Origin of the sequence: Aminobacter sp. BA135 (assembly GCF_050859125.1) — a bacterium.
Taxonomy (GTDB): Bacteria; Pseudomonadota; Alphaproteobacteria; order Rhizobiales; family Rhizobiaceae; genus Aminobacter; species Aminobacter ciceronei.
In genome coordinates this window covers 225,102-340,444 of record NZ_CP139574.1, presented here as the reverse complement: position 1 = coordinate 340,444, position 115,343 = coordinate 225,102, and the positions used below count along the sequence as shown (strand labels likewise).

At 60.5% G+C, this 115,343-nt stretch carries 98 protein-coding genes and 9 pseudogenes (2 of these 107 cut by a window edge); 51 read left to right on the top strand and 56 right to left on the bottom strand.

Annotation, left to right across the window (positions count from 1 at the left end; translation table 11 throughout):
• The 5 genes from SLT36_RS32275 to SLT36_RS32255 form a co-directional block, all read left to right on the top strand.
• Positions 1-1,315: the 3' portion of a ParB/RepB/Spo0J family partition protein gene (locus SLT36_RS32275; protein ID WP_432289436.1), read on the top strand. 833 nt of this gene lie to the left of the window's left edge; the window shows 1,315 of its 2,148 coding nt (coding positions 834-2,148); its start codon lies off the left edge, out of view; the stop codon is at positions 1,313-1,315.
• A gap of 372 nt (positions 1,316-1,687) precedes the next feature.
• Positions 1,688-6,037 (top strand): strawberry notch-like NTP hydrolase domain-containing protein, encoded by a 4,350-nt coding sequence (locus SLT36_RS32270; protein WP_432289434.1) that lies wholly within the window; start codon positions 1,688-1,690, stop codon positions 6,035-6,037.
• On the top strand, positions 6,037-7,074 hold the full coding sequence (locus SLT36_RS32265; RefSeq protein WP_432289432.1) for a DUF7146 domain-containing protein: 1,038 nt from the start codon (positions 6,037-6,039) through the stop codon (positions 7,072-7,074). The genes SLT36_RS32270 and SLT36_RS32265 overlap by 1 nt, the downstream gene beginning before the upstream one ends.
• A 309-nt stretch (positions 7,075-7,383) precedes the next feature.
• The gene (locus tag SLT36_RS32260; protein ID WP_432289430.1) at positions 7,384-8,307 is read left to right on the top strand and encodes a DUF2493 domain-containing protein; all 924 of its coding nucleotides are present in this window, start codon (positions 7,384-7,386) and stop codon (positions 8,305-8,307) included.
• Between the two features lie 853 nt (positions 8,308-9,160).
• The gene (locus tag SLT36_RS32255; RefSeq protein WP_067968874.1) at positions 9,161-9,487 is read left to right on the top strand and encodes a DUF736 domain-containing protein; all 327 of its coding nucleotides are present in this window, start codon (positions 9,161-9,163) and stop codon (positions 9,485-9,487) included.
• Positions 9,488-9,587: 100 nt separating this feature from the next.
• Here the strand turns inward: SLT36_RS32255 and SLT36_RS32250 are convergent, their stop codons facing one another.
• The 4 genes and pseudogenes from SLT36_RS32250 to traC all read right to left on the bottom strand — a co-directional run bounded on the left by SLT36_RS32250 (position 9,588) and on the right by traC (position 12,622).
• Positions 9,588-9,809 (bottom strand): WGR domain-containing protein, encoded by a 222-nt coding sequence (locus SLT36_RS32250; RefSeq protein WP_312883710.1) that lies wholly within the window; start codon positions 9,807-9,809, stop codon positions 9,588-9,590.
• 271 nt (positions 9,810-10,080) lie between these two features.
• Positions 10,081-12,005 (bottom strand): annotated as a pseudogene (gene traG / locus SLT36_RS32245) (Ti-type conjugative transfer system protein TraG).
• Complete coding sequence (gene traD, locus SLT36_RS32240; RefSeq protein WP_067968880.1) at positions 11,992-12,207, bottom strand: type IV conjugative transfer system coupling protein TraD; 216 nt, start codon at positions 12,205-12,207, stop codon at positions 11,992-11,994. Before traD ends, traG begins: the two are co-directional and overlap by 14 nt.
• A gap of 4 nt (positions 12,208-12,211) precedes the next feature.
• On the bottom strand, positions 12,212-12,622 hold the full coding sequence (gene traC / locus SLT36_RS32235) for a conjugal transfer protein TraC (protein WP_432289429.1): 411 nt from the start codon (positions 12,620-12,622) through the stop codon (positions 12,212-12,214).
• Between the two features lie 140 nt (positions 12,623-12,762).
• Between traC and traA the strand changes: the two genes are divergently transcribed.
• From traA to SLT36_RS32140, 19 genes are all read left to right on the top strand, one after another.
• Positions 12,763-16,065, top strand: a complete 3,303-nt coding sequence (traA, locus tag SLT36_RS32230) for a Ti-type conjugative transfer relaxase TraA (protein WP_432289427.1) — start codon at positions 12,763-12,765, stop codon at positions 16,063-16,065.
• A complete protein-coding gene (gene traF, locus SLT36_RS32225; protein WP_432289692.1) occupies positions 16,062-16,592 on the top strand; it encodes a conjugative transfer signal peptidase TraF in 531 nt (176 codons plus the stop codon). Before traA ends, traF begins: the two co-directional genes overlap by 4 nt.
• Positions 16,513-17,748, top strand: coding sequence for a conjugal transfer protein TraB (locus SLT36_RS32220; protein ID WP_432289425.1), 1,236 nt, complete (start codon positions 16,513-16,515; stop codon positions 17,746-17,748). The genes traF and SLT36_RS32220 overlap by 80 nt, the downstream gene beginning before the upstream one ends.
• 396 nt (positions 17,749-18,144) lie before the next feature.
• A complete protein-coding gene (gene npdG / locus SLT36_RS32215) occupies positions 18,145-18,810 on the top strand; it encodes an NADPH-dependent F420 reductase (RefSeq protein WP_192568698.1) in 666 nt (221 codons plus the stop codon).
• 6 nt (positions 18,811-18,816) lie between these two features.
• On the top strand, positions 18,817-19,584 hold the full coding sequence (gene cofE / locus SLT36_RS32210; protein WP_432289423.1) for a coenzyme F420-0:L-glutamate ligase: 768 nt from the start codon (positions 18,817-18,819) through the stop codon (positions 19,582-19,584).
• Positions 19,581-20,558, top strand: coding sequence for a 2-phospho-L-lactate transferase (cofD, locus tag SLT36_RS32205; RefSeq protein ID WP_432289421.1), 978 nt, complete (start codon positions 19,581-19,583; stop codon positions 20,556-20,558). Before cofE ends, cofD begins: the two co-directional genes overlap by 4 nt.
• 5 nt (positions 20,559-20,563) lie before the next feature.
• Positions 20,564-21,265, top strand: a complete 702-nt coding sequence (cofC, locus tag SLT36_RS32200) for a 2-phospho-L-lactate guanylyltransferase (RefSeq protein ID WP_432289419.1) — start codon at positions 20,564-20,566, stop codon at positions 21,263-21,265.
• The gene (gene cofH / locus SLT36_RS32195) at positions 21,262-23,685 is read left to right on the top strand and encodes a 5-amino-6-(D-ribitylamino)uracil--L-tyrosine 4-hydroxyphenyl transferase CofH (protein WP_432289418.1); all 2,424 of its coding nucleotides are present in this window, start codon (positions 21,262-21,264) and stop codon (positions 23,683-23,685) included. The genes cofC and cofH overlap by 4 nt, the downstream gene beginning before the upstream one ends.
• A 125-nt stretch (positions 23,686-23,810) precedes the next feature.
• On the top strand, positions 23,811-25,313 hold the full coding sequence (locus SLT36_RS32190) for a pyridoxal-phosphate dependent enzyme (protein ID WP_432289416.1): 1,503 nt from the start codon (positions 23,811-23,813) through the stop codon (positions 25,311-25,313).
• Between the two features lie 39 nt (positions 25,314-25,352).
• The gene (locus SLT36_RS32185) at positions 25,353-26,318 is read left to right on the top strand and encodes a CoA transferase subunit A (protein WP_184770882.1); all 966 of its coding nucleotides are present in this window, start codon (positions 25,353-25,355) and stop codon (positions 26,316-26,318) included.
• A complete protein-coding gene (locus SLT36_RS32180; RefSeq protein WP_432289414.1) occupies positions 26,311-27,081 on the top strand; it encodes a CoA-transferase subunit beta in 771 nt (256 codons plus the stop codon). The genes SLT36_RS32185 and SLT36_RS32180 overlap by 8 nt, the downstream gene beginning before the upstream one ends.
• A gap of 19 nt (positions 27,082-27,100) precedes the next feature.
• Positions 27,101-28,084, top strand: coding sequence for an LLM class flavin-dependent oxidoreductase (locus SLT36_RS32175; RefSeq protein WP_192568693.1), 984 nt, complete (start codon positions 27,101-27,103; stop codon positions 28,082-28,084).
• A gap of 85 nt (positions 28,085-28,169) precedes the next feature.
• Positions 28,170-29,453: an ArgE/DapE family deacylase gene (locus SLT36_RS32170; protein WP_432289412.1), complete on the top strand. Its 1,284-nt coding sequence runs from the start codon at positions 28,170-28,172 to the stop codon at positions 29,451-29,453.
• A gap of 348 nt (positions 29,454-29,801) precedes the next feature.
• Positions 29,802-31,373, top strand: a complete 1,572-nt coding sequence (locus SLT36_RS32165; RefSeq protein ID WP_432289410.1) for a Re/Si-specific NAD(P)(+) transhydrogenase subunit alpha — start codon at positions 29,802-29,804, stop codon at positions 31,371-31,373.
• Positions 31,374-31,386: 13 nt separating this feature from the next.
• Positions 31,387-32,856 (top strand): NAD(P)(+) transhydrogenase (Re/Si-specific) subunit beta, encoded by a 1,470-nt coding sequence (locus SLT36_RS32160; RefSeq protein WP_184770873.1) that lies wholly within the window; start codon positions 31,387-31,389, stop codon positions 32,854-32,856.
• Positions 32,857-33,031: 175 nt separating this feature from the next.
• Complete coding sequence (locus SLT36_RS32155; protein ID WP_432289409.1) at positions 33,032-35,395, top strand: xanthine dehydrogenase family protein molybdopterin-binding subunit; 2,364 nt, start codon at positions 33,032-33,034, stop codon at positions 35,393-35,395.
• Entirely contained in the window at positions 35,392-36,231 is an 840-nt protein-coding gene (locus SLT36_RS32150; RefSeq protein ID WP_432289407.1) for an FAD binding domain-containing protein, read from the top strand. The genes SLT36_RS32155 and SLT36_RS32150 overlap by 4 nt, the downstream gene beginning before the upstream one ends.
• A complete protein-coding gene (locus tag SLT36_RS32145) occupies positions 36,228-37,433 on the top strand; it encodes a xanthine dehydrogenase family Fe-S subunit (RefSeq protein ID WP_432289405.1) in 1,206 nt (401 codons plus the stop codon). The genes SLT36_RS32150 and SLT36_RS32145 overlap by 4 nt, the downstream gene beginning before the upstream one ends.
• A 242-nt stretch (positions 37,434-37,675) precedes the next feature.
• Positions 37,676-38,440 carry a GntR family transcriptional regulator gene (locus SLT36_RS32140; protein ID WP_184770865.1) on the top strand — a complete coding sequence of 255 codons (765 nt, stop codon included), beginning with the start codon at positions 37,676-37,678 and terminating at the stop codon, positions 38,438-38,440.
• A gap of 66 nt (positions 38,441-38,506) precedes the next feature.
• On the opposite strand, the gene SLT36_RS32135 is transcribed toward SLT36_RS32140, so the two are convergent.
• The gene (locus tag SLT36_RS32135) at positions 38,507-39,700 is read right to left on the bottom strand and encodes a diaminopropionate ammonia-lyase (RefSeq protein WP_432289403.1); all 1,194 of its coding nucleotides are present in this window, start codon (positions 39,698-39,700) and stop codon (positions 38,507-38,509) included.
• A 105-nt stretch (positions 39,701-39,805) separates the two neighbouring features.
• Here SLT36_RS32135 and SLT36_RS32130 point away from each other — a divergent pair, with 105 nt between their 5' ends.
• A complete protein-coding gene (locus SLT36_RS32130) occupies positions 39,806-40,291 on the top strand; it encodes an Lrp/AsnC family transcriptional regulator (RefSeq protein WP_432289401.1) in 486 nt (161 codons plus the stop codon).
• A gap of 63 nt (positions 40,292-40,354) precedes the next feature.
• Here SLT36_RS32130 and SLT36_RS32125 read toward each other — a convergent pair whose 3' ends face one another.
• The 7 genes and pseudogenes from SLT36_RS32125 to SLT36_RS32095 form a co-directional block, all read right to left on the bottom strand.
• Positions 40,355-41,473 carry an ABC transporter substrate-binding protein gene (locus SLT36_RS32125; protein WP_432289690.1) on the bottom strand — a complete coding sequence of 373 codons (1,119 nt, stop codon included), beginning with the start codon at positions 41,471-41,473 and terminating at the stop codon, positions 40,355-40,357.
• A 781-nt stretch (positions 41,474-42,254) separates the two neighbouring features.
• Positions 42,255-42,974, bottom strand: a complete 720-nt coding sequence (locus tag SLT36_RS32120) for an ABC transporter ATP-binding protein (RefSeq protein WP_184770857.1) — start codon at positions 42,972-42,974, stop codon at positions 42,255-42,257.
• 4 nt (positions 42,975-42,978) lie between these two features.
• A complete protein-coding gene (locus SLT36_RS32115; RefSeq protein WP_432289400.1) occupies positions 42,979-43,164 on the bottom strand; it encodes a hypothetical protein in 186 nt (61 codons plus the stop codon).
• Positions 43,157-43,896, bottom strand: a pseudogene (locus SLT36_RS32110) (ABC transporter ATP-binding protein). The gene SLT36_RS32115 and the pseudogene SLT36_RS32110 overlap by 8 nt, the downstream one beginning before the upstream one ends.
• A gap of 47 nt (positions 43,897-43,943) precedes the next feature.
• Positions 43,944-44,975 (bottom strand): branched-chain amino acid ABC transporter permease, encoded by a 1,032-nt coding sequence (locus SLT36_RS32105; protein WP_432289398.1) that lies wholly within the window; start codon positions 44,973-44,975, stop codon positions 43,944-43,946.
• Positions 44,972-45,844: a branched-chain amino acid ABC transporter permease gene (locus tag SLT36_RS32100; RefSeq protein WP_184770851.1), complete on the bottom strand. Its 873-nt coding sequence runs from the start codon at positions 45,842-45,844 to the stop codon at positions 44,972-44,974. Before SLT36_RS32100 ends, SLT36_RS32105 begins: the two co-directional genes overlap by 4 nt.
• A gap of 414 nt (positions 45,845-46,258) precedes the next feature.
• Positions 46,259-46,705, bottom strand: a pseudogene (locus SLT36_RS32095) (transposase); the annotation flags it as partial.
• A gap of 329 nt (positions 46,706-47,034) precedes the next feature.
• Here SLT36_RS32095 and SLT36_RS32090 point away from each other — a divergent pair.
• Both SLT36_RS32090 and SLT36_RS32085 read left to right on the top strand, forming a co-directional pair.
• A pseudogene (locus SLT36_RS32090) lies at positions 47,035-47,381 on the top strand (universal stress protein); the annotation flags it as partial.
• Between the two features lie 167 nt (positions 47,382-47,548).
• Positions 47,549-47,776 carry a hypothetical protein gene (locus tag SLT36_RS32085; protein ID WP_432289397.1) on the top strand — a complete coding sequence of 76 codons (228 nt, stop codon included), beginning with the start codon at positions 47,549-47,551 and terminating at the stop codon, positions 47,774-47,776.
• Positions 47,777-48,188: 412 nt separating this feature from the next.
• Here SLT36_RS32085 and SLT36_RS32080 read toward each other — a convergent pair whose 3' ends face one another.
• The 12 genes from SLT36_RS32080 to SLT36_RS32025 form a co-directional block, all read right to left on the bottom strand.
• Positions 48,189-49,136, bottom strand: a complete 948-nt coding sequence (locus tag SLT36_RS32080) for a substrate-binding domain-containing protein (protein ID WP_432289395.1) — start codon at positions 49,134-49,136, stop codon at positions 48,189-48,191.
• A 66-nt stretch (positions 49,137-49,202) separates the two neighbouring features.
• Positions 49,203-50,207, bottom strand: coding sequence for an ABC transporter permease (locus SLT36_RS32075; protein ID WP_432289393.1), 1,005 nt, complete (start codon positions 50,205-50,207; stop codon positions 49,203-49,205).
• A gap of 3 nt (positions 50,208-50,210) precedes the next feature.
• A complete protein-coding gene (locus SLT36_RS32070; protein ID WP_432289392.1) occupies positions 50,211-51,743 on the bottom strand; it encodes a sugar ABC transporter ATP-binding protein in 1,533 nt (510 codons plus the stop codon).
• Positions 51,740-52,915, bottom strand: a complete 1,176-nt coding sequence (locus tag SLT36_RS32065) for a Gfo/Idh/MocA family protein (protein ID WP_432289390.1) — start codon at positions 52,913-52,915, stop codon at positions 51,740-51,742. The genes SLT36_RS32070 and SLT36_RS32065 overlap by 4 nt, the downstream gene beginning before the upstream one ends.
• Before the next feature lie 12 nt (positions 52,916-52,927).
• The gene (locus SLT36_RS32060) at positions 52,928-53,983 is read right to left on the bottom strand and encodes a sugar phosphate isomerase/epimerase family protein (RefSeq protein WP_432289388.1); all 1,056 of its coding nucleotides are present in this window, start codon (positions 53,981-53,983) and stop codon (positions 52,928-52,930) included.
• 163 nt (positions 53,984-54,146) lie between these two features.
• Complete coding sequence (gene xylA / locus SLT36_RS32055; RefSeq protein WP_432289386.1) at positions 54,147-55,457, bottom strand: xylose isomerase; 1,311 nt, start codon at positions 55,455-55,457, stop codon at positions 54,147-54,149.
• An 89-nt stretch (positions 55,458-55,546) separates the two neighbouring features.
• Positions 55,547-56,572: a LacI family DNA-binding transcriptional regulator gene (locus tag SLT36_RS32050; RefSeq protein ID WP_432289384.1), complete on the bottom strand. Its 1,026-nt coding sequence runs from the start codon at positions 56,570-56,572 to the stop codon at positions 55,547-55,549.
• A 521-nt stretch (positions 56,573-57,093) separates the two neighbouring features.
• Positions 57,094-57,330 carry a hypothetical protein gene (locus SLT36_RS32045; protein WP_432289383.1) on the bottom strand — a complete coding sequence of 79 codons (237 nt, stop codon included), beginning with the start codon at positions 57,328-57,330 and terminating at the stop codon, positions 57,094-57,096.
• A gap of 156 nt (positions 57,331-57,486) precedes the next feature.
• The gene (locus tag SLT36_RS32040) at positions 57,487-58,263 is read right to left on the bottom strand and encodes an inositol monophosphatase family protein (RefSeq protein ID WP_432289381.1); all 777 of its coding nucleotides are present in this window, start codon (positions 58,261-58,263) and stop codon (positions 57,487-57,489) included.
• A 53-nt stretch (positions 58,264-58,316) separates the two neighbouring features.
• A complete protein-coding gene (locus tag SLT36_RS32035) occupies positions 58,317-59,384 on the bottom strand; it encodes an ABC transporter ATP-binding protein (RefSeq protein WP_432289380.1) in 1,068 nt (355 codons plus the stop codon).
• Positions 59,371-60,168 (bottom strand): metallophosphoesterase, encoded by a 798-nt coding sequence (locus SLT36_RS32030; protein ID WP_432289378.1) that lies wholly within the window; start codon positions 60,166-60,168, stop codon positions 59,371-59,373. The genes SLT36_RS32035 and SLT36_RS32030 overlap by 14 nt, the downstream gene beginning before the upstream one ends.
• Complete coding sequence (locus SLT36_RS32025; RefSeq protein ID WP_432289377.1) at positions 60,165-61,208, bottom strand: LacI family DNA-binding transcriptional regulator; 1,044 nt, start codon at positions 61,206-61,208, stop codon at positions 60,165-60,167. Before SLT36_RS32025 ends, SLT36_RS32030 begins: the two co-directional genes overlap by 4 nt.
• Positions 61,209-61,355: 147 nt before the next feature.
• On the opposite strand from SLT36_RS32025, the gene SLT36_RS32020 reads away from it, so the two are divergent.
• Genes SLT36_RS32020 through SLT36_RS32010 form a run of 3 tightly spaced genes read left to right on the top strand, consistent with a single transcriptional unit; the run spans position 61,356 to position 64,314 of the window.
• Entirely contained in the window at positions 61,356-62,588 is a 1,233-nt protein-coding gene (locus SLT36_RS32020; protein ID WP_432289375.1) for an ABC transporter substrate-binding protein, read from the top strand.
• 48 nt (positions 62,589-62,636) lie between these two features.
• On the top strand, positions 62,637-63,509 hold the full coding sequence (locus SLT36_RS32015) for a carbohydrate ABC transporter permease (RefSeq protein ID WP_432289373.1): 873 nt from the start codon (positions 62,637-62,639) through the stop codon (positions 63,507-63,509).
• Positions 63,502-64,314, top strand: coding sequence for a carbohydrate ABC transporter permease (locus SLT36_RS32010; protein ID WP_432289371.1), 813 nt, complete (start codon positions 63,502-63,504; stop codon positions 64,312-64,314). The genes SLT36_RS32015 and SLT36_RS32010 overlap by 8 nt, the downstream gene beginning before the upstream one ends.
• A 321-nt stretch (positions 64,315-64,635) precedes the next feature.
• Here the strand turns inward: SLT36_RS32010 and SLT36_RS32005 are convergent.
• Positions 64,636-65,178 (bottom strand): annotated as a pseudogene (locus SLT36_RS32005) (transposase); the annotation flags it as partial.
• Positions 65,179-65,322: 144 nt separating this feature from the next.
• On the opposite strand from SLT36_RS32005, the gene SLT36_RS32000 reads away from it, so the two are divergent.
• Positions 65,323-65,703 carry an ion channel gene (locus SLT36_RS32000; protein WP_432289369.1) on the top strand — a complete coding sequence of 127 codons (381 nt, stop codon included), beginning with the start codon at positions 65,323-65,325 and terminating at the stop codon, positions 65,701-65,703.
• A 196-nt stretch (positions 65,704-65,899) separates the two neighbouring features.
• Here the strand turns inward: SLT36_RS32000 and SLT36_RS31995 are convergent, their stop codons facing one another.
• Entirely contained in the window at positions 65,900-66,301 is a 402-nt protein-coding gene (locus tag SLT36_RS31995; RefSeq protein WP_432289368.1) for a MarR family winged helix-turn-helix transcriptional regulator, read from the bottom strand.
• 396 nt (positions 66,302-66,697) lie between these two features.
• Between SLT36_RS31995 and ectA the strand changes: the two genes are divergently transcribed.
• The 10 genes and pseudogenes from ectA to SLT36_RS31945 all read left to right on the top strand — a co-directional run.
• Entirely contained in the window at positions 66,698-67,267 is a 570-nt protein-coding gene (gene ectA / locus SLT36_RS31990) for a diaminobutyrate acetyltransferase (RefSeq protein ID WP_432289367.1), read from the top strand.
• 50 nt (positions 67,268-67,317) lie between these two features.
• Positions 67,318-68,607 carry a diaminobutyrate--2-oxoglutarate transaminase gene (gene ectB, locus SLT36_RS31985; RefSeq protein ID WP_432289365.1) on the top strand — a complete coding sequence of 430 codons (1,290 nt, stop codon included), beginning with the start codon at positions 67,318-67,320 and terminating at the stop codon, positions 68,605-68,607.
• A gap of 10 nt (positions 68,608-68,617) precedes the next feature.
• Positions 68,618-69,019: an ectoine synthase gene (locus SLT36_RS31980; RefSeq protein WP_432289363.1), complete on the top strand. Its 402-nt coding sequence runs from the start codon at positions 68,618-68,620 to the stop codon at positions 69,017-69,019.
• A 27-nt stretch (positions 69,020-69,046) separates the two neighbouring features.
• The gene (thpD, locus tag SLT36_RS31975; RefSeq protein ID WP_432289361.1) at positions 69,047-69,976 is read left to right on the top strand and encodes an ectoine hydroxylase; all 930 of its coding nucleotides are present in this window, start codon (positions 69,047-69,049) and stop codon (positions 69,974-69,976) included.
• A gap of 60 nt (positions 69,977-70,036) precedes the next feature.
• Positions 70,037-71,500: an aspartate kinase gene (locus SLT36_RS31970; RefSeq protein WP_432289360.1), complete on the top strand. Its 1,464-nt coding sequence runs from the start codon at positions 70,037-70,039 to the stop codon at positions 71,498-71,500.
• 78 nt (positions 71,501-71,578) lie between these two features.
• Complete coding sequence (gene ehuB / locus SLT36_RS31965) at positions 71,579-72,445, top strand: ectoine/hydroxyectoine ABC transporter substrate-binding protein EhuB (protein ID WP_432289359.1); 867 nt, start codon at positions 71,579-71,581, stop codon at positions 72,443-72,445.
• A gap of 82 nt (positions 72,446-72,527) precedes the next feature.
• A complete protein-coding gene (ehuC, locus tag SLT36_RS31960) occupies positions 72,528-73,199 on the top strand; it encodes an ectoine/hydroxyectoine ABC transporter permease subunit EhuC (RefSeq protein ID WP_432289357.1) in 672 nt (223 codons plus the stop codon).
• A gap of 3 nt (positions 73,200-73,202) precedes the next feature.
• Entirely contained in the window at positions 73,203-73,895 is a 693-nt protein-coding gene (gene ehuD / locus SLT36_RS31955; RefSeq protein WP_432289356.1) for an ectoine/hydroxyectoine ABC transporter permease subunit EhuD, read from the top strand.
• Positions 73,892-74,662, top strand: coding sequence for an ectoine/hydroxyectoine ABC transporter ATP-binding protein EhuA (ehuA, locus tag SLT36_RS31950; protein ID WP_432289355.1), 771 nt, complete (start codon positions 73,892-73,894; stop codon positions 74,660-74,662). Before ehuD ends, ehuA begins: the two co-directional genes overlap by 4 nt.
• Before the next feature lie 1,281 nt (positions 74,663-75,943).
• A pseudogene (locus tag SLT36_RS31945) lies at positions 75,944-76,111 on the top strand (DUF982 domain-containing protein); the annotation flags it as partial.
• A 156-nt stretch (positions 76,112-76,267) separates the two neighbouring features.
• Here the strand turns inward: SLT36_RS31945 and SLT36_RS31940 are convergent.
• From SLT36_RS31940 to SLT36_RS31910, 7 genes and pseudogenes are all read right to left on the bottom strand, one after another.
• A pseudogene (locus tag SLT36_RS31940) lies at positions 76,268-76,369 on the bottom strand (IS481 family transposase); the annotation flags it as partial.
• 118 nt (positions 76,370-76,487) lie between these two features.
• Positions 76,488-77,540, bottom strand: a complete 1,053-nt coding sequence (locus SLT36_RS31935) for a C45 family autoproteolytic acyltransferase/hydolase (RefSeq protein WP_432289353.1) — start codon at positions 77,538-77,540, stop codon at positions 76,488-76,490.
• Positions 77,530-78,258 (bottom strand): glutamine ABC transporter ATP-binding protein GlnQ, encoded by a 729-nt coding sequence (glnQ, locus tag SLT36_RS31930; RefSeq protein WP_432289351.1) that lies wholly within the window; start codon positions 78,256-78,258, stop codon positions 77,530-77,532. The genes SLT36_RS31935 and glnQ overlap by 11 nt, the downstream gene beginning before the upstream one ends.
• A complete protein-coding gene (glnP, locus tag SLT36_RS31925) occupies positions 78,255-78,911 on the bottom strand; it encodes a glutamine ABC transporter permease GlnP (protein WP_432289349.1) in 657 nt (218 codons plus the stop codon). The genes glnQ and glnP overlap by 4 nt, the downstream gene beginning before the upstream one ends.
• A 58-nt stretch (positions 78,912-78,969) precedes the next feature.
• Positions 78,970-79,710 (bottom strand): glutamine ABC transporter substrate-binding protein GlnH, encoded by a 741-nt coding sequence (glnH, locus tag SLT36_RS31920; protein ID WP_432289347.1) that lies wholly within the window; start codon positions 79,708-79,710, stop codon positions 78,970-78,972.
• Positions 79,711-79,734: 24 nt separating this feature from the next.
• A pseudogene (locus tag SLT36_RS31915) lies at positions 79,735-81,070 on the bottom strand (aspartate aminotransferase family protein).
• The gene (locus SLT36_RS31910) at positions 81,067-81,951 is read right to left on the bottom strand and encodes a MurR/RpiR family transcriptional regulator (RefSeq protein WP_432289345.1); all 885 of its coding nucleotides are present in this window, start codon (positions 81,949-81,951) and stop codon (positions 81,067-81,069) included. Before SLT36_RS31910 ends, SLT36_RS31915 begins: the two are co-directional and overlap by 4 nt.
• Before the next feature lie 92 nt (positions 81,952-82,043).
• Here SLT36_RS31910 and SLT36_RS31905 point away from each other — a divergent pair, with 92 nt between their 5' ends.
• The gene (locus SLT36_RS31905) at positions 82,044-82,886 is read left to right on the top strand and encodes a 3-keto-5-aminohexanoate cleavage protein (RefSeq protein WP_432289343.1); all 843 of its coding nucleotides are present in this window, start codon (positions 82,044-82,046) and stop codon (positions 82,884-82,886) included.
• 729 nt (positions 82,887-83,615) lie between these two features.
• Here SLT36_RS31905 and SLT36_RS31900 read toward each other — a convergent pair.
• The 5 genes from SLT36_RS31900 to SLT36_RS31880 all read right to left on the bottom strand — a co-directional run bounded on the left by SLT36_RS31900 (position 83,616) and on the right by SLT36_RS31880 (position 88,385).
• The gene (locus tag SLT36_RS31900) at positions 83,616-84,800 is read right to left on the bottom strand and encodes a M20 aminoacylase family protein (RefSeq protein ID WP_432289342.1); all 1,185 of its coding nucleotides are present in this window, start codon (positions 84,798-84,800) and stop codon (positions 83,616-83,618) included.
• A gap of 30 nt (positions 84,801-84,830) precedes the next feature.
• Entirely contained in the window at positions 84,831-85,604 is a 774-nt protein-coding gene (locus SLT36_RS31895) for an amino acid ABC transporter ATP-binding protein (protein WP_432289340.1), read from the bottom strand.
• On the bottom strand, positions 85,591-86,499 hold the full coding sequence (locus SLT36_RS31890) for an amino acid ABC transporter permease (RefSeq protein ID WP_432289339.1): 909 nt from the start codon (positions 86,497-86,499) through the stop codon (positions 85,591-85,593). The genes SLT36_RS31895 and SLT36_RS31890 overlap by 14 nt, the downstream gene beginning before the upstream one ends.
• A gap of 6 nt (positions 86,500-86,505) precedes the next feature.
• A complete protein-coding gene (locus SLT36_RS31885; RefSeq protein ID WP_432289688.1) occupies positions 86,506-87,336 on the bottom strand; it encodes an ABC transporter substrate-binding protein in 831 nt (276 codons plus the stop codon).
• A 74-nt stretch (positions 87,337-87,410) separates the two neighbouring features.
• Positions 87,411-88,385, bottom strand: a complete 975-nt coding sequence (locus tag SLT36_RS31880) for a nitrate ABC transporter substrate-binding protein (protein ID WP_432289337.1) — start codon at positions 88,383-88,385, stop codon at positions 87,411-87,413.
• A 99-nt stretch (positions 88,386-88,484) separates the two neighbouring features.
• Between SLT36_RS31880 and SLT36_RS31875 the strand changes: the two genes are divergently transcribed.
• The 4 genes from SLT36_RS31875 to SLT36_RS31860 all read left to right on the top strand — a co-directional run bounded on the left by SLT36_RS31875 (position 88,485) and on the right by SLT36_RS31860 (position 93,751).
• Positions 88,485-89,819 carry a PLP-dependent aminotransferase family protein gene (locus SLT36_RS31875; protein ID WP_432289336.1) on the top strand — a complete coding sequence of 445 codons (1,335 nt, stop codon included), beginning with the start codon at positions 88,485-88,487 and terminating at the stop codon, positions 89,817-89,819.
• A gap of 753 nt (positions 89,820-90,572) precedes the next feature.
• Positions 90,573-92,111 (top strand): Fic family protein, encoded by a 1,539-nt coding sequence (locus SLT36_RS31870; RefSeq protein WP_432289334.1) that lies wholly within the window; start codon positions 90,573-90,575, stop codon positions 92,109-92,111.
• Positions 92,112-92,271: 160 nt separating this feature from the next.
• Positions 92,272-93,192 carry a hypothetical protein gene (locus tag SLT36_RS31865; RefSeq protein WP_432289332.1) on the top strand — a complete coding sequence of 307 codons (921 nt, stop codon included), beginning with the start codon at positions 92,272-92,274 and terminating at the stop codon, positions 93,190-93,192.
• Positions 93,152-93,751, top strand: coding sequence for a hypothetical protein (locus SLT36_RS31860; protein ID WP_432289331.1), 600 nt, complete (start codon positions 93,152-93,154; stop codon positions 93,749-93,751). The genes SLT36_RS31865 and SLT36_RS31860 overlap by 41 nt, the downstream gene beginning before the upstream one ends.
• Before the next feature lie 111 nt (positions 93,752-93,862).
• Here SLT36_RS31860 and SLT36_RS31855 read toward each other — a convergent pair whose 3' ends face one another.
• From SLT36_RS31855 to SLT36_RS31815, 9 genes are all read right to left on the bottom strand, one after another.
• Positions 93,863-94,939, bottom strand: a complete 1,077-nt coding sequence (locus tag SLT36_RS31855; RefSeq protein ID WP_432289329.1) for a saccharopine dehydrogenase family protein — start codon at positions 94,937-94,939, stop codon at positions 93,863-93,865.
• A gap of 7 nt (positions 94,940-94,946) precedes the next feature.
• Positions 94,947-95,726, bottom strand: a complete 780-nt coding sequence (locus SLT36_RS31850) for an amino acid ABC transporter ATP-binding protein (protein ID WP_432289327.1) — start codon at positions 95,724-95,726, stop codon at positions 94,947-94,949.
• 12 nt (positions 95,727-95,738) lie between these two features.
• Positions 95,739-96,404 (bottom strand): amino acid ABC transporter permease, encoded by a 666-nt coding sequence (locus SLT36_RS31845; protein ID WP_432289325.1) that lies wholly within the window; start codon positions 96,402-96,404, stop codon positions 95,739-95,741.
• A gap of 239 nt (positions 96,405-96,643) precedes the next feature.
• Complete coding sequence (gene dapA / locus SLT36_RS31840) at positions 96,644-97,549, bottom strand: 4-hydroxy-tetrahydrodipicolinate synthase (RefSeq protein WP_432289324.1); 906 nt, start codon at positions 97,547-97,549, stop codon at positions 96,644-96,646.
• A gap of 12 nt (positions 97,550-97,561) precedes the next feature.
• The gene (locus SLT36_RS31835; protein WP_432289323.1) at positions 97,562-98,248 is read right to left on the bottom strand and encodes a 4-hydroxy-tetrahydrodipicolinate reductase; all 687 of its coding nucleotides are present in this window, start codon (positions 98,246-98,248) and stop codon (positions 97,562-97,564) included.
• 71 nt (positions 98,249-98,319) lie between these two features.
• Positions 98,320-99,717: an aldehyde dehydrogenase family protein gene (locus SLT36_RS31830; RefSeq protein WP_432289321.1), complete on the bottom strand. Its 1,398-nt coding sequence runs from the start codon at positions 99,715-99,717 to the stop codon at positions 98,320-98,322.
• Positions 99,714-101,078 (bottom strand): FAD-dependent oxidoreductase, encoded by a 1,365-nt coding sequence (locus SLT36_RS31825; RefSeq protein WP_432289319.1) that lies wholly within the window; start codon positions 101,076-101,078, stop codon positions 99,714-99,716. The genes SLT36_RS31830 and SLT36_RS31825 overlap by 4 nt, the downstream gene beginning before the upstream one ends.
• On the bottom strand, positions 101,071-101,325 hold the full coding sequence (locus SLT36_RS31820) for a 2Fe-2S iron-sulfur cluster-binding protein (RefSeq protein ID WP_432289318.1): 255 nt from the start codon (positions 101,323-101,325) through the stop codon (positions 101,071-101,073). Before SLT36_RS31820 ends, SLT36_RS31825 begins: the two co-directional genes overlap by 8 nt.
• Positions 101,322-102,497, bottom strand: a complete 1,176-nt coding sequence (locus SLT36_RS31815; RefSeq protein ID WP_432289316.1) for an NAD(P)/FAD-dependent oxidoreductase — start codon at positions 102,495-102,497, stop codon at positions 101,322-101,324. The genes SLT36_RS31820 and SLT36_RS31815 overlap by 4 nt, the downstream gene beginning before the upstream one ends.
• Before the next feature lie 146 nt (positions 102,498-102,643).
• Between SLT36_RS31815 and SLT36_RS31810 the strand changes: the two genes are divergently transcribed.
• Both SLT36_RS31810 and SLT36_RS31805 read left to right on the top strand, forming a co-directional pair.
• A complete protein-coding gene (locus SLT36_RS31810; protein ID WP_432289314.1) occupies positions 102,644-103,573 on the top strand; it encodes a LysR family transcriptional regulator in 930 nt (309 codons plus the stop codon).
• 156 nt (positions 103,574-103,729) lie between these two features.
• Positions 103,730-104,554, top strand: a complete 825-nt coding sequence (locus SLT36_RS31805; RefSeq protein ID WP_432289312.1) for a transporter substrate-binding domain-containing protein — start codon at positions 103,730-103,732, stop codon at positions 104,552-104,554.
• A 139-nt stretch (positions 104,555-104,693) separates the two neighbouring features.
• On the opposite strand, the gene SLT36_RS31800 is transcribed toward SLT36_RS31805, so the two are convergent.
• The 4 genes and pseudogenes from SLT36_RS31800 to SLT36_RS31785 all read right to left on the bottom strand — a co-directional run.
• Positions 104,694-104,936 (bottom strand): hypothetical protein, encoded by a 243-nt coding sequence (locus SLT36_RS31800; protein WP_432289310.1) that lies wholly within the window; start codon positions 104,934-104,936, stop codon positions 104,694-104,696.
• Complete coding sequence (locus SLT36_RS31795) at positions 104,927-105,709, bottom strand: hypothetical protein (protein WP_432289308.1); 783 nt, start codon at positions 105,707-105,709, stop codon at positions 104,927-104,929. Before SLT36_RS31795 ends, SLT36_RS31800 begins: the two co-directional genes overlap by 10 nt.
• An 86-nt stretch (positions 105,710-105,795) precedes the next feature.
• The gene (locus SLT36_RS31790; protein ID WP_432289686.1) at positions 105,796-106,215 is read right to left on the bottom strand and encodes a DUF2271 domain-containing protein; all 420 of its coding nucleotides are present in this window, start codon (positions 106,213-106,215) and stop codon (positions 105,796-105,798) included.
• Between the two features lie 18 nt (positions 106,216-106,233).
• A pseudogene (locus tag SLT36_RS31785) lies at positions 106,234-106,665 on the bottom strand (amino acid permease); the annotation flags it as partial.
• A 305-nt stretch (positions 106,666-106,970) separates the two neighbouring features.
• On the opposite strand from SLT36_RS31785, the gene SLT36_RS31780 reads away from it, so the two are divergent.
• The 3 genes from SLT36_RS31780 (at position 106,971) to SLT36_RS31770 (ending at position 110,690) form a co-directional block, all read left to right on the top strand.
• Complete coding sequence (locus SLT36_RS31780; RefSeq protein ID WP_432289306.1) at positions 106,971-107,846, top strand: MBL fold metallo-hydrolase; 876 nt, start codon at positions 106,971-106,973, stop codon at positions 107,844-107,846.
• Between the two features lie 268 nt (positions 107,847-108,114).
• Positions 108,115-108,588: a hypothetical protein gene (locus SLT36_RS31775; protein ID WP_432289304.1), complete on the top strand. Its 474-nt coding sequence runs from the start codon at positions 108,115-108,117 to the stop codon at positions 108,586-108,588.
• Positions 108,589-108,641: 53 nt separating this feature from the next.
• Positions 108,642-110,690: a sigma-54-dependent Fis family transcriptional regulator gene (locus SLT36_RS31770; protein WP_432289302.1), complete on the top strand. Its 2,049-nt coding sequence runs from the start codon at positions 108,642-108,644 to the stop codon at positions 110,688-110,690.
• Between the two features lie 80 nt (positions 110,691-110,770).
• Here SLT36_RS31770 and SLT36_RS31765 read toward each other — a convergent pair whose 3' ends face one another.
• The 5 genes from SLT36_RS31765 to SLT36_RS31745 all read right to left on the bottom strand — a co-directional run.
• The gene (locus SLT36_RS31765) at positions 110,771-111,460 is read right to left on the bottom strand and encodes an aquaporin (protein WP_432289300.1); all 690 of its coding nucleotides are present in this window, start codon (positions 111,458-111,460) and stop codon (positions 110,771-110,773) included.
• A 109-nt stretch (positions 111,461-111,569) separates the two neighbouring features.
• Positions 111,570-113,201 carry a molecular chaperone GroEL gene (locus SLT36_RS31760; RefSeq protein ID WP_432289299.1) on the bottom strand — a complete coding sequence of 544 codons (1,632 nt, stop codon included), beginning with the start codon at positions 113,199-113,201 and terminating at the stop codon, positions 111,570-111,572.
• Positions 113,202-113,266: 65 nt separating this feature from the next.
• On the bottom strand, positions 113,267-114,067 hold the full coding sequence (locus SLT36_RS31755) for an iron-sulfur cluster assembly protein (protein WP_432289297.1): 801 nt from the start codon (positions 114,065-114,067) through the stop codon (positions 113,267-113,269).
• 5 nt (positions 114,068-114,072) lie between these two features.
• Positions 114,073-115,095: an amidohydrolase family protein gene (locus tag SLT36_RS31750; protein WP_432289296.1), complete on the bottom strand. Its 1,023-nt coding sequence runs from the start codon at positions 115,093-115,095 to the stop codon at positions 114,073-114,075.
• Positions 115,096-115,168: 73 nt separating this feature from the next.
• Positions 115,169-115,343, bottom strand: the 3' end of a protein-coding gene (locus SLT36_RS31745) for an MmoB/DmpM family protein (protein WP_055978152.1). The gene runs 194 nt beyond the window's last position; only the last 175 of its 369 coding nucleotides appear in the window; its start codon lies off the right edge, out of view; its stop codon occupies positions 115,169-115,171.

The following is a 115,343-nucleotide window of genomic DNA, read 5'->3' as shown; positions in this document are numbered from 1 at the left end:
CGTGAGCCAGGGCTGGAAATGGGTCGAAGCCGCCGTCAGCATTCCCTACGGCGTCACCCATGGTCTCCGCGAGATCGAAGGCGTTCCGATCGACATCACCGCGGAAGAGCAGGCGACGCGAGACGCGCTGCAGGACGAACTCGACCGCCTGGTGGCCGAGTATGGGGACGCCAATGAGCTTCCGGACGAAGTCGATGCCCGACTTGGTCAAATCGAAGCGGCCATCGAAGCCCTAGACGATCGTCCCGTTCGCTACGACCCGGACGAGGTTGCCATCGCCGGCGTATTCGTCAGCATCGATGCCGACGGTTCGCTTTCCATCGATCGCGGCTACGTCCGCCTCGAAGACGAGCGGCCGGTCGAGACCGTGGATGGCAACACGCAGGACGAAGAGGTCGATCCTGATACCGGCGAAATCCGCACGCCTGCCATCCAGCGCGCGGTCATCACGATCGGCGGCCAGCCCGTCCAGACCGAAGAGGAGGACGAGGATGACAGCATCAAGCCGCTGCCCGAACGCCTCGTCATCGAGCTGACCGCCCATCGCACACTCGCCCTGCGCAATGCCTTGGCGGAAAATCCCCACGTCGCGATGACGATGTTGCTGCACAAGCTGGTCAGCGACACCTTCCGCCACACCGCGCCGACCGGCTGCCTTGAGGCCCATGTCCGCCATATCTTCTTCTCGGCCCAATCCGATGAGTTGAAGGACAGCCCCTCGGCGCAGGCGGTCAACGAACGCCATGAACGCTGGGGGGATCAAGTCCCCGCCGACGATCAAGCGCTGTGGGACTGGCTCATCCACCTGGATGATGGCACGCGCATGGACCTGCTGGCCCTCTGCGTCAGCTATGGCGTGAACGCGCTCTTCGAGCGTCCGAACCCGTATTCCGGCTCGGGCGTCAGCCAGCATGGCCTCGACGTGCGCCTGGCGCAGGCCGATCGGCTCGCACGCGCAACCGGGCTCGACATGGTGGCGACTGGCTGGAAGCCGACGGTCGGCAACTATCTCGGCCGCGTCACCAAGCCCCGCATCCTGGAAGCCGTCGGCCAAGGCGCCGGCGAGCGGGCAGCGCAGCTCATCGACCACCTGAAGAAGGGCGATATGGCCAAGGAAGCCGAACGCCTTCTGGCCGACACCGGCTGGCTGCCGGAGCCGCTGCGGCTCGCGCCGCTCCATGGCGAGCAGCAGGTCGCGCCTGACCAGGGCGATGCGGGCGAAGACGTTGCCTTGCCGGACTTCCTTACTGCGGACGGTGACGGAGACGACGCAGCCCATGCCGAGGATGAGGACGTCCTCGCCGCCGCAGAATGACACGCATGGCGGAGAGCGGTTTCGGCCGCTCTCCGCGCCTTCCTACGGATATCCTCATGCCCATCCATCCTCGCGCCGTCGGTCGGCCCATCGTCTTCCAATTCCTTGTTCCCGTTCACGCCTAGATCGAAGACGATCAGTGACCTGCGTCGCCGTCGCCGTCATCGACCCCGACGCCCGTGCACGATCCGACTCCACGGTGTTGTCGGGAGGCGATCCAGCTATCTGAAGAAAAGCGCCAACCTCGTGGTCGGGCGCTTTTTTCATGTGCGATGCCTGAGAGCGAGAGGGCCGCCGGAATGAGATGAGTCCGGGCGGTTCGAGAGAGAGCGCTGGTTGGGCTTTTCAGTTCCCGCTCTCTTCGAGGTTTCCATGAACATCATCTCTTCCGTGTCTGGTTCGCCGTCCACGCCGCTGCCGCACGCCCCGGTGTCCACCAATCCTGCCGCGGCCATCCTATCGGCCGCCAATCTCCTTCTCCCGCATATCGAGCGTGGCGCCCGGATCGACGCCACGGTTCTGCGCGGCGCCATGGAGAACGCCTTCGGCGCATCCGATGCCTCCGGTCTCTGGAACTGGAAAACCGCCTACGAGGCGTGCGAGGTCGCGACCGCCCTCTTTCTGCGCAAATACGGAAAGGCGCTGTTCCGCAAAGCCGCTTCTCCGGCTGCGCGCCTTTCCGTCCTTACCAGGGTCGTTGAGCTGCTGCCGACGCACACGCGCCGCTCCGAGGAATCGCAGGCCCTCCAGCAATTCTCGATGCCGCTGCCGCTCGGATTGGCCGCGGTGACGGCCGCTGCCATTTCCTCGACCGATCGCGTGCTCGAACCATCGGCCGGCACTGGCCTTCTCGCGATTCTCGCCCAGACAGCAGGCGTTTCGCTTATCCTGAACGAACTCGCGGAGACCCGCGCCGATCTGCTCGCCTCTTCCTTTCCGGGCCTTCCCATCGCCCGCTTCGACGCCGCCCAGATCGATGATCATCTCGATCGCGCCGCGATCCCGTCTGTCGTGCTGATGAACCCGCCATTCTCGGCGTTGGCGCATGTCGCCGGCCGCGTCGCCGACGCCGGGTTTCGCCATATCACGTCGGCGTTGAACCGGCTGGCGCCAGGCGGCCGTATGGTGGCTATCACCGGTGCCAATGTCGGGCCGGACCTGCCTGATTGGCGCGACGCCTTCGTCCGCCTGCAGGAGCGCGGCACGATCGTCTTCTCCGCCGCCATCGCCGGGGCTGTCTATGCCAGGCACGGCACAAGCTTCCCGACGCGGCTCACCGTCATCGACAAGCGGCCCGCCGACGACCCCGCTATGTTCGCGGCTTCACCCGGCATGGCGCCGGACGTCGCCACGCTGCTCGCCTGGATCGAGACCCATGTCCCTCCGCGCCTGCCGGTCGAGTTACCGGCGGCGATCGCCGCTCCGCTCGCCGCCGTGGCACCGACGACGGTGCGCGACTATCGCGCTCGCGCGGCCACCTCGCGCTCCATTGCCGCGGTCGCAGATCCCGAGGGGATCGAGCTTGCCTATGAGACCGCCGACTGGACGCCGCCCTGCGGCACGCGCCTGACTGACGCCATCTATGAGGAATTCGGATTGCAGTCGATCCGCATTCCCGGCGCTCAGGCCCACCCGACCAAGCTGGTGCAGTCCGCCGCCATGGCGAGCGTCGCGCCGCCCAAGCCGAACTATCGCCCGATGCTGCCGGCGAACATCCACGACCTCTTGTCCGACGCCCAGCTCGAAACCGTCATCTATGCTGGTCAAGCCCATGGCGAATATCTCGCCGGATCATGGACGATCGACGAAACCTTCGATCTCGTTCAGGCCGCGCCGGCTGACGCCAAAAACGCCGTCCGCTTCCGCCGCGGCTTCATGCTCGGCGACGGCACCGGCGCCGGCAAAGGCCGCCAGTCGGCCGCGATCATCCTCGACAACTGGCTGCGCGGTCGCCGCAAGGCGGTGTGGATCTCCAAATCCGACAAGCTGATCGAGGACGCGCAGCGCGACTGGTCGGCGCTCGGCATGGAGCGCCTGCTGGTCACGCCGCTGTCGCGCTTCCCGCAGGGCAAGGCCATCACGCTCGCGGAAGGCGTCCTATTTGCAACCTACGCCACGCTGCGCTCCGACCACCGCGGCGAGAAGGTTTCGCGCGTGCGGCAGATCATCGAATGGTTGGGCTCCGACTTCGACGGAGTGATCATTTTCGACGAGAGCCACGCGATGCAGAATGCCGGCGGCGGCAAGGGAGAACGGGGCGATGTCGCTCCATCGCAGCAAGGCCGCGCCGGCCTGCGACTTCAGCACGCCTTGGCGAATGCCCGCGTCGTCTATGTCTCCGCCACCGGTGCCACGACCGTCCACAATCTCGCCTATGCCCAGCGGCTCGGCCTCTGGGGCGGCGAAGATTTTCCCTTCGCCACGCGGGCCGAGTTCGTCGAGGCGATCGAGGATGGCGGTGTCGCCGCGATGGAGGTGCTGGCCCGCGATCTGCGCGCGCTCGGCCTCTACACCGCCCGGTCGCTCTCCTACGACGGTGTCGAATATGAGCTGGTCGAGCACGCGCTGACCGATGAGCAGCGTCGCATCTATGACGCCTATGCCGGCGCGTTCGCCATCATCCACAATCATCTCGACGCAGCGATGGAGGCCGCCAACATCACCGGCTCGACGGGGGCGTTGAATCGGCAGGCGAAGTCGGCTGCCCGCTCGGCCTTCGAATCCGCGAAGCAACGCTTCTTCGGCCATCTGCTGACCTCGATGAAGACGACGACCCTGATCCGCTCGATCGAGCGCGATCTGGAGGCCGGACACGCGGCTGTGGTGCAGATCGTTTCGACCGGTGAGGCTCTCATGGAACGTCGCCTGGCCGAGATCCCGACCGAGGAATGGAACGACGTTCGCGTCGATATCACGCCGCGCGAATATGTGCTCGATTATCTCGCCCATTCCTTTCCGGTGCAGCTCTACGAGCCCTTCACCGACGGCGAGGGCAATCTGTCGTCGCGTCCGGTCTATCGCGATGGCCAGCCCGTCGAGAGCCGCGAAGCCGTCGCGCGCCGCGACGAACTGGTCGAACGCCTCGCATCGATGCCGCCCGTGCCGGGGGCGCTCGACCAGATCGTACAGCGCTTCGGCACAGACATGGTGGCCGAGGTGACGGGCCGCTCGCGGCGCATCGTTCGCAAGTCGGGTGCCGACTCCAAGGGCAGCCGCCTCGCAGTCGAGACCCGCGCGCCTTCGGCGAACCTCGCCGAGGTCGCCGCCTTCATGGACGACCTGAAACGCATCCTCGTCTTCAGCGATGCCGGTGGAACCGGCCGCAGCTATCATGCTGAGCTGTCCGCTAAAAATCAGCGGCTGCGCGTGCACTATCTGCTCGAGCCGGGCTGGAAGGCCGACGCCGCCATCCAGGGCCTCGGCCGCACCAACCGGACCAATCAGGCGCAGCCGCCGCTCTTCCGCCCGATCGCGACCGACGTGAAGGCGGAAAAACGCTTCCTCAGCACGATCGCGCGGCGGCTCGATACGCTCGGCGCCATCACGCGTGGACAGCGCCAGACCGGCGGTCAGGGCCTGTTCCGACCGGAGGACAATCTCGAATCCTGCTACGCCCGCGACGCGCTGCGCCAGCTCTACCTGCTGATCGTGCGCGGTAAGATCGAAGGCTGCTCGCTCGAGCGCTTCGAGTCCGCCACCGGCCTGAAGCTGATGGACGACAATGGCATCAAGGACGAGCTGCCGCCGATCACCACCTTCCTGAACCGGCTGCTCGCGCTCACCATCGAGCTTCAGGGCATTTTGTTCACGGCCTTCGAGCAGCTTCTTGATGCGAAAGTAACCGGCGCCATCGCCAGCGGCGTCTATGACATCGGGCTGGAGACGCTGACGGCGGAAAGCTTCATTGTCACCGACCGGACCTCCATCTACACCCATCCGGCGACCGGCGCGCAAACTCGCCTGCTCACGATCACGGAGCGGCGGCGCACCCGGCCGATGACGCTGGACGATGCGCTTCGCTACGCCGAAAGCGATGGCGGCACGCTGCTCGTCAACGGCAAGTCCGGCCGCGCGGCCGTGCAAGTTTCGGCTCAATCGCTGATGCTGGACGATGGCGAGATCGAACGCCGCGTGCGGCTGATACGCCCCATGGAGCATCATCATGCTTCGCTGAAGATGATGGCCGACAGCCATTGGGAGAACGTTGACCGCGCCACCTTCGTCGCTGCGTGGAATCGCGAGGTCACCGAGGTGCCCACCTACTCGGAAAGCACCATCCACATCGTCGCCGGACTTCTCCTGCCGGTCTGGAAGCGCCTGCCGAACGAGTCGACGCGGGTCTATCGCCTTCAGACCGATGACGGCGAGCGCATCATCGGTCGCGTCGTCTCTCCGGCCTGGGCCGCAAACGCTGCGCCCACGGGTTCAGCTAGCCTTTCGCCCGACGCTGCCTATGCCGCGCTGATTGATGGGCGGACGATCCTCGATCTGGCTGAAGGGCTCCAGCTCCGCCGCGTCCGCGTGATGGGCGCCAACCGCATCGAACTCTCCGGCTTCACCGAGGCCATGCGGGATCGCTTGCGGGCCTTTGGCCTGTTCACGGAAATCATTACCTGGAAGCTGCGATTCTTCGTGCCGATCCATGCCTCCGGACCATCGGTCATCGGCAAATTGTTCGACACCTATCCGGTCGAGCGCATCGGCGAACGGGAGGCGGCATAATGGCTCGCCGCGACGCTTCCGATCTTGCATCCCGTCTCGGCCGGCAGGCCGAGGCGGTGTGTCGGCATTATCTCGGTGCGGGTCGCCGACAGGGCAACTATTGGCAGGTTGGCGATGTCCGCAACACGCCGGGCCGTTCCATGTTCGTGCGCCTCAAGGACACCGTCAAAGGCCCTGCCGGCAAATGGACCGACGCCGCGACGGGCGAGCATGGCGATCTGCTCGATGTGATCCGTGAATCGCTGGGTCTTGTCGATTTCCCCGACGTCGCCGAAGAGGCCCGTCAGTTTCTCAGCCTGCCGCCTGCCGATCCCGAGCCGCAGCCGAAGCAGCACGATCGAACGTGCCCGTCGGGCTCAGCGGAGGCAGCACGCCGGCTGGTCGCCATGTGTCGGCCGATTGGCGGCACGCTCGTAGAAGCGTATTTACGCGGTCGCGGAATTACGGCTTTGCAAGGAACTGGAAACCTGCGTTTCCATGCGCGTTGCTACTATCGACCCGACGAGCACAGTCCGACCGAGACCTGGCCGGCAATGATCGGCATTGTCACCGATCTCTCCGACAGGATCACTGGCGCGCATCGGACCTGGCTCACCCCCGATGGCTCCGGCAAGGCGCCGATCGACATCCAGCGTAAGGCAATGGGCGACCTTCTTGGGCACGCGGTCCGCTTCGGGCTCTCCGGCGAGGTGATGGCGGCAGGCGAAGGCATCGAAAGCGTCCTCTCCGCCCGCCAGGTCATGCCCGGCATGTCAGCCGCCGCCGCCCTTTCCGCAGCACATCTCGCCGCCTTTCAGTTCCACGACACCTTGCGTCGGCTCTATGTCGTCCGCGATAACGATCATGCTGGTGACGGAGCGCGAAACACCCTGATCGAACGGGCGAAGGCGGTCGGGATCGACACAATTGCCCTGTCGCCTATGCTTGAGGATTTCAACGAGGATCTCCGTGCATTCGGCCGGGGGGCATTGATGGCGCACATCCGGGCGCAGCTCGCACCGCAGGACGTCGGGCGCTTCATGCTGCTGGCGGCGTAGACCGGGGGCTTAAGCGGCGGCGCGCCGCTGCCATTATGCTCGCATGGATGCGCAACCCTTTGGAGAGGACCGCGCCTCGGCCTTCGAGAGGGCGATCGGCCCACAGGCGGCCCGGACAGGCAATGCCTGCGGCCGACTATTTTCCGGCGGCCCTGCGGGCCTTTCCATCGCGAGCCAAAATAGCCGGCCTCCGGCATCCTCCGCTGTCGCTCCGTCCCGGCGCTCGGCGCCCGGTGCAAGTCCGCTCCGTCCGTGGGCTCTGTCGCCATGAAGGCCGCGACGGTCGCGGTCCAGCCAAAGGAGCATTCCATGCGCGAACGCGACGACTACGAACCCCATCACGAATCCTCGCCCACCGACCACGTCCTCCATGAATTGCAGCTTAATGGCTACCGCCCCTTCGCCGACGAGCCCGACCAGCGTCTTCTGCCCGACGGCAATCAGGTCGCAGGCGCGATTGCCGACATCTTCGACGCCCTGATCTCCAGCCTGGAGGACACCCGCCTCGAACCCGACCTCGACGATCTCCTCTGGTCTACCGTCAATGTTTTCCACCGCGCCACCGAACGGATCGCCCGCGAACTCGACGACAACGAGCAGGCACAGAAGCGCTCGCAGCGGCAACAGGACGGCAGCGAGGTGAAATCGGTCGAACTCGAGCGCCAGATCGCAGAGGGCAAGACGCTCATCGAACGGCAGAGCGCTTTCGAGCTGATGCGCGACCAGGCAGCCGAACACTATGAACGCCAGATCGGCAAGACTTGGCTCCCTCGAACAGGTTCAAAGGTCAACCATCGCAATCTTACCTCCTCGATGATCGATAGCCGCGACTTCCTCATGGCCAGGCAAAGGGCAGAGCAGGCAATCCTCCTTCCTCCCGGCCCGAAGATCGTCGTGACTGGCGGACTCGAATTCAACGATCATAGGCTGATCTGGGCCAAGCTTGATCAGGTCCACGCAAAGCACCCCGACATGGTGTTGGTTCACGGCAAATCCCCGAAGGGAGTCGAAAAGATTGCCGCGCTCTGGGCCAATAATCGCAATGTGCCCCAGATCGGCTTTGCGCCCGACTGGACGAAGCATGGCCGCGCTGCGCCTTTCAAGCGAAACGACGAGATGTTGGACATCATGCCGAAGGGCGTGATGCACTTCCCCGGCACCGGCATCAACGACAACCTTGCCGACAAGGCGAAGAAGCTCGGTATCCCCGTCTGGAAATTCGGCGGCGCGTAAGCGTCGCTATCTTCTACTCTCACTTAGGCGTAAGGCCGACCGTGTCCTCGACTTGTTCCCAGGTGAATGTAGCCTGTTCTGTAAGTCCGCGGATGGCTTGGCCGCGCTCGGCTGCTGCGTCACCCACTGGCATTGCGAAACACCCTAGTTGCCTCGCGTTCTCGATCAACGGCGTGGTTGCGGTCGCTATTGCTGCTTTCCTGAGGCTCGGTGGAATGGCAGGCGACGACCAATCCGACCGGTGTCTGGGCTTGATGTCGCGGCACGACGCGGCGGACCTTGCATAGCGATTGGACCGTCCTGTCCTGAGAGGCACGGGTGAGGTGCGGCAGGTAGCTTCATCCTTGAATGGACCAGCGACTGCAGCCGCGCGGTGTTCGTAGGCACCGGCACGCCGTCTCAGGCCGCCCGAGCAAAACCGGAGCGGGGCGGCGCTTTCCGTGGGGGCGGCGCAGGTACGTAAGGCAGACGGCAGAGCCAGGAGTAAAGTTGAGATTTGCGGAAAGGTCATTTTCGCTGGTTTCAGGTGTAAATGGTCGCCAGCCTCGGTCATCCGTTCAGCGAGCGCTCCAAACGGCCTCTCCATGGGCTGATCTGGCCGAAGGACGGCTAACGCCTCGACCGCCTATGCCGCAACAGCGCGTCTCGACTTTCTTCCCCTGCCGGCACCCACCCCATGCAGCGAGCTGCATGGGGACCCCGGGATGGCCGTCATTCCTCGCGAAACAAGAAACTCGATCCTGCGCCGTCCTCCGCTTTGCTGCGGTCGCAAGCGATGCGTCGTCAGTCGCCTCCGGCCCATCGATCGCCATCGAGGCCGCATGGTGCGGTCTCGGGAAAACGGAGAAATACCATGGCGACCATTGGCACCTTCAAAAAGACCGGCGACAACGAGCTCACCGGCGAAATCTTCACTCTCAGCCTCCAGGTCAAAGGCGTGCGCATCGTCCCCGATCAGCGCGCCACCGGCGAGAACGCCCCCAGCCACCGCGTTCTGGTCGGTCGCGCCGAGATCGGCGCCGCCTGGTCCAAGACCTCCAATGAGGGCCGCGACTATCTGGGCCTCAAGCTCGACGATCCGAGCTTCAACGCCCCGATCTACGCGAACCTCTTCAACGACGAGGAAGGCGAAGCCTTCTCCCTCATCTGGTCCCGCCCGAACGGCCGGCGGGGCGACTGAGCCCAACCAGGGTCCCGGCCGCGTCGGTCGGGACCTCCCCTCAACTGGCGGCGTCCCGCTAGCCGGCACCGGGCAACGGAATGCGAAGCCGCAGACTGTTTCACCTTGTGCAACTGCTGCTCTTTCTCCCGGCACTTGGATTTCCGTATCCCCGTCGCCTCTTCATGTGCTCCAGACACCTCATGGCTCGATTTGCCTGGTCGGGCTCATCGAAGGTTTCGATCATGGCTTGTCCGTTGGTTCCAATCCGCCCCCAGGTCCGAATGACCGATACGCCGCCAAAAAGATTGGGCTGGAGGGTTAGACTGTAGAACCGGCGCATGTTCAGGGCCGGGTCGATGCGGTGCAGATGAATGTTGTCTGGGGGGGTGCGCATAGCCGAGAGTCTCTGTGTGAACGCGCGGCGTGTCCAACAACATGTTTGAATCGATCCATCTTGATCGATTCATTACGGTGATACGTTTTCAATGCGAAATGCTGGCCACTCTGTTCCCGTGCGCCACCACGACAGCGAGACATGAGGACTGTGTTCTATCCACGAAAGACGCAGCTGAGACGGACGGGTACAGGCAAGTGCCGGTCAGACGGACTGCTCATGCTTCGTCCTCGTTCCAGTGAAATCTGTTTTGGCGGACACAACCTGTCATGTCATCGCGCCGGAACCAGACTGCGCGTCCGCATCGGAGCGGGGGATTGCCGGCGGTAAATACAATCTGCTCATCCGAGCGCATGCGCATGACCTCGTCGGGCAGGATTAGTGGTCGCCGGTATAATTGCTTGGATCGCGACCGCGACGATCCTGACGTCTGGCTGGTGCGGCTGACCTGGTCGACCTCGACAGTGGTGTCGCCGCAGCGCCTTGAGATGTAGTCGGCGGTGTCAGGATCGTTGATCGCCGCGAAGCTTATCCAGGACGCGCTCTCGAACCATTTGCTCGTCGCGTCCCGGCCGCCATAGGCCTCGCGCATCTGTCCGATCGACTGAAAGATCATGATGAGCGTCAGTCCGTATTTGCGCCCCGCATCGCGCGCTGTTTCGAGTATGCTGAGATAACCGAGCCGGGCGACCTCATCGAGCACGAATAGTGTCTTTGCTGCGACAGCACCTTTTCGATTGTAGATTGCGTTCATAAGAGCACCGATGATGACACGGGCAAGGCCGGGATGTGCTCCCAGAACCTTGAGGTCGAGCGCGATGAAAAGGTCGGTGCCACCGTTCGCCAGGTCATCGGTTGTGAATGCCTCGCCCGACACCAGCGCCGCATAATTCGGATAGGAGAGCCAGTGGGTCTCCTTTACGGCGTTAGCGTAGACGCCGGAAAATGTCTCCGGGGTCATGTTCACGAACACCGCGACATTCTCTTTCACAAACGCGGATGCCGACTGCTGATGTATTTGCGTGAGACGTTCTCGCAGTTTCGGCTCGGGCTCGGAAAGGTTTGTGCGCACTTGCCTGAGGGTCTGGTCTTTGGGGCCTGTATGTCCTGACAGACAGACATCGGCGATCAGCGCAGTCAGAAGCTGCAGCGCGGAGGCGCGGAAAAAATCATCTCGCGCGGAGGTTTGTCGTGCGTTGTCGGTCATGACCCAGGTCGCGACCGCGACAATGTCCTCTTCCTTCGTGCTGCCAAAGCGACCGATCCAGTCAAGGGCGTTGAAGCCAATCGTGGCTTCGGCGGGATCGAGAACCACAACATTGCGGCCCGCTCTGCGGCGATGTGCGATCACCATCGGCGCAACCTCCGACGACGGATCAAGCACCACCAGGCTGCCTGCACATTTGAGGGCCGTGGGGATCGTTACCGACGTTGTCTTGAAGCCGCCTGAGCCGGCAAAAACCATGCCATGACACGAACCGAAAGATCCGTCGAAGCAGAGCAGCGGTGAGCGCCCACCTGCGCCCCAGCTCTCCTTGCTGTAGGCGCGAAATGCCATTGCAGAGACGCTGTCGCGATCGACGCGATATCGCTCTCCAACTACGATCCCGCCAGTGTCGGGAAAGAGCCGTTGGGCTTCCTGCATGCTCATCCACTCGGCTTCGCCATGCACCGCTCGCTTGCCGCGAATACGGCGCGGCGCTCCTCTCGCGAATGCTGCATTGCCTATCACTGCGACGCGAAACCCAAAGAGGCCGCTGAAAAGAGCAACAAGCACGCCGAGTATGGAGGCCGGATCGGCATAGAAGAGCGCCGACTGTCCGACCGGCAGGTGACCCGTGAGCATGGAAAGCCTCATCGTTTCACGAACCATTGCGATGAGAATCGCCACAGTGCTTCCCGTCACCACGCCCCAGCCCGCGGCCTTTATGTTTGCTGCACCTGCTGCTGCGAACAGGAAAATGATGCCAACTGTTGCCGACAGAATGCAGGCGAGGCGAGGACGGCATGGCCGAGTATCAGGCGAGCGCCATCGTTCGTTCCGAACGCTGCCAGCCAATCACCAGCGCCCGTTGAGCCGAACAGACTTGCGATCATCAGTGTTGCGGGCGTGACGGCAAGCAAAAGCTTACTGGCCGTCATGACCGAATGCCTCCGCACCAATCTGTGCCAGCCTGGATCGTTCGGTTTCGTCTTCTTGCAGCCGTCGGCGCCCATCTAGCAGCAAGCCAAGCAACAGCGCCCGTTTCTCGTAGCGGAGCCCTGCCTTCACGATCAGGCCACCCAGCTCGATGTTCTCGCGCGTGTCCTTCTTGCGGGCTTCCGATGTGGCAAACCGCGACATGCGTTCAAGCCTCGCCGCCGCCGCCCGCAGCCGGGACAGCCGTGACCTTGGCGGCTGATGGGCGATCTGACCTGCCAGCCCCATCTTCCGGTTTCTTGGACGGCTTTTCGTTGCCGTGGCGAAACCGGCCGGCCAATTCCTCGAACCTCGCAAGCAACTCGCCATCTTCGATGTCGATCTCACCGAGCCCGGCCTTAAGTGCTATCCTCCCGATGCGCTCAGCCTCGCGCGTTTCAGCTTGCCGTAGTTGCTCCTGCAGGCGGGCGATCTCGTCCCTGATCTTCGATGATAGCCTTTTCATTCCGGTAGCCTCTTCCCTTGTCTGGATTGAGCGAAACGCCAGGTCAGGATCAACGGGGAGGATGCGCAGCACATCCCCGTTTATTGCGCAGTCGGCGAAGCCGACGCGATGCAAGATGATCCGGCCGTTCCGAAGGAGCGGTCCAAGGGCGCAATTATACGTCGCTGACGCGACGCCTTGCTCAACGGCCTGCCCAGCAGCCGCTCCTGACGAACGCATGAGTATCCGTTCGCTGTCCAGGAGTAATCTCTGCCGTGGCTGTCCCGCATTTCTCCGTCAGCATTGTCAGCCGCGGTGACGGCCGCAGCGTGGTGCTGTCGGCCGCCTATCGGCATTGCGCCAAGATGGAGTACGAACGCGAAGCGCGCTCGGTGGATTACACACGCAAGCAGGGGCTACTCCATGAGGCGTTTTCGGTGCCAATAGATGCACCGCAATGGCTGCGCAGCCTGATTGCCGACCGCTCGGTGGCAGGTGCTTCGGAAGCCTTCTGGAACAAGGTCGAGGCCTTCGAGAAACGCTCGGATGCCCAGCTTGCCAAAGACATCACAATCGCCTTGCCGCTGGAGTTGTCAGCCGAGCAGAACATCGCGCTCGTCCGTGATTTCGTCGAGCGACACATCCTCGCCAGGGGCATGGTTGCGGACTGGGTCTATCATGATGCGCCTGGCAATCCGCATGTCCATCTGATGATGACCCTGCGGCCGCTGACCGAGGACGGGTTTGGGTCCAAGAAGGTTGCTGTCATTGGTGAGAATGGCGAGGTGCTGCGCACCAAGACCGGCAAGATTGTCTATGAGCTTTGGGCCGGCGGGATCGACGAGTTCACGGCCCTGCGCGATGCCTGGTTCGAGATCCAGAACCAGCATCTGGCACTTGGCGGGATCGATCTCCGTGTCGATGGTCGCTCTTATGCCGAGCGTGGCATCGACCTCGTGCCAACCACCCATATCGGTGTTGGCGCCAAGGCGATCCAGCGAAAGTCAGCGCGTGAAGGCCATGAGATGTCGCTCGAGCGGATCGAGCTGCTCGAGGCGAGGCGCAAGGAGAATGCGAACGGGATCCTGAAGCGGCCCGAGATCGTGCTCGATATCGTCTCTTCGGAGAAAAGCGTCTTCGATGAACGCGACATCGCAAAGATCCTGCATCGTTATGTCGACGATGCCGACACGTTCCAGCAGCTGATGGTACGCATTCTGCAGAGCCCGGAGGCGTTGCGTATCGAGCGCGAAGGCATCGACCTTGCGACGGGAGCGAAGGTCCGTTCCCGCTACACGACGCGTGAGCTGATCCGCGTCGAAGCGAAGATGGCGAAGCAATCGCTGTGGCTGTCACAGCGCACATCACATGGCGTCCGGCAGAAGGTGCTGGACAGTGTCTTGGCGCGTCATTCGCAGCTGTCGCAGGAGCAGCGTGTCGCCATCGAACATGTGGTGGACGAGGCACGCACTGCAGCTGTCGTCGGTCGTGCCGGTGCAGGCAAGACCACGATGATGAAGGCAGCACGCGAGGCCTGGGAACTGGCGGGTTATCGTGTTGTCGGTGCTGCCCTTGCCGGCAAGGCAGCGGAGGGCCTCGAGAAGGAAGCAGGCATCGTCAGCCGCACGCTTTCGTCGTGGGAGCTGCGCTGGAAACAGGGCAGGGACCTGCTCGACAAAAGCACGGTGTTTGTTGTCGACGAGGCGGGCATGGTGGCCTCGAAGCAGATGGCACTTGTCGTCGAAGCAGCAACCCTGGCCGGCGCAAAGCTGGTGCTGGTTGGTGATCCCGAACAGCTCCAGCCGATTGAAGCAGGGGCTGCGTTTCGGGCCATCGTTGACCGCATCGGCTACGCTGAACTCGAGACCATCTACCGCCAGCGTGAAAAATGGATGCGGGCCGCCTCTCTTGATCTGGCGCGTGGCCGCGTCGCACAGGCGCTCGGGGTTTATAGCGAGCATGGCAGAGTGCGCGGATCAGAGCTCAAGGCACAGGCGATCGCCAATCTGATCGCCGACTGGAACAGTGACTACGATCCGACCAAGACTACACTCATCCTGGCCCATCTTCGGCGTGACGTGCGCGAGCTCAACAGCCTGGCGCGTGAGAAGCTCGTCGAGCGCGGGATCGTCGGTGTGGGACATGCCTTCCGCACTGATGACGGTCTTCGCCGGTTCGATGCTGGCGACCAGATCGTCTTCCTCAAAAACGAGACTTCGCTCGGGGTGAAGAACGGCATGATCGGGCGTGTCGTCGAGGCGGCACCAAACCGGATCGTTGCGGCCATCGGTGAGGGTGAGCATCGCCGGCTGGTCACGGTCGAGCAGCGCTTCTACCCCAACATCGATCATGGTTATGCGACCACGATCCACAAGTCTCAGGGCGCGACCGTCGACCGGGTCAAGGTGCTGGCTTCGCTGTCGCTGGATCGGCATCTGACCTATGTCGCAATGACCCGCCACCGGGAGGACATGGCACTCTATTACGGGCGTCGTTCCTTCGCAAAGTCAGGCGGGCTCAAGATGATTCTGTCGCGAACGAACGCCAAGGAAACCACGCTCGATTACGAGCGTGGCACACTCTACCGGCAGTCACTGCGCTTTGCCGCGAACCGTGGGCTGCACATATCGCGTGTTGCCCGTACGCTCGTTCGCGACCGGCTCGACTGGGTGCTGCGCCAGAAGGAGCGGCTTGCCGATCTGGCGCAACGGTTCCGTGTCCACGGCGCGCGCCTTGGCCTGTTGCAAAGCCCGACAATGCAAATCCGCAACAGGGCCGAACCGATGGTCGCCGGTGTTACGCTGTTTGCCAGGTCGCTGGCTGATGTCGTCGAGGAAAGGCTTCTCGCCGATCCGGCCCTTGCCAAGCAGTGGGAGGAGATGTCCACACGCTTCCGCTACGTCTTTGCCGATCCGGAGGCCGCTTTCCGGGCAATGGAATTCAATGCGCTTCTCACCGACCAAAGGGTCGCGCAACACACACTTGCTCAGCTCGTCAGCGAGCCGGCATCGCTCGGAGCATTGAAAGGGCGGACGGGTCTTCTCGCGTCAAAAGCTGACAAGGAGGCGCGCCATGTTGCCGAGGTCAATGTGCCGGCACTGAAGCGCGACATCGAGCGTTATCTCAAGCTGCGCCAGGTTGCTGCCGAGAGGATCGAAAAGGAGGAGCAGGCACATCGTCACCGACTGTCGATCGACATCCCGGCGCTGTCGCCGGCCGCTAGGTCAGTGCTGGAAACGATCCGCGAGGCGATCGACCGCAGCGATCTGCCAGCTGCTCTCGTCCATATCCGCGACAATCGCGAGGTGAGGCTGGAGATCGACGGCTTCAACCGTGCCATTGCTGAACGCTTCGACGAGCGGACGTTGCTTACCCACGCAGCCCGGGAGGCCTCGGGCTCTCTCTTCGACAAGGCCGCCGAGGGTCTTCGACCTCTCGAGCGCGAGAAGCTCCGTCAGGCCTGGCCGGTGATGCGCGCGGCCCAGCAGATCGCTGCCCATGAGCGCACAGTGCTGACATTGAAGGAGACCGAGCAGTTGCGACTGGCACAGCGCGAGGGCTTGGCATGGAAGCTATGAGACACTGGCGCATCGTAGGCGTTCTCGGCATTGCTGCCGCAGGCGCTACAATACTTGCCATGATCGGCTGGATTGGCGGCTACAGGCTCAACCTCACATCGAGCGCGGCAATCGGCCTTTGGCGCATCGAGCCGACGGAACACTCCGTGGCCGTTGGCGATACAGTCTTCATTTGCCCTCCTGCGACCTACATGTTCATGCAGGCGTTCGGTCGGGGCTATCTCCGTAGCGGACTTTGTCCCGGTGGGCTGGCCCCGCTACTCAAGACCATCGTGGCTGTTGCCGGCCAGCGCGTCTGGATCGGCGACGATGTCAGCATCGATGGCAGGCCGCTTGCTGCCTCGCGCATCCATCACAGGGACGGTCAGGGCAGAGTGATTGTCCCCTTTTCCGGAGGCACCGTGCCGCCTGGCTACCTGTTCCTGCACTCATCCTCAGAGAGCTCATATGACTCCCGATATTTCGGGCCGATCCCCGCCACCGGCCTTCTCGGTCGGGCTCGCCCGGTCTTCACCTTTCGTCCCTGATTATGTCCGCGGCATCACGCTGACAGCGACTGCCGCTTTAGTCGGCTGCGTTGCCTGGAGCGGCGATCCGTTGAGCTTGCCGCTTGCTTTCGCCTTTCCAGCTCTATGGACCTGGTCGCCATCCCACCTGATCGCGGCTCTGGTATCGCTAGGATATTTCCTCGCAGCCTCCCGTGGGTTGCCGCAGGGCGTTGCCACCTATTACGCATCCGACCTTTGGCCTGGTCTGTTGCTTTGGATCGTCGCATCGCTCTCTTTCGTCGGCGTGCATACGGCGATGTGGACTGGGCAGCGGGGGAATGCGAGGTCGCTGCGCTATCTGGCGGCGGCGGTGCTTTTGGGACTGCCGCCCTTCGGTATCATTGGCTGGGCACATCCGTTGACCGCGGCGGGCGTTCTGTTTCCGGGGTGGGGATGGTGGGGCCTCACCGGGGCCGCCGCCGGCATGGCGATGATGACATCGCGATTCTGGCCAGCTGCGGCCATCGTCCTGGGGGCATTCTGGTTATCGTCCGCCGCAACATGGACGCCTCCCGCCCCACCGAATGGGTGGAAGGGCGTCGATCTCGAACTGGGACAAAGCTTGGGGCGAGACGGCTCGCTCGACCATCACCGTGACCTGATCGCAATGGTTCGGCAGGAAGCGGGTGAGGCAAATCGTGTCATCGTTCTTCCCGAAAGCGCGCTCGGCTTCTGGACCCCTACCTTGGAGAAGCTTTGGCGCGGGGGGCTGGAAGGAAGCGATGTCTCTGTCATCGCCGGAGCGGCAATTGTCGATGCGCAAGCTTACGACAATGTCATGGTTGCGATTTCGGCCGACGGGGCGCGCGTCCTCTATCGCCAGCGCATGCCTCTTCCGGTCTCCATGTGGCAGCCCTGGCTTGCATGGACCGACCAAGGCGGCGGAGCGCGGGGGAACTTCTTCGCCAATCCTGCGGTCGAGCTGGGCGGTTATCGGATTGCGTCGCTTATCTGCTACGAGCAGCTCATCCTCTGGCCCGTCCTACAGTCCATGATTTATGCGCCCGAGATTGTCGTCGCCACCGGCAATGGCTGGTGGACGGGTGGCACGTCAATCGTCGCCATTCAGAGGGCCAGCGCCGCTTCCTGGGCCCGGCTATTCGACGTTCCCCTTATCACCGCCTTTAATCTTTGATCGCTGCAGCAGCCTTATGCATCTTCCCAAATCTATTCACGGACGTTTCGCTGAATGTATGTTGGCTGAAATACAATAATAAAATCAATATATTATGCCAAAGAAAGAGTAGTCCGTAACTGCGAATTAGGCCAGCGGGGGCCGGGATAAGCGTGCATCGGCGCTTGATGCAGTCGGGCCTCCAGATCTCAGTGTGCAAGAGAGGCGGCAAGGTGTGAATGGCGAGAAGGCTCTTACAATTGGCCAAAATGGCAGGCCGCGTGATGCGTCGGATGAGTGCGCAAATCCAACTTGTATTATCTTACTATTGATAGTATGTTCATCACATTGCCAGCATGCAAATGGCTTGGCCCAACAGAGCGCAATCCTGCTCTCCAACTTCAAATGTGAGGAACGATGTCCGACTCGTCCAAGCCTGTAATCGGAATCATTGGTGGAACTGGAGACCTCGGTTCCGGCTTGGCGAAGGCCTGGGCTGCCGCCGGCTACAAAGTCGTGATCGGTTCGCGTAGCCGTGACAAAGCAGTTGCTCTCGCATCCGAACTTGGCGCAGGCATTGTCGGTGAAGACAACGTTGGCGCCGCCAGGCTGGCTGACGTAGTCGTGCTGGCCGTGCCATTCGCAAGCCATGACGCAACGATCGCCGAAATCAAGGACGTCGTTCAGGGCAAGATCGTCGTTGACGCGGCTGTGCCGCTGGTGCCTCCGAAAGTCTCCACCGTACAGCTTCCCAGCGCTGGTTCCGCGGCCCAGATCGCCCAGGGACTGCTGGGGGAGGGGGTCCGCGTTGTCTCCGCCTTTCACAATGTTGGTGCGGCCAAACTGCACAAGGGCGGACGAGCCGAGTGCGACGTTCTGGTGTTCAGTGACGACAAAGAGGCCCGCAATCAGGTCATTGAACTCGCAGGCGCCGTCGCCAACCGTGGTGTCGGTGGTGGCGTTCTCGCAAACTCGGCCGCGGCCGAAGCGCTCACATCGGTCCTGATCTGGATCAACCGTCAATACAAAGTTCCCGGTGCCGGCATCGCAATCACCGGACTTGAGGACGCAAACGCTGCGTAAACTGCCATGGCATCCGTCTCGCTCTCGCTTCATGCAATACCTGGATTGCCCCTGATCGCTCCCGGGGACGATCTCGCCGGCCTGATCGAAGAGGCCCTGCGCAAGTGTGGGCTAGGTCTGATGGACGATGACATCGTCGTGGTGGCGCAGAAAGTCGTCTCCAAGGCAGACGGTCTCTACGTCGAACTTGATAGCGTCGAGCCGTCGCAACGTGCCCGCGACATCGCCGCACAAGTCGGCAAGGATCCGCGCCACGTCGAAGTGGTGCTGCGCGAGGCCGAGGAGGTCGTCAAGGTCGGGCCGCACGTTATCGTGGTTGCTCATAAGCTTGGCTTCGTCATGGCGAATGCCGGCATCGATGAATCCAACATCGAGCATGCCAATGGCAGCCGCGTCCTGTTGCTCCCGCGCGATCCCGATGGCTCTGCATCTGTCCTCAAAGGTCGGCTTGATCAGATGTTCGGGGTCTCTTGCGGCGTCGTCATCAACGACAGCTTTGGCCGCCCATGGCGCAATGGCGTGGTTGGCGTTGCGATCGGAGCTGCAGGAATGCCGGCGCTGGTTGATCGGGTCGGCGCCGAGGACCTGTTCGGCCGAACACTGAAGGTGACCGAGATCGCTGTCGCAGACGAGATCGCCTCGGCAGCCTCGCTGATGATGGGGCAAGCCAACGAAGGCTTGCCGGTGGTTCTTATTCGCGGATATCGGCCGACCGCGCCCACGCGGCCGGCGGCATCATTGATCCGCTCCCGCGAGAGGGACATGTTCCGATGAGCGCTTCCAAATCAACGGGTCGGGTGGTTGCCCTGTGTGGCGGTGTCGGAGGTGCCAAGCTCGCGTTCGGTCTCGAACGGCTTCTCGGCAACGATCTCACGCTGATCGTCAATACAGGCGATGATTTCGAGCACCTCGGCCTGAAAGTCTCCCCCGACATCGACACCGTTCTCTATACTTTGTCGGGCCTCGCCAATCGCGAACTCGGCTGGGGCCGGCAGGACGAGAGCTGGAATTTCATGAAGGCGCTGTCGACACTCGGCGGCGAGACCTGGTTTCAGCTCGGCGATCGAGATCTTGCCATCCACGTCGAACGAACGCGGCGTTTGAGGACCGGCGAGACGCTTTCCGCCATCACCAGCAGTTTCGCAGCACATTTCGGGATTGCCGCGCAGGTTCTGCCGATGAGTGACGACCGAATCAGCACCGCCGTGGTGACATCGGAGGGAGTGCTGCCGTTCCAACGCTATTTCGTAGAACGGCGTTGCGCCCCGCGCATTGACAGCATTCATTTCGAACGTTCGGTGCGAGCGCGCGCCTCATCTGAGGTTCTGTCCGCTCTGGGCGATCCGCAACTGACGGCGATCATTGTTTGCCCGTCAAATCCTTTTCTCAGCATCGATCCTATCCTGTCGGTGCCGGGCGTCCGCGCGGCCATCAAGAAGTCGAGCGCACCCGTGGTCGTAGTGTCGCCCATCATAGGCGGCAAGGCCGTCAAGGGGCCGACGGACAAGATCATGACCGAGCTTGGCGTGCCCAGGACGTCGAAGGCAATCGCCGAGCACTATCTCGACCTGATCGATGGACTGATCATCGACCACAGCGATGAACAGGAACGCGAAATCGCCGGCTGCGCGGTTCGTACGGCTTCGTCGCTGATGAACACTGATGAAGATCGCGTTCGGCTCGCAGGCGAGGCGCTCGATTTTGCGCGCCACCTCGTGTCGACCCCGCAGCGGCAATTCGGAGGCTGATACTGATGGCGACGATTGCTGCAGCTTCGAAGATATGCGCTCTCGTTCCTGTCAAACGATTGGGCTGGGCAAAATCCCGCCTGGCTCCGCATCTGACGACAGGCGAGCGGAATTGCCTTGCGGAAGCAATGTTGCGCGATGTGCTCGATGTGCTCTCCAAGGTCCCTCAGCTGGGGGGGATTGCGGTCATCACTTCCGACACCGCCGTCGCTTCAATAGCAAACGACTACAACGCCGTAGTCATTGACGACCTCGATGATGCCGGCATCAACAATGCGGTAAGGCGTGGGCAAAGGGCACTCGCAGCCGAGGGCCATGCCGGTGTCTTGGTCATCCCAGGCGACATCCCCTTTCTGAGTGCCCAGGAGATCGAACTGGCCCTGTCGGCGCTCGCCGACTGTAACGTCGTGATCACACCGGCAAACCGTGATGGCGGAACAAACCTGCTCGGGTTCTCTCCGCCCCACGTCATGGACCCCTCCTTCGGGCTGCACAGCTTCAGGCGCCACCTTGCGATAGCCCGGGCGATGGGCCTGGAAGTTGTCGTGCTCCCCCTCGAAGGAGCCGGACACGATATCGATGTGCCCGCCGATCTCTGGTCGGACACGGATGGACCAGCAATTCAGACACGCCGGCTGCTCGCGCGCCTTGGGAAAGATGTTCCCCCTGCTTGCCCCGGCCCTACCCAGGAGCCTCTGTCGCCATGAACCACGCTGCGCTTCTCAACGACTTCGCGCCTGAACGGAGACTAAACCGCGAAGAGGCGCTGAACCTGGTCGAGATCAATGATCTCCAGCCGCTGCTGTCTGCTGCGCGCCATCGTCGAGACTGGGCTCACGGCGATCAGGTCTCGTATTCCCGCAAGGTGTTCATTCCGCTGACCCAACTCTGCCGAGACGTCTGCCACTACTGCACATTCGCGCATCCGCCGCGCAAGGGGCAGCGGGCATTCCTGACCCGCGACGAGGTTTTGGCGATCGCCGAAGCCGGCAAGAAGGCGGGCTGCAAGGAGGCGCTGTTCACGCTCGGCGACAAGCCGGAGCTGCGCTATCGCGTTGCGCGCGAGGAACTGAAGGCACTCGGGCACGAGACGACCATTTCTTATCTTGCCGAAATGGCTTCGGTCGTCCTCAAGGAGACCGGACTTCTTCCGCACATCAATCCAGGTTTGCTGACGAGCGAGGACCTCGCGGCCCTGCGGTCCGTCTCGATCTCGCAAGGAATCATGCTGGAGAGTGTATCGAAACGGCTGTGCGAGAAGGGCGGCGCCCATCACGGCTCCCCCGACAAGGCACCTGCGGCGCGATTGGACACCATCCGCCGTGCCGGCGAAAAGAAGGTTCCGTTCACGACGGGCATTCTGATCGGCATAGGCGAGACGCGGGCCGAGCGCATCGACTCGTTGCTGGCACTGCGAGACCTTAACGATGAGTTCGGCCACATCCAGGAAATCATCATCCAGAATTTCCGCCCCAAGGCTGGAACCAGAATGGCGGACATCGAAGCGCCGGCGCTTGAGGATCATCTTTGGACAATTGCCGTCGCGCGGCTGTTGTTCGAGCCAGCGATGAACATCCAGGCCCCTCCCAATCTTAGCCCAGGCGCGCTGGAGCAGATCGTTCACGCAGGCATCAACGATTGGGGAGGGGTTTCGCCGGTCACGCCGGATCACGTCAATCCTGAAGCACCGTGGCCGCAACTCGTCGAACTCTCTGACGTGACCTCAATGGCAGGCAAGGACCTGGTCGAACGGTTGGCGATCTATCCCTCCTTTGCCAGAAAACCCCTGGAATGGGTCGATGCGGATCTGCGCTTTCCTCTCTACAACCGGATCGACGCCGAGGGCTGGCCACGCAGCGATGACTGGTGCCCAGGCCGCTCCGATCCCATCCCCGCAACCGAAGCGTTTCTGCTCAGCGCAGCTCCGAACAGTGTCGGTGGGAGAGTGCGTGCCGTCCTGGACAAGGCGGCCGAGGGGACGATGCTCACTGAAAACGACATCGTCACTTTGTTCCGGGCACGGGGTGGCGATTTCGCCGCTGTTTGTCGAGCGGCCGACGCTCTGCGCCGGCGGGTCAACGGCGACACCGTCAGCTATGTCGTGTGCCGCAACATCAACTACACCAACATCTGCTACTTCAAATGCCAGTTCTGCGCCTTTTCGAAGGGCAAGCTCAGCGAGAACCTGCGCGGCCGCCCCTACGATCTCGACATGAGTGAGGTCGCAGCGCGTGTGCGCGGTGCCTGGGAGCGCGGCGCGACTGAAGTCTGCATGCAGGGAGGTATCCATCCGTCCTATACGGGCGCGAAATATCTCGAGATCTGCCAGGCGGTGAAAGAGGCGGTTCCGAACATGCACATGCATGCGTTTTCGCCGCTGGAAGTCTGGCAGGGCGCAAAGACACTTGGCATGTCGGTTTCCGATTTTCTCGCGCAGCTGAAGGCGGCCGGTCTGAGCACATTGCCGGGTACGGCAGCCGAAATCCTTGATGACGAGGTGCGGGCGACCTTGTGTGCGGACAAGATCAACACGCAGGAATGGCTCGACGTCATGCGCGCTGCCCACAAACTCGGCTTCCGCACGACGGCAACGATCATGTTCGGCCATATCGAGGGTTACGAACACTGGGCGCGCCATCTCATCAGGGTTCGTGACCTGCAGATGGAAACGGGCGGGTTCACCGAATTCGTGCCGCTGCCATTCGTTCACATGGAGGCGCCGATCTATCTCAAGCGCCGGTCGCGTCCAGGGCCGACCTTCCGCGAAGCCATCCTTATGCACGCCGTAGCGCGTCTGACACTGCATCCGCACATCACCAACATCCAGGCGTCATGGGTGAAGCTTGGGCAGGAGGGCGTGCGGCACTGCCTGAACGCCGGCGTGAACGATCTCGGTGGAACCTTGATGGACGAAAGCATCTCAAGGTCCGCCGGCGCCAGCCATGGCCAGGAGATGACCCCTCAGCACATGGAGGCCATCATCCGCAAAGCGGGCCGCCAGCCGAGGATGCGCAACACTGTTTACGGCGATGCCCCCGCAGTCTCGCGCGAACGGGCCTTTGCCGCTGCCGCTGCGCGAACTGCCTCTGAAAGCACCTCTGCACGCGAACCGGTCTGCGCTGGCTGACAGCCCTATTGCGAGCTGATTTCGCACGTGGAAATCTTTTGCTATAGGCTAGTCATACTAACATTAGGATGATAATACGACTTAATGATTGCGCGACAGCCAGACTCTACAAGGAGATGACGGAAATGCCTGCAGCTGGAGGCGGCCTTCTCGATAAGGTTGAAGTGGTTGATGGCGACATTCGCAGGTCCGCCGTCGAATGCGCGCGCAGCCGTGGCGTTGTATTGCCAACCTTCTCCCAGCTTGCTGGGTCGGCGCCAATTCCGCCATCCATCCTTGACCGCTTGCAGTCGGTTGACCCTGACGCGCCAGATCCTTTGAACCTGTGGCGTGTGAACTGGTTCAATTCGGACGACCGGCGAGGGCAGCAAGCGGTGCCTGCCCATGTCGTATTGCCGCGCAGTCTGACTGGGGTCGAGGCACCGATAGTGGTGTTGCTCGGCGCCCGCTTTCCGATGATCGGTGCACATAAGGTGCTGCCGGCTTACGCCGGGCTGGTGACCTATTTCGTCTCGGGACGTTTTGATCCGCGCCGGCATCGGGCGGTCTGGCCGTCGACGGGCAACTACTGTCGCGGCGGCCTTGCGGTATCACGAATCCTTGGCTGCGATGGTGTCGCTGTCCTGCCCGAAGGCATGAGCCGAGAACGCTTCGAGTGGCTTGAGCGCTGGGCTTCTGATCCGTCTCACATCATTCGCACTGTCGGCACCGAAAGCAACGTCAAGGAAATCTACGACAAATGTCACGAACTGGCGCAAAGCGCTGACAACGTCATTCTGAACCAGTTTTCGGCCTTCCCGAACTATATGGCGCATTTCGCCTGCACGGGTGCTGCCTGCGAGCGGGTCTTCGACGATGTCCGGGACCAGAACGGCCAGGCAAGGCTGGCTGCGTTCGTCTCGGCAACGGGGTCAGCAGGGACGATTGCAGCCGGCGACAAGCTCAAACAGTCTTACGGGACGCGGATCGCCGCCGTCGAAGCTTTGGAATGCCCGACACTGCTCGAAAGCGGATACGGCGAGCACAACATCCAGGGCATCGGCGACAAGCATGTGCCCCTGATTCATAATGTCCTAAATCTGGATTTCGTGGTCGGTGTTTCGGATCGATCGACGGATCGGTTGAACTATCTCTTCAACACCCCCGGAGGCAGGCATCTGCTGGCATATCGCCTTGGCCTGAAAGACGAAGAGCTATCCTTCCTGGACGACATCGGCATCTCGGGCATTGCCAACATCATCGCCTCGATCAAGCTGGCCAAGCATATGAATTTCGGGCCGCACGACGTTGTCATGACGATCGCGACGGACGGCGCCAGCCTCTATTCGAGCGAGATGGAGGCGATTGGGCGCGGTGAATTCAGCGGCGGCGTTTCCGAGGCAGATGTCGAGCATCTGCTGGCTAGCTGCCTGCACGAAGCTGTTGCTGACAGCCTGATCGAAATGACGGCGCGCGAGCGGCGCAGGGTTTTCAATCTCGGCTACTACACCTGGGTTGAACAGCAGGGCGTGACGCTGAGCGATTTCGACGCCCGGCGCGACCAGTCGTTTTGGCGTGCGGCCGCCGACGCCGCATTCGCCTGGGACGAACTCATCACCGAATTCAATGCCGAAGTCGGCCTGAATTAGCTGCGGACGCTGTCCGTGGCGAGCTAAAGGAGAAACGAAGTGCTTGAAGCTCAACTCGAGCCATACTCACGGCTGAGGGAAAACCTCGCAGCACGTGATCGAAGCCTGCGCGAAAAAGTCATGTCGCTAGAGGAAGCGGCAGGGCTCGTCCAGGACGGCATGAAGGTCGGCATTGGCGGCTCGACCATGTCTCGGACACCGATGGCTTTGATCTGGGAGATCATCCGCCAGCGCCGGCAGAACCTTTCCTGTTCGCGCTGCATCGTGTCGACCGACGGTGACCTTCTCTTTGGGTCCGGGGTTTCGGACCACATCATCACCAGTTGGTTCGCCCAGGGCATCCTCTGGGGCCTCTCCAAGGTGATGCGCCATCACGTCGAAACGCAAGGCAGGCGCTACGAAGAGTGGAGCCATATGGGTGTCGGAATGCGGTTCCGCGCCGGCGGCATGGGCGTTCCCTTCCTGCCAATGCGTGCAATGCTCGGCTCGGACGTGATGCGGCAGCGACCAGAGGCAAAGCCCATCGATTGCCCATTCACGGGCGAAAGGCTTCTGCTTGTGCCGGCGCTCAACCCTGATGTTGCGCTCATCCACGTTCAGCGCTGCGACGCCTACGGCAACGCCCAGATCGATGGCCTGCAATTCATGGACATCGACCTCGCGCTTGCAGCCAACAAGGTCATCCTGACCACCGAGCGCATCGTGTCGAATGACCAGATCCGCCGTCACCCCGATCAGACGAAGATCGCCTTCCTCTGTGTGGATGCTGTCGTCGAGGTTCCTTACGGCGCGGCCCCGCATGAATGCTTCGGCATCTATGAACCAATGCTCAAGCATATGGACGCCTACGTGAAGCAGGTCAATGCCGATCCGGTAAAGGGGATGCAGGAGTACCTTGAGAAGTACTTCTACGGGCCGAAAAACTGGAACGAATACCTGGAGTTGATTGGGCTTGAAGAGCTTCTCGAAGCAAGTCAGCGCGGCAGGAGCATCTACAATGACTGAAGCCCGCAACTACACCGCCTCTGAAATTCTCGCGATCCTGGCGTCGCGCCAGCTCAAGGATGGCCAGGTGGTCTTCGCCGGTGTCGGAACACCGTTGCTGGCGGCAACTCTTGCCCAGCAACTGCGCTGCCCAGGCCTGACCATCCTGTTTGAAGGAGGCGTTGTCGGCGCCTTCGTGGAGGCGGGAAAACTGCCACCATCGACCAACGATCAGCGCTGCACCAAGCGCGCCAACATGGTGCTCGGCAGCGCCGACGTTCTGCTGCTTCTGCAGCGCGGTTATGTCGACATCGGTTTCATGGGTGGGGCCCAGATCGACCAGTTCGGCAATCTCAATTCGTCCTTCATCGGCGATCCGGCCGCACCGAAGACGCGCCTGCCTGGCACGGGTGGCGGCAATGACATCTCGAGCCTCACCAACATGATCGTTGCGATGAAGCACGAGAAGCGGCGCTTCGTCGAGAAGGTCGACTTCATCACCAGCCCTGGCTTCATCCGGGGCGGCAACTCCAGACGCGAAAGCGGTCTACCTGCTGGCGGAATGTTCCGCGTGATTACCGAACTCGCGATCTTCGGTTTCGACAAGACCACCCGTCGAATGCGCGTGCTGGCACTTAATCCCGGCGTTTCCCGCGAGGAAGTGCAGGACAACACCGGCTTCGAACTCGAATTCGACGAGAATCTTCACCTCACCGAGCCGCCAACCACCCGTGAACTGCAAATCCTGCGACAGCTCGATCCCGAGCGGCTTTTCACTGCCTGATTTTCCCGGAGGAAGAACCATGACACTGATTACAAAGACTTTCGGCATCGCCGCGCGCAATTTCGTGGCCTATCCGAACATGCCCGACGCCCGCAAGCTCGTGGAATACGGCGTGCGCGTCGAGGAACTCGGTTACGACTCCGTGTGGGTCTGGGACCACATGCTGCTTGGCGTCGACCCCAACTTCCCGATCATCGACTCGCTGACCGCACTCACCGGGATCGCGGCAAGGACGACCAAGATCCGCATGGGTACGGGCATCCTCGTACTGCCACTGCGCAATCCCGTGGCTCTCGCCAAGCAGCTGTCATCCATGGATCAGCTGTCCAACGGACGCATGATCATGGGCATGGCGGCCGGTTGGTACAAACGCGAATTCGATGCGATGAGCCTGCCTTTCTCCAAGCGCGGCAAGATCATGGACCAGAACCTCGAGATCATGCGCCGGCTCTGGACCGAGGACCGCGTGACCGGGAAATACAGCATTGCGGATCCGGAAACCGGCGTCCAGCTCGAGTACAACATGTCGAAAGCCGTGATGTACCCCAAGCCGGCACAGTCGCACCTTCCGATCCTCATCGGCGGCTATGCGGATGCGGCACTCAAGCGCGCAGGAACCACCGGCGACGGCTGGCTCACCTATTTCTACCGTGCCGAGGATTTCAAGAAGTCGTGGGACAAGGTCCTCGGCTTCGCCAAGGAAGCGGGCAAGGACCCGAACTCCGTGATGAGCGCCTCGCAGCTGCCGATCATGGTCGGCGCTTCGAAGGAAGCCGTCCGCGAAGACATGATGGATTGGCTCAACAAGGAATGGGATTTCCCTGAACACAGCGACTGCACCCGCGAGAGCGCGATCATGGGCTCGGTCGACGACTGCGTCGAGCAGCTCAAGGCTCACATCGATGCCGGCGTCCAGAAGATCATCTTCGTTCCCTACAAATACGAGATGAAGCAGATCGAAACCATCGCGCGTGAAATCATCCCCCGCCTGAAGGCTCTTTGACCCCAACTCCGTCCTGTTTGCGCTCACCGCGGGCAGGACGGATCTCTTTTTTGCGAACGACACGCCGCCTTATCGGGAGATTGAAATGACTGACCCAAACCGCAAACGAATATTGGACAAAGTTGACGCCTCAAAAGACGAAGCGGTGCGCTTCCTGCAGAAGATGGTTTCGATCCCCAGCGTCACCGGCGACGAGGCGGCAATCCAGGCGTTTCTTCACGGATACCTGAATACGATCGGCCTCGATGTCGACATCTGGGACACCGACTGGCAAGAGCTCAAGAAGCATCCCGGCTACCGACCCGTCGCGCGCGGCTATGAAGGGCGGCCCAACATCGTTGCGAGCGCGAAGGGTTCTGGCGGCGGGCGCTCGCTGCTGCTCAATGGCCACACCGACGTTATTCCCGTCGGCAACGGCGAGGGGTGGAGCGACAATCCGTGGTCGGCGAAAATCGAGAATGGCCGCATCTACGGCCGCGGATCCTGCGACATGAAGAGCGGTGTCGCCAGCCACATCCTGGCCGTGCAGTATCTCAAGGAGCTCGGCATCGATCTCAAGGGCGATGTGCTGATCAACATCGTGATCGATGAGGAAGTCAGCGGTCATGGGACGCTCGACACTGTCATCCGCGGCTACTCGGCCGACGCTGGCATCTCGGGCGAGACCAGCGACCTGCATGTGCAGCCCGCATGCATCGGGCGCATCTGGTTCGAGATCGAAATTCAGGGCAAACCGGCGGGCATCCAGCAGCGCTATCTCGGCGTCAGCGGCATCACGCTCGGTCAGAAGATCGTCGCTGCGGTGCAGGAGATGGAAGACGAGCGCGTCGCAACGGTCAAACATCCGCTTTATCCGAGTGCAATCGATTCCTTGCCGTGCATCATCGGTTCGTTCCAGGCCGGCAACTATCCGAGCGCCTTCCCGGCGACGGCACTTCTCAAGGGCTCGATCGGCACGGTGCCCGGAGAAGATCACGAAGGGGTCAAGCAAAGCCTGGTGAAGAAGATCGCCGAGGCGGCGGCCAAGGATCCGTGGATGAAGGACCACCCCCCTCAGGTGCGGTTCGTCGGCTACGATGCCGAGGCCTCCGAAATCCCGCGGGACCATGCCATCGTGCAAACCGTTTCCCGCAACTATACGGAAATCACCGGCAAGGAGCCGACCATAAGCGGACGCCAGGGTGCTGCCGATACCCGCTTCCTCAACAGCTATGGTCATACACCCACGGTGATCTTCGGCCCTGGCTCGACCGCCATCATGCACGCCAATGACGAGTATGTGTCGATCGACGACTACATTGCGTCCATCAAAGTCATGGCACTTTCCATTTATGACTGGTGCAACGCGGCGCCCTTGGCGAAGTCCTGAAGCCGTAGGTCGTTACCTATCCACGATTTCCGTCAAAGGGGCCGCAAGGCCCCTTTTTCACAATGCATACCGTCTTTCACATGCATGCCCATCTTTCATAGTGCTCGTCAAAATTCATTCTATCTTACTATAAATAGATTGACTTTGCGAAGAGCCTGACGCACGGTCCTGTCAAGCTCGGCTTGGCCACCAAACTCGAGTGTATGACGACGATGCTCCGCCTGAACTGTTCAGCCAGTTCAAGCTGGCGGCTCAAATCCAGCTTCGCTGTATCGGAGATACACCTATGCGCTTCGCAACAATTGACCAATCACGCGCCGGGAAAGGCGCCGGAGGAGTTATGGCACCATGAAGGTCGGCGCATTAAAAGAGACGTTTGCGGGAGAGACGCGCGTGGCGGTAACGCCGTCGTCGGCGGTGCATCTGGCGAAACTCGGTCATAAGGTCTTCATGGAAGCCGGCGCAGGCAAGGCGTCAGGCTTCAGCGACGCTGATTACATCAAGGCCGGCGTAGCAATCGAGAAGTCGGCAGCCGATCTCGTCAAGGCCGTCGACGTCGTGGTCAAGGTGCGTCAGCCGACCGAGGTGGAACTCAAGCGGCTGAAGATCGGCCAAACGCTGATTTCCTTCTTCTATCCGGGTCAAAACGCGGCACTGCTGAAACTTGCGGAAAAGCAGGCCGTCACGGCGGTCGCCATGGACATGGTTCCACGCATCAGCCGCGCGCAGAAGATGGATGCGCTGTCTTCAATGGCCAACATTGCCGGCTATCGCGCGGTGATCGAAGCGGCCAACAACTTTGGCCGTTTCTTCACCGGTCAGATCACGGCCGCCGGCAAGGTGCCGCCGGCCAAGGTCCTGGTGATTGGTGCCGGCGTGGCGGGGCTTGCGGCAATCGGAGCGGCACGTGGCCTCGGTGCGATCGTGCGGGCTTTCGACGTGCGCCCGGAGGTGGCCGAGCAGATCGAATCGATGGGCGGTGAGTTCCTGTTCCTCGATTTTTCCGACATCCAGGACGGGGCTGCCACGGGCGGTTATGCGGCGCCGTCATCCCCGGAGTTCCGCGCCAAGCAGCTTGAACTGTTTCGTTCTCAAGCTCCGGATGTCGACGTCGTCATCACAACCGCGTTGATCCCCGGCCGCGATGCGCCAAAACTCTGGACCGCCGATATGGTGGCCGCGATGAAGACGGGCTCGGTGATCATCGACCTGGCAGCTGAGCGTGGTGGCAACTGCGATCTGACCGTGCCCAACGAAAAGATCGTCACCGACAACGGCGTCACTGTCGTTGGCTATACCGATTTCCCAAGTCGCATGGGCGCGCAGGCGTCGGAACTCTATGCGAACAACATCCGTCATTTCCTGACCGATCTCACGCCCGGCAAGGACGGCGTCATCAAACACAATATGGAAGATGACGTCATCCGTGGCGCAACCGTCGCGCATGGCGGGTCGATCACCTTCCCGCCGCCACCGCCCAAGATTGCCGCCATTGCGGCGCAGAAACCCAAGGAAAAGACAAAGGAACTCACAGTCGAGGCAAAGCGCGCCAAGGAACTGGCGGATTCCCGGGCGCAGACCCGCTCGCAGTTCGCGCTGCTCGGCATTGGCGCGGTACTGATGCTGATCATCGGCCTGTTCGCGCCGCCAAGTTTCCTCGGCCACTTCATCGTTTTCGTGCTTGCCTGCTTTGTCGGCTTCCAGGTGATCTGGAACGTCAGCCATTCGCTCCACACGCCGCTGATGGCTGTCACCAACGCGATCTCCGGTATCATCATTCTGGGCGCGTTGCTGCAGATCGGACTTGGCTCCCAGTGGGTTGTCGCCCTGTCTGCCGTTTCCGTGCTGATCGCCACGATCAACGTCGTCGGCGGCTTCCTCGTCACCCGGCGAATGCTCGCCATGTTCCAGAAATCGTAAGGGGAAAACCGACATGGAAATCGGACTCACGACCGCAACCTATGTCGTTGCCGCCATCTTGTTCATCCTGTCGCTCGGCGGGTTGTCAGGGCAGGAAAGCGCCAAACGGGCCGTCTGGTACGGCATTGTCGGCATGGCGCTCGCCGTACTTGCCACTCTATTCGCCGCCGGCCCGGTCAACTGGCATATCACCGCGGTTATGATCGCCTTCGGAGCGTTGGCTGGCTGGTATGTGGCCAACCGCGTGCAGATGACGGAAATGCCACAGCTGGTCGCAGCCCTTCACTCCTTTGTCGGCCTTGCCGCAGTGTTCATCGGCATCAATGCCGAGATCACGCTGATGGATGTGTTGGCGGCAAAGGCGTCTGGGGCGACCGAGACTTTCACTGGCTTTGCGGCAGTCCTGGCGCACAAATCACCAGCGGAAATCGCGGTGCTCAAGATCGAAGTATTCCTTGGCATCTTCATCGGGGCGGTCACTTTCACCGGTTCGATTGTCGCGTTCGGGAAGCTCGCCGGGAAGATCGACGGGAAGGCCAAGAAATATCCCGGCGGCCATGCTTTGAACGCCGCTGCGGCTCTTATCTGCCTGGCGTTCGGTGTTGCCTACTGCATGGGTGTCGGCATTCTGGGCGCCGACGGCATTCTGGGATCGAGCTTCGCCCAACTCGTGCTTGTTTCGCTGGTTGCCGGATTTATCGGCTGGCACCTGATCATGGGCATCGGCGGCGCCGACATGCCTGTGGTCGTCTCCATGCTGAACAGCTATTCCGGCTGGGCGGCTGCGGCCATCGGCTTCACCTTGGGCAACGATCTGCTCATCGTGACGGGCGCGTTGGTCGGCTCTTCCGGTGCGATCCTTTCTTACATCATGTGCAAGGCGATGAACCGCAGTTTCATTTCGGTGATCCTTGGCGGCTTCGGTGGGCCGCAGCAGTTGACCATGCAAATCGAGGGTGAACAGCTCGCCATCGACAGCGACGGCGTGGCTGCGGCACTCAACGAAGCCGAAAGCGTGATCATCGTGCCAGGCTACGGCATGGCGGTGAGCCAGGCCCAGCAATCTGTCAGCGAGCTGACCCGCAAGCTGCGCGCTGCCGGCAAAAAGGTGCGCTTTGCCATCCATCCTGTCGCCGGTCGCTTGCCGGGTCACATGAACGTGCTGCTCGCGGAAGCCAAGGTGCCTTACGACATCGTTTTGGAAATGGACGAGATCAACGAGGATTTTCCGAGCACCGACGTCGTTATCGTCATCGGCTCCAACGATATCGTCAATCCGGCCGCACAGGACGATCCAGGCAGCCCCATCGCCGGCATGCCGGTGCTGGAGGTCTGGAAGGCGAAGACCGTCTTCGTTTCCAAGCGCGGCCAGGGGACCGGCTACTCCGGCATCGAGAACCCACTGTTCTTCAAGGAGAACACGCGGATGTTTTATGGCGACGCTAAAAAATCCATCGACCAGCTGCTGCCGATGCTTGGCTGAACCCCATACGGTACAGTCTTGATGACGCAACAACGTGACGGGTCGACACCGTGAGGCCCTGCGTTTAAATTGATACTATCATCTTATTAATAGTATGATACGATCTGGTTTGAATTGGCTGGCGTCTGTCCTATCAGGATAGGCGCCAACCAGACAAAATGGGAGAGACATCAGCATGACCGAACAAGGCGTCGGCGCGTCATTGCTTCGTAAAGAGGACGATCGTTTCTTGCGAGGACGCGGCCAGTATGTCGGAGACATACGGCTTGCCGGCATGAAGGACGTTGCGTTCGTACGGTCTCCTCTGGCGCACGCCAACATTCGCTCGGTCTCAGCCCATGAGGCCATCCGTGGCCAGGTCGTGCTGCCGGCTGACTTGAAAGGGGTGAAACCGATCGTTGCGGTTTCGGGCTTGCAAGGCTTCAAGGCCTCAGAGCAGCCCATTCTGGCGCATGACAAGGTCCGGCAGGTGGGCGAGCTGCTTGCCATGTGTGTAGCCGACACAAGGGCTGCGGCCGAAGACATCGCTGCACAGGTCGATGTCGACCTCGAGGAATTGCCAGCAGTCCACGACATGCTGAAAGCCCGCGAACCCGGCTCGGCCCTGTTGCATGAGCATTGGGGCGACAATGTCTTTCTCGAGACTTTCGTCGACGTAAATTTCGCGGCGGCACTCGACGCTCCCGTCAAGGTGACACGCGAAATTTCGACCGCCAGGCAGAACATGTCGCCGATGGAAGGCCGGGGCACGGTTGCCTATTGGGACAGCCGGATGGAGCATCTCGTGCTCTATACCGGGAGCCAGATGCCGCACATCGTGCGCAACGGCCTTGCCGAATGCCTGGGTCTCGACCAGGTTCAGATCCGCATCATATCGCCGGATGTTGGCGGCGGGTTTGGCTACAAAGGGATCTTGCTGCCCGAGGACATCTGTCTGGGGTGGTATGCGATGCGGTGCGGCCATCCGGTTCGATGGCTGGAGGATCGCCGCGAGAATCTGACTGCCGGCACCAATTGTCGAGAGCACCACTACCGCATCACTGGTTACGCCGATCGCGATGGCAAATTGCGTGGTATCGACTGCGAGGCGACAGTCGACTCTGGCGCTTATTCTTCTTATCCGTTCTCGGCATGCCTGGAAGCTGCCCAGGTTGCCTCGATCCTGCCCGGGCCCTACGATTTTCCATCTTACCGCTGCCATACGTGGTCGATTGCGACCAACAAATGCCCGATCCTGCCTTACCGGGGTGTGGCACGTACCGGCGTCTGCTCGGCAATGGAGTTGATCATCGACGCCATTGCGCGCGAATGCGAGCTCGAACCTCATGAAGTACGCCGGCGCAATCTGGTTCGTCCCGAACAGATGCCTTTCGACAACATCACCAAGAAGCACTTCGACAGCGGCAACTATCCTGAAGCGCTCGACAGGGCCATTGCGGCCATTGATCTGCCATCGATCCGCGTGCGTCAGAAGAAGGGGGAGGCAGACGGCCGGCTGATTGGTGTCGGGCACTCGGTCTATTGCGAGCAGGGAGCCCACGGCACATCCGTCTATGCTGGCTGGGGCATTCCGATGGTGCCGGGCCATGAGCAAGCGACCGCGCGCATGACACCCGATGGCGGACTTGAACTCCGGATCGGGGCGCATTCGCACGGCCAGAGCATGGAAACCACCCTGCCACAGGTCGCGCATGAAATCCTCGGCATCGACACCAGCAAGATCAAATTGGTGCATGGCGACACGGAATACACGCCTTATTCGACCGGCAGCTGGGGCTCTCGCTGTGCTGTGATGTCGGGTGGAGCAGTGGCTACGGCGTCGCGTGAGTTGGCGGGCCTGATCAAAAAGATCGGAGCGCACCTTCTGCAAACAGAAGTTGACTCTTTGGAATTGTCTGGCGGGCAGGTCCATGGCGCCAATGGCAGCGTCACCATCGAGGAGATCGCCCACACCTGGTATCGTCGACCCCAGGACCTGCCGGCCGGCGTCGATCCGCGCGGGTTGGAAGTGACCATCGGCTACAAGCCGCAGCGCGATTCCGGCACCTTTAGTTACGCTGCCCACGCGGTGGTCGTCGCCGTCGATCCTGAAATGGGTGACATCGAGATCCTCGACTATGTCATTGTCGAGGATGGCGGCAAGCTGATCAATCCGATGGTGGTCGATGGCCAGATCTACGGCGGGCTGGCCCAGGGCATCGGCACTGCTCTTTACGAAGAAATGAATTTCGACGCGTCCGGGCAGCCGCTGGCGTCGACTTTTGCGGACTACCTGTTGCCGGGGCCGACCGAGGTGCCTGCTCCGCGACTTGATCACATGGAAACGCTCGCGCCCTATACCGAATTCGGGGTCAAGGGCATCGGGGAAGGCGGAGCTATCGCGCCTCCTGCCGCAATCAGCAATGCTGTCAACGATGCGCTAAGAGGTTATGGCGTTGAGCTACTTCGATCACCCATCACGCCGCGCCGTGTCCTGGAGGCTATCCAGCGATCGCAGCACAACCAGCCAGCCCGGCAACTGCAGGGAGCCGTAGCGTGAAACCGGTCAATTTCGACTACGCTCGTCCCAAGGACGTCGCTGGTGCCATCGCGCTCATCGGCGATGAGAGCCGTACTGTAAAGGTCATGGCCGGCGGGCAATCGCTTGGTCCGATGCTCAATATGCGTCTTGTGCAACCAGACCTGGTCGTCGACATCACTGGCATTGGCGAACTCAAAGCCGTTACCGATCAAGGCGACCGGATTGTCGTCGGCGCCTGCGTGACGCATGCGGATTTCGAGGATCTGCGCGTGCCCGACGTCGCCCACGGTGCGCTGCCGTCTGTCGCCAGCGGCATTGCCTACCGAGCTGTCCGCAACCGCGGCACCATCGGCGGAAGTCTGACACATGCCGACCCGTCTGCCGACTGGATTTCCATCCTGTCCGCCATTGGCGCTTCGGTAACGGTCGCGGGCCCCGCTGGTAGTCGCACAATGTCGGTTGAGGACTATATGCTTGGCGCGCTCGAGGCGGATCTGCGTCCCGGCGAGATCCTGGTTTCGGTCAGTGTCCCCAAGCTCGGAAAGGGCGCCCGCTGGGGCTATTACAAGAGTTGCCGCAAGACGGGCGAATTCGCACACGCGATCGGGGCGTTTCTCCATGATCCGGAGAGGGGTGCAAGCCGGGCCGTTATCGGCGCGACAGAAAGCAAGCCGATCGTTGTGGCTGCTGCTACCGCCTTCATTGGTGATGGACGAGGCGACAAACCTGCAAAAGGCTTTGACGCCAACGCCACGGCAAAACTCCTGGAAGCCTCTGGCATGGTCGATCAGATCGATCGTCAGACCCATGTCGTCGCCTTGCGACGCGCCATCGAGCGAGCATACCCAGCATGACAACAATCAATCTCACCGTTAACGGCAAGCAACTTTCAGCAACGGCAGAACCTCGGACGCATCTCGCCGACTATCTTCGCGACTGCCACAATCTGACCGGAACCCACATTGGCTGCGAGCATGGCGTCTGCGGCGCGTGCACGCTTCTCGTCGATGGCGTGCCGACCCGGTCCTGCATTACATTTGCAGTGACGTGCGAACATGCCCACGTCACGACGATTGAAGGTCTGGACGACGACGAGATCGCTACCGAACTGCGGGCAGCCTTCAAACGGGAACACGCCCTTCAGTGCGGCTATTGCACACCAGGGATGATGGTCTCGGCACGCGACGTCGTGCTGAGGATGGAGAGCCCGAGCGAGCATGACATCCGCGTTGCCATGAGCGGGAACCTTTGCCGCTGCACGGGGTATGTCGGCATCGTTCGAGCCGTTCAAAGCGTCATTGAGGCACGACGCAAACGCGGTGCAGGTGCCATTGCCGACGGCAACCGCAAGGTGCTCGGACCGGCGGGTTCCGGCCATTCCAGCGCCGTTGCCGCCAATGGAGCTGCAAAGCCACGCGAGACCTCGCCGACAAAGGCTGCTGCCTCTGTGGCAGCTGCACCGGCGCGCGCTGATGCGAACTGGACGCCACAGACGACGTTTGTGCAAAGCTTCACGGTCGAGCACCCGGTGGATCAGGTGTGGGAGTTCTTCGGACGCATCGGCGAGGTGGCGACTTGCCTTCCCGGCGCGTCACTCAATGGCGAACCTGTCGATGGACATGCCGAGGGGCGCATCAAGGTCAAGGTTGGCCCCATCAGCGCTGAATTTCAGGGTGTTGCGGACGTCAGTTGTGACGATGCCACACGCACCGGCACCATTAGCGGCACCGGCAAGGACCAGCGCAGCAATTCGGCAACGCGCGGCCTGATCGGCTATGCTGTCAAACAGGGCGATAGACCTGGGCAGACCCGAGTTGACGTGACGGTTGGGTTCACACTGACCGGAATGCTGGCGCAATTCAGCCGATCCGGGCTGGTGCAAGACATTGCCAACCGATTGATCGCTGCCTTTGTTCAGAATCTGGAAGCCAAGCTTGCAGCCGGCGAGGGCGCAGCGCCTGCCGTCGCTGCCGAGTTTGACGCTGGCTCGCTGTTCACATCGGTGATCATCGGCCGGATAAAAGCGCTCTTCGCCAGCGTGTTCCGGCGCCGGTAAGCCGCCAAGCTGTCAGATCGTCGTCGACCGAAATTTAGAGCAATTCCAGGAAAAGTGCGCAGCGGTTTTCAGTCCGGAATTGCGCAAAAACAAGAAGATAGAGAGTTTCCGCGCTTCGAAGAAAAGCGGAAACGCTCTACTGGTGCAGCCGGCCCGGCTTGGTCCATTTCGCGCCCCTTGCACAACCAAGTTTGATCGCACCGGGGCTGGATAAATGGTTCTATTTACCGTATATTAGGCTCATGAACATCACATCCAAAATCTACGATCGCAGCCCTACGCCGCTCTACATTCAGGTCGCCTCGGTCATGCGGCAGCGCATCGACCGCGGCGTCTGGCTGCCTGGCGACAAGATATCCACGCTCGAGGAGTTGGAGGTCGAGTTCTCCGTAGCGCGCGTCACGATCAGGCAAGCCATCGACCTGTTGCGACAGGAGGGTCTGCTGGATGCCCAGCAAGGCCGCGGCACCTTTGTTTCGCTTAAGCTCAAGAAGAACCGTTGGTTGAATCTGGCGACCGATCTTGATGCAATGATCGCCAACCTCAAAGACAATGTGCTCAAGCGTGTTCACATCGAGGAAGGCGCTGCCGCTCCCGAACTGAAGGCCGGAGAAGGAACGCCCGCGGAGGGGTATACCTTCCTCAGAAGCGTGCAGTACAACAACGGCGAACCCTTCTCAGTCGTCAATCTGCATTTGGCGAAGCATATCTTCGACAAGGATCGCAAGCGCTTCACCCACTCTGCGGCATTGCCGCAGATCCTGGAAATGCCCGACGTCACGATTTCTCAGGCGCCCCAGACATTCACGATCGGCGTTGCAGATCCCGAGACAGCGAATTTGCTCGAGATCGGTCTTGGAGAACCCACTGCCGACTCCCGGCTTATCCTGATCGATGACAATGGCGTCGCCATCTACGTGGCAAGCATCCATTATCACAAGGATTGCTTTGCTTTGCGGGTCGAACTGCTGGACCACAGCAAGCGCCGCCAACGGACGGCGAAATGACCATTGTCGATGCCGCTCGCTGATATCCTCAATACAAGCGGCATCGATCGGTTTCGTCACTGCCGCTTAACGCGACCCAAGGACTTCAGCCGGCGAGCGGCCAACGATCGCTTCATATCGCGCCCGGTCGGTCGCCCCTTCGGTGTTGATGACAAATACACGCGAGGAAGCATCAAGCCCGAGTTTCGCCCGGGCCTCGTTGGACGCGAGCGCCTGCAACAAACCAGCCAGTCCAGCGCCACCGCTCTCGCCCGCCACGATTGCGGGATCTCCGCCCTGTGGATTTGCCAGCTGGCGCATAGTGTCGGCGGCATTCTCCTCGCTGACCGTCATGAACGCGTCGGCTTTGCGGCTGAGGATACGCCAAGCCACAAGCGATGGCTCATAACATTCGAGCATGGCCATGATGGTGGGCTCCCCGTGCTCGATCTTGACGGGCCGACCGGCAACCCCGCTCTCGTAGAGACATGCGGCACGGTCCGGCTCGACCACGATGAACGTCGGACGTTTGGCGCCATAAACAATATCAAAGTGGCCGGCAACCGCTGCAGCCAGGCCGCCAACACCTGCTTGCATGAAGACGTGGGTCGGCGCGGCCGGGAGTTCCTGCAAAGCTTCCTGCAGCATGGCCGTGTACCCCTGCATGACCAACCCCGGAATGCGTTCGTAACCCGGCCACGACGTATCGGACACGACGATCCATCCATGCTCTTGGCAGACACGCTCGGCTTCTGCGACGGAGTCATCATAGGTGCCCCTGACGCGGATCATCTCGGCTCCGAATTGTGCGATGGCCGCGACACGCTCGTCCGTCACACCCGAATGAACGAAGATCGCAGCCCTGGCTCCGACCAGCGTAGCTCCCGCAGCGACCGACTTTCCATGGTTGCCGTCAGTCGCGCAGCCGACCGTGATGCGCTCAGCTATCTGCCTGACGGCCGGCGTTTGCAGCTCGCTGACATCGACCTCTCTTCCGAGCTCACGGCTCGCTTGCTCGAGCACGAGCCGGATCACGGCATAAGATCCACCGAGCGCCTTGAAGCTGCCGAGTCCCAAACGCTGCGATTCATCTTTCACATGGATTGCCGCAACCCCGACCTCGCTCGCCATCTGCGTCAGCGCGCGGAGCGGAGTAGGGGTGTGGTTGGGCCGAAAGGTCAGGAACCGTTCCACGGTCCGGGCCGCCTCAATCCCGAGCATTTCGGCATCGGACCGATCGAGCGGCCGGTTGAGGTCGGCATGCGTATTCATCAGCAGCATGGGATTATCCTTTGGCGAATTCACTGAAGAATAGTCCGCGCGGCCCTCAAAATTTGCGCGATTTAGCCACATCGCACGCAACATCTTTGCAAGTTTGGGGGTGATATGCGCGGCATTGATGCTGGAAGCCTCGATAGCTTCGACCTCGCGATACTCGACATCCTCCAGCAGGACAATTCGACATCCCAGCGGATCATCGGGGAGCGGGTCCATCTTTCCGCAGCAGCGGTCAATCGCAGGATCCAGCGCATGCGCGAAGCTGGCGTCATCGTCGGCAATTACTCGACGCTGGATCCCACAAAGATGGGCAGGCCGATTACAGTCATCGTCGAGGTCCGCATCGAAAGTGAACGGCTGGATCTGCTGGATGCCGCCAAGCGGAGTTTTCAGGCAGATCCGGATGTCCAGCAGTGCTATTACGTCACGGGCGACGCGGATTTTGTTCTCATCGTCACGGTGCCGTCGATGCGCGAATACGATGCCCTGACGCGCCGATTGTTCTTCGAGAACCACAACGTCAAGAAGTTCCGCACACTCGTCGTCATGGAGAGGCTGAAGGCAGGTCTCGCCATCCCGCTTCACAATGCATGAAACATGAAAGGCCCGGCGGTTTCCCGCCGGGCCTTGAAACCCAGTTTTCGGTGTCGTCGTTTGTCAGGAAGACGGCAGGACCACCTTGCCGTCCGTGATGGTGATCAGCGTGCCCTTGGCGAGGTACTGTCCGCTTTCCTTGCCCTCTGGTCCGTCCTTGGTGAAGGTGACATTGCCGTTGAGGGTAGGCACATCCACACCCCAAAATGCCTCGCGGATTGCCTCGGGCTCTGCTTTTCCAGCCTTCTCGATTGCGGTCTTGATGACGAAAATCCCATCGTAACCACGATAGCTCTCGGTCATGCCGGCCGCATTATGGCCAGCCTTTGCCCAGGCGTCGATGAAGACCTTCGACTGGTCCGGATGCGGCGTCTTGGCTGCATCCCAAGGCGCAAAGAAGACCATATGCATGGTGTTGTTGGCGGCGGCGCCGGCCTGCTGGATCAGCTGGTCAGGGTTCTGCGACCCGCCGGTGGTGATGATCTTCTTGGTGATGCCGAGGGCTGCAACCTGCTTCAGCACCAGCGTCAGCTGCTCGACGCCCGTCGTGACAATGATCGTGTCGGAGTCGGACGCTTTGATCTTCGACAGCTGGGCACCCATGTCCTCGGCGCCCTGGTCCATGGTTTCAGCAAGGCCGACCTCGACGCCGTTTTCTTTGAACATCCCCGTGAAGTCCGTGATCGTGCCCCGGCCCCAGTCGTTGTTGATGCCAAGGAAGTCGACCTTCTTGATCCCGAGCGAAGGAAGCAGCGGCTGGAAGATCTTCGCCTCCACCCAGGATGGCGGGGAGATGCGGAAGATATAGGGATTGCCCTGTTTGGTGATCTTGCTCGACGACGACGTTTCGACCAGCATCGGCACCTGGTACTGCATGAGCTTGGGCATCACCGCAAGCGTGAGGCTCGAACCCCAGGCACCCATCATGATGGGAACCTTGTCGCTGGTGATCAGCTTTTCCGCGACGGCTGCCGCCTCGGTCGGATTGCTCTTGTTGTCTTCGATGACAAGCTCGATCTGTTTGCCGAGGATACCACCGGAAGCATTGATCTGTTCAGCTGCGAGCTTGGCGCCGTTGACGATGTAGGTGCCGGAGGCGGCAAAGGCGCCGGTCAGCGGTTCGTTGACACCAATTTTGATGGTGTCTTCAGCAGCCGCAGTTCCATACGCCACACCCGCCATTACCAGCGCGACGCTGACTTTACTCACGATGTTAATGAGCCTACTCATGCGAATTCTCCCCTTATTTGACTGCACTTTGCGCGCTCTCACGACAACGCTGCCTCTTTCGTGGCGGCGCATCACTGCAAGGATTGGAAACAGGCAGACGAACTTGCGCTCCTCCCGAGTGCGAGCAAGCAGTGGTACTATCATCCCATTATTAGTAAGATAGCGCAAGCGCTTTTCGCGTTAGTTGACCAGCATCCTGGCGCGGCCTACCGGCGGTCGCCAAAAGCCTCGTGGGCAGGCATTGCCGGTTCAGCCCACATTCACCTGGATATCACGCTCCAACTGGCACGCGTTTTCCGGTGCGGGTGTCATGCAGGTTTCGATCAAGAAGATCCTCGTCGCCAACCGCTCGGAGATCGCGATCCGCGTCTTCCGCGCCGCCGACGATCGAAGACTGTCGCGGTCCGGGCGGAGGAGGACAAACTCCCGGCTGGCTGCGTGGAAACGCGGCGAACGTCCGCTCGACGAACACTGCCAGCGCTGGTGGTCCTTATGGCGAGGTCTTGGCCTTGCCCGGCGACGTGCGCGCCCGTGCTGTTGCCAGCGCAATGGCCGCCCCATGGGTCCGCTCGCAGTTGCTGCGCGCGGGAGCCAGCCGACGGCAACGACGCTTAGGCGAGGGCGAGCAAACTCGCATCCTTGTGTTTATCGGAACAATGCGACCGAGGGGCGCTTTCTATGGCGCCCCTCGATCAACCGTTCATCCGCTACTGCAGCCTTGGGAACGCACAAGCTATGCGTGAGCCAGTCCTGCTCCCAGATATGCCTCGCGGACATGCGGATCATTGATCAGCTTTTCGCCAGGCCCCTCGAGGACCATGGAGCCCGCTTCGAGCAGATAGGCATGGTTACACATATCGAGAGCGGCGAAGGCGTTTTGTTCGACCATCAGAACTGTCGTCCCGGCATCGCGGATCCCTTTGATGATGTCAAAGGTCTGAGAAACGATGTTTGGGGCGAGACCGAGCGAAGGCTCGTCGAACATGATCAATTTGGGCCGCGACATCATCGCACGGCCGATCGCAAGCATCTGTTGTTCGCCGCCCGAGAGGGTTCCAGCGATCTGTTTGCGCCGCTCGGCCAGTCGTGGGAAGAGGCCAAAGATGTGGTCAATGTCCTGCCGGATGAGAGCGGTGTCCTTGCGCAGATAGCACCCGACCTCAAGATTCTCGAGCACGGTCATCTGGCCGAAGACGCGCCGTCCTTCCGGGCAATGGGCAATGCCCAGGGACAGAATACGGCTTGCGGTTCGACCTGTGATCTCCTCGCCGTTGAACAGGATACTGCCGCTGGCGGCCGGCACCAAACCCGAGATTGCTCTCAAGGTGGTGCTCTTGCCGGCACCGTTCGCGCCGACAAGGACCACGAGCGAGTTTGCCGGAACCTTCAGCGAAACGCCTTTCAGCGCAGTTACCTTACCATACCGACATACAAGGTTCTTTATCTCGAGCATGTGTTCACTCCTTGACCGGGGTATGCAACGAGGCCCGGATGCGAATTACTGCTTCCTTGGGTTCAGACCACGACCCGGTCGGATTTGCCCCGATCAGCACCACCATCGCGTTCGCGAAATCCTTGAGGGACGGGTTGCCGAAGGATACGGTTTTCCTAAAGCGGCAGATAAGCTTCTTGATCTCAAGCATGCTTCACCCCTTGACCGAGATATGCCTGGATCACTTCCGGATCATTCTGGATTTCCTTGGGGGTTCCGTTCGCGATGATGCGCCCGTAGTTCAGGACCACGATCCGGTCGGAAATGCGCATCACCATTGGCATGTCGTGCTCCACGAGCAGGATCGTCGTGCCGCGACTGCGGAGCTTGTTGATCAGTTCGATGAAGCGCCCTGTCTCTGTGGCGTTCATGCCCGAAACGGGTTCATCGAGAAGCAGGGCTGAAGGCTGCGCTGCGAGGGCGAGCGCAACGCCGAGCAGTCGCTGATCGCCATACGGCAAACCCGAAGCCTGCTCCTTTGCCTGGTGCTCGATGCCAACGAGGCGCAGGATTTCCCACGCCTGATCACGCAGCTCTGCCTCGGCCTTACGTTCCCGCGGCAGTGACAACAGCGTGCCCAGCAATCGAGCAGACGTCTTCCGGTGCAGACCGATAAGCACATTGTCGAAGACGGAAATCTTGTCGAACAGATTGGTGCGCTGAAAGGTGCGTACCAGCCCAAGTGACGTCACCTGGTGCGGTTTGAGCCCGGCAAGCGACGTGCCTCGAAACGAAACCCGTCCCTTGGTCGGTCTTTGAAACCCGGTGATGATGTTGAATGCAGTGGTTTTGCCGCCCCATTGGGGCCGATGAGGCTGACCAACTCACCCTCATTGACATGGAAATTCATGTCGGAGATCGCGATCAATCCACCGAAATGCATCGCCACGTTTTCGACACTCAAGATGGCCTTGGTATCCTGCGCTGAGGTCACGAACGTGCTCCTTTGCCGGGCTCCATTGCAAGCTTGGCACTTTTAGCGGTTGCTCGGCTGAACCAGCGCTCGATCGCCGGGACAATCCCTTCAGGCAGGACGAAGACGATCAGGATCATCAACGCGCCGTAGAGGATCCATTGAACCTCCGGGCCGACGTAGTTGCGCAAAATGACCGGAGCAATTCCGAAAATAAGGCCCCCGACAACCGGCCCGGCAAGCGTTCCCTTGCCGCCGGTGATGACCATGATCACCATGGTCACAGTGTTGAGGAACATGAAGATCATCGGGTCGATAATCTGGATGTAGTGCGCGTAAAGTGTCCCGGAGACGCCGGCAATCGTGCCGGCAAAGACGGCTGCAAGCACCAGGTAGCGCGTGACGCTTATGCCGACGGAGGTCGCCAGAATCTCGTTCTCGCGCAGTGCGATCATCGCCCTGCCGTAGGGAGAGTCGATCAGCCGCTTGATGATGATGTAAGTGATGACGATAAAGGTCAACACGACGTAGTAGTTCGCCCCCTTGCTCCACAGCGTGGCGTAGCCGATCGGCTCGAAGCCAAGGGTCAGCGGCGGGATGCCGGGCAATGCCAAGGGGCCATTTGTCAGTTCGATCCAATTGAGTGCGATCAGCCGGATGACTTCGGCAAAGCTGACGGTGACGATGACGAAATAGGCGCCGCGCACGCGGAATGCGAGCTTGCCGATCAGATAGCCACAGAGCCCCGCTACCGCGCCGCCCAAGACGACGCCGATGACTGGAGGCCAAGGCTCAAGGGTGATTTGATAGCCGAAGATTGAAACGCTGAAGCCAAGCGACGTCAGCGCGCTGACATAGGCGCCAATTCCGAAAAAAGCGACGTGCCCTAGGCTTAGCTGGCCCGTATAGCCGAGCAGCAGATTGAGACTCATGGCCGCGAGCATGAAGATGCCGCATACGACGAGCGTGTGGAGGTAATATTGGTCGGTCAACCAGAGCGGAACGCTGAGGAAGAACGCCAGCACCAATAGGGTAAAAATACGGCTCATCCGACGCGCTCCGATCTGGCGAACAGGCCCGTGGGCCTAAACAGCAGGACGATGATGATGATGAGGAAGCCCATGGCGTCGCGGTAACCGGACGAGATGTAGCTGGCTCCCATTTCCTCGGCGAACGCCAGAATGAAGCCGCCAAATGCCGCGCCGGTAATGTTTCCCAGGCCGCCAAGAATGACGATGGCGAATGCCTTCAATGAAGCCAGGTCGCCCATCGCCGGCGCAACCACGAAAACAGGGCCGAGGAGCGCCCCGGCGGCCGCGGCGAGAGCCGAGCCTAGCCCGAAGGTGATGGTGTAGATTGCGCTTGTGTTGATGCCCATCAGCGCCGCGGTCGAGCTATCCTGGAATGTTGCTCGCATCGCCTTGCCAAGCTTCGTGCGATTGATCAGCACGTAGGTGGCTGCGATCAAAGCCAGCGCGACGAAGAGAACAAAGACGCGGACGCTGGAAAGCGATACTGGGCCCAGAGTCAGGGGCTCAATCGGGAAAGGCGAGTTGATGGACTTGGCAACGCTGCCCCATATCAGGATTTCGGTGTTCTGAAGCACGATCCAGGCGCCGATCATGATCAGCATGGTGGTGTCGATATCGGCACCGCGCTTGGATCGGAGCAGTAGATATTCGATCGCGGCGCCAAGAACCATGCCGGCGCAGATCGCGAAGGCGATCGCCATGTAGAAGTTTAGCCCCAGCACGACGGCAAAGAAGTACATCATATATGCGCCGAAAGCGTAAAGCTCACCATGTGTGAAATTTACAATACGCATGATGCCGAAGATAAGCGTGAGACCTATCCCAAGCAGTGCGTAGGTCCCGCCCATGATTAGGGCGTTGGCTAAGTGTTGTAAGAACTGATCCAAGACGACTCCTCACCTCTTTTTATGCTGTTGCGATTCTGATCGCCTAGGCAACCACGCCGCATTTCCTTAGGGAGACAGCCAGAGACGACGACGTCACGAGACGCAACCGTCGCCTCGATTGGTTGGCTTCCGCGGACCTTTTATCGGTCGGCGGAGGTCCGGAGTCCCATCAGGCCAGTTCCTCCCTGACAACGGCGCTGCCCGCCCTCAAGGCAGGGCAACCCGGCCAAAGGCAATTCTTACTATCATTAGAATAACCGTATCTTAGAATAACCGCAAGGCCTTTTTGGCTGCTACGCGCCATTGTGTTTGACTGGGCTTTCCAGGCTCGGACGACGCGAAATGGTTCGCTGGCGGGGCGACCCTGTCAACGCTGTCGATCGAATGCGGAACTGGCATTGCCAGTTGACCTGTATAGCGCGGCCGGCGCCTGGCACGCGCTTCCGGCAGGTGGCGCCAGAGCTTCATGTCGCGGCCGTCAATGGAATAGGCAAAGCGGTAGATCGTCTCGTGGCAGACGCGGACGCTGCTGCGCTCGTAAGCCAGCCGGCCGGCTATCTGCTCCGGCGACCAACCATGTTTGATCCGCTCGATGATTGCGGCCTGGAGCTGCGGATGTCGAACAAGCTTGCGATATCGGCTGCGACGTTCCTGGGCCTGGCCATGTGCCGCGACACAGAAGTAGCCGGTCAGATCCGGCATCTCTGCGTCCTCGAATCTGTTGCGGCGCAATTCCCGAAAAATCGTCGAGCGATGGCGACCGAGCTTTTCGGCGATCGCCTCTACGCTGGCGCCGGCTCGACGCCAGCGCTCAATCTTGCGGCGCTCATCCAAATCGATCTGAGAGTAGGTGCGTCTCATCTGCGGTTCCTTGCGTGCGATAACCCATTGGTATCGCTGCAAAGTCGCACTTCAAGGTAGAACCCACCCGTGCTGCAGCAATTGCTGCATAACAGGAATTATGGAACAAACATGCCTTACAGAAGCGCTGATTAGCAGGGTTTCTGTTTTTCCTAGTCGTCTCGGCAAGTTGGCTGACAGATCGGCGTGTCCGCATCCGCCGTCGATTGGCGCGCGTCAGTGGCCGCCTGCTATGTCCATTCAGACGCGTCAAGCAGTTTGCTTATCCCGCTGACGGATAAGGCATTTCGATCGTCATACCGTCATAGGCCGGCTCGACATGCGCCGGCGTGGCAGCCTCCCGCGCGGTTCGTGAGGCAATCCACATGCTGACGGCGGCTGATGATGTGCGCCTGGTTCTTGTCGATCCTGTTGAAGGAGAAAGCCACCAAGGTGCCGAACCCGGCGCCGACGTCGCGACCTACCTCGCTCGTCATGGCGCGAAAGTCATGGTCGAGCGGCTTCAAGTTCGGGCCAGAGCGTTGCTGAGGTGCTGAAGCGACATACCGCGGACTTGTCGGCAGACCTCGTCGTGATGGGTGCCTACGGCCATTCGCGCCTGCGCGAAAAGTTGTTCGGCGGCGTTACCAAGTCGATGCTCAATGACCTGTCGATGCCTGTATTGATGGCACACTGAATGGGCAGCTAGTCCGGACTCGCTCTCAGCTTCCCCAACGTTGACATAGATCAAGGTCATCATCGCAGACACGTGATTTCAAATCGAAGCCAAGTCACGCCCGGGACTCTAGGCCTGTTCTTAAGGTTCATTCTCCGCAGGATAATCGTTGTGTCGCAAGGGGTGGAATGAAGTATCGAGAAGTGCAGGAGTGTCTTCGTGCCGTCAGCGTTGTAATCAGCAAGCGAGGTGGTGTTATCCGCATCAATCATTTCGGAGGATTCGAAAAGAGCGCGATCTATGTGGAAGACCTGCAAGAGGCACCGAACGTCGGCCTCAAGATGGCTCGACCTGAACATTTGCCAAGCGGGTGGCTTGGAGGTGATCCCAGTTTTCCAGACAAGGCATTGCGTTGATGGGCCGATGGAGGCAATCGCTCGGGGCGAGCGGACGCTATTCGTTCATGATCCTAGCCGTTTTTTGATCTGGAGCAAGGTTTCAGACCTTCGTTCCTGTCAATTTGCGGTGCTCTAGCTGTCGAAGCTATGAAGGTTGTTCATTCGAGGGTGGACTGAGAAGCTGGGTTGCGAAGCCAACCAACATTCAGTGGAGCTCCCCGAATGAACAACCTTCATAGCTTCGACACCTAGGAAGCGCATGCGTCGGGCCGCCTTGTTGACAGGTGATCCAGCGGCCGCCACCGCCGCATAACGTCAACATGCATGATGGTTGGGCCTCAACTCCAGACTGCCAGACTAAGTCGTGGGAAAAACCAGACGGGGAGGCTTAGCCTCCCCGTCGCACAGTTTCGTATCCCTAAGCCGTCGATCAGAACGGCGAATCCGGGAAGTGGTAGTTGGCGGCGTTGTCCTTGGTCACCAGGGTGGCGTCGAGGATGTAGGTGCCGTGCACCGGAACCTGATCGAACAGCTGTGCTGCCGTCAATTCCATCGCGGTGCCAACCATTGCCGGCGGATAGAGAACGTCGACCGGGACCATCTTGTCGCCGTCCATGACTTTCTTGATCATGTCCTTCGAGCCGGCGCCGCCGACGACGTACTGGATGTCGGTGCGCTTGGCCTGCTCGATGGCTTCGAGGATGCCGACCACCATGTCGTCATCCTGCGCCCAGACCACGTCGATCTTCGGATATTTGGTCAGATAGTCCTGCATGACCTTGAAGGCGTCGTCGCGGTTCCAGTTGCCGAACTGGCGGTCGAGAACCTTGACGGCCGAGCCGGCGATGCCCTTGTCAAAACCATCCTGGCGCTGCTGGTCGATCGGGATCGGCAAGCCGCGCACAATGACGACCTCCGCGTTGGGCGTGGTGGCGGCAATGTATTTGCCGGCGACTTCGCCCAGCGCCGGATTGTTGCCGGCAACATAGAGGTCGCGGACCGAATCGTCATTGGTAGAGGGCGCACGGTCGACGAGCGCAACGAACTTGCCCTTGGCCTTTACTTCCTTGATAGCGCTGACGAGCGGATCGGGATCGGTCGGCAGGATGACGAGCGCGTCGATGCCCTGCGTTTCGAGGTCTTGCACGGCATTGGCCTGCGACGCCGGGTCGGGCGAAGTCTTCACGACGACGTTCAGGTTCGGATATTCTTCCATCAGCTTCTTAGCGACTCGTTCGGCATGAAAGACCACACCAGCGGTCCAACCATGGTCCGCGGCGGGGATCGAGACGCCGATGGTCTTTTTGTCTTGCGCCAGGGCTGTGCCCATGGTCGCGGCGAGCGCAACGGCCGCCAGTCCCAGTAGAATTTTACGCATTCATCTCTCTCCCAAAAATGCAGGCCTGTCTTGTACCGACCGGGCGACCCGCAGCCCCGATTTACATCACGATTTTCGCGTCAGCGAACGCTGCACCAACATCGCGACAATGACGATTGCTCCCTGGATCGCGCCGAGCAGATACTCGCTGACATATGTCGTCAGCAGCATGATGTTGCCGATGATTTCCAGGATGAAGGCGCCGGCTACGGTTCCCCAGACGCGACCTACGCCTCCACGCAAGGCGGTGCCACCGACCACGACGGCCGTGATCGCGTTCAGTTCCCACATAGTGCCTGTCGTGGCCGTGGTGGAAGAAAGGCGTGGAATATAGATCAGGCAGGCCCCCGCCACGCATAACCCCTGGATCAGGTAGGTCATGGTGCGCACGCGCGCAACCGAGATGCCCGAATAGCGCGCGACGTCCTCATTGGAGCCGACCGCGATCACATGGCGGCCAAACGAGGTGCGGTACAGAATGAATGCCGCAATCGCCGCCGTTGTGAAGATTGCAAGGACGGGGTAGGGAATGCCGAAAAGATTGCCGAAATAAACCGGGCGATAGACCGCCTGCATATCCGGATTGCGCAGCGTGATCGCGCCACCTTGTGAAAGCCAGGTGGTCAGGCCGCGATAAATGCCCATCATGCCAAGCGTAGCGATGAAAGGCTCGATCTTGCCCAAGGTTATGACCAACCCATTGGTCAGCCCACAGGCCATGCCGATTGCCAGCATCAACGCCGCGGCAGCCAGAACCATCGTCAACGGATTGGTGATGCCGTCCGAATTCATGAACATGATAGCGAGCGAGGCGATGAAGGCGGTCATTGCGCCGACGGACAGATCGAGCCCGCCGGCTGTGATGACAAAGGTCGCGCCAATCGCAATGATCGCGACATAGGCCGAGCGCGTCATCACGTTCAGCAGGTTGTTGGCCGTCAGGAAGTTGTCGTGGGCAAACGAGCCCAGCACAAGAAGCAGTGCCAGCGCGATGAAAGGCGCGACGGCGCGCAGGTCCACATCCCGCCAGAGGTTGCGCCTTTGTGGAGTGGTCGTCGTCGTGTCAGTCATGTCTCAAGCCGCCTCAGAAGGTTTTACGCCCGTCGCAAGCACGACGATCTCTCGCTCGTTCATGTGTTTGCCGCTCACCTCATCGGCGATCACGCCCTCGCGCATCACAACGATGCGGTCAGAGACGCCGATCAGTTCTGGCATTTCGGAAGAGACCACGATAACCGACTTGCCCTGCCGGGCGAGGTCGGCGATGAACATGTAGATCTGCTCTTTGGTGCCGATGTCGATACCGCGCGTCGGCTCGTCGATGATGACTATGTTGGGCTTCAGCAGCATCATCTTGGCGATGAGCAGTTTCTGCTGGTTGCCGCCGGAAAGCTGGCCGGCCAGCAGGTCCTTGTTGCGGGTGCGAATGTCGAATTCGGCGATCGCCTGATCGAGTGCGGCACGCTCCGCCTTGCGGTCAAGCATCACCCCGCGCACGAATTTCTTCAGGCCGGCCAGCGTCAGGTTCACGCCGAGGGCCTCTTGCAGCAGCAAGCCCTTGCCCTTGCGATCTTCGGAAAGATAGACGATGCCCGCCTTCATGCTTTGCTTGGCATTGGCGAAGGAAACCGGCCTTCCGTTCAGACGGACCGAACCCTTCGCGGGACGCAGGCCAACGATGCCCTCCATCAATTCGGTACGCCCGGCGCCGACAAGGCCGGCAAAGCCGAGGATCTCACCGCGCCTCAGTTTGAACGAGGCGTTACGGGCATAACCGGGCACATCCATGTTCTCGACTTCAAGGACATAGTCCTCGCCCTCGGGCGCAACGTGATCTGGATAGAGCTTGGACACATCGCGGCCCACCATCAACTGCGCCATGTCGAGCGGTTCGAGGCCGGCTGCCTCACGAGTGGTGACCAATTTGCCGTCGCGCAGCACGGTGACACGGTCGGCTAACGTCTTCACTTCCGGCAGGCGGTGGGAAATGTAGAGGACCGCCGCTCCCGATTGGCGGATATCTGAAATCACCTTGAGCAGCGCATTGGTTTCAATCGGCGTCAGCGACGCGGTCGGCTCATCGAAAATAACCAGACGGTGCGGCACCAAAAGCGCGCGGGCAATCTGCACCAATTGGCGCTGGGCGATCGAAAGGCGGCCGACGACGGTTTTAGGATCGATATTGGCGCCAAGGTTGCGCACGGCCTTTGCCGCACCCGCATTCATGGCCTTGTCATCGACGCTGAAGCCCTTTTTGATCTCACGACCAAGATAAATATTCTGCGCCACCGTCAGGTCCGGCGCGAGCAGGATTTCCTGATGCACCAGCACGATACCACGACGCTCGGCGTCCACCGGTCCGCTGAAGGCGACGGTCTCGCCGTCAATCGTGAGTGATCCGCGCGTCGGCGCCAGATGGCCCGCGAGGATCTTCAGCAGGGTGGATTTGCCTGCGCCGTTCTCGCCGATGATGGCGTGCACTTCACCGGAGCGGATATCCAGTGAGATGTCCTTCAGTACCTCAACACCGCCAAATGTTTTGGCCAGCCCATGTCCAGCCATGAAGCCCTTGTGGTCCTGTGACTGAGGGACGACGGACATGGTCATCCGATCTTTGTCCACACGCTGCCGGCTTTCGATGAGGCGACAGCGGCTTCGATGAACTTCATGCCGTCAATGCCGTCGTCAACGGTCGGGTAAATCACATCGGCGTCGGGCTTATTGCCGTCGCGCGCTGCGCGGATGGCGCGGGCTGCTTCAGCATAGATGGTGGCGAAACCTTCGAGATAGCCTTCGGGGTGGCCGCTCGGAATGCGCGTGACGCGGGTCGCAGCAGGGCCCGCGCCGGATCCGGCACGGGTGAACAACTGCTTCGGCTTGCCGTATGGCGTGAACCAGAGATAGTTCGGGTCGGCCTGCGTCCATTCCAGGCCGCCCTTTGTACCGTAGACTCGCAATTTCAGCCCGTTTTCGTTGCCGACAGCCACCTGGCTTGCCCACAGCATACCGCGCGCGCCTCCATGGTAGCGAAGCAGGATTTGCACATCGTCGTCGAGAGCGCGCCCCTCGACGAAGGAGGTCAGTTGGGCTAGCACCTGTTCGGTCCTCAGCCCGGTGACGAAGGCTGCCAGGTTATAGGCGTGGGTGCCGATATCCCCGATCGCACCACCAGCCCCGGAGCGCGTGGGGTCGGTGCGCCATTCGGCCTGCTTGGAGCCTAAGCGCTCCGCAGGCTCGGTCAACCAGTCCTGCGGGTATTCAGCCTGCACGACGCGGATTTCGCCAAGATCGCCATTGCCGACCATTTCGCGTGCCTGCCGTATCATCGGATAGCCGGTGTAATTGTGTGTCAATACAAACAGCTTGCCCGACTTCTTCACCAGCGCGGCGAGCTCTTCGGCCTCCTTGACCGTGGTGGTTACCGGCTTGTCGCAGATCACGTGGACACCGGCCTCAAGGAAGGCTTTGGCAGCAGGCGCGTGCATGTGGTTCGGCGTCACGATGGATACGGCCTCTATGCCATCAGGGCGGGCAGCCTCCGCTTTGGCCATTTCTTCAAACGAACCGTAGGATCGGTCGGCGGGAAGGCCGAGATCGGCAGCCGAGGCCTTCGCCTTTTCGACGCTGGACGACAGCGCGCCGGCGACCAGTTCATACTGATCATCGAGCCGGGCGGCCATGCGGTGGATAGCGCCGATAAAAGCGCCCTGTCCGCCACCAACCATGCCCAGGCGAACGCGACCGCCGCCAGCTTCGTTCTTGCTTGCTTCAATAGCCATGTCGCGTTCCCCTCAGCTCAGGCCGAGCATCTTGCGATTTGCGGCGTCGTCGGTGCCGGCATTGGCGAAATCGTCAAAAGCGTGTTCGGTGACGCGGATGATATGCGCCTTGATGAATTCGGCACCTTCACGCGCGCCATCCTCCGGGTGCTTCAACGCGCATTCCCATTCCAGCACCGCCCAGCCGTCGAAATCATTGGCGGTCAGCTTGGAAAAGATCGAACCGAAATCGACTTGGCCGTCGCCCAGCGAACGGAACCGGCCGGCGCGATTGACCCAGCTCTGGAAGCCGCCATAAATGCCCTGCCGACCCGTCGGATTGAACTCGGCGTCCTTGACGTGAAACATCCGAATACGGTCGTGGTAGATGTCGATGTAGTCGAGATAGTCGAGCTGCTGCAGCACGAAATGCGAGGGGTCATAGAGCAGGTTGGCGCGGGCGTGGTTGTTGACGCGTTCGAGGAACATCTCAAAGGAGACGCCATCGTGCAGGTCTTCGCCGGGGTGGATTTCGTAGCAGACGTCAACGCCATTCTCGTCGGCATAGTCGAGCAGCGGGGTCCAGCGCTTGGCCAACTCATCGAACGCGGCCTCGACCAAACCGGCCGGACGCTGCGGCCAGGGATAGACATACGGCCAGGCGAGCGCGCCCGAAAAAGTGGCGTGGGCCTTGATCCCCATGTGCCTTGAGGCGCGCAGTGCGCGCTTGACCTGGTCAACCGCCCATTCCTGACGCGCCCTCGGATTGCCGCGCACCTCTGGGGCGGCAAAACCGTCAAACGCCGCGTCATAGGCAGGATGAACGGCAACCAGTTGACCTTGCAGGTGGGTAGAGAGCTCTGTCACTTCCAGGCCATGTGAAGCGGCGACGCCTTTGATCTCGTCGCAATAACCCTTGGAGTCTGAGGCTTTGTTCAGATCGATCAGCCGCGCATCCCAGGTCGGAATCTGGACGCCCTTGTAACCAAGGTCAGACGCCCACTTGCAGATTGAATCGAACGAGTTGAACGGCGCTGCGTCGCCAGCGAACTGCGCCAGGAAAATGGCGGGCCCCTTGATCGTCTTCATGAACTTCCTCCCGTGGCGCGCTTGCGCCGAAACGTCGCTCAGGATTGGACAGGATGTCCAGTTCACTGTGCGAGCGGAATTGATGTTATCCTACAGCCCGCGACCCACTTTCACCTTCCCTGCCGCGAGCGGCCGTACGCGCGAGTACATCGTCCATCGCACCCTAAACGTAGCGGTTGACCGTGTTTTCGAGCAGTTCCTGTCGGCCGGACTTCGGCTGCGGTTGAATCTTCTCCTTGACAACGCGCTCGGCCACTTCCTCAAGCGTGCGCTTGCCCGACAGCATGGCCTCACCCTCGGCGGTCTTCCAGCCGGCATAGCGTTCGGCCAGAGGGCCAGACAGAGCCTTGTCCTCGATCATACGCGCCGCAGCCTTGAGGCCGCGGGCGCAGGCGTCCATGCCGCCGATATGGGCGATCAGCAGATCCTGCGGATCGAGCGATTGACGGCGGATCTTGGCGTCGAAATTGGTGCCGCCAGTCTTCAGGCCGCCGGCCTGGAGTATGTAATAATACGCCAGCGCCATTTCCGGCACGTTGTTGGGGAACTGATCGGTGTCCCAGCCGGACTGGTAGTCGTTGCGGTTCATGTCGATCGAGCCGAGGATGCCAAGTGAGCCGGCCAACGCCAGTTCGTGCTCGAACGAGTGGCCGGCGAGGATTGCGTGGCCTTGTTCGATATTGACCTTAACCTCGTTTTCCAGTCCGAAGTCCTTCAGGAAACCATAAACCGTCGCGACGTCATAGTCGTATTGGTGCTTGGTCGGTTCCTGCGGCTTCGGCTCGATCAGGATGGTTCCCTTGAAGCCGATCTTCTTCTTATAGTTTACGACCATCGAGAGGAAGCGGCCGGCCTGCAAGCGCTCCTGCTTAAGGTCAGTGTTGAGCAGCGTCTCGTAACCTTCGCGTCCGCCCCAGAGAACATAGTTTTCGCCGCCAAGCTTCATGGTGGCATCCATGCAGGCCTTAACAGTGGCAGCCGCATAAGCAAAGACGTCAGGATCGGGGTTCGTCGCAGCGCCCCCCATCCAGCGCCGGTTGGAAAACATATTGGCAGTGCCCCAGAGCAGCTTCACGCCGCTCTGGGCCTGCTTCTCTGCAAAGATGTCGACGATCTCGTCGAGCCGGTCCTTGCTTTCGGTGAAGCTGTCGCCTTCGGGGCGCACATCAGCGTCATGGAAGCAATAATAGGGCGTGCCGAGCAACGAGAACATTTCGAAAGCGGCGTCGGCCTTCAGTTTGGCGTGTTCCATGGTGGGGCCAAACCAGGGCCGGTCAAACGTTTGGCCGCCGAAGGGGTCGCCGCCTTCCCAGGCGAAGGAGTGCCAGTAGGCAACGGCAAAGCGCAGGTGGTCCTCCATGCGCTGACCGAGTACCAGTTCGTCCTTGTTATAGAAGCGGTAGGCCAAGGGACTTGCCGAGTCCGGCCCCTCGTACTGGATCGGCTTGATGTCACCAAAAAATCCGGTGGTCATGTCCTGTTCGGTCCCATTACTGCAATTTCTGACGTACGTATATCAGGAATGACCGAGCGCACCAGAGGGCGCGGCCAAGAATCCGTCGATCAGGGTAGATTGTCGCGCAGGTACACCTCGATACGAATATGCTCCTGCCCCTCAATGAGGGTCCGCTGATCGGTCAATGAACGGAGCGTGCGAATGGCGCTGCGGATCTCATGGCCGGCATCCTGATTGATGATGGCGTGGAACAAGCCGCTTTCCAATGCGGCTCGCGTATGGACGCTCAGTTCATGCGCCACGACCATCGGGCGCCTTTCGGTTGGCCGTTCGGACAGGGCTTCGATCAGACCGAGATTGCCCGCGCCGATATTGTAAAGGCCGACAATGTCCGGGTCGCGATCCAGGCACTCCTCCACGATGCGCCGTGTCGACGCTCGGTCGTCCCGACCCTCGACCACCGGCAGCGCTTCCAGATTGGGATACTCGGTGCGAATGACCTGATCGAAACCCATGCGGCGTTCAACATGGTCGCGCACCAGCATGGAGCCGGCGACCAGCGCGATCTTGCCGTTCACGCCTCGCAGGAAACGCCCGAGCAGGCTCGCCGCAGTGCGTCCCGCCGCGACATTATCGATGCCTACATAGCGATGGCGCTGAAAGGACGGCGCATCGGAGACAAGGGTGACAACGGGAACATTCGCGCTATGCAGCCGCGCCAATGCCTGACGCACCGGCGGCGCTTCGGTTGCGACCAACGCCACGCCGCCAATATCGTTGGGGTCCAGCCCGTTGAGGATGTCGGCCAGTGCCTGCCCGTCAAAGGCGGGCGCCGTGACGACGCAAAGTTCGATCCCGTCAGGCGCCATCTGGTGGCCAGCTTCCCTCGCTTCGCTCTCGAGCCTGCGCATGAAGCTGTTTGCCCCTTCGGGTATGATGAAGACAAGGCGATAGACGCGGCCCTTGGCCAGATTGGCCGCCGCCTGGTTGCGAACGAAGCCAAGTTGTCGGATCGCTGCTTCTACGCGCTGCATGGTCGAGGCCCGAACGCCGTCGCGGCCATTGATGACGCGATCGACCGTTGAGAGACTGACGTCGGCTGCGCGGGCGACGTCATGGACAGTGGGACGCATTGAGGTTTCAATCCTGTGGTACGTACATCAGTACATTTGCTGTGGCATGTGCGTCAACGTCATCAGATCGCGTAGCTGCCGACCAGTTTCGCTGAACCGACGCAAACAAGGGCGTAGCCAGATCGCAGCGTTTAACTGCTCAAGGTCAAAACCTGCGGCACCATCTCAGAACGAAGCGATCCTCCCGCGCAGCAGGTTCGAGCAGAGGGCGCATTTCATGCGGGTGCAAAAGCGTCTGGTTTTCGACCTCAGGAGCAGCCGCTTTACATGACGGGACGACGCGGAATCCTAGGCGTCGTATTTGTCGATCTGGCGCTGCCGAGAAGCAGCTTGCGCTCTCAATTGGCTATTATAGGCCGTGAGAAGCGCTTCACACTGATGTCACGATGCCGAAAACCAGTCTTGTCCATGATCGCCATTGCAACGGCGCGCTGTGCAGCCTCGTTGGCGCCGCGATGGATTTCCTCCGACTTGCGGAGCTCGGCGATCCCGTAGACGTCCAGCTGAGCGGTCGTTGGAAGTCATCCTCTTTCGCTACTGACTTCCGGCTTCGGCGCCTCGATGACCCAGGTGCCAGCGAGCAGGTCGCCGATGCGCATACGGTCGCGGGTAAACAGTGGGAACAGCGCGAAGAGCAACGCCCAGACAACACCGAAGACCGTCGTCATCGTGTCTGCAATGCCACTGCCGGCACGGCGCACCATGGACGGTGAGCTGTCCGACGGCAAATCAACTTTGTTGCTTAGAAGGTCTATCATGAAGGTTCGACGAGGTTTTGAATGGAAGGCAAAAATTCAGGCAATATCGCTTCAAACAATGGCTACCGAAATGGATCAATGCGACTCAAATCCGCGGCAGTGCATGCGAAGAACTCACAAAACACATCCTGCACTTTTCAACGCCGTCGCCATGGCTCAAATGTCGATACCCGCCACCTCGCCCAAGGCTGAAGCCAAGGGTGGGACGCAACAAAGAACGGGATTTCCGTCGTTGATGGCGTTGCCGCTGAAGTAGTCGTTGCAGGCAGCGCCCGCCTCTCGTGCAATCAGGATGGCCGCGCCGACGTCCCAGCAGTTAATGTGCAATTCGATGAAGCCGTCGGAGGTGGCGGTCGCGACACGGCAGATGCCCAGTGCACCCGAGCCCATGCGCTTGATAGAAGCGCCTGCCGATATCCCGCGTTCGATCAGGGACAGATAGCGCCCGGCAGGGACCCGGGCCGACCACCCGCATTCGATGGCCGCCTTGGAAATATCCGACTGGGCCGAGACCCGGATGGCCGACCCGTTGAGAAAAGCGCCTTCGCCGCTCCGGGCGGTAAATGTCTGATCGAGCGCCGGCGCCAGGATGATCCCGATCTCCGGCTCCCCACGAGACAGAAACGCAATGGAAACACACCAGTTCGGGTCGCCATGGGCAAAATTGGCCGTGCCGTCGATCGGATCGATCAGCCAAAGGCAATCGGAATACGCCCCACCCATCTCCTCGCCGAGGATAGAATCCTCCGGAAACAGCTCTCCAAGCCTCGCCCGGATCAACGCTTCCACCGCGCCGTCGGCGACCGTCAGCCAGTCCTGCGCACCCTTAATCGACACATCGAGCTTGTCGCGATTCTGGAAATATCCAAGGGCCAGATCAGCGGCCTCATGCGCGATGCCGAGGGCGGCATAGTAGCGTAGATTAGTGGTCATCGGTCTAAACATCCGTCTCCAGGTTGATCGACAGCCCGCCTGGGCGCGCAGTTTCAGAGTGCGGCGCTTATCCGCTGCTCTTCATTGGAAAACAGGGAGATGTCGTCGTCGCGCACCTTGAGCTTGATGTTGTCACCCCGCCTGAAAGTTCTCCTAGAGAGGTCCAGGGCGATGACGGGGTTGGCACCGGCGACGCAATGCAAGAGCTTCTGCGCGCCGATGTCCTCGACGAAGTCGATCGTAGCGTCCAGCCCGGCATCCGAAACGACGAGGTTTTCGGCACGTATTCCGACCGTCACGGGTTGGTTGTCCGCCAATCCGGTAACGGAACGCGGCCTTTGCAGAGACCAGCCATTCTCCAGCGCAATGCTCCCGGAACCCGATACCCGCCCTTGGATTATGTTCATGGGCGGTGTTCCGACGAACCCGGCGACAAACAGGTCTGCAGGGGTGTGATAGATTTCGGACGGACTGCCGATCTGCGCGATGGTTCCCTTGTTCATCACGATGATCTTGTCTGCCAGCGTCATGGCCTCGACCTGATCGTGGGTCACGAAAATGCTCGTCGCGCCCAGCCGGTCGTGCAGCTTGCGCAGTTCCGTGCGCATCGTGGTGCGCAGCTTGGCGTCAAGATTGGACAAGGGCTCGTCAAACAGGAATACGTTGGGCTCGCGCGCGATTGCCCTGGCGATAGCGACACGCTGCCTTTGCCCTCCCGAGAGTTGGCCGGGCTTGCGGTCGAGCAATTGGTCCAATTCCAGCAGCGTTGCAACTTCCCTGACTTTCACGGCACGCTGGGACGCTGGCATGCGCGCCACGCGCAAGCCGTACTCGATATTACCGCGAACCGTCAGGTGCGGGTACAGCGCGTAATTCTGGAACACCATAGCGCAGCCTCGGTCCTTTGGCGGCAGGTGATCGACCCGGCGCCCTGCAATGTGGATCTCGCCACCCGTCGCCTCTTCCAGACCTGCGATCATACGCAACGTCGTTGATTTGCCGCAGCCCGACGGCCCGAGGATCACGACGAATTCGCCCTGCTTCACCTCGGCGGATATCCCGTGGATTGTCTTGGCGCTGCCGAAGGCCTTTTCGAGATTCCGCAATTCAACATACGACATGAGCTGCCTCCTGCTGCGAATACGCCCGACCTGCTGCGGGTTGGGGCTCCAGATTGATGTTGTGGATCACGAAGTCGGGCCCATCGACCAACAGGACGGAATAGCCAACCGTGCCGATTGGGTTACTTCGATACACCGGCTGGTCAAACACCGGCATCGAAGGGCTGACCAGGGACGGAATACAGAATGCCGGGACCCCGGCCACGCTTGCGGCAACCGGCATGTGACAATGACCGAAAAACACAGCACGGATCTTCGAACTGTGCCGAGCGATGCAGCTGTGCAGGTCAACGCGATTGGATAGGCCTTCCAGATCGAAGGCCGGCACGCCGATGCTGATCGGGGGATGGTGCATGAGGACGAATCCAGGGGCACGCGACCGGACAAGGGACCTTTCAAGATCGTCGAGACGCCCATTGCCGAGGCTGCCCATGACCTGCCCTTCTTCGAGCGTATCGAGCAGGTGAAAGGGAATGCCGTCCAATTCGACAGTACCCTGGACATATCCCTGGCCGCCAAAGACCTCTCGGTAGGCCACACGGCTGTCATGGTTGCCCATCAGGAAATGAACCGGGACGGGAAAGCCTTTCACCGCCGCAGCCAACGCGCCGTACTCATGGGCCCCACCATCGTGGGTGAGATCGCCAAGGACGAACAGAGCAGCAGCATTGGCGTGTTTGGCCGCCACGTCGGCCAGCGCCGAAGACAGCTGAGCAAAGGGATCGCGACCGCAGGCCATCCGCCCAGGCATCAGGTGGGCATCGCTGAAAAGAACGATTTTCATGAAAAAAGCCGCCGGGTGGTGTCCCTGACCGTCAACTGCACGGGGATGCGTGTGCGGATCGGCGGCAGATCCGGGTCATCCAGACGAGCCTTCAGCACGCCAAGCACTTCGCCAACCACGCGGCTGACCGGATAGTTCACCGTCGTCAGCCTGTAGGTCCTGCGCTCGGCGGCGGGAACGTTGTTGAAGCCGACCACGGACAGGGCGTCGGGAATGGCGATCCCCAAAGCCTTGGCCGCTTCGATGACGCCGAACGCCAGGCGATCCGTAGCGCAGAACACGGCGTCGGGTGGCTGGGGGGAGCCAAGCATCGCGGCGGCGGCTTCGAAGACGTCATTGTCCGTGCGCGTGGCAACCTTGACCCATCCGGCCAGGAGGCCCGCGGCACCGCTGGTCGAACAGAAGGCGTCGCCACGCTCCTGATCCGCCGGGCTTGGGGCGTCGAAACCGAAATAGCAGGGACGCTGGCAACCTGTCCTAAGAAGGAGCTCGGCGACCTGCCGGCCTCCATCCGCATTGTCTGCGCTGACGCAATCAATGCCTTCCTCATCGACGAAGCGTCCGGCGAGGATGACCGGTACCCCTCCCCGCACCAAGGCCTGTGTCGCCTCGACAGGCATCGTGCCGGCCGCGATGATCACCGCGTCCGACTGATCGTCGAGCGCCTGATAGACGCCACCGCTGTTATGCTTCTGCTTGCTTGCGGGCGCCACGACAAGTTTGTGCCCCATATCGGCCAGCCCTTCCGCCAATTGCTCGAGAAACAGGGCGTCGAAAATGTCCCACATGCGCCCGGTCACGAGGGTGACGGTCTGCGATCGCTGGCTGGCAAGTCCACGCGCGACCAGCGAAGGGCGATAGCCCAGGCGCTCGGCGACCCCCAGAATGCTGTCACGCTTTTCTTTCGCCAGGCTGCCATTGGAGAACGCCCTCGATACAGCTGAAATCGACACGCCGGCTTCGCGGGCAACATCTTTGATTGTGGTGCGCTTCATGAGATCGACATAAGACGGCAAAACAAAAATTGCAAGCGCTTTCAAATCCAGTTTGTGGCGCGTGTTGCCTGTTTATACGCTATGAGACCAAATTGTAGCAAGAATTTGCCTTGACTCTTCCATATACGCAATTAATGTCCGATCATATTGAAAGCGTTTTCAATCTAGTGTGGTGTCAGGGAGGACCCTCGCATGAAAAACATACTTAGCGGGCTTGCGCTCGTATTGATGCTGCCTGCATCGACATCGTGGGCGGACAAGCTGGTGATCGCGGGCCGTGACGGCGCCTATGGCCAGGCGCTCAAGATCGCGGCAGCGGCGTATCGGGAGGAGCATCCCGACGTAGAGTTCGAGCAGCTTGAATTGAACGGCTCCGGCCTGCTCGAAAAGGTCACCATCGCCATGCGTGAGAAATCGTCGGCTTACGACGTCATCATGCTCGACGATCCCTGGGCGCCTGAATTCATGTCGAAAGGCTGGCTTGCCAATCTGGATACCCTGGGGGGCGGTGTGGACGACGACTTCGTAGCCGCCACGCGCAATGTCGCCCGCCACCCCGTCGGTACCGGCGCCTACTTTGCGGTTCCCTTCGTCGGCAATGTCGAAATGTTCGCATACAACAAGGATATACTCGCCCAGTATGGCCTGGCGGCGCCACAGAAGTGGACCGATGTGCTGGCGGCCGCAAAGAAAATCTCGGAAAGCGGCCAGGGTCCCTCCGGCCTGGTGTTCCGGGGCAAGAAGGCCAACCCGATCGTTACCGGCTTCCTTCCTATTCTCTGGGCCTATGGTGGAGATGTCATCAACAGCGATGGGCAGGCAGTCCTGGACAGCGAGAACGCAAATGCCGCCCTTGGCATGTTCCTCGAACTTGCCAAATACGCACCGAAGGGCGTCGAGACCTATGACGCGACGGAGGTGCGCGATGCGCTCCAGCAGGGCAGCACCGCGATTTCCATCGAGGTCTGGCCTGCCTGGGTTCCCTCGATGGACGACCCGAAGACTTCCAAGGTGCCCGGTCAGGTGGAAGTCATGCCGGCGCCCGGCCAGAACGCGGGTTCCACACCGATGCTGGGATCATGGCTGGTGGCCGTTCCGGAAACCTCCGCCAACAGGGAACGCGCGCGCGATTTCATCGACTTCCTGACGTCCGCGCCGATGCAGAAGCGCCTCGCCCTCGAGACGGGTAATCCGCCGACGCGCGCAAGCGTCTACGCGGATCCGGAAATCCTCGCCGCCTATCGGTGGTATCCGGGCCAGTACGCGGCCTTGCAGATCGCAAAGCCGCGGCCGCGGACCGAGAAATGGGCAAAGATCGAAGCGATCATCGGAGATTATCTGCAGCTTGCCCTGATTGGCGAGATGAAGCCCGCCGATGCCCTCGCCGAGGCCAACCAGCGCATCGCTGACGCCATCGCCAACTAACTCTAATCGATGAGGCGCAGCAGGTTCGCCTGCTGCGTATTTCGTGTCATGAAGTCCAATAGCAGCAGTTCAGCTTTCCTGATGATCCTGCCAGCGTTTGTCTTGCTGGCAGCTCTCACGGCCTATCCTTTGGGACGGGGCCTCGCCTTGTCCTTCTTCGCCACGGAATACGGCTTTGAAGACGCGCGGTTCGTCGGGGTGCAAAATTACCTTCGCCTTGGCTCGGACAGGTTCTTCCGGACGGCGATTTCCAACACGGTTTGGTTCACCATTCTTGCCACCGTTGCTGAGGTGGCGCTGGGCCTAGCCCTAGCCTTGCTCGTCAACCGCCGCTTTCCCGGCCGCGCCGTGGTGATCACCCTGCTGATCGCACCATTCGTCCTGTCGACGATGGTGGTGACGGCAATCTGGAGCGCCTGGTTTCACTATGACTATGGCTATCTGAACAACATCGTTGCCGCAGTTGGCCTTGACCGCGTTGCCTGGCTGTCCAGCCCGCGCATTGCGTTGTACTCGATCGTGCTGGTTGATGTGTGGCAGACCGTTCCATTCGTGTTCCTGATCCTGTTGGCGGGCCTGCAGTCGATCGACAAGGAAATCTACGAAGCCGCGCGGATGGACGGCGCAGGTCCGGCACACGTGCTCATGACCGTGACAATTCCGCTCCTGATGCCGCATATCGCCCTGGCGGCGCTGCTGCGGTCGATCGACAGTTTCAAGATCTTCGACAAGGTCTTCGCGCTGACCGGCGGCGGGCCAGGTCAGTCGACGGAAACATTGTCTGTCTACCTATACCGCCTCGGATTCAAGTTTTCCGAAATCGGCATGGCGTCTGCGGCCGCGATGATCATGGTGGTGCTGGCAGGAATGCTGGCCTGCATCTATGCAGCGAAGATCTTGAAGGAAGGCCGAAATGCGTAAGTTGCACTCGCCATTGGTCTATGTGGTGACGGCCGTCATGCTGCTGCCGATCATCTGGATGGCGGCAACATCGTTCAAGCCGCCGATGGAGTACGTTTCGACGTCCGTGGCACTCCTGCCTGATGCCCCAACCCTTGCGCACTACCAGGAATTGCTTGGCCGCGACGATGTTGCCGGCAAGATTCTCAACAGCCTGATCGTGACGCTCGGCGCTGCGGCGCTATCGCTCGGCGTGGGTTTTCCTGCGGCCTATGCCCTAGTGCGGATGCAGTTGCCCAAGCGGCTCGACGCAGGGTTCCTGATGTTTGTCCTGCTGGTGAAGCTAGCTCCGCCCCTGGTTCTGGCAATCCCGCTCTATCAGGTTTTGAGCAGCGTAAACCTGCTCGACACGCATGCCGGCCTGATCTTCGTCTATCAGGTCTACACCTTGCCATTTGCGATCTGGATGCTGATCGGATTCGTCCGCGACGTCTCGCCAAGCTATGAGGAAGCTGCGATGATGGATGGCGCCAGCCTGCTGCGTCGCCTGCTGACCATCGTCCTACCTATCATGGCCCCTGGAATAGCGGCAACGCTGGTCCTTCTGATCATAATCAGTTGGAACGAATTCGCCTACGCGATGCTGTTCATCCAGACACCGTCGAAGTTCACACTGCCGACCTTCATCGCGACGCTGATCACCGAGGACGAAACGTTCTGGGGTCGCCTCACCGCGATCGGGCTCATTGCGTCCGTTCCGATCCTCTTCATCCTGGCATTCTTCCAGAAATACCTGGTGCGAGGACTGGCCGGAGGCCTCAAGTGAACCTTCCGCAGCCCGCGAGAACAGCGCGTGATCACAGGTCGGAAATTCCGACGTGCCTTGCCACCCGCTTGGTCAGGTCGATTTGGGGCTGTCTCGACGCGCCGCGTACGATTGCCCCGTCTTTCTGTCTCGACCTCGGCGATCTCGGGCGGAGCCCTTGGCACAACGCATTCTGCATCATGTTGTGGACCAGGCGTGTCAGCAACCGCGCATCGCCCTAGATTATGGCGGTCGAGCCTGTGCCGCTAGGTCGTTGCGCGCACCTTGCTCGGCTATGGGAGAGCCCGCATCGAAGGTTGCCTTGCCATCTTGTTGTGGAGTTTCCGGGTCGGTGGTCGAGCCATGGGTGTCGTTGGCTCGCTTCTGCCCGTGGCATTGCGCGCACCGCCTTGAACCGGTTGCTCACCGGAACCATCCCTCGGCTTGACGCTCTTCATCGACGCCCAGGCCTGGATCAGTGTGCCATCGACCAGCAAGTGATCGCTCGACAGAAGCCACCTGACCCTGGGCTGCGCCAGCACCGCCGCCAGGGACTTCGCCGCGATGTCGCCTTCCTGTAAGCCGGTCGCGGTTCATTGAGAATGTCGAGGGGGCGGAACAGGGGGTCGTATTCCAGCCGTTCCATCAGGAGCTGTTCTGAGCGGATCGAGTAGAACGCCTGAAGGAGCATCGTCCGCGCAGCGTCTCCGGCGGGATCGACGGCCACCAGATTGGAGAATGGAGCGCCGCAAACTTCCCTTTCAACGCGTCGAGCGCCTCGTTCACGATCACCCGGGCCGCTGGCAGCGGATGGTCGCGCCGAACCTGAGCCTCCATTTCCACGTAGATGCAAAGCTCGCCCGTCTGCTTGTCGTCACCGCGCATGCATCGGTCTCCGAGCCCCTTCGAAGACAAAGAATCGCGCCGCGCCTGAGGCGAGCGGCTTTTTCAACAGTCTGTCAGGCGGGGCCGACCCAAAAATTGATCTCGCACAAGGATCAGGGCTTCTGAGCGGCTATGGTTCCGCGCATGGCTCTCAATCTGCTCATCGGCACCATCGTTATAAGTCTGACGGTCTTAGTCCACACCTTTGGTCTGATCGTCGTTACCCATGCGATGCGATACCTCGTCGCCCGCTTTCGCATGCATGGACGCCGAAGCCGTATCGTCGCGATGATCAGCGTGGTCATGGGGCTCTTCGCAGTAATGACCACCGAGGTCTGGCTCTGGGCCGGGCTATACTGGTTGCTTGATATTTTCGAGGATTTTGAAACCGCCCTGTATTTCTCGACCATCACCTTTTCGACAGTTGGCTATGGCGACGTTGTGCCGGCTCACGCATGGCGCGTATTGGCAACTCTCGAGGGGGTGAATGGATTTCTTCTGATCGGTTGTCGACGGCCTACCTGATCGCTGCTGGAACTCGGATCGGTCCGTTTAAAGCCGGAGAGCATTTCTGACGGGGGCCGGCTAAACCGCACTGGTTCGGCTCGTTCGCTTGGATGCAGAGGGCTGATAAGCTTGAACGTAGTGCCTTTCTTATTGAGGCTGACACCCTGCGAGGCTGTTTTGCAGATCTGAACAGATGACTGTTTCAATGACGAAGTCAGTCGATCTCAATCAGGGACTTTCCATCCAGCACAGCCGCCATATCCTGATCCTGGTTCCCCATCATTGCGGCTACGCGCTCTAAAGAGGCTGTCAACATGGCCTGCTCCCAATCGACCAACTTGTTGAACTCGCTCTGAAACCGCGCCTGCACGCCATCGGGCGAGGCAGCCAGCAAGCTGCGTCCGGCCTCAGTCAATGAAAGCCAAGATTGACGCCGATCCTGATCGCCCTTGCGGCGCTTTATCATCCCATGTGATTCGAGCTTCTGAATAAGCGCCGTCGTGGTTGCCTGGGTGATGCCCATTCGTCCCGCGATATAGCCTGCCGTTTGCTCGTTGGCTTCCTCAAGCAACTGCAAGAAGACCAATTGGGAGGGGGTGAGCCCGGTCGCGCGCATTACGGCCCTCCCGTTGAGTTCCGTGGTGCGCAAAATTTTGCGCATGGCAGACAATGCCCGCTTGGTCCGGTCTTCCAACTTTCTCAGCCCATTTCATTTCTCGGTCGCATTCTAGCTTCTGAAGACCGTAAACCCAACAGCTATCCGCTGCATTGCAAGCGGCGGAAACAATTTCGCTCAAACTAACTATTCCCTAATCGCGTATCAGATACAGCGCGGGCCCATCCTGAAAATCCAATAAGAGATATTATGTAACGCATTGGTTTAAATAAACAATTTTGAAATTCCGACGCTCGCGCAGGCGCTTTCAATCAATTCGCGCTTGACTTTTATTTTGAATCACCTAAGTTTATGCCATTGCCAAGCTCAGGCATCAGAAATTTGGTGGTAGGTTTGTTGAATGAAATAGCGGCCAGCAAGGCTGGCGGCGCCCCTCTTCCGATCAAGGTTACTCGTGGCCGGACTGCTATTCGCACGCCGCGCTCAGATGACGGCCCACGCGTGTGGCAGTTGATCCGCCAAACACCGGGGCTGGACGACAACTCGCTCTACTGCAACTTGTTGCAATGCAGCCATTTCGCATCCACCTGCGCCATCGCTGAAAGCGACAACGAGATTGTTGGTTGGATGTCCGGCTACATTCCCCCGCAACAGCAATCCACGTTGTTTGTGTGGCAGATATGCGTCAGCCCCGCGGGGCAGCGGCAGGGATTGGCCAAGAAACTCGTTGCCGATGTTTTGGCCAGGCAAGCAAGCAGTGAGGTCGACCATATCGAATGCACTATCACCGAGTGCAACGCTGCGTCGTGGGCTCTGTTCAGATCCATCGCCAGCAAGCTCGATGCACCGATGGCCCGACGCAGTCATTTCTCGCGGGAAGTCCATTTCAACCACCTCCATGACAGCGAGTTTGCCGTCACCATCGGCCCGTTTCACCGGGACGGAACGGCACGCATCGCCGTCTGACGCCTCTGGCACCAACGGCATTCAATCTTGGACGCCCAAGGAGACTATCAATGCCCACCACTGGAACCATCGCCGCAACGACCGCTTTCGAGCGGGTCGAAAGTCGGGTTCGATCCTATTCACGCAGCTTCCCCAGACTATTCGACAAGGCGATCGGTTCGACTTTGTACGACACCTCAGGCAACGCCTATCTCGACTTCCTCAGCGGCTGCTCATCGCTCAATTATGGCCACAACGACCCTGACCTCAAACGGGCGCTCGTCGCATACCTGTCGGCGAACGGCATCACCCACGGGCTGGACATGTTTACCGACGCGAAGCAGAGATTTTTGGCGAGCTTCGAGCGCATTGTGCTGAAGCCACGGGCAATGGATCATCGCCTGCAGTTTACCGGACCAACAGGCGCCAATGCTGTCGAAGCGGCGATCAAGCTGGCGCGTAAAGTAACCGGCCGGCATAATGTCGTGGCCTTCACCAATGGCTTTCACGGCGTAACGATGGGCGCGTTAGCGGCGACCGGCAATTCCAAGCATCGGGCCGGTGCCGGCACGCCCTTGTCGGGCGTCACGCGCGCAGCATTCGAAGGTTACTTCGGACCTGACATCGATACCGCCGAAATGCTGGATCGCCAGCTTGCCGATCCATCGAGCGGTATTGATGCGCCCGCCGCGATCATTGTGGAAACAGTGCAGGGAGAAGGCGGTCTCAATGTCGCCTCGCCCGAGTGGCTACGCAAGATCGAGGCCATAGCACGCCAGCATGGAGCGCTCTTCATCATCGATGACATCCAGGCCGGTTGCGGTCGAACAGGCGGGTTCTTTTCGTTCGACGGCATGGGGTTGTCACCAGACATCGTCACGATGGCCAAGTCGCTCTCGGGCCTGGGACTGCCACTGGCGTTGACGCTCATCAAGCCCGAGCACGACATCTGGAAGCCAGCCGAGCACAACGGCACCTTCCGCGGCAACAATCATGCCTTCGTCACCGCGACGGCAGCGCTGGAGAAATTCTGGAACGACGATCGGTTCAAAAATGAGGTCGCCGGCAAAGCCACCTATCTCGCCACACGCCTTGAAGCTGTAGCCGAAACCCATGGCCTGGCCATCAAGGGCCGCGGCATGATGATGGGGATCGACGCTGGCTCCGGCAAAAACGCCGCCACCGTTTGCCAGGCATGTTTTGAGCGTGGGCTGATTATCGAAACCTCGGGAAGCCACGACGAAATTGTCAAAGTCCTGGCCCCCTTGACCATTTCCAAAGAGCAGTTGGCGGCGGGCCTGGACACGTTGGAAACAGCGTTCGCCCTGACCATGGGCACCATGCGCGTCGCTGCCGAATAGGAGCCACATCATGATAGTCAGAGAACTGGAACAAGCACGTCAGACAGATCGCCTGGTTAAAGCCGATGGCTGGGACAGCACACGCCTGCTGCTGGCCGGCGACGCCATGGGGTTCAGCTTCCATATCACCCGCATCCACGCCAACACGAGCCATGTGTTTCACTACAAGCACCATTTCGAAAGCGTCTACTGTATTTCGGGCGAGGGAAAAATCGAGGATATGGCCACAGGCAAGGTCCATCAGATCCGCCCGGGCACCGTTTACGCACTCAACCTGCATGACCGGCATCGGCTCACCGCCAACAGCGAACTGGTGATGGCCTGCTGCTTCAATCCGCCGGTCAGCGGACAAGAGGTGCACCGTGAAGACGGCTCGTATGAGCCCAATGCCCAGCTTGTGATTGCCGACTGACCTCACTCAAAAATGAAAGGCTAAGTCATGACATTACATGCAACTGTCGTTGCCAGCCCCGACGACTACCCAACTCGTCGACCCGGAGAGCGCTGGCTCGAGCGCAAGGACCCCATCGTATGGGGCCAATGGTCGCCGGACGCGCCACTGACTCATGATCAGACACGCGCGTTCGAGCAGCACGGATACCTCGTGCTCGATGACGTATTTTCAGCGTCAGAGATTGCTGCCCTGCAAGGCGAATCTTCGAGGATGCGGTCCGGCGACGCTGAACTTGATCCCAACAACGTCATCACCGAACCGGGCTCGAAAGAGGTGCGAACGGTGTTTCGTCTGGACCAGCAAAACGCGCTGTTTGACCGCCTGGCGCGCGACGAACGTATCGCTGGGCGTGCCCGGTTTCTGCTGAACGACGACGTGTACCTGCACCAGTCGCGGCTGAACTACAAGCCGGGCTTCACCGGAAAGGAATTCTACTGGCATTCCGATTTCGAGACATGGCACGCGGAGGACGGTATGCCGCGGATGCGGGCCATTTCGGCTTCGGTCCTGCTGACTGATAACGATGCGCTCAACGGCGCACTGATGCTCATGCCCGGCTCGCACAAGACGTTCGTCTCCTGCGCGGGAGCAACGCCTGAGAACAACCATGCGACCTCGCTGCAGAAGCAAGAGATAGGCGTGCCTTCGCAACAGTCCCTGTCGAGAATGGCCGAGGCATTTGGGATCGAATGTGCGCCCGGCAAGGCAGGCACCGTCATCCTGTTCGACTGCAATACGCTGCATGGATCGAATGGCAATATCACGCCATTCCCGCGGTCCAACGCGTTTTTTGTCTACAACGCCTGGAGCAATCGCGTCGGGGCACCTTTCGCGGCCAAGGCGCCGCGACCAGACTTTCTAAGCTCTCGCGACCCTTCGGACCCGATAAAGGTCGAGCGGGGCCGGCTGGCCTGATCCGCGCCCTCAGACTAGTCCATAGAGACGACGCCCCGCCATGGGGCGTCCGGAGAAATCATGACCACGACCAAATCCCACACGGCGGAAAAGATCGGCGGCACATCGATGTCCCGCTCGAAGGAACTGCTCGATACAGTCCTGATAGGCGACCGCAGCGAAGACGCGCTCTACAACCGCATTATCGTGGTCTCGGCCTATGCAGGGGTGACCGACAGCCTGCTCGAGCACAAGAAGACCGGCGAGCCGGGTGTCTATACGCTGTTTGCCGGCGCTGAAGGCGGCTGGGTCTGGGGCGATGCGCTCAATGCGGCAGCCGAGAGGATGCAGACGCATAACGCCACCGTATTCGCCGACGACAGTGCGCGTCAGACCGCCGATCGATTTGTGCGTGAACGCATTGAGGGCGTGCGATCGTGCATGATCGATCTGGCGCGCCTTTGTTCCTTCGGCCACTTCCAGCTCGAACACCACCTGCTGACGGTGCGTGAAATGCTCTGTTCGCTGGGCGAGGCTCAGACGGCCTTTAATACGGTGCTGCTGCTCAACCTGCACGGCGTCAACGCTCGGCTTATCGATCTGACCGGGTGGCGCGAAGGGGTCCAGCACGATCTTGACGAATGCATCCGCCGTGCGTTCGCCGATGTCGACCTGAGCCGAGAACTACCGATCGTAACCGGGTACGCCCAATGCACCGAAGCGCTAATGCGCAGCTACGACCGCGGCTACAGCGAGGTCACACTGTCACGCGTGGCCGTGGTAACCCAGGCCAGCGAAGCCATCATTCACAAGGAGTTCCATCTGTCGTCAGCCGATCCGCGCATCGTTGGGACCGGCGCTGTCCGTGTGATCGGGGCAACCAACTACGACGTTGCCGACCAGTTGTCGAACATGGGCATGGAAGCGATCCATCCGCGCGCCGCCAAGAGCCTGCGCCAGGCCGGCATTCCGTTACGGGTGCGCAACGCCTTCGAGCCCGATCATGAGGGTACGCTGATACGAGCCGACCTTGCAGCTCAGTCTGCTCAGGTCGAGATCGTCACTGGGTTGAAGAATGTGTTTGCCTTCGAGTTCTACGACCAGGACATGGTTGGGGTAAAAGGCTATGACGCCGAGATACTGGAAGCGCTGACGCGCCACAAGGTCTGGATCCTGTCGAAGACCTCCAACGCCAACACGATCACCCACTTCCTCAAGGGTTCGATGAAGGCAATCAAGAGGGTCGAGTCGGACCTGTCCAAAGCCTACCCTAACGCGGAGATCACGCTGCGAAAGGTCGCGCTGATCTCGGCCATCGGGCGCAACATCTCAGACCCCACCATACTCTCTCGCGCCATCGACGCTTTGGCAAAGGTTGAGATCGCGCCGCTAGGCATCCATGCCTTGGTCCGCAAGGTCGACCTTCAGGTGATTATTGAGGAAGCCGATTTCGAGCTGGCCGTCACAAGCCTGCATAGGGAGCTCATCGAAACACGGCAACTGGCTGCAACCGATGACTTGTCCCAGCTGAATGCAGCGGCCTGACCTCGGGAGCGATCGATCGGCGAAGCTGATCCAGGTTCCACAATGCCGACGCAAATCAAAACAACAGGAGTATGAGAGATGACCGGATTCGGAAAAAACGTACTGATGGCGCTGTCCGGCGTTGCCATATCGGCCCTCGCCCTCACATTTGCCAATGCTGCGACGCTCGAGCAGATCAAGAAGTCGGGGACGATCCGCATCGCCGTCGCCAATGAGATCCCCTATGGCTATGTCGACCCCAAGGGTGAGGCCCTGGGCGCCGGCCCCACGGTTGCCAAGAAGCTGATGGAAAAACTCGGCATCGAAAAGATCGAATGGGTAACGACCAGCTTTTCTTCGCTTATCCCCGGCCTTCAGGCGGATCGCTTCGATATGGTGGCGGCCGAGATGGCTATCCTGCCCGACCGTTGCAAGACGGTCCTTTTCTCCGAACCCAATACCTCGTACGGGGAAGGACTTTTGGTTGCTGCGGGCAACCCGAAGGATGTCAAGTCATATGAAGATTTCGCCAAGAATTCCGCGCTCAAGGTTGCGATCATGGCGGGTGCAGACCAGCTGGAGATGATGCAGGCGCTGGGCGTTGCCGAAGGTAATCTGGTGACCATAGCTTCCAACGCCGATGCGATCTCAACGGTTTCGACTGGACGGGCTGATGCCTACGCCGCGACCAGCCTGACGGTAAGCGGACTGGCCAGCCAGAACGACGGTGTGGAAGTGGCGTCCGACTTTGCCGATCCGGTGGTGAACGGCAAAGAGGTTCGCAGTTGGGGCGGGTTTACATTCGCCAGTGGCAACGAAAGCCTGCGTGATGCCGTGAATGGCGCGCTCTCCGAGTTCAAGAAAATGCCGGAGTGGGAGGAAATCGTAACCGGTTACGGCTTCACCGAAGCTGATGTTTCGGGATCGACTGCTCACAAAACAGCCGATCTCTGCAGCGCGGACTGAGCTGACGGCATAGACGCGATCGAGGCGGGTGCCACGGTGCCCGCCTTTTCGGTTCTGAACTCCTTTCCCGCAGGATCAACTCATGCACTGGTCTGAATATCTCCTTCCCCTGACGGAGGGCGCGTGGGTCACGGTCCAACTCACCGTCTATTCCACGATCTTGGGCGGGGTTCTTGCCTTTGTCTTCGGCATCGGCAAGCTGTCGTCCAACCTGGCACTCAAGAGCGTCTCGGTCGGCTACATCGAAGTCTTGCGCGGCACATCGTTACTCATGCAGCTATTCTGGCTGTATTTCGCTCTCCCCTTGGCAGGCATGGCAATCGGCATAGACCTGCGGCTGCCGCCAGTGGTCGCCGGCGTACTGGCACTTGGCCTCAATATCGGCGCCTACGGTGCCGAAGTCGTGCGCGGCGCCATCCAGTCTGTCCACCAGAACCAGCGCGAAGCGGCGCGTGCCCTTAACTTCACCCCAAGGCAGACGCTTTTCAACATCGTCATCCCGCAGGCAATTCCCGAGATGATGCCTTCATTCGGAAATTTGGCTGTACAGAACCTCAAGGACACTGCGCTTGTTTCACTGATAAGCCTCGGCGATCTGACCTTCCGCGCCGAGCAGATCCGCAACTTTACCCAAGACAGCACGACAATCTACACGTTGCTGCTGTCGATGTATTTCGGCATGGCTCTGGTGGTCACAGTTGTCATGCGCCTTATCGAACGCTTCGCCGGTCGATGGCGCTTGGTGGGGAGCTAGTCCATGCTTTTCGGCTTCGAATGGGACCTGACGAACCCGTTGAACTTCGCCATCTCCATCCTGCCTATCCTGCTGGTCGGCATGTGGGTGACAATCCAGGCAACCGTCCTCGGCTTCTTCGTCGCATTGGTGCTCGGGCTCGTTCTTGCTGTTCTCAAGAGCGCGCGGTCGCGGTTCATTGCCTGGCCGGCAAGACTAGTCGCAGAATTCATTCGCGACACACCGCTGCTGGTACAATTGTTCTTCCTCTACTACGTACTGCCCGAATACGGCATCGTACTGCCGGCTTTCATGACCGGGGCGCTTGCCTTGGGCATTCAGTACAGTGCCTATACGTCGGAAGTCTACCGCGCCGGCATCGAGGCCGTAGGCAGAGACCAGCGCGAGGCAGCCCGTGCGCTCAACCTGTCTGCCGCCAACACCTTTACCCACATTGTCGTGCCGCAGGCAGTGCCGCGCATCGTGCCGGCAATGGGCAATTATCTGGTCTCGATCATGAAGGACGTTCCGGTGCTGTCGGTTGTGACCGTTCTCGAAATGCTCAACGTCGCCAAGATCATCGGCGACCGCACCTTCGACTATCTCGTGCCGTTGTCGCTGGTTGGCTGCCTTTATCTCATCATGACGCTGGTGGCCTCGGCAGGCGTCCGTGTTCTCGACACCTACCTTCCCAAGCAAGGACTTCCGTTGAAATGACCGATTCCATCATAACATTCGACAAGGTGGTCAAACGTTTTGGTGACCTCACCGTGCTCGACGAGCTCGATTTCGAGGTCAAGAAGGGCGAAAAGGTCTCCATCATCGGCCCTTCAGGGTCAGGCAAGTCGACGGTGCTGCGTATCCTGATGACGCTCGAGGGGATAGATGGTGGCGTCGTCTATGTCGACGGCGAACCACTATGGCATGAGCTGCGCGAGGGCACGCTACAGCCGGCTGGTGAAGTGCATCTGCGCCGGATGCGCTCCAAACTGGGCATGGTGTTTCAACAGTTCAACCTGTTTCCTCATATGACGGTGATGCGCAACATCACCGAAGCTCCAGTAAAAGTACTGGGTCTTGGCAAGAAGGAGGCGCAGCTACGCGCCGAAGAACTTCTAGATCTGGTAGGCCTTGCCGATCAGGCGAAGAAATTCCCCCATCAGCTTTCTGGGGGACAGCAGCAACGTGTCGGTATAGCGCGTGCACTTGCGATGAGGCCAAGCATCCTGTTGTTTGATGAACCAACGTCGGCACTCGACCCTGAGTTGGTGGGTGAGGTGCTTACGGTTATCGGCCGGCTTGCTGAAGAACACGATCTGACCATGCTGCTCGTAACCCATGAGATGCGGTTTGCCCGAGAGATATCCGACCGTGTCTGCTTCTTCGACCGCGGGCAAATCCGCGAGGAAGGCACGCCGGAAGAACTTTTCACCGATCCAAGTGAAGATAGAACACGTGAGTTTTTGAAAGCGATCCTGGAGTAAGTCTCACCAGATCTCGTGAAGCTGAGAGATCGAAATATTTTTTGGCAGAGCGACGTATGCAAAAATTCGCCGGCACCCGCCGGTTTCTCTCGACAACTAGAAGCAAGATTGTTTGTTTATTCTAGATTATCGACACAACAGCCTGTTGTGATTTTGGATCCGCTCGCATGGGCCTGAACCCTTCTCAAGGCACGATGCAGGGCGTTTCAACTCCAACGTGGCTCTTTGGCAGCGGCAACTTTGCCGACCGCCAGTCTCCAGCTCCCGTAACCGTAGCACGAGGCGACATCAGGATTGATCACGGTCCGCCTCGGGGCGGACCGTGACAAGGTGGGGTTGCGTAAGGATCAGCCCTGCCAGGCGGCCATTTGTCCCTAGACTTTGGGTCGCCTCCCGCCAATTCGCCCATTTCGTTCAGCGGGCGGGGGACCACTGAGGGAGGCCGATGAGGAAAGCCGCCATAATTCGCCTACACGTGCGAACACTGACCCCTATATTCCTCTGACTGTCCCCTTCCAGGTCTCCCAAACCATCATCATGCTGGCGTTCAACAGCGCGAGCTTTGTTCCACCGATGAGCAGCATCGACTGGACGCCCACTGACGTTGCGCGAAACTTAGTAGTTTGAAATGCCCGCAAAATGGTCATTCCAGCCGAGTAGATCGAGCCCACTTCTTCCCGGCAGGCTGCTTGTGCCTTCAGGCTGCGCGAACAGCGCGAAGGTCGAACCTCGACCCTTGCCTGCCATGAGTTCCGCACCGCTTGCTGGTGATCGTCATATCTGATTTGCTGTCACTTGACCTTAGGGAAGCACGAAATGGCACCAAGCAGGATTGTTTGCCCGATTTGTAGAAACGGGGCCGAGGAAGGCCCCGCTGCGATCGGTGACTACATGACATTCGACTGCACTTTGTGCGGCCGTTTTCATGCTTCCAGATCCTTTCGAGAATCCGCCAAAGCGCTGGCAATAGCAGCTCGAAGGCACGCGCTTGAGCTGGCGAGGCTGAGGGCACCCTATGGAGCGTTGCCTCACATAACCACCTACGACCTCCCGTAGCAGGCGCAGTTGGAAGACCGCTCGCCGGTTTGAGTGCTCGGCTGGCTTTGTCTGAACCGTTTGGACTACCGGCCGGTGGCGCGGATGCCGGCCTCTTCTCGGTCAATCCGAAGCAACCCGCTGCGGCGAGCGGCGGGCTAGGCTTGTATGTTGCCGGAACCTAGAACGCAGTGTTGAACCCAACCGTACGCAGCCGGACGCTAATAAACAAAGCAGGAGTCGGACATGGACAAGTTCAAACCGCCCGTCGTGATCGCCCGTCAGAATTCGTCTGTCAGTTGCAGAACAATCGCGTCCGCTTGGGAAGCTCTTGAGTGGCTGCGACAGTGCAAACCAGCAAGGGCTGGTCCCCGGTACCGATCGGCCGTCCGCGTGTGTCGCGATGTGCTTGATGGCTTGAGGGACCTTGATGGTTTCGCCGAGGACATTGTCGCCGACAGCCCCGTCGGACGGCTCGATGCCTGCTTCCCTCAAGCGTTCGGAATAGCTGATGGACACCTATTGGGCAGATTCGACCCATCGCGCCACGATCTTGGACGATACACCTTACGTCCGCGCCGCTTGGGCTTTGGAAGGCCTGCCTTCTATCACCGAAAGCGCCATCTCCTGGCGACGCAGAGGCGTCAGACGGGCATTCATGCGGAGGCTCATTGGAACCCTCCGCTGAGTGCTGAGCTGTGGAAACTCCAGTCTCCCCTTCGGTCCGAATGGACACCTTCCGTGAAAGCTCAGACTTAGTCGGCCGTGACACCAGCCAATTCCGTCACCGTCAGGCGAGCGGTTCCATCGGCATCAATGCGTCGTTCATGACGAAGCGCGGTGTGTCATGGGCTCGATCGTAGACTTGCCATTCCAGAGATTTCTCACCCACGTGGAAGACAGCCGTTGCGAGTGTGTTCTCATTATCTGGGTCGTCAGGTTGCGCACGATAGATAGGAAGGGACGATGCATCTCGGTCCCACAGGATCGAAAGCGGATCGACCATGCCGGCACCCGCCCCGGCAATGATGTCTAGGCCACGGCATTGTCTCGATAAAGAAGAACTGGTGACGACCTGTCGTTCCTCCGACATGCCTTGATGGATGAGATGATTGGAATGGCACTGTGGCCGCTCAAGCGTAGCGATTGAACAGCTTGAATGGGTGAACTCGATACTCAAGAGACGACCATCGCCGCGCTGGGCCAGCGACATGTGGAATGCGCCGGCGCGCTCGGATGTCTGAAGCAATTGAACAGCCTCGTCCAACGAACCGCAATCCAGCAGCGCACGCCCAAGCGCCATCCTCGGCAGACCGATACCAACGTGGCGAGAGCGTATGTTGTTGACCGCCTGCACAAGGCCGGCCTCGGTTGCCGCAAAAGTGTGTCCCGGGATCGAGGCGGGATAGACAAAGCTTGTGAATGCCGTCGTTCCAGCGGGCCGGACATGGGCAAGCACGCAGTGACCCCGGAACCCCGGATCGCCGTCCTCGTTATGCGCGACGACCGGTTCCTCAGCTGGGATGTGCACCGTGGTGCAGCCGTCGGGTGCCATTGCCCAAACATCTCCACGACAGTTCCACACAAACACGTCGTCGAAAGGTAGGTCGAGCCCGAGCGCTAGTCCCTGAAGCTCCAGCCAGTAGGCGGGAAAGCGGGCTTCGACCAGCTGGTGCATGGCCGCGACGCGCGGATCGTTGCGAAATGCCATGACCGTAGCCCATGCATGCGTGGCGATCAGGTGGCGATGCGTTATCTCAGCCCCGAACCGTCCAAGCTGAACGCCAACGTCGTAGTGCGTGCCCTCGACCTTCAGATATCCAAGCCGGCCCTCAGTGGACATGCTGGAGAAACTCCTTCAGGCGCGGATTTTCTGGGTCGGCGAGCTGTTCACTTGGGTTACCGTCGACAGAAATCTTGCCGTCCTCCATGAAAATCAGCCGTGTGCCGACCTGGCGTGCAAATGCCATCTCATGCGTGACCACAACCATTGTCATGCCCTCCTCGGCAAGCGATTGCATGACACGCAGCACCTCATGGCGAAGCTCCGGATCAAGTGCCGACGTCGGTTCGTCGAACAGCATCAGCTTAGGCTTGATGGCCAGCGCTCGGGCTATCGCCACACGCTGCTGCTGCCCGCCTGAAAGCTCGGAAGGATAATGATGGCCGCGATCAGCCAGCCCAACCTTGGCAAGCAACGCCTTGGCCTGCTCCGTTGCCTCGACCCGACTGAGCCCGCGCACCCGCTGCGGCCCGAAGGCGACATTCTCAAGTGCGGTCATCTGCGGGAAGAGGTTGAACTGCTGGAAAACCATGCCTGCTTCCTGGCGGATCAGGCGAACTTGAGAGCGTCCCGACCTGACGCTGATGTTGTCGACGAGCAGGTCGCCGCCGTTGATCTCTTCCAGTGCATTGATGCAACGCAGGAGTGTTGACTTGCCCGACCCCGACGGGCCGATCAGCACGACGATCTCACCGGCGTCGATGTTCAGATCGACCTCGTGCAAGACCACGACATGGCCGAAAGCCTTGGTGACCCTGCGAAACTCGACGATGCTCATAGGATTCGCATCCTCTTCTCGGTGATGCGCAGGATCAGTGTCAGCGTGCCGGTCATCAACAGATAAAGGATGGCAACGGCCGTCCAGATTTCGACGGCACGGAAATTCGCGGCCATGATCTCCTGGCCCTGTCTGGTCAGTTCACCAACCCCGATGACGATGAACAGCGAGGTATCCTTCAGGCTGACGATGAACTGGTTGCCAAGCGACGGTATCATCCGGCGAAAGGCGACCGGGCCGACGATGTAGACCAGGACCTTCCACATCGGCAGTCCCAATGCCAATCCGGCTTCCTTGAGCCCTTTGTGCACCGACAGGAATGAGCCGCGCACGATCTCGGCAATATAGGCGCCCGCATTGATGATGATTGACGTTATCGCCGCCGTCATCGGGTTGACCCGGACGTCGGCCAGGACAGGCAGTGCGAAATAGACGAACATGACCTGGACGACGATGGGCGTGCCACGGATCAGCTCTATGTAAGCGAAGGCGATGCCGTTCAGTATCGCATTGCCATAGGCGCGCATCAGGCCGGCAATGAAGCCGACGATGAGGCCGCCCACCAGGCCGGCAATGGTAATCAGGATCGTGAGCCGCGCCCCGCCGAGCAGCGCGGGCATGGCGTCCGTGACAACCGACCAGTCAAATTCCATGGGATCGCTCCGAAACGGGAAAAAGCGCGCCGGCGTTCACCGGCGCCCAGCGCATGCGTCAGAGCTTCGGCTCGGTGCCGAACCACTTTTTGTAAATTTCGGCGTAACGGCCATCCTGCTTCATGTTGGCCAGTGCAGCGTTGACCTTGACGACCAGTTCGCTGCCTTTGGGAAAGCCGATGCCATATTGATGGGCCATCATCTGCTCGCCGACCGCCTTGACCTTACCGCCGCCAGCCGTCTTCACGTAGTAGAGCACGTTCGGCGTGTCGTGCATGGCTGCGTCGACGCGGCCCGTTTGCAGCTCGAGATAGGCGTTGTCGATGTTCGGAAACTGGCGCAGTTCCGTGTCCTTGAAATGCTCCTTGGCGTAGTCCGTCGCGGAAGTGCCGGTCTTTACCGCCAGGATCTTGCCTTTCAGGTCAGCCTCACCCTTGACGGCGCTGTCGGCAGGCACCATCAGCAGGAAGCCGCTGTCGTAATAGCCGTCCGAAAAATCGATTGCCTTCTTGCGCTCGTCCTTGATCGTGATGCCGGCGAGCGCGACATCGACCTGCTTTGTTTGCAGCGCCGGGATGATGCCGTTGAAGTCCATGGGCTGCAGCGTGTAGGTGACGCCAATCTCCTTGGCGATTGCGTCCCACATGTCGATGTCGAAGCCGACATACTTGTCGCCTTCCTTGAACTCGAACGGTACGAAGGCAGTGTCCGTGGCGACCACGAGATCTTCGGCCCGGACGCTCTGTGTGAAGGCTATGGCCGTCGCGAAGGCGGCAAACAGAACGCTACGCAGTTTCATGCAAGTTCCCCTTTTTTGCTTGTGTTATTTGCTTGGAAGTGAGGTGGTCGCGGCGTCGATGGCATCGCCAAGGCGTTCGACGATGCGGCCGATGTCACGTCGTTCGACGATGAAGGGCGCGCCAGCAGCACGTGGTCGCCGAGGCGGCCGTCAATCGTGCCGCCCATCGGATAGACCATCAGACCTCGCGCCATCGCTTCCTTCTTGATCCGTCCGTTGAGCTTCAGTTGCGGGTCAAAGGGCTCTTGCTCGTACGATCGGCCACCAGTTCGACGCCGCGAAACAGCCCTCGCCCGCGGATGTCGCCGACGTGATGGTGATTGCCCAGGCGTTCGGTTAGCTGTCGCTCGAGTTCGTGGCCCATCGTGACCACATTGGCGATCAATCTGTCGCGCTTGATCGTCTGCTGGACAGCAAGGGCGGCCGCCGCAGCCATCGGGTGGCCCATATAGGTGTGGCCGTGCTGGAAAAAGCCCGAGCCGCTGGAGAAGGCCTCGAAAATCCTGTTCGACAACAGCACCGCACCAATCGGCTGGTAGCCACCGCCAAGCCCCTTGGCGATTGTCATCAGGTCCGGCGCGACGCCGTCCTGTTCGCACGCATGCAACGTGCCGGTGCGGCCCATTCCACACATCACCTCATCCAGGATCAGCAGCACGCCGTAGCGGTCGCAGATGGCGCGGATGCGCTTGAGGTAATCGGCAACCGGCGCAACCGCTCCGGCAGTGGCCCCCACCACGGTCTCCGCCACGAAGGCGATGACCTGATCGGCACCTAGCTCGAGGATCTTGTCTTCGAGCTGCAGGGCGGCTCGTGCGGCGTAAGCTTCGTCGCCTTCGCCGACTTCCTGCAGGCGGTAGGCGTAGCAGGGATCGATATGGTGCGTTTCGATCAGCAGCGGCTTGAACTGCGTGCGCCGCCATTCGTTGCCGCCGGCAGCGAGCGCGCCGAGCGTGTTGCCATGGTAGCTCTGGCGGCGCGCAATGATGTGCCGGCGCTGCGGTTCGCCCTTTTCGACGAAATATTGCCGCGCCATCTTCAAGGCGGCCTCGACCGCCTCGGAGCCGCCGCTGACCAGATAGGCATGGCTCAGGCCGGATGGGGCGTCCTCGACCAACAGATCGGCAAGTGCTTCCGCTGCCTCGGAGGTGAAGAACCCCGTATGCGCATAGGCCAGCCGGTCCAACTGTTCGTGCAGTGCCGCGATCACCGCTGGATGAGCGTGCCCAAGACAGGACACGGCAGCGCCGCCGGATGCGTCGATGTAGGATATGCCGGCTGCGTCGAACAGTTCGACACCTTTGCCACCGACCGCAACTGGCAACGGGGCATGGATGGCGCGATGCAGAATTTTGGTCACCGGCGCTTGGTCCTTGTCTTGAGGTGCGTGTTGAGCGCGGCCGATTGCCTGTCGACGCTGGCAAGCGCTTCGCTCGCGGCATCGCTGGCCTGGCCGGCGACCAGAGCACCAAGGATTTCGGCGACGACGAAGGCCGGTGACATAGTGTGAAGGAAGGATGGGCTTTCAGTCGGAACAACGACCGTGCAGGCGGCCAGTTGGGCCAGCGGGGCGACGGGGCTGTCGGTGATTGCAACGACCGATACCCCGCAGGACTGGGCATATTCGGTCAGCTCTATGGTCTGTCGCGTGTAGGGCAGCACGCTCACCGCAACCAAGACATCGTTGCGCATTGCACTACCCAGGATATCCGAACCAATCCCGCCGATCGCGTCGAGCATGATTGCTTGCTTGCCGGCCAGAGACAGCACGTAGTGAAGATGCCAAGCAGGCGAGTGACTGGAGCGCAGGCCGAGGCAATAGACACGCCGGGCTGCTGAAAGCCGCCGCGCTGCCTCGACAAGACCATCCAGGGAAGCAGCCCGGGACAGCGAGCCGATCTGGGTGCAAACACCGCTGAGCATGTCGGTAGCCAGCGCATGGTCACCCTTGAGTTTCTGGCTTCTTGCCTGGGCGCCGACGCGGCCGGCGAAACCGGTCACGTCATTGCGCATGGCATCGGCATAGAGCTGGCGAAGGTCTTCGTATCCGGCAAAACCAAGGTGCTTGGCCAGCCGTGTCATGGTGGCGGGCTGGACCTGCGCTTGCCGCGCCTGCTCGCGCATCGACAGCAGCGCCACCTCGCGCGGCTGGTCGAGCACATAGCGCGCGGCTGACTGCAACTGCTCCGACATTGCGTCGAAGGCCTGCACGATCATTTCCGAAAGAGGACCATTTTGCATGCAGTTCAAATACACCGCTCGCAAGTAGATTGCAACATATGTTTCAAAATTGTAAAGGATGATTGTCATGAATCATGTGTGAGGTCGCCCCTATGACAAACACTTTCCAGCCGCAACAGGTGGCAATCGCCGTTGCCCCCAACGGCGGCCGGCGTACGAAACTCGACCATCCGGCCATACCGCTGACGCCGACCGACATGGCGCGTACGGCTGCTGAATGCCTCGAATCGGGTGCCAGCATGATCCATGCACATGTGCGCAAGTCTGACGGCGGCCACCTGCTTGACGCCGACGCTTATCGGCTGGTCGATGCTGCGATCCGCAGCGAGGTTGGCAATCGCCTCGTAATCCAGATCACGACGGAGGCACTTGGCATTTATACCCCAGCAGAACAGATCGCGGTGTTGAAGGAGGCGCGGCCGGAAGCCGCGTCTCTGGCTCTTCGGGAACTCGCACCCGACGAGGCAGCCGAACCCGCCTTTGCCGATGCGCTGTCCTGGATGAAGCAGGAAAACGTCCTGCCGCAGGTCATCCTTTACCACCCTTCCGAAGCTGCCCGGCTCAATGAGATGATCCGGCGCGGTGTGGTGCCCTGGGACGACATACCGGTTCTTTACGTGCTAGGGCGCTATACCGCATCTCAGACCTCACTGCCGTCCGACCTGCTGCCGTTTCTCGCGCCTGAAATGCCACGCTTTTCCAACTGGAGTGTCTGCGCTTTCGGTCGACACGAGGCAGCGTGCGTCTCCACTGGGGCACTGCTTGGCGGCCATGTCAGGGTCGGCTTCGAGAACAATCTCTTCTTGCCTGATGGAGAGTTAGCAGAATCCAATGCGGCGCTGGTCGAAACGGTTGCAGTAGCGGTGCAGGCACTCGGCTACGGTCTTTGCGACGCGATGGCGAGCCGAGCGCTGTTTCGCGGACCAACTCTTTAATGGCTTGCGCAATGGAGACCTGTCCCGGTCAATGGATCACGATCCGTCGCATTGGTGAAAGAGCGATTGGTTACGAGGTTATCGGCAAGGGCGAGCGGGTCCTCTCTTCCGGCATGTCTTCTGACCGAGCAGGCCTCCCGCTCTTGAGGTTGTCACCCATGCCGTGTGCGACCGGCATTTCATCGTCGACAGCCTGTGTTCGAAGTCAATGCGCGCGAAATCAGCGCCGGCGTTGTGGATTTCCCGATCCGGGATGCCATGTTCGATCGCATAGGTTGGTACGGAGAACTGGCTTCACATGCGGCCTTGATAATCGGGCGATAGATAACTCGATGCGGCTCGGACCGCGCATTGATAGGCGACGACGCATTGGCATCGCGCCCTCAGCCCTGTGGGCCGGGCATTGCCGCCTCACGGGAACCGCTGGCGGTCTGGTACCCGCTCCAAGAAACCTTTGAACGTTGTCGAGCCGGCTTATCGGGTTTCGACGGGCGAGCTGCCGCCGACTGATGGGCAGGGTCTGGGACGAAACGACCCACGATGAACATGTGCTCAGGCTTTGAAATGGAGGATGGGTGGTATCAATTGCAGTTTCATCCAACGCGGACATTTCAATAGCCGCCCGGTACGCTGCGGCGCAGGATCCTTATTGCTCCTGGAGATTAGGCATTTCTTCAACCGAGTAGCCGTAGGTGAGCGGAGAAATTGCGGGCTCCCCCGAAGGCGATGCTATGATGATAGAAACCGTTCGGTGAGGCGTGCCCACATGGCCGCGCCCGTGGTAAGGCTGTCGTCGTTGAAGTCGTACTTCGAGCTGTGCAGGATCGCCGAGTTTTCGCCGTTGCCAAGGCGCAGGAAGCAGCCCGGCTTGCGTTCCAGGAAATAGGCGAAATCCTCGCTGCCTGGGATCATTGGGCAGACGCCCACATTGCCTTCGCCCACCAGTTCCTGGACCACGGCGGTGGCGAAGGCTGTCTCTTGTTCCGCGTTGATGACAACCGGATAGCCGCGTTCATAGTCGACGGAAACACTGCCCCCATGCGCTCCGGCGACTGAGGATGCGATATCGCGCACGCGCTGCTCGAGCGTCTCGCGCACGTCGCGCGAGAATGAGCGGATGCTGACGGTGATCTCGGCACTTTCGGGGATGACGTTGGACGCCGTCCCGCCGTGAATGGTTCCGACCGTCACCACAGCCGTTTCCGTCGGATTGACGTTGCGGGACACGATTGTCTGCAGTGTCATCACCATGTTGGCCGCGATCACGATCGGATCGACCGTCAAATGCGGACGGGACGCATGGCCACCGCGGCCTGTGATGGTGATCGTGGCGGTGTCGGCGGCAGCCATCAGCGGCCCTGAACGCATGAGAAACGTTCCTGCCGGCGCACCCGGATGGTTGTGCAGGCCAAAGATCGCATCACAGGGAAAACGCTCGAAAAGGCCGTCGTCGATCATAGCCTGGGCACCACTGCCTCTTCCTGCCTCCTCAGCCGGCTGGAAGATCAGATTGACGGTACCGTTGAAATGGCGCGTGCGCGCCAGATATTCCGCTGCCCCGAGCAGCATGGTCGTGTGGCCATCGTGGCCGCAGGCATGCATCTTGCCGTTCACAGTGCTCGCATAGGGCAAGCCGGTCGCCTCCTGGATCGGCAGAGCATCCATGTCCGCGCGAATGGCGATGCTGCGGCCGCCTTCGCCCTGCCTCAGCCGGCCGACAACCCCGAGGCCGCCAACATTGCGCGTCACCTCATAGCCCCAGCCTTGAAGCCGCTCGGCGACATAGGCAGCGGTTTCGAATTCTTCGAACGACAATTCCGGATGCGCATGCAGATGCTTGCGCATTTCAACAAGTTTGGCTGCCTCGTCCTCGAAATCCTCAATGCGGGCGAACTGGTTTGAAGTTTGAAACATGAGGCGTCTTTCCTTGCTCAGGCCCACCGGTCAGATAAAGCGGCTGAGGAAACTTCTGGTACGGGGATGCTTGGGATTGGTCAGGACCTCGGCGGGTGAACCCTGCTCGACCACCACGCCTCCATCCATGAACACGACGCGGTCAGCCGCTTCTTTGGCGAAGCCAATCTCATGGGTAACCACGATCATGGTCAGGCCTTCCTTGGCCAGGTCACGCATCGTCGCCAGGACCTCGCCCACGAGTTCCGGATCGAGAGCGGAAGTGGGTTCGTCAAACAGCATCAGCCGCGGGCGGATTGCCAGCGCGCGGGCAATTGCCACGCGTTGCTGCTGGCCGCCGGACAATTGCCTGGGATAAGCGTCGAACTTCTCGGCAAGTCCGACACGCGTGAGGAGTTCGCGGGCATGGCGGGTGGCTTCAGCCCGGTTCTGCTTGTGGACGCCGATGGGCGCCTCGATGACGTTCTCGAGGGCCGTCATGTGCGGGTAGAGATTGAACTGCTGGAAGACCATGCCGATCTTGCTGCGCTGAGCCGCAATATCGCGGCTGCCGAGCTTGTTCAGCCGGTCGTTCTTGAGGCGGAAGCCGATCTGCTCCTTGTCCACCTCGATGAAGCCCTGGTCGATCGTCTCGAGATGATTGATGCAGCGCAGGAAGGTCGATTTCCCCGAACCTGATGGCCCGAGGATGACTACCACCTCACCGGCCGCGACATCGAGGTCGATGCCCTTGAGGACTTCGAGCGGGCCGAATGCCTTGTGGACACTACGGGCGCGAACAAGGACGGTTTCAGACGCGCTCATCGGCGGCTCCCGCAGTTATGGTGTTTTCCTTCTTCCGGTCAGTGGCTGCACCGCGCTCGCCGCGATTGTAATAACGTTCGATGGCGCCCTGCCCGACATTCAGGATCGAGGTGATGAACAGGTACCACAGCACCGCCACCATCAGCATCGGAATGATCTCGAACGTCCGGTTGTAGATCGACTGGACGGAATAGAGCAGGTCGGCCATGGCGATGACGCTGACCAGGGAGGTTGCCTTGATCATGCTTATCAGCTGATTGCCGGTTGGCGGCACGATGGACTTCATCGCTTGCGGAATGATGATGCGCCTGAGAGCACGCGCCTTGGTCATGCCAAAGGCTTGCGCTGTCTCGGCCTGGCCCCTGTCTACCGAAAGCAGACCACCGCGAATGATCTCGGCCATGTAGGCAGCTTCGTTGAGCGCAAGACCAACGATGGCGGCCGTCAGCGGGGTGATGAGGTCATTTGTGTCCCAGCTTGCGATTCCAATGGAAATGCGCGGGAACAGCGTCGACATGTTGTACCAGAAGATGAGCTGAACGAGCAGCGGTGTTCCGCGGAAGAACCAGATGAACAGGCCGGCCAGCGAAGACGCCAGCCGATCCTGCGACATGCGTGCAATGGCCAGGATCAGCCCGAGCACAACGCCGATGATCATTGCGACGACCGTGAGGCCGAGTGTCACCCACAGGCCCTGCATGACTGTCGGGTCGAAGAAGTACTGACCGACGACCGGCCATCCGAAGTTCGGATTGACCGCCACGATGTAGGCGAAGCCGAGAGCGACGAGCAAGGTGATGGCCCACAAGGCTACGCGCGTGAGGGGGAACGGTACGTGCGCGAGTTTTACGTCGCGCAGCGCATCCTCGGTCCGGTTCAGAGCGGAACTGGACATTGGCTCTTACTGCCCCTGATTGATGCCGGGGGTGTCGATGATGTTGTTCTCGAGACCCCACTTCTTCATGATTTGAGCGTAGGTGCCGTTCTCTTTCAGGATCTTGAACGAGTCGAGCAGCACGCCGCCCAGCGGCGAGTCCTTCTTGACGACGGCACCCTGGTAGATGTCCTTGAAGCCGTTAGCCTGACCGACGGCTGCCAACTCAAGCTGGCCATTGGCCTGCTGCACAAAATAGGTCAGCGGTGCCTGCGAGGAGAAAAAGGCATCGGAGCGCTTCGAACGTACGGCCAGGATCGAGCTGGGCTGATCCGTGAAGGACTGCACCTCGACGGCTGGCTTACTGGCGCCAACGCATTTCTCAGACTGCTCCTTGATGACCTTTTCCGCCGAGCCGCCGGCCATTACTGCGATGCGCTTGCCGCAGGTTGCATCGAGCGAGGTGATACCCGAAGGATTGCCCTTCTCGACGGCGAAGACGACATACTCGCGCGCCCAATCGATAAAGTCATTGGCCTTCTGGCGATCGGGATAGTCGCCGACGGGGCCCATGGCGAACTGATAGCGTCCGGAATTGACGCCGCTGAGCAGTGCCGGAAGACCGGCAACAGATGCGTGGTCGATGGTTATCCCGAGCAATTCCCCGATGGCCGTCGAGATATCCTTGGTGGCGCCCGTCAACTCGGTTCCGGTGACGATTTCATAGGGAGGGAACGACCCGTTGTTGACTGCGACCATCTTGCCCGCGTCGCGAATCTCCTGCGGCAGGCGTGCGCGCAGGTCGTCGTTCTGGGTCTGCTTCTGGATATCCTGAGACCAGGCCGTGTTTGCAGCCATCAGGGCTGCGACCGAGGCCAGAATGCAAAGCGATTTCTTCATGATATTCTCCTCCATCATGTTGGTGATTTGCTTCAGGCAGCGTTCGCCGGAAGCTTGGCTTCAAAGGGAAAAAGCGACTGTGGTGTAAGGTCGGACTTCAGGACGCCCTGCTCGCGCAGTTCGGTGATGAACCCCCTGATCATAGCGGAGTTGGCTTCGAGCCCGCTGTCGTTCCAGCTTGGCGGCAAATGGCGTGCCGAACGCAGCAATTCATTGAAGATCCAGGGCGTTGTTTCGGCGTATTTGCGCCGCTTGGATGTCCAGGCCCGCTGGCTTTCATCGACGAGTCGCGCCAACTCGCCGGGAAGCCAGGGATGCTGCTCGGCGAGCTTTGCCTTGACCGCAACAATATGCATTCCGGGAACATACCCGACCTGGTCGAAATAGGCCTTTTCCGCCGCCGGGAAGTCGGGCAGCAACTGGCGGAAACCTGAGTCGTTCTCGAAGTACCCGTCCGGCATGAACGGAGTGAAGACGGCGTCGAGCTCTCCATCCGCAAGGAGCTCCATCATTGGACGCTCGCCGGGCGCCGCCTCGATACGTCCAGGGCGACCAAAGCCGTCCAACCGGTCAACGATCGGATGAGCCGCTGTCAGGCGGCCGGCGACCCAGAATGCATCTTCTACGCCGACGCCTTCGCGCCGCAGCGCCGCCCGTGTCCAGGTGTTGCCCGAGTCACGCCAGCCCGTGACCCCGATACGCTTGCCGGCAAGGTCCGACAGCTTGGTCAGGGGGCTCGCTTCGGTCGTGATGATGCACCTGTGGCGAAAGCCGCGCATGATGAAGCAGGAAATGCCGACAACCGTATTGATGCCCTCCGCCATGGCTGACGTGTAGCGGCTGAAGGACACTTCGGCGGCATCATAGACATCGCTCGCCGCAAGGTCGGGGATCAGCGTTCCGACCCGGTCGACCTGAAGGTCGATGCGCTCCGAGGACACGTCACCCAGGATCAGCGGTGTCAGATAGTCCCAGTCCCGGGTGGCGATTTTGATCGGAACGCCCATGAAATTCCTCATGTCGGTGGATTTGACGAAAGCTCCGTAAATGTTTAGGTCATTTCCAGCAAATGTTATTATGACATTAAACATTTAAAGTTGCCGGCTATGGTTGATCGATATGATGCTCAATGGTTTGCAGATCGCCTTGGCGATCGTACCTCGCGCGGCATAGCGCTCGAAACCGGGGCGATGATCCGTTCAGGGCTCCTGCCCGTCGGCACCAAGCTGCCGTCAGTGCGTGATCTTGCATTCACGCTCGGGATAAGTCCGGCGACGGTATCCATTGCCTGGGCCGACCTGCGCCGCCATAAGGTCATCGGCGGGCGGGGTCGGAATGGGGCCTGGGTGATGGGCGATCGTTTTGCACCACGCCCAACCCGGCTGGTCAGCAGCGGCAATTATGGCCCGGATGTCCTGAACCTCGGCGTGGCATCGCCAGATGTCGAACTCTTACCGCCGCTCGAGCAAGCACTGGTCCATGGCGCGAAGGCCAGCCAGCTGAACAGCTACGAGCGTGTCCGCATCCTACCGGAACTCGAGGCGGTAGTTCGACCGACATGGCCCTATGATCCCGGAGCCTTCCTGGTCACGAATGGCGGGTACAACGCTGTCTACACGCTGCTGCATGCACTGGTCCCTCCTGGCGCACCGGTGGCGATCGAAGAACCCACAGCCCTGCGCCTGCTCGACATTCTGGAAGATCTCAACGTTCCGATAGTCCCTGTCGCATGCGACGGCTCGGGACCAATTCCGGAGGCGCTGGCGCAGGCGATGAAGGCAAATCCCGTCGCGTTCCTTTTTCAGCCAAGGGTGCACTCCGTTACCGGCACCTCACTCACAAGAGAAAGACTAGAAGCCCTGGGCGACGTACTGGAAGGTTCGGGAGCGCTCATTATCGAAGATGACGGCGTCGGCGACGTCTCAGAGGCGGCCCGACACTCATTGGGTTCCCGCTTTCCGGACCGTGTCATCCATATACTGTCATACTCAAAGACGTTGGGGCCGGATTTGAGACTGGCCGTACTGTCGAGCTCTGCGAGCGTTGTAGAACAGGTTCAGTCATATCGGAGCTTCAGCGCCGGTTGGACGAGCCGCATCCTGCAGGCTGCCACGTCCTGGCTCTTGCAGGATGCCGAAACCGAAAATGTAGTGCGCCTGGCACGGGCGGCCTACCGGGAGCGCCGACACGCTCTGGCAGCAGCCTTGTTCGAGCACGGGGTGGAGATCAACGCAGGCGACGGGCTGAGTGTACTGGTTCCGGTGGAGTCGGAGAACTACGCGCTGATAACCTTGGCCTCGCGCGGCATCGCCGTCAGTGCTGGCTCCAGGTTCTCGACGAAGCCAATCAGCTCCGTTCGCGTCGCCACCAGCGTCCTTCAGTTGTCAGACGTCCATCGCGTCGCCGATGCGATCTCGGTGGCAGCTGCCACGCCGAGATAGGCGCTTCGCAGACCCAGTCACGACAGCTATATCCAATTTTTGGCCGAAAACTCTGACGAGTAGCTGGACCAGCGGCTGGCGCTGCCATTCGAGGCGCTGCACCCGGCACGATCCGTTATTCGCGTTGTCAGCATTGCCTATGGCAGCAGCGACCGACAGTGAATGTCAGGCTATGAATGTACTTTACGAGGCCGGTTCCGGACTGTCCGTATCTTGGTGGCCGGGCGCTTGGACCTCTCCCGATTTTTCTGGCGATCGGGGGCCTTGGCGACAACCATCCTGCTGGGCCTAGGCCTCGGCCGGTTTTTTGATAGCGAGAGCGGCGCGGGCGGGCGGCGGATCAGGCCGTCGCGGTCAGCGCGGGGGAACGAGCGCGGGGATGATGACAAGGATTTTGAACGGGAGCGGTAGGGGCAGTCCTATACGCGACTTCGTATAAAAACGGGATATACGCGATCGCGTATATAGCGGGCTTTGCGTATCGGCGATCTTGTGAACCCTCGGTGCACGTGTCGGGGCCTCATCAAAGGGGCGCGTCCAGCGAGTCGGACCGGGTGCCAAGCGGTGCCCCAAGCCGACAGGCGTCTCGATACCACATTTAAGGAAGAAACATCATAAATCGCAGTATGTTAACATAATTTACGTGAACTAACACAACATAAAAGACTTGTACGTGCGCGACGCGATTGACTTGGAGTGTCGCATCATTATACACTTGTGACCGCACGACATAAAAAACTTGATGCGACCCACATGCCTACGCCGAACGAAAAGCTCGCCAACTCCCTAAGCGCCTTGCAAGAGCTGCAAAGCGGCGGGCGGCGCATATTCAAATCCAGCGACCTGAGCCGCGTTCATCGCGAGCGGCTCCTGCAACATGGGTTCCTGCGTGATGTCATCAAGGGCTGGCTCATGTCGACCGGGCCGCAGGCGCAGCCGGGCGACACCACCCCGTGGTACGCCTCGTTCTGGGAGTTCTGCGCCCGCTATTGTCGCGACCGGTTCGGGAATGACTGGTTCCTGTCCCCGGAGCAGTCGCTGTTGCTTCATGCCGAAGCGACCGCAATTCCCCGGCAGGTGATCGTCAACAGCGCCAAAGGGACAAACAACAATCTGGAGCTTCTGTTCGGCACCTCGATCTATGACCTCAAGGTCAAAGAGATGTCGTCAGGAGAAGATTTGGTCGAGAGAAACGGCCTGCGTCTCTACGCGCCGGACGCCGCCCTCGTGAAGGTCCCCGAGTCCTTCTTCCAGCGCGCGCCCATCGAGGCGCAGGTCGTGCTGGGTGCGGTCCGCGATGTGTCCGGCATCCTCGGCCGGTTGCTCGATGGCGGTCACTCCGCTGTGGCGGGGCGCCTTGCCGGGGCTTTCCGTCGCGTGGGCCGCGATGGTTTCGCCGATGAAATCGTCAAGACCATGAAGAGTGCCGGTTTTGATGTGCGAGAGAGCGATCCCTTTGTCGCGCAAATCTATGTTCCGGCAGTCGTTGCGGGCGTGGCCCCCATCGTCGCCCGACTCAATGCCATCTGGGAAAGCCAGCGCGGGCCGGTCATGGAGATATTCCCCAAAGCACCGGGCATGCCTGCGGATAAGGGGCGCTACATGAAGTTTGTCGAGGACATCTATGAGAGTGATGCCTACCACTCGCTGTCCATCGAAGGCTATAGCGTGACGCCCGAACTGATCGACCGCGTGCGGCAGGGCGGATGGAACCCTGAAATCGATGAAAAGGACAGGCAGAGCCGCGATGCCCTTGCCGCGCGCGGATACTGGCAGGCCTTTCAGAAAGTGAAGGATTCGGTCGCCGCGATTCTGGACGGCGCGCAACCCGGCGCGCTCGTGCGTGACCAGCACCGGGACTGGTATCGTGAACTGTTCGGCCCGTCTGTCGTGGCGGGCATTTTGAAACCGAGCGCCCTTGCCGGGTATCGCAATCACCCCGTTTATCTGCGCGGCTCGTCTCACGTGCCGCCGCGTTCCGAGGCCGTGCCCGAAGGCATGCAGGCGCTCTTCGATCTGCTGGAAAAGGAGACCGAACCCGCTGTCCGCGCGGTGCTGGGGCATTGGCTTGTGGGCTACGTCCATCCTTATCCTGACGGGAACGGGCGCATGGCGCGGTTTCTGATGAATGCCATGCTGGCAGCGGGGGGCTACCCGTGGACGGTCGTGAGAGTGGAGGATCGTAGCGCCTATCTCGCAGGGCTTGAGGCAGCGAGTGTCGACATGGATGTCGGGCCGTTTGCCGCGTTCCTGGCCGAGCGGGTGCAGTGGTCTATGGAGAAGGCGGCGTGAAAGCGTTGGTGTCACATGTTTAATTTGCTCGTCTCCGGCCACGGTGAATGGTGGGAAACACAGCCCTTCACATCAACCATTGACCGGTTCAAGGAATATAGCGGCTATCGACCTCGCGCGCCCTGAGACCCTGCGTCAGCTGGAGCAAATACCTACGCTATTGATGTACGAAGTCGGAGCCGGCGGCCCGCATGCCCGTGTGGTCAGACACGGACGCATTCGCAATATCGTCCGGCGAGGACATGAGCTGGCCTTCACCTTCGAACTTGACCCGGAACATGCCTATCTCGACAGGGCGGAAGTATTGAGAATTGCGGATCAGCTGGGCATTGCTCAGTTCGAGCAGCACCGGACGCACTGGGCGATCAAGCACGGCGACATTCCCGCAGAGCTGATTGCCATGGGTACCGCTGAACGTGCGCAGCGCACAGTGACTGTGGTTGCCGCAGAGTATGTCGAGGCGCGCCGGGAGGGACGACGGAGAGATTCTGACGACCTGGCGGAAGAATTGCAGAACTTCCCGCCAACTCTCGACAAAGCCCTGTCGCTCGTGCCGGCACGAATCCTTCAGCAGCCGACACCTAAACTATATCCGATCCTGGGAGTAGAGCCCCGTACACCTGAAGGCCGCAATGCGGTCGTGGCAGTCCTCGTGAGAGACAACAACCGGCAGGACTTGCCTGCCGACTGGTCTTATTCGCTGGCATGGTTCCTCGACCTCTACGGGAGCGCGACGGAAGCTGCCCGCCTTGAGGCAGCATTGGCGGCATGCGCCGCGCATATGATCGCGCTCGGCGCTGTTGAGGGCAATGTCGCTGCGTCTGTCGAAGACATCGGATACGCCCTCTGGCGCTGTTCAAGAAGTCCGAAACTTGTCGGCGATCTGCGCCGCGAAATAGCTGTTCTGACGGACCGCCTCGTGTGTCGCCAGGAGGTTGAAGGTTGTTGGAACGAAACCAGAGAAGGGGGCGCCCTATCCGGTGTTCGCGCCACGGCGTTGGCGGCGGTGGCGCTTCAATGGCTGGGTGATGATCGCTATCATGAAAGCCGTGTCATGGCTGATCACGAAAGTCATTCCTGACCTAGGCGCGCTTCCGCGAGACGCTGGCCAAGCCGCTCCCGACGTTATAGCCACGACGCTCGCGATGGAGGCCATTCGCCGGTCTGATTTTGTCGATAACGTGCCCCATGTGCTGGCGGCCGGCGATGCCTGGCTGGTCTCCGGCCAGACTGTGCTGGGAGGATGGCAGGCTGAGCCGTGGGCGGAGGATTTCGTGGCAGCCATGGTGCTTGAGTATCTCGCGCGCCAGAATGAGATGCTTCCGCAGGTGGATGGCTTTCTCCTGATGGCGCGGGATTTCTTCCGCAAGGCGGAAGAGCTGCGGCTGGAAGGCGGTGCCAACAACCGGCGCCTTTCTGCCATTCGCTTCCGGCCGCGCAGACTGACGTGCCCCCGCCACACTTCCGATCTCGTCAATGATCCCGTATTTGACGAGAACGGGCCGGTCGAAAATCTTGCCATTCATAGGCTCGTTCAATCAGGCGGGCTCCTTGTGAGACAACTCGTCGATCCAATTGCTGCCGCCAATGGCACGTTTCGAGCGCACATGACCAGCGAACGTGCCTTCCTACGCTCATAGCGTTTTCAGGGCTGATCGTTGGGAACTGCTCGTTCAGTACAACGCGGTCATGTCAAATGTGGCCCCGCCCAACGAGGGCATGCTAGTTGCGAGAGAACTCGTTGATCATCGTCAATCGACAAGCAGCGGACTGAGGTATGGGCTCGACAATAACTCAGCCATCTCGCCTCCGTGTTGTACTACGGTACCTTGCAGGGGTATGCTTCCTTCCTGCAGCGCAGAAATCAGCGAACCGGCATAGCCAGCCGCCAACTGCGTCAAAGCGTTGAACGGTCCGAGGCTTCGGACCGATGCAAAGCGGTGGCAGACAGTTCGTTCCGTCGGCTGGCGTCCGCGATAGCCGCGTGCGGTGACGACGACCAGAACCACGTCGTCCTCTATCACCGGCAGTCCGTTGTAGAGCAGGGATTTCAGCATGTCCCGGCGGTTACGCAAGTCAAGGTCATCAAGCAGAAACCGCATATAGTCGAGATGATTTGGATAGCGGATAGTCTTGAACGTTGCGTTCCTCAGAGTAGAATCGGACAGTAGCTTGAGACAGTCAACTCCTCCCGAGGTGGCAAAGGCCTCGTAGTTGACACCCTCTGCGCAAAAGCGCTCATAATCCTCTAGCGGAGACAGGGCCACCAACTGCCCATTGCGGATGGCCATGCTGGGTAGCGTGTATTCGTCGATCAGCCCGTCGACGTTCCATATCTGGCCGTAGCCAAGCCTGTTATTCGGATATCGTGGAATTGCGCCAAGTCGAATAATGAGATCGGAAACTGGTGAAAACTCGCGCAACAATCCAAAGGCAATATTCTCGACGATTCCTGGTGAGGCGCCGCAGCCGGTCATGACGGCTCGCCTCTGCGACAGCGGCTCGAGGATGGACCGCGTCTGGTCCTTAGCGGCTGAAAAATCCAGATAGTGCACGCCTGCTCGGGCGGCCGCCGCAGCGATCCGAGGCACCGCAATGTTTGGTACGGCGGAAACTGCCATGTCCTGGTCCGACAAGATCGGATCCAGTTCTTCCCCCCCGCGTAGCGCTCGAAAACCGGCATCAATGTTCAAGGCGCGCGCGCGATGGAGTGCATCTTCGTTGTGGTCGACGAGTTGGATCGCGAAGTCACTGTTTTTGGTGAGGGTTACAGCTAGTGCCGTGCCTACATTGCCTGCACCGAATATGGTGAGCTTGAACTTCTCCATTGTGACCTCAGGACTTGAAGCGCGAAACGAAGGACCGGAGCCGCTCGTTCTGCGGATTCAAGATGATGTCGTCCGGCCGGCCTTCCTGGGCAATGATGCCGTGGTCAAGGAACAGGACCCTGCTCGACACCTCAGCGGCGAACGACATTTCGTGGGTAACGATGGCCATGGTCATACCACCCTCCCCCAGTCGCTTGATCACAGCCAGAACTTCGCCGACCAATTCGGGGTCGAGCGCGCTCGTCACTTCGTCGAGCAGCAGCACCTCCGGTTCCATGGCCAGTGCACGGGCAATCGCCACGCGCTGCTTCTGACCGCCAGAGAGATGGTTGGGATAGGCCGCGTGCTTGTCGACAAGGCCGACTTGGTTCAAGAGGTCCATTGCCAGGGCATCGGCTTCCTGCCGCGGGCGACCGCAGACCACGATGGGCCCTTCCGTCACGTTCTGTAGCACGGTCTTGTGCGGGAACAGGTTGAAGTGCTGGAACACCATGCCAACATGGCGGCGCAGCGTTCCAATGCCGATCTTGTCGCCAGTGTCGCGAAAGCGGTCGCCCACGTCCTGTTGACGGAAGCTCACGACGCCCTGGCTTGGCGTCTCCATCATGTTAAGGCACCGGATAAGAGTCGACTTGCCAGACCCCGACGGGCCAATCAAGGCAACCACTTCGCCACGGAACAGTGAAAGGTCAATTCCCTTGAGCACTTCGTGCGAACCGTAGCTCTTGCGCAGGCCGACGACTGAGATCACCGGCACGGCTGCGGTAGAGTTGGCGTTGGTTTTCATGGCCCGTTTCCGTTAATCGCTGACACGAAGGCGTTTTTCGATCCAGTCCGCCGCCTGCGTTAGCGGTAGCAGCATGGCAATATAGAGGAGGGCCATCACTGTGTAGGACTCCAGTGGCCTGTAGGTCTGGCCATTTACGACCGCGGCCATGTAGGCGAGGTCGGCCACAGAGATGACCGAGACAAGCGAGGTATTCTTGAACTGGATGACCGACTGATTGATGAAGGACGGCAGCATCCGCTTGAGCGCCTGGGGCAGTACGATGCGCCTCATCGACTGCCACGGGCTCATCCCGATAGCTGCGGCCGCCTCTCGCTGGCCCTTGTCGATCGACACGATGCCACTTCGGAAGATCTCGGCGTAAAACGCGCCGACATAAAGCGACAGGGTCAGCAGGGCTGCAACCCGGTTGTCGATCGAGCCGCCGACGAGCAACGGAAACGCATAGTAGAACCAGAGCAGCTGAACCAGCAACGGCGTGCAGCGGAAGATCTCCTGGTAGGCGCGGGCCGTCAAATTGAGAACCCGCCAGCGCGAAAGCCGCGCAGCGCAGGCCACGAAGCCGATCAGCACACCAAATAGGATCGAGGCGAAGGTGTAGACAACACTGATCCACAGCCCCCAGACGAAAAGGTCGTAATACTGCCAGACCGAGTGAAAGTCCCAGTTATATGTCATGCACTGGCTCCCTCGATACCGACCAATGCGCCCAGACAACAGCGCGCTCCGGTCGACCGGCGGGTATCGGCGGCGCCCACTCCCTGCCGCTCGTCCGATCCCTGATGGGTGCAGGCTCGGTCATGCTCGTTTCCCCTGTTTTGAGTTTGCCAGCGAACGAACCCCCGTTACCGGCGCACCGATAGTTGATTGCAAGCGGCAATTCGGCAATGCAAACAATCGCCGACCGCTTAGCGAATTTATCGTAAGGCAGATGCCGAACCGACGCGGGACAGAATGCCCGCAAGACGTTGCCTATTTGCGTCCGAGACCGTCACAAGCGGAAGACGCAATTCGGGAGACGCAAGATTTGCAAGCGCCAGCGCCGCCTTGACGGGGCCTGGATTGCTCTCGATGAACATTCCATCCACAAGTTCGGCGATCATTTCATGGTACGCGAGCGCCTGCGCGAGCTCTCCCTGTTGCCAGGCCGCGACCATTGCCACCATTGGCGTGGGCGCCACATTGGCGACCACGCTGGTGACGCCGCATGCGCCGAGCGACAGGAACGGCAAGGTCAGAGCATCATCGCCCGAATGGATAATCAACTTTTCGCCGCAGGCAGCGCGAAGCTGTGTTACGCGAGTTGCCGAGCCTCCGGCCTCCTTGATGGCGACGATGTTGGAGCATCGCTCCATCAGAGCCGCACAGGTATCCGGCGCGATCTCGATGCCGCAACGGCCCGGTACCGAGTAGAGCATCACCGGCAGCGATGTCGCCTGTGCCGCCGCGGTGTAATGGGCGACAAGACCTGACTGCGTTGGCCGATTGTAGTATGGCGTGACGACGAGCACCGCGTCTGCGCCGGCCTTTTCAGCACGCTGTATCTTATCGACAGTCTTTCTCGTGTCATTGCCGCCCGCGCCCGCCATAACCAGCGCACGCCCGTCGGCCAATTTCACCGTGCGCGCGATGAGTTGATCGGCCTCATCATCGGACAGGGTCGGGGCCTCGCCCGTCGTGCCGACGGGCACCAGACCGGCGACACCAGCGGTGATCTGGCGGTTTACCAGTGCATCGAACGCCTCACAGTCGACGGCGTCATTTCTGAAGGGAGTGACGAGTGCCGTGAACACACCGGCGAAACGTTGAGACAGGTTATCCATTACCTAGGTTCCTTATCTTGTCTTGAAGCAATCCGCACAGCTGAACCGACCGATGGCAGGCGCCTCGGAAACGAGCCATTGAGCAGCCGAAATCGCGCCATCGGCGTAGGCCGCAAGCGTGTGAACGACGAAAGTCAGGGAGACTTCGCAGGAGCCTAGGTTGAAACGTACTTCATTGAACCCGGCTGTATTGCTTTTCCGGCGCGTGACAACGGTGGTGGCTCCTGCCGCAAAGCCCATCACGCTGCTGCGTTCGGCCTGAAGACCTTTGGCCAGCAGGTCCGATGGCGCGGACACCGTACCGGGCCTGCTATGCTCGTGGGCCTCAACGACCGTCGGCTCCACTCCTGGCAACTGCCGAGTGAAGCCGAACGCGACCTGCGTGAAGGCCTCGAAGCCAAGTGCGAAATTCGCGCTGATCAGGAGCGGTCGGAAGCGCGACAGCGCCGTCAGTCTGGCGTCCTGCTCGGCAGTGTAGCCAGTCGTGCCGATGACCATCGGAATGCGTTTAGCGCCCATGGCGTTCTGGAGCGCCATGGAAGCTGCCGGCGTGGAGAAGTCGATCATCACGTCACAGTTGCTGTTCATCGCCGCCGCGGCCGGGCGATACACCAGGCTGCCGTTCGCAACTGGCCTGCCGATCAGGTTGGAGCTGGGCGAAACCAGTGCTGCGGCCAATTCCAAGCCGGGATTGGCCAAGATAGACTCGACCAGTCTTGTTCCAACACGCCCAGAGGCGCCAACGACTCCGATACGCATCTCCACTCGCCTCAGTCGATGACCACCTTGGGCTCGGACATCTCGCGTAGCGCGATGCGCACGCCCTCACGGCCGAGACCGCTACGCTTGACACCGCCGAACGGTACGTGTTCGGCTCGAAAATCCGGTCCTTCGTTGATCATCACGCCTCCGACGACGAGGTTGCGGGCAAAAGTCTTGATCAGTGCATGATCGTTGGTGAACACGCCTGCCTGGAGGCCATAGGCGCCCGCATTGACCTCGGAGATGGCGGCAAGCGGATCGGTGAAGCTACGGATTGCGATGATCGGGCCGAACGTCTCGTCGGCAATGACAGGCGAATCTGTCGCAACATCCGCAATCACCGTCGGTGCCATCACTGTTGCGTCGCGGCTGCCGCCGGTCAGAAGGGTGGCACCGCTCTTGATCGTCGCCAGAACGCGATCCTCGATGGTCTTTGCTGCCGACATATCGATAACCGGGCCCATGTCGGTGTCGTCCCGGGCGGGGTCTCCGAATTCGACGGCATCTACGGCGGCGAGAAGCTTGTCGGTGAACGTCTTTTCGATGTCTCGATGAAGGTAAAGTCGCTTTGCTGCCGCGCAGCTTTGGCCGGCGATCTCGAAACGATGACTAACGGCAGTAGCCACTGCCTTGTCGATGTCGGCGTCGGGCAGGACGAAGAGTGGATCGTTGCCACCGAGTTCCATCAGGCAGCGGACGAGACCAGAGGCGTTCTTCAGGGCCAAGCCAGCGACCGGACCGCCGGTAAACGACAACAAGTCGATTGGGGCACGCGCGAGAGCCCGCGCCGTATCGGCGCCGCCATTGACGATCTGGAACAGGCCCCGCGGCCAGCCGGCCTTTTCGGCCAGTTCGGCAAGTCGGTTCGCCGCGAGCGGCGCCTTGGGTGACGGTTTTGCCACGACGGCATTCCCGGCCGCGATTGCCGGCCCGAGCTTATGGCACAGCAGGTTCAGCGGATAGTTGAATGGCGTGATCGCCCCCACCACGCCCACCGGCTCATAGGTGATAGTCGCAAAGCGATCGGCACCGCCCTCGACGATGCCGCAATGCAGTACTTCGCCGTCGAGGAAAGTGGCGGCGTCGCCGGAAAGCTTCAGTGTGTTCTGCGCACGGCGAACCTCGTTGCGCGCCTCGCGGATAGTCTTGCCCATCTCTGAGGAGATGATACGCGCAAGTGTCTCGGCGTCAGCTGCTATTTCAGCTGCCAGAGTGGTCAGCAAGGCACGGCGGACGGCCGGCGTCGAATGCCGAAATTCCTGCTGCACCTTCTTCGCCCGAAGCATGGCTGCCGCTATGTCAGCGGCCGAGCTTATGGCAATCTCCCCGACGGTCTCGCCATTGAAGGGATTGTTGACGGCCATCGCGTTCGATGCGGTGAATGCCGATTTTCGAAGTTGCGTCATAGGTTCGCGTCAACCTTTCTGAATTGGTCGTTCTCGATGTCGTCCGAGGCGACAGGCGTGAGGCCTGAAATGGATGTGGGCCGCAGCGGCCAACGCTGGCCGGTCAGGTCCTTGGCATGGACCGGCGGATGGCCCGGCCTTAGTTCGTTCATAAGCGCAGCGACATGGGGGGCGCAGAAGCGGCCCTGACAGGCGCCCATGGCAAAGCGGCCGTTGTGTTTGACCTCGCGGCCAGACAGCACATCGGATGGCCCTATCAGGCTGTGCAGGTCGCCTGCCGTGCGGCCTTCGCAACGGCAAAGGATCGTGTCGCGAGGCAGGGAAGAGAGTGGGGGGGGGATTGACGGGGAAAAAAGCTGAGCAAGCAGCGCCTGTGCTTTTCGCTCCCGGACAAGCTGGCGTTCGACCTCGTCCGTCGATGAGGATGCGGCAGCAAGCAGCCGCGCAACCCGGCGACCAGCCCGCGCGCCATCGGCCGCGGCCGCAACGGCACCGAGCGCCTCCCGGCAATCCCCGGCATGGATGACGATCGGAGCGCACGGCATATCGATTGCTGCCGGATGCAGGCCGAAATCATTGGCCCGGATGCCATCGTGAAGGCCGATGCGATCGGCCGTCATGGTCCTCATCGTGCCATTGCGATCCTTGAGGGTAGCCTCCAGGCCCGATCCGGTACGTTCGATGCTCATCAGGGTCGTGCCGCGCTGCCAGGCGGTGCGCGATGCAACGACGGTCAGAAGATAAGACAGTGCGTCGGCAAGCAGGCCGGGAAACCTGAGCAAGCCCAGACCGTCGCCGATCCTGCCGAACGGATCGCCCGCCTCGACTATTGCGACCGGCGGATTGCCCAGCCGGATCATCTGAGCTGCGACGGCGACGAGCAAAGGGCCGCTCCCGGCGAGCAGCACACGCTGGCGCGGAGGCCTGCCAGTCTCTTTCATCATCACCTGGAGACCACCCGCTGTTGAAACGCCCGGAAGCTGCCAACCCGGACGCGGGTTGACCGTCTCCAGGGCGCCGACGGCGATGACGACGGCTCGGGCCCTCAGAGATCTGACGGTGCCGGCGTCGCGGTCCTCAAAAAGTACCAACCCATCACCGTCCAAGCCCAGAAATACGGACATATGGCGCAGGCCGACAGCGAATGCGGCAAGTGCGGACAGCAGTCCGGCGCTGCGGCTCAGCGCGGCCCGGGATTGAGGTATCGGCGCGACACCCTTGATTGGCTGGCGATAGATCGCGCCGCCAAGGTTTGGTCGTTGTTCCAGAATGTCGACCGAGAGGCCGGCGCGTGCGGCCTCGATTGCCGCCGAAATTCCGGCTGGACCGCCGCCGATCACGATGACGTCCCTGTCAAACATCATTGTCTGCCAATCTTTCCACGCATAGGCCGCTTCTGGCCGGTGTCAGGCAGGCTTCGGTCACGCAACCGCCTACCCTGACGAGGCAGCATTGGCAGGCACCAATGCCACAGAAGAAGCGAGTATCCTGTCCCGACGCGTCGGGGCCGAAAGTCTGAATGCCTTGAGCCTCAAGTGCGGCAGCTATGCTCTCGCCTTCGCGAAAGGGGATCTCTTGAGCCATCCATTGGAATGTCTCGTCCGTCATGCCGCAACTCCGATGCCAGCGAACCGACCTGGGTCGAAAGCGGTGATGTCGAATGCCGGGTGCTTGGCGCAGGCGAGCTGCGCGATGGCCCTGCCCGCGACCGGGCCCAGGCAGATGCCATCGCCCTCGAAGCCAGTAGCCAGATATGCATTCCTCAGGCCCGGCAGCGCGCCGATCAGCGGCAGTCCATCAGCCACTGCAGTGCGCACACCGGCGAAGGCTCGGAGCAGGCGCACATTGGCGAGGCCAGGCACCAAGGATACTGCGTCAGCGAGGATGCGCGAAACCGCGGCCAAATCGTTCGATTGTCCGGCGTTGCTGTCTTCTCTGGTGCCGCCGATGAGAAACTGTCCCGTTCCCAGCGGATCGATGACAAGTCCAAATCCGCGGGAACGGGTGGCCAAATCGCCCGCCTGGCTGCCCTTGCTGAGCAAATACCGGCCCGACATGATCGCGCCGGGCATCGCCGCATTGAGTGCGGGCGCGCGCTCCGTCACCAGCAGCTGTCCTTTGCGCGGACGCAGGACACCATCGAGGCCAAGTAATCGCGCCGAGCCGTTGCCTGCCGCAATGATCACTGCGTCGGACAGCAGAGCGCCCTCTTCAGTTGCCACACCGCGCACATGCCCGTCATGATCGAGCAGAAGGCGGTCCACGGTGGAGGCCCGCTCGACGTTGACGCCTGCAGCCGTCAGCAGTCGATGGACGATCTTGTAACCGATGGCGTGACCCTCATCCTGCACCTCGATCGCCAGGCGCGCGTTGGGCGACAACACCGGGTAGCGTTGCCTCAGCCTCTCGCCCGCAAGCCTTTCAATGCCCACGCCGACGCTTGTCAGCGCTGTTGCATGCGTCTCCAGCAGCGCGCATTCGGCGTCCGAGGCAGCAACAATGAAGCTCGAGCGCGTCTGGTAGACGTCGGCAAACAGACCGTCCCGGGCAAGCTTGCGGTAGAGCTCGATGCCGGCGAGCGCGGCAGACATCATTGGTCCGGGCCGCTTGCTTGCGACCGAAACGGCCCCATCGGCCGCCCCAGTCGCCTGCGCGGCGGGAGCTTGTGCATCAAGGAGGCGTACTTTCACGCCCAGTTCGGTCAGAAAGTAGGCAGCCGACGCGCCGACGATGCCCGCCCCAACAATGACGGCCGATGATATGTGCGATGGAGGTGTCACGGATGAAGCGGCCCGGCTACTTGCGATGCCCAATATTGGCGGTGGCCGCGCCTACCCGTCGATACAAGATCGCAGCCTTGGTTGTTCACGAAATTTGTATCGGCTAAAAGGACATGATCCCCAATCATCCACCTCCCGGGGGAGCCATGGCGAAAATCAGCCTGACATTGATCCAGACATTCTATCAGGTCGCCAGGCACGGCTCATTTTCCGCAGCCGCGCGCGAGCTGAATCTCAGTTACCAATCAGCGGCAAATCACGTGCGTCGCCTCGAACAGATCCTGAATGGCAGGCTGATCGATTCTGAGCAGGGTGCAAAACGGATTGCCCTGACGCCACGAGGACGTACGCTCTACAATCTGCTTCACCCCGAGTTGGACATCATGCTCGAACGGCTGACGAAGCTGATCGAGAACCAGCGGTCTTCACTGCGCATAGGCATGCCACAGGCAATCTTCTTCTACCTGTTTCCCAAGGTGCTCTCACGCTTTCGTCAGAGTTTTCCGGAACTCGAGCTCGACGTCTACGAGCGCGACACGGTTCTGGCCGAATTGGTGAAGAACGGCAGCCTCGATATCTGCATCTCGGAACGATATTTTGGCGATCCCATCGTACCTCAGCGGCTATTGGGCAGTTACCGGCTGAGCCTGGTCTACCCCCGTGCTTGGGGCCCGCCGCCAGACCAGAAGGACATTCCGCTGTGGACCCGTGGGCGTCCGTTCATCACCTACGAACCAGGGCAAACCCTACGCAACCTTTCCATCGATTATCTCAGCCGCAATGGGGCCGAGGTCCATCCGCTGCTCTCCACCTCTGGCAGCTCCAGCGTCAAGCGCTGCGTGGAAAACGGCTTGGGCTTCTCGATCATCCCGTTCTGGTGCATCCAGCCGGAGGATGTGGCGATCGAAAGCGTCAGGCTGTCCAACCTCCCCGAGGTTCGAGTCTATTTCGGCAATGCCGGCTTTCTTCAAAAACATCCCATGGTCCAGCAGCTCTTCGAAGATTGCCTGAGCGAGTTGGTCGGGACGTTCCTCGACCCCCCGCGAGACGAGGAATTCAGGCCGCCAGCCCTCTAGGCCTGGCAACATACAAGAAATGAGATAAGCACTTCTAGGTCTCTAGCATTGCTCGCGATCGCTTCCGGGATAGGCTGCCTTGAACCGCACGGATCGTGTCCAGCCGAGAGGGGACGGATGCACCAGGGTGGCCAGGAACAAGGGAGATCCAGACAAATGAAATTCTTGACGAAGATGTGCGGCGTTGCCGCCATGGCGCTGTCCATGATGGGGACGGTCGCCTCGGCTGGCACGATCGAGGACATTCGAGCCCGGGGCGTGCTGCGCGTCCCCGCGATCCTGAATGAGGTCCCGTATTTCAACAAGGACCCGCGGACGGGCGAATGGCAAGGTTTCGTCATCGACATGGCGAACGACATTGCCAAGACCCTGGATGTCAAGGTTGAGATCGTGGAGTCTAGCTGGTCGAACGCCATCCTCGACGTCCAGAGCGGCAAGGTCGATTTGGCTTTTGCTGTTACCGCCACGCCAACTCGTGCGATGTCGGTGTCGTTTTCCGACCCAACCTACTACAATAGCTTCATCATAGTTTCGTCTAAAGACGAACTCGCCAACAAAACCTGGGGCGAACTGAACGACCCGAAATACACATTCGCGGTTGATCTCGGCTCAGCCCAGGATCTCATCACGCAGCAGTACCTGCCAAAAGCCAACATCCTGCGCTTCAAGACGCGTGACGAAGCTATCGTCGCCGTCACCACCGGCAAGGCCGATGGCCTCGTCAACACGATGCTAAACGGTCTGGTGATCTCGAAAAAGGCTCCCGGGATCGGCAGCGTTCGGGTTCCCACGCCGGTGCTTTCGACGCCTTCGGTGATCGCTCTGAACTACGGTGCGGACGATGTTTTCAGCAGCTTTGTATCGGCCTGGGCAGAATACAACCGTCGAATTGGCAACAACCAGACATGGATCGTCAAGAGTCTCGAACCCTCGGGCATTTCATTGGACGACATGCCGGTGGGCTTCGGCTTCGGCGGCTAACATAGCGATATGATCGCCACTTAATCCTTCCCGCTAAAAGGGGAAGGATCGATGCCGTTAAGGCGCACATACAGGTGATGTCAGGTTAACTGGAGATGAAGCTGTTGGCAGGCAGTTGGTAGCATGCTCCAGCCCAAAGTCAGTTACAAGCGTCATCGGAACCCACCGTCTGTGATTGTTCATTGGTTACATTGCTATACCCAACCGTTTCGCGCAGATAAATGTTGGCCACTGCACCCGCGACCGTGTCGGCACTGACCACGCCGAGCGCCTGTGTACCATAGCGCTCGCCCATTGACGCCAGCAAGGTATAGTATCCGACGCGGTCGCCAGCATTCACGTAATAAGACAACCAGCTAACTTGATCTGAATTCAATCCCACTTTTTGCTTCCCTCCGTTTTTACTAGAATGTCTTCCGCATACGCACAGGATGTAAACTTCAGAACCATATTCTTGATGTCGCGCCATCTTCCGACAAGAACGGCATCATAGGACACGTCTACGTCCAAATTTCTGTAGTCAAAAGAATGCTCACATTGGGGAGATATGTCCGGACCTGGCTTTCGACACTCAATAATGTCGCTAACCTTTCCTTCAGCTTCCGAAAAGAATAGAGACTTATTGTCGTATGTAGAAATCTTCTTGTTGGTTATCTCAACAAGTCCATCCATTGCGGTGGCCTGTGTCGTGATGGGGACCATATCAAATGACCAGGCTTGGCCGGTGACAATGCGCACCCTGATTGCAAGCAGCTTTTCCAGGCTATACCGGTCATGAAGCAAAAAGCGGAACGTTGGAGGAAGGTCACTTGGCTTGATTGGCTTGCCTGACAAAGTGTGCCTCATGGACCGTGGCAGCGCCCCACCATCCAAGCGCATCAAAAAATTCTCGCCATCTTGGTACAAGACCGCTTTCTCGGCACCTTCGGACCTTGGGAAGGTGCGGTAGTCGCCGGGATAAACAAGTCGAACGCTATAGGCGGGATCCGACGATGCTGGGGGCGAAGTCCTTGGACCCTCATCCTCTATGACTACTTCTGTCGGCGATCCTGCATCTTCGAAAATGGAGCAATCGGCCCGATCGGCTGCAAATCCTCCACTCGAAACAACGAGGCCGATTGCTGCCAATAGGCCGAACCGCATTGCCTTGATCAAGGCCACTTCCAGGAACATGTTTTTGCAACATTCAGCCCCAATAGATTTTCCCCTCGACAATTCTTAGAACCTCAGCTTCACGAATATTACATCTGCCTAATCTTATGGGAGAAATTTGTAGATGAATGGTGGCCGGAAAAGATGATTTGCGCAATAGGCGCACGCCGCGCTGAGTACTGGCCCTGCCGCAGAGCCACTCCAGGCGTGGTGGGGACGTAAGATGTCAATGTCTGTCGGCCCGCGCTGCAAAACCTGAACGCTCGGTTGTCCTCGACCGCGGCATCGACGTGCAGCGTGTAGCCGGCGTCGAAAAGCGCGTCAGCCAGGTCGAGTGTGATCTCGAGCTTGCGACCGGCCCCCACACTGGCCCCCGTTATGCCGTTGATCTCGGCGATGTTGCCGCGCGTCGCGCGGTACCAGTCGCTGAGATGCTCGTAGTATTTGGACTTGCCCCCCGCCATCCAGAGGGTGCCCGCATAGGCGCCCTTTGGATCGGTGACATAGATGGCGAGATAGGCTCCATCGCCGCCGAAGAAGTTGTCGGAGAACTGGGCGTAGTTGAAGGCGAAAACCAGCATGAGGATGAAGACCAGGATCGGGACGATCTTGGCGATGGTGTTGATGAACGTGGCCTGCTCGACCCCACGCAGGATCATGAAATGGAAGGCCCAGTTGCCGATGAGCGATACTATGATTGCTGTGGCGCTACTGCCATCGCCGAAGATGCCGGGAAAGAAGCGGCCCAAGGTCGAGCCGATCAGTACCCAGTAGAAGACGTTACCCAGGCAACTACCGAGCCAGTAGCCGAAGGCCGACAGGAAACCCATGTAGTCGCCGAAGCCTGCCTTGGCATAAGCGAAGACACCGGAATCGATGTCCGGCCTTTTCTCGGCCAGCGCTTGGAACACGCGTGCCAGCATATACATACCCGTTCCCGCGATTGCCCAGGCGATGATGATCAGCAGGCAATCCCATATCTAGGCTTCACGTCCCAAAGTTGGGCGGTGCAAGGCTGCACATGTCGAGCGGGCATCTGGAAAGATCACACCGAAACAAGAAGATGCTCGCTCCGATGCCGTCGTGGCTGGCACCCCCAGCGCCAGGAACCCGGCGCCGGAACCGCCCTGTCATTGCTGCCGTCGTTGATTTCTGAGATCGTGTCCGAGGCAAAGTGCGCTTTGCGCCGCCACAAGCTGCCGTTGGTCTGTGCCGGCCTGCAGGTATCGGGCATCGATCGGAGCCGCAGAGAAAGGCCGCATCGATGGATGAGTGGCGCATTGGGGATGTCCTGGTCACCAGGATTCTGGAGATGTGTGAACCCTTGCGGACACCGTCGGAATGGTTCCCCGACAGCACCGAGGAAGCAATCAAACCACATCTTCACTGGCTCGTGCCGCGATCGCTGTCTCCTCTGACCGGCCGGATTATTCTTCCGATCCAGAGCTACCTGGTTCGTACCAGGCATCACACCATTCTCGTCGACGGCTGCGTTGGCAACAACAAGTCCTGCAAGGACTTTGCGCATTGGCATGACCGCAACGACGATACCTTCCTGGCAAGGCTGGCGACTGCCGGAGTTGCGCCGGAACAGATCGATTATGTTCTTTGCACCCACCTTCATGCCGACCATTGCGGTTGGAACACACGACTGGTGGGCGGGCGTTGGGTCCCAACATTCCCGAATGCACGCTACATCATCGCGCGACGCGAGTTCGAGGCGGTCATGGCAGCGTCGGGCGATCCTGAAGATCGGACCTACGAAGAAAATGTGCTGCCGATCGTTGAAGCGGGTCGAGCCGTATTGGTCGAGATGGATCATGCAATTGACGATGAGGTGTGGCTGCAGCCGACGCCTGGTCACACGCCGGGACATGTTGCCATCAGGGTGAGATCGCAAGGGGTGGAGGCCGTGTTTTCCGGCGATATCATGCATTGGCCGATGCAATGCATCCATCCGGAATGGAACTTCCGCTACGACGTGGACCCCGACCACGCCTGTCGGACCCGGCGCGCCTTTCTTGAAGCCTGCGCCGACAGCGGCCACATCGTCATGACGGCACATTTTCCCTTGCCATCGGTGGGAACGATCACGCGGCGCCAGTCATCATTCTGGTTCGATGACTATCGCTCGCCGTGACCTGGCAGTGCATTTCCTCCGCTGCCAGGCGCGGCCAAGGAACCGTCGCTTCCTGGAAGGGCCCGCCTATCGCTTCGATGTCTTCAAGGTCCTGATCCTGTCGACGAGGCCGAAGGTATCCCAGCTGCGGCAGCCCTCTACCACCTGACTTATGTCAATCGCGTGTATTAGTCGCCTGTGGCATAGCTGATGCAGTTGCTATAGGCTCTGTCGCGGAGGAACACGCCGGCCTGGCCGGTGCCATAGACCAACGGATCTGGGAGGGTTCATGGTCGAAATCATCTCTAAGCGGGATGGCCCGCGGCGCGAGGATGTGCAGATCAAGCGATTGGTCGAGCAGAACCGCGCAACCATAACGCGGCTTGCCGACCAGATCAGTTCCGGTGGCTATTCAGCGAGCAAGGCGCCGCGCGAGGCGCCCAAGGCGCAAGGCCTGATCTTCCATCACGTCACGGCGGGCTCGCCTGCCGCCGAGGCTGATCCGCATGTTCGGGTGAGCCTCAACGGGCGCGTCATCGTCGTCGACAAGACCTCCGGCAGGCAGCTCCACCACATTGGCGAAATGCGCAGCAGGAATGGTGCCGACGTGTTCGTTCTCGCCACCCGCGCCAACGGCTTCTTTTCGCCTTTGGACGACGTCATTGCCGAGGCATTGTCCGAACTGGACGGCATGGCAATAGCCGGCGATGGCGGTGAAGAGCAACTGGCAGCCACTATCGGTGCCAGGCTGGGATTTGCCTGACATGCCAGGCAATAAAGTCATGAAACAACCGGGGCCTATGATGTGATCGCTGGATGAAAAAAGCTACCGGCCAAGACGAAATCCAGGTCGCTGCCCGCCCGTCGCGCTCAAGGTCGGGCCCAGGAAGCATGGTCCCTGTCGCCGCGGACTATGACGAGCGCATCACGATGCGCGCATGGGAAACATTGCTGTCGGGCGAAACCGGCGACGCGCGCTTTCCCGTTCGTTCGCTCATCCACGACTCCTGGAGCCGTTGCGCCACCGGGGGCATCAACGCCCAACAGGGTGAAGCTCCCCTCAACAGCGGCAAGGACGAGATCGAATATCTCACCCGCGCCAACAACGACCTGCTCGCCGCTGCGCGCCGATCGTTTGCGACCATCGGCCGCCTTCTCGACGGCACCGGCGCGATGCTGGTTCTGGCCGATGGCGAAGGCATGCTGATCGACGCGATCGGCGACAAGAAGACCATGCATGACGGCATGGACATCCATCTGGCAATCGGCGGCAAATGGACCGAGGACGTCGTCGGGACCAATGGCATCGGCACGGCATTGTGGACGGGTGAACCCGTCTTCGTCCATGCCGCCGAGCACTTCTGCGCCGGCATAAAGTCATGGACCTGTGCCGGTTCGCCGATCCGCGATCCGTATGATGGAACGATCATCGGCGTCGTCGACCTTTCGGGCCACCCCAACATATTCCGTCCGCATAACACGGCGCTTGTCGCTGCGGCTGCCCGCGAAATCGAAAAGGCGCTTGCCGACCATCAGAATGCGGAGCGGACCCGACTGCTCGAAGCCTTCATCGCCTCTGCGCCGCATTATCGCCGGTCCGACGGCCTGATGATCGTCGATCGGCGCGGTCGCCCGATCTATTGCAGCAATCTGCCGGATGCCCCGGACAGTCCGTTCCACGACCAGTTGCTGCAAGGCAGGGGTTGGCGGCTGCAGTTTCCCGAAGCGGATACCTTCGCCGCATTGGCCAGCGCCCTACCCCAGGGCATGCAGGCCTGCAACATCAGTCCCCTCGATCTCGACGGCGACCTTCGCGGTGCGGCTCTCGTCTTTCCGTCGGGAAGGACGTCGAAAAGAACCTATCCTTCGCGACCGCCGCATCTCGGCGAAGCCGCGGCGCAGATCGTCGGCGAGAGCGAGGCGCTGCTCGCAGCCGTCGACGTCGCCTGCCGCGTCGCGCAATCGAAAGACGTCACCTCGGTGCTGATCGAGGGCGAGACCGGCGTCGGCAAGGAACTGTTTGCGCGCCTCGTCCATGCGGGCAGCCGACGGACGCCGACCGATCCATTCATCGCATTGAACTGCGGCGCGATCACCAAGGAGCTGTTCGGCAGCGAATTGTTCGGGCACGTTTCCGGCGCGTTCACCGGCGCCAGCCGCGAGGGCAAGCCGGGTGTCTTCGAACTGGCCAATGGCGGTGTTCTCAGCCTCGACGAAATCGGCGAGATGCCGCTGGAGATCCAGCCCTTCCTGTTGCGGGTCCTGGAAGAACGCCTGGTCCAGCGCATCGGCGACAGCCGCAGCCGCCCGGTGGACGTGCGCCTGATCGCCTCGACGAACCGCGATCTCAAGCAGGAGGTCGCCGCTGGGCGCTTCCGGCGCGACCTCTATTACCGCATTGGCACGGTGTGCATCCATGTGCCGCCGCTACGCGATCGCGGCAACGACTGGAGCTTGCTGCTCGATCATTTCAATCGCAGGATTGCCGACCGGATTGGCGGCGAACTCCTGGATTTTTCCGACCCAGCGCTTGAGGCATTGCAGGCCTATCAATGGCCGGGCAACGTAAGAGAGCTGCGCAACCTGGTCGAACGGCTGCATGTGCTTTCGCGTGGCAGCCCGGTGGAGGTGACAGACCTGCCCGAGGAGATCACCTCGCCTCTCAAGCCTGACATGCCGGCGAAAATCGCTGAAGCGACGGCAATGCCGATCCTCAGTTTCGAGGACGCCGAGCGTCAGGCCGTTCTGGGCGCGCTGAAGGCAGAGGGCGGCAATCTCAGCCGCGTTGCGCAGCGGCTCGGCATTTCGCGCCCGACGCTCTACCGCAAGCTCGACCAGTTCGGCATTCGCCGCGGCTTCGTCTGAGGATCAGCCAATTCGTGTCGAGAAAAAACCCCATGGCGCGAGCCATGGGGCGGGGCAAAAGCTGATGTAGCCGTACGCTTTCAGGCGGCTTGGGCGCTTGTGTCGCCGACGAGAATGGCGCGGTTGCGTGAGAGGAGACCGGCCGCGGCCGCGCCAAGACATGGGGCAATGATGTAAAGCCATAGCTGCGCCATTGCCGCTCCGCCGGCAAACAAAGCCGGTCCGAGCGAACGAGCCGGATTGACCGAGGCGCCTGAGACCACGATACCGGCGAGATGGATCGCGACCAAGGTCAGTCCGATCGCCAGCCCGGCGACGGGTCCGGCACCGCCCTGCGACGTTGCGTTCAGGATGACGGTGACGAACAGGAACGTCGCCACCAGTTCGAACAGGAAGGCTGAGACAACGGAATAGGCCGACCAGCCGTTCTGGGCAAAGCCGTTTGCCGCGACATCGAAACCGGCGACCTTGCCGAGCGCGATGACGTAGAGGACGCCGGCGGCGGCGATCGCGCCGAAACACTGGGCAATGACGTAGCCGACGAAGTCGCCCGCGCCAAGACGCCCGGAGACCAGGAAGCCGAGGCTGACGGCGGGGTTGAGGTGCGCGCCCGAAATCGGGCCGATCGAATAGGCCATCGCCACGACCGACAGGCCGAAGGCAAGCGCCACGCCGAGCAGCCCGACCTCGGAGCGCATGAACAGAATTGTCGCGCAGCCGAAGAAGACCAGCGCGAAGGTTCCGATGAATTCGCAGACGTATTTGTTCACTTTCCACTCCCTGGGTTGATGTGCCGGATCGGCCGTCTTTTTTCCTTGGCGCGACCGATCCGGATCCGTTCACGAGGACAGCCTCGCGGCCGTTTCCTTGGCGACGCGCCTAGGCGCGCCCGAGCTTCTCGGCGCCGCCGCCCAGCGCCGGGCCGGCGGTCGGATCCTCGTCCTCGGCAATGTCGCCGACGAGCGTTTCGGTGGTCAGGATGAGCACGGCAACCGACGCGGCATTCTTGAGCGCCGTGTAGGTGACGCGGACCGGGTCGATGATGCCGGCCTCATACATGTTCTGGAATTTGCCGAGGGCAGCGTTGTAGCCGTAGCCGCCATTGACCCGCGACACCTCGGCGACGACGGCTTCCGGATCGCCGCCGGCATTGGCGACGATGCGCCAGAGCGGCCGCGTCAGGACCGACCTGACCAGGCGCACGCCTTCGGCGATATCGCCCTCGACGGTTGCGAGCACCTCGTCGAGCACCGGCGCGATCTGCGTGAGGGCGGAACCGCCGCCCGCCACTACGCCCTCTTCGGAGGCCGCCCGCACGGCATGCAGTGAATCCTCGATGAGCTGGATGGTCCGCTTCTGCTCGACCGGCGTCACGCCGCCGGCATAAAGCACGGCCGTACCGCCGGAGAGTTTTGCCAGGCGTTCGCGCAGCTTGTCCTGTTCGATGTTCGGCGGCGCCGCCTCGTACTGGCGCTGCACCTGGGCGCGTCGCGCCGCGATCGCCGCGACATCGCCGCCGCCGCGGATCACCGACGTGTAGCTCGCGCTGGTCTTGACGCGCTCGGCCGTGCCGAGGTCTTCGGCGGTGACGTCTTCGAGACGGCCGCCGAGATCGCGCGCCATCACCTTGCCGCCGGTCAGGATGGCGAGATCCTCCAGCATCGCCTTGCGCCAGTGACCATACTCAGGCGGATGGACGACGAGATATTTGCCCGGCCCGTTCTTGCCGAGCAGCGTGATGACGACTTCGGGCGACACTTCTTCCGCCACGATCAGCAACGGGCGGCCATCCTCCTCGGCAATGCGACGAACCGCGTCCAGCGAAGCCGGATCCTTGATCTTGAGATCGGTCATCAGGATGTATGGCCGGTCGAGCACCGCCTCCATCCGCTCCTGGTCCGTGACCATGTGGTGGGAAAGATAACCGCGCTCGAAGGACATGCCTTCGACGACCTCGAGAGTGGTCTCCGTCGTCACGCTGAAGTCGGTGGTGATGACGCCCTCGGCGCCAACCCGCTCATAGGCCTCGGCGACGAGAGCGCCGAGCTTGGGGTCGGTGGCGGCGATGTTGGCGACCGCAGCCAGGTTGCCATTGGCCTTGGCGGGCTTGGCCGAAGCCTTCAGCGCTTCGACAACCCTTGCTACGGCAAGTTCGATGCCCCTGCACAGATCGACGGACTTCGCGCCGCGCTCATTGGCCTCGACGCCCTTCTGGATCAGCGCATTGGCAAGAACGATCGCGGTCGTGGTGCCGTCGCCGGCGACTTCGTTGGTCTGCATCGAGACTTCGCGCACCACCTGTGCACCCATGTTCTCGAAACGATCGTGCAGCTCGATCTCCGAAGCGATGCTGACACCGTCGCGGGTGACCATCGGCGTACCGATCGGCCTGTCGATCATCGCATTCATGCCTTTTGGCCCGAGCGTCGGCTCGACGGCGGCGGCCAGCTGGAACACGCCGCGTGCAAGCGCACGCCGGGCATGGGAATTGTGGATCATAACTTTAGGCATGATTCCTCCTTCCGCCTTACGGGCGGTTTGTTGATTAGGGGCCTCGTGCGCAGGAGGCCGTTGTTTCAGGTCAGCGTTTGGGTTGCCCGTTCAGGGACCCGATCGAGGATGAAATCGACGAGAGTAGGTTCACCGTCGACGACATCCGTTTCCTTGTATCGTGTGTGCTTGAGCCCCCGGCACAAGGCGCCGTTGAACTCCATGTTGATGCGAACCCCACGCAGTTCCGCGAGGTAGGCGCTCAATGACGAGGTCGGGATGCCAGCCCCCTCGCAGGTCACGAAGACCGGCTCCTCCGGCCGTCGGCCGGGAAAACGCTCGAGCAGCGCTGCGCGGTATCGCGGCATCTGCCTCGCCGCCTCTCCCGGCTCGAACCGGACGACATCGAGCGCCGCCAGGTCCATGCCGAGGATTTCCCGATCGGTCAGGCCATGCCGCCGCAGGCCGCACAGCACCGCCTCCTGACGCCGCTTGAAGGCCTTCACCCTGAAGGTCTCGCGCAGGCTTTCGAGATCCTGGTCGCCAGCGAGCTCGCCGAAGATCTGGCCAAACGTCTTGCCGGCCTCGATGCCGCGATTGACCTCTTCGGCGAACATGTGGTCGTGCAGCCGGACGCGATAGGCCGGCGACCACGAGAGCCCGTCGAGCGCCTTGCGGATGCCGTCGAGCATCAGATAGGCGAAATTCGGCGAGCACCAGTAGGTCGGCAGGCGGAAGTCGACCTCCACGCTGCCGTTGGCCTTGACCTCGGCTCGCTCGACGAAGCCCATCTCGGTGACGGGTTCGTCGAGTTCAGGATCGTTCACCTGTGCGAGAAGCCGCCGGAGTTCATCCTCGCGGCTGATCGAAACGCCGGCGGTTGCCATGGCTCCTACTCCGCCGCGATACTGAACGGAGAGCGAGCGAAGGCCGCCTTCTTGGCCTCGATGTCGATGTCGTAGAGCCGGGCCGCGTTGAGGCCAAGGATCTTCTCCTTGATCTCCGGCGTCAGGTCGACACCCCGTTCCTGCTTGATGTCTTCCGGCAGTTCGAAAGCCCAGAACTTCTCGACAAGCCAGCGCGGCGTCCAGATCGCGTAGTCCGAGCCGAACAGGATCTTTTCCGGGCCGGCCCAGAACAGCAGTTCGGAAATGACCTCGGCAAAGTAGCGCGGACGCGAGTGGATGAAGGGCAAAGCCACGGCGAGGCCGCCATAGACGTTGGTCTCCTGCACCGCAATCCAGCAGAAATCATCGAGGCGCGGCAGGCCGCAATGTTCGACGATCCAGTTCAGGTTCTGGAAATCGGTCGCCGCGTAGTCGACGTCATGGACGTCGAACGCATCCTTGTTGAGCGGGATGATCGTCGGTCCCTTGTGGACGTGGATGTTCCTGATGCCGAGCTTCTCGCAGAGCTCGAAGCACTTGTAGGCCTGCGGGTCGTTGAGCCGCCACCCCTTGGAGGCCCCGTTCCACTCGGCCGTGTACATCTTCACGCCCTTGATGTCGTAGGTCTCCTTCATGAAGTGGATGTATTCGAGTGCCTTTTCGCCATCGCGCGGATCGAAGGAGCCGTTGACGATGAAGCGTTCCGGATAACGCTTGGCCATTTCCGAATTGCGCTCGACGGTGTTGAAGCCGTTCTTGTAGAAGTCCTTGAGGTAGGTCGACTGCACGATGGCGACGTCGTCAGGACCGTCGATGAACAGGTCGCGGTAGAGATCGTCGGCGCTGTATTTCTCGAACTTGCTCTTTTCCCACAGCTGCTCCTTCGGGCTGAGCGCCGTGTGGTAGGCGTAGAAGCACTCGACGAACTGCTTGCCGTGGATGTTGCGCTGATTTTCCGGGCTGCCGTCCCAGAAATGGGTATGGCCGTCGACGACGAAAATTTCCTTGCCTTCGGGTGTGATGAACATTGCTGCCTCCGCATTGGTCGCGTTGATCGGGCCGGCGCGCCAATGGCTGGCGCACCGGGTCTGTCGCGTTTGCTCAGATGTATTCGAAGACCTCGTCCATATCGCCGAACAGGATGACCTCGTTGTCGTCGATGCGGACCATCCGGCCATAGTGGGTGGAGGTGTTGACCTCGAAGATCTCGGCCGTCATTTCGCGGCCGAGATATTCGCCGATCTCATCCATCTTGAAGATCAGCTTGCCGTTGCCG

Coding starts and splice junctions, on each gene's coding strand:
- SLT36_RS32270 (WP_432289434.1), top strand. CDS start 1,688: ATGAACATCATCTCTTCCGTGTCTGGTTCGCCGTCCACGCCGCTGCCG.
- SLT36_RS32265 (WP_432289432.1), top strand. CDS start 6,037: ATGGCTCGCCGCGACGCTTCCGATCTTGCATCCCGTCTCGGCCGGCAG.
- SLT36_RS32260 (WP_432289430.1), top strand. CDS start 7,384: ATGCGCGAACGCGACGACTACGAACCCCATCACGAATCCTCGCCCACC.
- SLT36_RS32255 (WP_067968874.1), top strand. CDS start 9,161: ATGGCGACCATTGGCACCTTCAAAAAGACCGGCGACAACGAGCTCACC.
- SLT36_RS32250 (WP_312883710.1), bottom strand. CDS start 9,809: ATGCGCCGGTTCTACAGTCTAACCCTCCAGCCCAATCTTTTTGGCGGC.
- traD (WP_067968880.1), bottom strand. CDS start 12,207: ATGTCGCGGTTTGCCACATCGGAAGCCCGCAAGAAGGACACGCGCGAG.
- traF (WP_432289692.1), top strand. CDS start 16,062: ATGAGACACTGGCGCATCGTAGGCGTTCTCGGCATTGCTGCCGCAGGC.
- SLT36_RS32220 (WP_432289425.1), top strand. CDS start 16,513: ATGACTCCCGATATTTCGGGCCGATCCCCGCCACCGGCCTTCTCGGTC.
- npdG (WP_192568698.1), top strand. CDS start 18,145: ATGTCCGACTCGTCCAAGCCTGTAATCGGAATCATTGGTGGAACTGGA.
- cofE (WP_432289423.1), top strand. CDS start 18,817: ATGGCATCCGTCTCGCTCTCGCTTCATGCAATACCTGGATTGCCCCTG.
- cofD (WP_432289421.1), top strand. CDS start 19,581: ATGAGCGCTTCCAAATCAACGGGTCGGGTGGTTGCCCTGTGTGGCGGT.
- cofC (WP_432289419.1), top strand. CDS start 20,564: ATGGCGACGATTGCTGCAGCTTCGAAGATATGCGCTCTCGTTCCTGTC.
- cofH (WP_432289418.1), top strand. CDS start 21,262: ATGAACCACGCTGCGCTTCTCAACGACTTCGCGCCTGAACGGAGACTA.
- SLT36_RS32190 (WP_432289416.1), top strand. CDS start 23,811: ATGCCTGCAGCTGGAGGCGGCCTTCTCGATAAGGTTGAAGTGGTTGAT.
- SLT36_RS32180 (WP_432289414.1), top strand. CDS start 26,311: ATGACTGAAGCCCGCAACTACACCGCCTCTGAAATTCTCGCGATCCTG.
- SLT36_RS32175 (WP_192568693.1), top strand. CDS start 27,101: ATGACACTGATTACAAAGACTTTCGGCATCGCCGCGCGCAATTTCGTG.
- SLT36_RS32170 (WP_432289412.1), top strand. CDS start 28,170: ATGACTGACCCAAACCGCAAACGAATATTGGACAAAGTTGACGCCTCA.
- SLT36_RS32165 (WP_432289410.1), top strand. CDS start 29,802: ATGAAGGTCGGCGCATTAAAAGAGACGTTTGCGGGAGAGACGCGCGTG.
- SLT36_RS32160 (WP_184770873.1), top strand. CDS start 31,387: ATGGAAATCGGACTCACGACCGCAACCTATGTCGTTGCCGCCATCTTG.
- SLT36_RS32155 (WP_432289409.1), top strand. CDS start 33,032: ATGACCGAACAAGGCGTCGGCGCGTCATTGCTTCGTAAAGAGGACGAT.
- SLT36_RS32145 (WP_432289405.1), top strand. CDS start 36,228: ATGACAACAATCAATCTCACCGTTAACGGCAAGCAACTTTCAGCAACG.
- SLT36_RS32140 (WP_184770865.1), top strand. CDS start 37,676: ATGAACATCACATCCAAAATCTACGATCGCAGCCCTACGCCGCTCTAC.
- SLT36_RS32135 (WP_432289403.1), bottom strand. CDS start 39,700: ATGCTGCTGATGAATACGCATGCCGACCTCAACCGGCCGCTCGATCGG.
- SLT36_RS32130 (WP_432289401.1), top strand. CDS start 39,806: ATGCGCGGCATTGATGCTGGAAGCCTCGATAGCTTCGACCTCGCGATA.
- SLT36_RS32125 (WP_432289690.1), bottom strand. CDS start 41,473: ATGGCGGGTGTGGCGTATGGAACTGCGGCTGCTGAAGACACCATCAAA.
- SLT36_RS32120 (WP_184770857.1), bottom strand. CDS start 42,974: ATGCTCGAGATAAAGAACCTTGTATGTCGGTATGGTAAGGTAACTGCG.
- SLT36_RS32115 (WP_432289400.1), bottom strand. CDS start 43,164: ATGCTTGAGATCAAGAAGCTTATCTGCCGCTTTAGGAAAACCGTATCC.
- SLT36_RS32105 (WP_432289398.1), bottom strand. CDS start 44,975: ATGAGCCGTATTTTTACCCTATTGGTGCTGGCGTTCTTCCTCAGCGTT.
- SLT36_RS32085 (WP_432289397.1), top strand. CDS start 47,549: ATGAAGTATCGAGAAGTGCAGGAGTGTCTTCGTGCCGTCAGCGTTGTA.
- SLT36_RS32080 (WP_432289395.1), bottom strand. CDS start 49,136: ATGCGTAAAATTCTACTGGGACTGGCGGCCGTTGCGCTCGCCGCGACC.
- SLT36_RS32075 (WP_432289393.1), bottom strand. CDS start 50,207: ATGACTGACACGACGACGACCACTCCACAAAGGCGCAACCTCTGGCGG.
- SLT36_RS32070 (WP_432289392.1), bottom strand. CDS start 51,743: ATGACCATGTCCGTCGTCCCTCAGTCACAGGACCACAAGGGCTTCATG.
- SLT36_RS32065 (WP_432289390.1), bottom strand. CDS start 52,915: ATGGCTATTGAAGCAAGCAAGAACGAAGCTGGCGGCGGTCGCGTTCGC.
- SLT36_RS32060 (WP_432289388.1), bottom strand. CDS start 53,983: ATGAAGACGATCAAGGGGCCCGCCATTTTCCTGGCGCAGTTCGCTGGC.
- xylA (WP_432289386.1), bottom strand. CDS start 55,457: ATGACCACCGGATTTTTTGGTGACATCAAGCCGATCCAGTACGAGGGG.
- SLT36_RS32050 (WP_432289384.1), bottom strand. CDS start 56,572: ATGCGTCCCACTGTCCATGACGTCGCCCGCGCAGCCGACGTCAGTCTC.
- SLT36_RS32045 (WP_432289383.1), bottom strand. CDS start 57,330: ATGATAGACCTTCTAAGCAACAAAGTTGATTTGCCGTCGGACAGCTCA.
- SLT36_RS32040 (WP_432289381.1), bottom strand. CDS start 58,263: ATGACCACTAATCTACGCTACTATGCCGCCCTCGGCATCGCGCATGAG.
- SLT36_RS32035 (WP_432289380.1), bottom strand. CDS start 59,384: ATGTCGTATGTTGAATTGCGGAATCTCGAAAAGGCCTTCGGCAGCGCC.
- SLT36_RS32030 (WP_432289378.1), bottom strand. CDS start 60,168: ATGAAAATCGTTCTTTTCAGCGATGCCCACCTGATGCCTGGGCGGATG.
- SLT36_RS32020 (WP_432289375.1), top strand. CDS start 61,356: ATGAAAAACATACTTAGCGGGCTTGCGCTCGTATTGATGCTGCCTGCA.
- SLT36_RS32015 (WP_432289373.1), top strand. CDS start 62,637: ATGAAGTCCAATAGCAGCAGTTCAGCTTTCCTGATGATCCTGCCAGCG.
- SLT36_RS32010 (WP_432289371.1), top strand. CDS start 63,502: ATGCGTAAGTTGCACTCGCCATTGGTCTATGTGGTGACGGCCGTCATG.
- SLT36_RS32000 (WP_432289369.1), top strand. CDS start 65,323: ATGGCTCTCAATCTGCTCATCGGCACCATCGTTATAAGTCTGACGGTC.
- SLT36_RS31995 (WP_432289368.1), bottom strand. CDS start 66,301: ATGCGCGCGACCGGGCTCACCCCCTCCCAATTGGTCTTCTTGCAGTTG.
- ectB (WP_432289365.1), top strand. CDS start 67,318: ATGCCCACCACTGGAACCATCGCCGCAACGACCGCTTTCGAGCGGGTC.
- SLT36_RS31980 (WP_432289363.1), top strand. CDS start 68,618: ATGATAGTCAGAGAACTGGAACAAGCACGTCAGACAGATCGCCTGGTT.
- thpD (WP_432289361.1), top strand. CDS start 69,047: ATGACATTACATGCAACTGTCGTTGCCAGCCCCGACGACTACCCAACT.
- SLT36_RS31970 (WP_432289360.1), top strand. CDS start 70,037: ATGACCACGACCAAATCCCACACGGCGGAAAAGATCGGCGGCACATCG.
- ehuB (WP_432289359.1), top strand. CDS start 71,579: ATGACCGGATTCGGAAAAAACGTACTGATGGCGCTGTCCGGCGTTGCC.
- ehuC (WP_432289357.1), top strand. CDS start 72,528: ATGCACTGGTCTGAATATCTCCTTCCCCTGACGGAGGGCGCGTGGGTC.
- ehuD (WP_432289356.1), top strand. CDS start 73,203: ATGCTTTTCGGCTTCGAATGGGACCTGACGAACCCGTTGAACTTCGCC.
- ehuA (WP_432289355.1), top strand. CDS start 73,892: ATGACCGATTCCATCATAACATTCGACAAGGTGGTCAAACGTTTTGGT.
- SLT36_RS31935 (WP_432289353.1), bottom strand. CDS start 77,540: ATGTCCACTGAGGGCCGGCTTGGATATCTGAAGGTCGAGGGCACGCAC.
- glnQ (WP_432289351.1), bottom strand. CDS start 78,258: ATGAGCATCGTCGAGTTTCGCAGGGTCACCAAGGCTTTCGGCCATGTC.
- glnP (WP_432289349.1), bottom strand. CDS start 78,911: ATGGAATTTGACTGGTCGGTTGTCACGGACGCCATGCCCGCGCTGCTC.
- glnH (WP_432289347.1), bottom strand. CDS start 79,710: ATGAAACTGCGTAGCGTTCTGTTTGCCGCCTTCGCGACGGCCATAGCC.
- SLT36_RS31910 (WP_432289345.1), bottom strand. CDS start 81,951: ATGCAAAATGGTCCTCTTTCGGAAATGATCGTGCAGGCCTTCGACGCA.
- SLT36_RS31905 (WP_432289343.1), top strand. CDS start 82,044: ATGACAAACACTTTCCAGCCGCAACAGGTGGCAATCGCCGTTGCCCCC.
- SLT36_RS31900 (WP_432289342.1), bottom strand. CDS start 84,800: ATGTTTCAAACTTCAAACCAGTTCGCCCGCATTGAGGATTTCGAGGAC.
- SLT36_RS31895 (WP_432289340.1), bottom strand. CDS start 85,604: ATGAGCGCGTCTGAAACCGTCCTTGTTCGCGCCCGTAGTGTCCACAAG.
- SLT36_RS31890 (WP_432289339.1), bottom strand. CDS start 86,499: ATGTCCAGTTCCGCTCTGAACCGGACCGAGGATGCGCTGCGCGACGTA.
- SLT36_RS31885 (WP_432289688.1), bottom strand. CDS start 87,336: ATGGCTGCAAACACGGCCTGGTCTCAGGATATCCAGAAGCAGACCCAG.
- SLT36_RS31880 (WP_432289337.1), bottom strand. CDS start 88,385: ATGGGCGTTCCGATCAAAATCGCCACCCGGGACTGGGACTATCTGACA.
- SLT36_RS31875 (WP_432289336.1), top strand. CDS start 88,485: ATGGTTGATCGATATGATGCTCAATGGTTTGCAGATCGCCTTGGCGAT.
- SLT36_RS31870 (WP_432289334.1), top strand. CDS start 90,573: ATGCCTACGCCGAACGAAAAGCTCGCCAACTCCCTAAGCGCCTTGCAA.
- SLT36_RS31860 (WP_432289331.1), top strand. CDS start 93,152: ATGAAAGCCGTGTCATGGCTGATCACGAAAGTCATTCCTGACCTAGGC.
- SLT36_RS31855 (WP_432289329.1), bottom strand. CDS start 94,939: ATGGAGAAGTTCAAGCTCACCATATTCGGTGCAGGCAATGTAGGCACG.
- SLT36_RS31850 (WP_432289327.1), bottom strand. CDS start 95,726: ATGAAAACCAACGCCAACTCTACCGCAGCCGTGCCGGTGATCTCAGTC.
- SLT36_RS31845 (WP_432289325.1), bottom strand. CDS start 96,404: ATGACATATAACTGGGACTTTCACTCGGTCTGGCAGTATTACGACCTT.
- dapA (WP_432289324.1), bottom strand. CDS start 97,549: ATGGATAACCTGTCTCAACGTTTCGCCGGTGTGTTCACGGCACTCGTC.
- SLT36_RS31830 (WP_432289321.1), bottom strand. CDS start 99,717: ATGACGCAACTTCGAAAATCGGCATTCACCGCATCGAACGCGATGGCC.
- SLT36_RS31825 (WP_432289319.1), bottom strand. CDS start 101,078: ATGTTTGACAGGGACGTCATCGTGATCGGCGGCGGTCCAGCCGGAATT.
- SLT36_RS31820 (WP_432289318.1), bottom strand. CDS start 101,325: ATGACGGACGAGACATTCCAATGGATGGCTCAAGAGATCCCCTTTCGC.
- SLT36_RS31810 (WP_432289314.1), top strand. CDS start 102,644: ATGGCGAAAATCAGCCTGACATTGATCCAGACATTCTATCAGGTCGCC.
- SLT36_RS31805 (WP_432289312.1), top strand. CDS start 103,730: ATGAAATTCTTGACGAAGATGTGCGGCGTTGCCGCCATGGCGCTGTCC.
- SLT36_RS31780 (WP_432289306.1), top strand. CDS start 106,971: ATGGATGAGTGGCGCATTGGGGATGTCCTGGTCACCAGGATTCTGGAG.
- SLT36_RS31775 (WP_432289304.1), top strand. CDS start 108,115: ATGGTCGAAATCATCTCTAAGCGGGATGGCCCGCGGCGCGAGGATGTG.
- SLT36_RS31770 (WP_432289302.1), top strand. CDS start 108,642: ATGAAAAAAGCTACCGGCCAAGACGAAATCCAGGTCGCTGCCCGCCCG.
- SLT36_RS31760 (WP_432289299.1), bottom strand. CDS start 113,201: ATGCCTAAAGTTATGATCCACAATTCCCATGCCCGGCGTGCGCTTGCA.
- SLT36_RS31755 (WP_432289297.1), bottom strand. CDS start 114,067: ATGGCAACCGCCGGCGTTTCGATCAGCCGCGAGGATGAACTCCGGCGG.
- SLT36_RS31750 (WP_432289296.1), bottom strand. CDS start 115,095: ATGTTCATCACACCCGAAGGCAAGGAAATTTTCGTCGTCGACGGCCAT.